Genomic DNA, 106,715 nt, shown 5'->3' on the forward strand with positions numbered 1-106,715 from the left:
CGTTCAACGACCACAAGCAGTGGCGAGGGATCGCAACCCGCTACGACAAGCTCGCCGCCGTCTACCGAGGAGCCGTTGTCCTACGCGCCATCACCATCTGGCTCGCGACTTAGGAGACACGCCCTAGACCCATGCGTGCCGCCCTCGGCTTCGCGCGACTCGTGCTGGCCTGGGTCGTCATCCTCGGCGCCGGCGGCATCCTCGTCGTGGCCGTGGTGGTGCCCTGGCTCGCCGGGGCGACGCCGTACCACGTCCAGACCGGCTCGATGCGGCCCTCGCTGCCGCCGGGGACGCTGGTCGTCGTCGAGCCGGTCGAGCCCGAGGAGATCGGGATCGGGACCGTGATCACCTACCAGATCGAGTCGGGCCGGCCGGAGGTCACGACCCACCGGGTGACCGAGATCGGGATCAACAACGTGTCGGGCGACCGCACCTTCCGGACGAAGGGCGACGCCAACGAGGCGGTCGATCCCGACCTGGTCCGTCCGGTCCAGGTGCGGGGAAGGGTCTGGTACGCCGTGCCGTACGTCGGGCGCGTGAACGACCTCGTCACGGGCCCGCGACAGGTTCCGCTGCTCGTGGCCGTCGGCGGACTGGCCTGCTACGCGGGATGGATGTTCGTGGGAGCGGCTCGTGACAAGCGCAGGGGCCGGAAGCAGAACGACCTGGAGCGGAAGGAAGGGGAGCTCGTCGCACCATGACGGGATGCCGGTTGATCCTCGGGACGATGCTCGCGACGATCGCACTCGCGACCGCCGCGGCCCCGGCGCGCGCCGACGACGAGATCGCCCTCAGCGCCGACGGCGTGACCTGGGGTGACGAGCTGAGCTCGCCGCTCTTCGGCCGGGGGCGGGACTGGGTCCCGGGCGACGCCGCGACCCGGTCCTTCTACGTCCGCAACGACGGCCGCAGCGATGCCCGGCTCCGCATCTCGGTCGTCACCCGCGACCGTGACCGGCTGGTCTCGTACGGGGACGTCGCGCTCTCGGCGCGGGTCGCGGGCGGCGGCTGGAGCGCTCTGGACAACGGTCAGGACGTGGCGCCGTTGGTCCGGACCGACCTCGGCGAGGACCGGTCGGTGCGGGTCGACGTACGGGCGTCCTTCCGGTGGGCTTCCCCCAACGAGTCCATGGTCGAAGCGCTGCCGCTCAAGATCACCGTGACCCTGGTCCAGGACGGCCCGGTCGACGGGTCCGACGGCGACGCCGGACCGGACGGGCTGCTCCCGGAGACCGGGAGCGCCGTTCCCTGGTGGCTGGTCGTGGCCGGTGCCGGCTTCATCCTCGGAGGCGTGATGCTCGTGGCGGCCGGCCGTCGGCGGGAGGACCAGCATGAGTAGGCACGTCGCCCGCCGTCGTACCGGCCGGGTCCGGGCCCTGCTCTGCCTCGCGCTGCTGGGTGGGCTCGGTGCCACGACCAGCCTCGCGTACTGGACCGATGACGTGTCGATCACGGGCTCGACGTTCACCGCAGGAACCCTCGACCTCGAGGTCGACAACGCCGATCCGTTCGCCGGGGCGACGGTTCTGTCGATGACCAACATGGTCCCGGGCAACACCTCGGCCCAGGTGCTGACGATCGGGAACGCCGGCACCGCGCCGCTCAAGTACACGCTCACCGGCGGCCTCACCGGGGCCGGCGCGACGGCCCACAACACGGCCGCCTCGTTGAGGCTGACCATCGTGCTCAACGGCACGACGTCAGGGACCGGGAACACGAGCACGTGCACCGGCGGTGCGGTCATCTACGGACCGACCGCCCTGACGAGCACCACGACGACCTCGATCCTGCCCAAGCGGCCGGCGGCCCCGCTCGCCACGACCGCCACCGAGTCGCTCTGCTTCCAGGTCACCTTCGACGCCGCCGCGCCGACCACTCTGCAGGGGACCTCCGTCAGCGCGGTCTTCACCGCCACGGGCACCTCGGACGTGTCGTGACCGGCCGCCTCCGCGCCGCGGGTCGTATCGCCGGCAGCACCGCGCTCAATCTGGGCGCGGCACTCGGGCTGCTCGTGCTCGCCGCGCTGGTCGCAGGCGTCGCGTTCGGCGTGCGGCCGATCGTCATCACCTCCGGGTCGATGGAGCCGTCGATCGGGACCGGAGCCCTCGTCCTGGCGCGCACGGTCCCCGCGTCCGACGTCGAGGTCGGCGACGTGGTGACCGTGCCGACCGCGAGTGGCACCCGCGTGACCCACCGGGTGGTGCAGGTGGACGACGGGGGAGCGGGCCTCGCGGTCCTGACGCTCCGCGGCGACGCGAACGCGACGCCCGATGCCGAGCAGTACCCCGTTTCCTCCGCGGACCGGATGCTTCTCGACGTCCCGCTGGTGGGCTACGTGCTGGGCGCGATGAGGAGCCCCGCCGGGCTCGTCGTGGTCGGCGGTCTCGCGGCCCTCCTCCTGGTGCTCATCGTCGGTCCCCGCGGGCGCGACCGCGGCGGCCGGGACGGCCCGGGTGGCCCGCGTGGGAGCGGCCGGCACCGCGCCCCCCACGCTGCGATCCCTGCGGGGAAGGCGGCCGCCGGTGCCCTCACCACCCTCTCGGCCGCTGCCGTACTGGCGGTGCCGAGCAGTGCGGCGTGGACCGACGGTGTCGACGTGAGCGGTACGACGCTGGCGGCGTACGACGTCCCGAAGCCGGCGATCCAGAGCTGTACCGTCACCGGCCCCGCTCTCGGCCAGAAGTCGGCCACGATCGTCTGGCCCGAGGTGTCCAGCCCGTACCCGATCGTCTACACCGCCCGGATCGTCGAGACCGGTCAGGCGATGACGGTGACGGACAACGGCACGACCCGGCAGACCGTGTTCTCGGCGGGGCTCCTGGGGACCGTCGTCAACCAGACCTACAACGTCCGGATCACCGCCTCGCTGCCGGCCCCGGGCACGTCGTGGACCGACACGGCGAACCAGCCGGTCACGGTCGGCTCGCTCGGGCTCAGCCTGACCTGCGGGGTCGCGAGCTGATCCGGTCGGGCCGGTGACTAGCCTCGTGCCGTGGCATCGGTCGGAGTCTTCGCACTGCAGGGCGACGTTCGCGAGCACCTGGCGACGTTGACCGCGCTGGGCGCAGAGGCGTTCCCGGTCCGCCGCCCCGATGAGCTCGCGCGCTGTGACGCGTTGGTTCTGCCCGGCGGCGAGTCGACCACCATGGTCAAGCTGGCCCGCACGTTCGAGCTGCTCGACCCGCTCCGCGACCGCGTGCGGTCCGGCATGCCGACCTTCGGCACCTGCGCGGGCATGATCCTGCTGGCCGACCGGATCCTGGACGGAGCGGTCGGCCAGGAGACGATCGGCGGGCTCGACGTGACCGTACGGCGCAACGCGTTCGGCCGCCAGGTCGACTCGTTCGAGGCCGACCTCGCCCTCAAGGGTCTCGACGCCCCCGTGCACGCGGTGTTCATCCGCGCACCGTGGGTCGAGGAGGCGGGTGCCGGCGTGGACGTGCTCGCCGAGGCAGCAGGGCACCCGGTCGCCGTACGCCAGGGACACCTGATGGCGACGTCGTTCCACCCGGAGGTCGCCGACGACGGGCGGATCCACCGGCTCTTCCTGGATCTGGTGCAGGGATAGGATCGACTGCTGTTGTCGAGTCGGAAGAGGGATAGATGTCTGGCCACTCCAAGTGGGCGACCACGAAGCACAAGAAGGCCGCGATCGACGCCAAGCGCGGCAAGCTGTTCGCCAAGCTGATCAAGAACATCGAGATCGCGGCCAAGATGGGCGGTCCCGATCCCGCCGGCAACCCGACCCTCTACGACGCCATCCAGAAGGCGAAGAAGCAGTCCGTCCCCAACAAGAACATCGACTCCGCGGTCAAGCGGGGCGGTGGCCTCGAGGGCGGCGCCGTCGACTACGAGACGATCATGTACGAGGTCTACGGCCCGCAGGGCGTCGCGCTCCTCGTCGAGTGCCTGACCGACAACCGCAACCGCGCCGCGATGGAGGTCCGGACGGCGGTCACCCGCAACGGCGGCACGATGGCCGACCCGGGCTCGGTGTCGCGGCTGTTCAACCGCAAGGGCGTCGTCGTCGTACCCAAGGCCCAGGAGGGCAGGGACGTTTCTGAGGACGACGTCCTCGAGGCCACACTCGATGCGGGCGCGGAGGAGGTCATCGACCTCGGCGACGGCTTCGAGGTGCAGTCCGAGGCCAGCGACGTCGTCGCGGTCCGTACGGCGCTCCAGGCGGCCGGCATCGACTACGACTCCGCCGAGGTCCAGTTCGTCGCATCGATGGACATCCCGGTCGCCGACCCGGAGGCCGCGGGCAAGGTGTTCCGACTGGTCGACGCGGTCGACGACCTCGACGACGTGCAGAACGTCTTCTCCAACGCCGACGTGCCGGACGAGGTCATGGAGGCGGTCGAGGCCTGACGCCGCAGACCGGGCGTGTCGTCCGCGGCCGCCCGGCCGCGTCGCGTTAGCCTGCGAACAGATGTTCGACAGGAAGGTGGGGCCGACGATGCGTGTGCTCGGGATCGATCCGGGCCTGACCCGCTGCGGGATGGGCGTGGTCGAGGGTGACGTGGGTCGACCGCTGTCGCTGGTCGACGTCAATGTCATCCGTACGTCGTCCGACGTGCCGGTGCCGCAGCGACTGGTGACCATCGAGCGCGGCATCGACGCGTGGCTCGACGAGCACCAGCCCGACGCCGTGGCAGTCGAGCGGATCTTCGCCCGCTCCGACGTCAGCACGATCATGGGCACCGCCCAGGCGGCGGGCGTCGCCATGGTGTGTGCCGCCCGGCGCGGGCTGCCGATCGCGCTCCACACCCCGAGCGAGGTCAAGGCAGCGGTCTCGGGCAACGGCCGTGCCGACAAGGCGCAGGTCGGGATGATGGTCACGCGGATCCTGCGCCTCGACGCCGTGCCGAAGCCGGCCGACGCCGCTGACGCGCTCGCGCTCGCGATCACCCACATCTGGCGGGGCGGGGCCCAGGCCAGGATCGATGCGGCGGTCGCCGCCGCAGGAGGGCGCAGGTCATGATCGCGCACGTCCGTGGCCGGGTCGCGGCCGTCACGCTCTCGAGCGCGGTGCTCGAGGTCGGAGGCGTCGGTCTCGAGCTCATGTGCACGCCCGGCACCCTGGCCACCCTCCGGACCGGTACGGAGGCCACGCTGCCCACGAGCCTGGTCGTCCGCGAGGACTCGCTGACCCTCTTCGGCTTCGTCGACGACGACGAGAAGTGCGTCTTCGAGCTCGTGCAGACGGCGTCGGGAGTCGGTCCGAAGCTGGCCCAGGCGATGCTCGCCGTACTGTCGCCGGACGGGGTGCGCACCGCGATCGCGACCGACGACGTCAAGACGCTGACCAGGGTCCCGGGCATCGGCCAGAAGGGCGCCCAGCGGATCATCCTCGAGCTCAAGGACCGGATCGGAGCGCCGACCGGACGCGTCGGCGCCCTTCCGACGCTGCCCACAGCGCCGTGGCGGGACCAGGTCACCCAGGGCCTGGTCGGTCTGGGCTACAACGCCAAGGACGCCGACAAGGCGATCGACGCGGTGGCCGACCAGGCCGGTGACGCCCCCGACGTCGGCGTGCTGCTCCGCGCCGCGCTCCGCTCCCTCTCCAAGGCCTGATCGGAGGCCCACGCATGCCCTTCCACGAGGACGAGCTCGACGTCGCGGAGCAGTCGCACCTGCAGTCGCTCACGGCGCTCGAGGCCGAGGGCGACGAGCGCGCTGTCGAGGCGGCGCTCCGGCCCCGCAGCCTCGACGAGGTCGTCGGCCAGACCCGGGTCAGGGACCAGCTGGGGCTGGTGCTCGAGGCCGCGCGGCGCCGGGGGAGGGCACCCGACCACGTCCTCCTGTCGGGTCCTCCCGGTCTCGGCAAGACCACGCTCGCGATGATCATCGCCCACGAGATGAACACGCCGCTGCGCCTCACCAGCGGCCCGGCGATCACCCACGCCGGCGACCTCGCGGCCATCCTGTCGGGCCTCAACGAGGGCGACGTCCTCTTCGTCGACGAGATCCATCGGATGTCGCGGCCGGCCGAGGAGATGCTCTACATGGCGATGGAGGACTTCCGCGTCGACGTCGTGATCGGCAAGGGCCCCGGCGCCACCGCGATCCCGCTCGAGATCCCGCCGTTCACGCTGGTCGGCGCCACGACCCGGGCCGGTCTGCTGCCTGGTCCGCTGCGGGACCGGTTCGGCTTCACGGCTCACCTCGAGTTCTACGAGGCCGCCGACCTCGACCGGATCGTGCACCGGTCCGCCGGGCTGCTCGACGTGGCTCTGACGGGCGAGGGCTCGGTCGAGATCGCGACCCGCTCCCGCGGCACGCCGCGGATCGCCAACCGGCTGCTGCGGCGGGTCCGTGACTACGCCCAGGTCCGCGCCGACGGCGTCGTGACCCACCCGGTCGCCCAGGCCGCGCTCGCCCTGTACGAGGTCGACGAGCTCGGCCTCGACCGGCTCGACCGTGCCGTGATCGACGCGCTGTGCCGGAGGTTCGGCGGCGGGCCCGTCGGGGTGTCCACGCTGGCTGTCGCCGTCGGTGAGGAGCGCGAGACGGTGGAGGAGGTGGCGGAGCCGTTCCTCGTCCGCTCCGGGTTCCTCGCCCGGACTCCGCGCGGCCGGATCGCGACGCCCGCCGCCTGGGAGCACCTCGGGCTGACACCGCCTCCGATGGCCGCCGAACCGGTCGAACCCACGCTCTTCGAAGAGTAGGGAGCGTCGCGGGCGCGACGCGGTCCGCGACCGCCGTACGGCGATGTGGGCTGCCTAACACGCACGGCTACACTTGCCCGTCGGCCCGCCCAGGGGTCCGTGCGGCTGCCCGGATCCGGTCGTGTGGCCATGTCCTTGGACCGTTTTCGGAAGGCTCTTTGGTGGAAGAACTCGCCCCCTTGCTGTGGATCGTCGCCATCGCGCTGATCTTCTGGCTGCTGATCATCCGCCCGGCACAGCGGCGCCAGAAGGAGATCGCCCGGGTGCAGGCGTCCATCGCCCCTGGCGAGACCGTCGTCCTCACGTCGGGGATCTTCGGGACCGTCGTGTCGACCGATGACGGCTCCCTGATGGTCGAGATCGCCCCCGGTGTCGCGGTCAAGGTCGCGCGCGGCGCGGTCGGGTCCGTCGTACGCCCGGAGGAGGCGGCCGCCGTCGACAGCGCCGACGAGGCCGGCGAGGCGCCGGCCGAGGACGCTGCGGACCAGGCCCCCGACGCCGACAACGAGGAGCGCTGAAGTGGCGACCCGTCGTCACCGGCCCGGCCGGACCCTGGTCGTCTTCTTCCTGGGTGTCGCCGTCCTGTTCGGCCTGGTCGCCCTCGGTCAGACCTGGAAGCCAGCGCTCGGCCTCGACCTCCAGGGCGGACTCCGGATCACGCTGACGGCTCTCGGCGACCCCAGCGACGAGAACTTCGAGGAGGCGCGCCGGATCATCGACCAGCGCGTCAACGGCTCGGGTGTCGTCGAGGCCGAGGTCACCGCGCAGTCCGGCGAGTACATCGTCGTCGAGATCCCGGGTTCCACCGAGAACCGGCGGGAGACCGAGGAGCTCGTCCGGCGCCAGGCACAGCTGCGGTTCCGGCTGGTGGCGTGCGGCGAGCAGTCCCCGGTCAACCCGTGCGCGTCCGGCGCGCCGTTGGGTCGGGCCCCGCTCACGCTGGAGCCGTCGGACAAGCCCGGTGGCAAGAAGGGCAGGAACAACGAGCCGTCGTACACGACCAGCCCGACCGATACCGCGAGCCCGACCGACACCGCGAGCCCGTCGGACACAACGAGCCCGACGGACGGGCCGGCCGAGGACCCGGAGGGTGAGGCGGGACCGGAGGTCCGCACCGCGCAGGACGAGATCACCTGGGCGGCGTCGCCGGACCAGGAGTCGATCGCGCTCTACAACTCGTTGCAGTGCAACGACGAAGGCGCCGTTGTCATGACGGACGAGCAGGGCGAGACCGTCCCGGCGCCCCAGCCTGACGACCCGGACCAGCCGCTCGTCTCGTGCGGCTTCCGCGGCGACACGGTGGTGAAGTACCTGCTGTCGCGCTCGGTCATCGAGGGCACCGAGCTCTCCGACGCCAGCGCCGGCATCCCCCAGGGCGACGTCAAGTGGGCTGTGTCGATCGACATCGGAAACGACAAGGACAAGGCCCACCCGATCTCACCCGAGCCGTGGACGTGCGACGGCGACGGCAACATCGTCGACGAGGACGACAACGTCGTCGATGCCAAGCCCGCGGGCGAGGGTGACCCCTGCGCCGGCGGCGAGGACGACTTCGAGACCATCTCCTCCCAGCTCGTCGACACCGAACGCCAGTTCGCGATCGTGCTCGACGGCACCGTGCTCTCCGACCCGACGATGGAAGCGGTGATCTACGACGGCAAGTCGCAGATCACGGGCGACTTCACCGAGGAGGAGGCGTCCAACCTCGCCAACAGCCTCAAGTTCGGCGCCCTCCCGATCGCGTTCGACAAGGACGTCACCACCGAGGACGTCGGTCCGTCGTTGGCGGGCGACCAGCTGACCGCCGGTCTCACCGCCGGTGGCATCGGCCTCGGAATGGTCATGCTCTACTGCCTTCTCTACTACCGCGGCCTCGGCATGGTCGTGGTGGGCTCGCTGTTCGTGGCGGCCGCCGTCACCTACGCGATGGTCCTGCTGCTCAGCGAGGCTGCCGGCTTCACCCTGACCCTGCCCGGCATCGCCGGTCTCATCATCGCGGTCGGCATCACCGCGGACTCGTTCGTCATCTACTTCGAACGGATCCGCGACGAGATGCGAGAAGGCAAGTCGATGCGGGTCGCGGTCGAGACCGGGTGGGCCCGTGCTCGGGTCACCCGGATCGCGGCCAACACGGTGTCGATGCTCTCGGCGGTGGTCCTCTACATCTTCGCGACCGGTGCCGTGAAGGGCTTCGGCTTCGCGCTCGGCCTGTCGACGCTGATCGACCTCGCGGTCCTGTTCTGGTTCACGAAGCCGCTGGTGTCGTGGCTCGCGCAGTTCAAGCTGTTCAACTCGGGTCACCGGCTGTCCGGTCTCAGCCGCGACACGCTGGGTCTCGACGCGCCGCCGGCCCGCGCCGCGACCCCGGCTGGAGGGAACGCCTGATGGGCAAGATGTCGAGGCTCGGCAACGAGCTGTACAACGGACACAAGTCGGTCGACTTCGTCGGCCGGAAGGCCCTCTTCTACGTGATCAGCCTCGTGATCGTCGGCCTGGCGATCACCGCGATCGCGGTGAAGCCGCTGAACTTCGGCGTGGAGTTCCGCGGGGGCACCGAGCAGAAGATCCAGGTCGCCTCCGGCGTCGACCAGGCAGAGGCCGACGAGCTCCGCGAGGCGATCGCCGATGCCGACATCGAGGGTGCCGCGAACCCCTCGGTCACCACGGCCGGCGACGACTCCCTGGTGCTGACCACCGAGTCGTTGTCGGAGGAGGGTGAGGACGAGACGGAAGCCGTCATCCTGGACCTCTACCCGGAGATCGACCCCGAGCAGGACATCTCGGTCCAGGACGTCGGTCCGAGCTGGGGCCGTGAGGTCGCCGAGCGGGCGCTGATCGGTATCGCGGTCTTCCTGGTCCTGGTCGTCCTCTTCATCTGGGGCTACTTCCGCGAGTGGAAGATGTCCGCGGCGGCACTGGCTGCGCTCTTCCACGACGTGGCGATCACGATCGGCGTCTACGCACTCTCCGGCTTCCAGGTGACGCCTGCCGCCGTCACCGGTCTCCTCGCGATCCTCGGCTTCTCGCTCTACGACACCGTCGTCGTGTTCGACAAGATCAAGGAGAACACCACCACCCTGCGCAAGAGCACGGAGTCCTACTCCGACGCGGCCAACCTCGCGGTCAACCAGACGTTGGTGCGGTCGATCAACACCAGCATCGTGGCCCTGATCCCGATCGGCGCGATCCTCTACGTGAGCGCCGTCCAGCTGGGCGCGAGCTCACTGCAGGACCTCGCCCTGGCGCAGTTCGTCGGCATGGCAGCCGGCGTCTACTCCTCGGTCTTCCTCGCACCGCGCATCCTCGTGCACCTGAAGTCGAGCGAGACCGAGGTGGTCGAGCAGGCGCGCCGGGCCCGGGCCCGGAAGCGGGCGCTGGCGGACCGCTACGCCGCGGTGCCGGTGTTCAAGGACGACATGCCGATCGTCGACGGCGAGCCTGCCGAGCAGCGACCGGCCACCGGCGGCCTGCCACCGGCCGACGAGGAGGAACCCGGCAACCGGGCGCGCCCCTCCGACGAGGCACTGGGCAAGGGGCGGGTCGCCCCGGCGCAGACGCGTCCGGTGAGCCAGAGCAGCAGCTCCGGCCGGCAGCAACCGGTCCGGCAGACGCGGTCGAAGCGCGGCAAGAAGTAGCCGCGGACGTGCCGGGGGAGCCGACGGCGGCGATGCTGGCCGCGGGGGAGGCGCTCGAGCGGTTGGTCCGCGACGTCGCCGACTTCCCCGAGCCGGGCATCGTCTTCAAGGACATCACGCCGCTGCTGGCCGACCACGTCGCGTTCCGCACGATCGTGACCGCACTGGCCGACGCCGGACGTGACGCCGACGGCCGCCCCGTCGTCGACAAGGTGGTGGGGATGGAGGCCCGGGGCTTCATCCTCGCGGCGCCGGTCGCGCTCGCGCTCGGCGTCGGGTTCGTGCCGGTCCGCAAGGCCGGCAAGCTCCCCGGCGAGACGCACGCCGTCGCCTACGCCTTGGAGTACGGCGAGGCGGTGCTCGAGGTCCATCGCGATGCCATCGGGGTCGGCGAGCGGGTGCTGGTCATCGACGACGTCCTGGCGACCGGCGGCACGGCCCGGGCGACGGCGGACCTGGTAGCCGCGTGCGGCGCCACCGTCGCGGCGATGGCGTTCCTGATGGAGCTGTCGTTCCTTCCCGGGCGCGCGGCTGTCGGCGACGTACCGATGACCACGCTGGCCGTCGTCTGACCACCTGCGAGCAGACGAATAGACTCCGTGTATGAGTGAGGAACGGGCCGGCGACCGCCCCGTTCCCGCGCGCCCGGCCGAGGTGCCGGCGTCGACGAGCGAGGCTGCCGGTGGCGGCCGCGGCATGCGCGCCCGGCTGGCCCGGATGGGCACCCGCACGCCCAGCTCCAACCCGGTGCTCGAGCCCCTGTTCCGTGCGGTCCGGGCCAACCACCCGAAGGCCGACCTGATCCTGCTCGAGCGCGCCTACGCGACGGCTGAGCGCCTGCACGGCACGCAGATGCGCAAGAGCGGCGACCCCTACATCACCCACCCGCTCGCGGTGACGACGATCCTCGCCGGGATCGGCATGACCGAGCCGACGCTCGTGGCCGCTCTGCTGCACGACACCGTCGAGGACACGCCGTACACCTTGGAGGAGTGTCGCCGCGACTTCGGCGACGAGGTCGCCCGCCTGGTCGACGGCGTCACCAAGCTCGACAAGGTCGTCTACGGCGACTCCGCCCAGGCGGAGACCATCCGCAAGATGATCGTGGCGATGTCGCGCGACATCCGGGTGCTGGTCATCAAGCTCGCCGACCGGCTCCACAACATGCGGACGCTGCGGTACGTGCCGCAGAAGAGCCAGGAGCGCACCGCCCGCGAGACGCTCGACATCTACGCGCCGCTGGCCCACCGGCTCGGCATGAACACCATCAAGTGGGAGCTCGAGGACCTCGCGTTCGCGACCCTTCACCCCAAGATCTACGACGAGATCGTGCGGATGGTCGCGGAGCGGGCGCCCTCGCGCGACCAGTTCCTGGCCGAGGTGATCACCCAGGTCGAGAAGGACCTGCGCGAGGCGAAGATCAAGGCGACCGTCACCGGCCGCCCGAAGCACTACTACTCGATCTACCAGAAGATGATCGTCGGCGGCCGCGACTTCTCCGACATCTACGACCTGGTCGGCATCCGGATCCTCGTCGAGGAGGACCGCGACTGCTACGGCGTGCTCGGTGTGCTGCACTCGCGGTGGAACCCGGTCCTCGGCCGGTTCAAGGACTACGTCGCGATGCCGAAGTTCAACATGTACCAGTCGCTCCACACCTCGGTCATCGGCCCGCAGGGCAAGCCGGTCGAGATGCAGATCCGCACCTTCGCCATGCACCGTCGTGCCGAGTACGGCGTCGCGGCGCACTGGAAGTACAAGGAGGACGGCCGCGCGGGCGCCGACACCGACAAGCGCGGCGACGTCGACGACATGAGCTGGGTGCGGCAGCTCCTCGACTGGCAGAGCGAGGTCGACGACCCGGGGGAGTTCCTCGAGTCCCTGCGGTTCGAGATCAACCAGACCGAGACCTACGTCTTCACGCCCCGGGGCGACGTCATCGCGCTGCCGTCGGGCTCGACGCCGGTCGACTTCGCGTACGCCGTCCACACCGAGGTCGGGCACCACACGATCGGCTCCCGGGTCAACGGCCGCCTGGTGCCGCTCGAGTCGACGCTCGAGAACGGCGACGTGGTCGAGGTCTTCACCTCGAAGTCCCCGACCGCTGCCCCGTCCCGCGACTGGCTCAACTTCGTGAAGTCCCAGCGGGCCCGCTCCAAGATCAAGCAGTGGTTCACCAAGGAGCGCCGGGAAGAGGCGATCGACCACGGCAAGGACGAGATCGCCAAGCTGATGCGCAAGGAGGGGCTGCCGCTCAAGCGGCTGCTCACCCATGAATCGCTCAACACGGTCGCCGAGCACTTCCGGCTCGCGGACGTCACCGCGCTCTACGCAGCGGTCGGCGAGGGCAACCTCGGCGCCCAGGCCGTCGTCCGCCGGGTCATCGAGATGCACGGCGGCGACGAGGGCGCCCAGGAGGACCTCGCCGAGGCCGTCACCATCACCGGCCGTCGCAGCCGCCCGCGCCGCTTGGCCCCCGGCACCGACGCCGGCGTCGTGGTCAAGGGCGCGCCGGACGTGTGGGTGAAGCTCGCGAAGTGCTGCACCCCCGTCCCGCCCGACGGGATCCTCGGGTTCGTCACCAAGGGGGGCGGGGTGTCGGTGCACCGGACGGACTGCACCAACGCCAGCAACCTCCTGGGGCAGCCGGAGAAGGTGCTCGAGGTCGAGTGGGCGCCCACCGGCCAGACGACGTTCCTCGTCAACATCCAGGTCGAGGCCCTCGACCGCTCACGCCTGCTGTCCGACATCACGATGGTGCTGTCCGACGCCCACCTCAACATCCTGTCGGCGAACCTCACCACCACCCGTGACCGGGTCGCCAAGACCCGCTTCACGTTCGAGATGGCCGACGCCAAGCACCTCGACACCGTGCTCAAGAGCGTGCGCAGCATCCCCGGCGTCTTCGACGCCTACCGCGTCACGCAGTAGCCCGCGGGCGGGGCGCTGGGCTGCGGGAGGACCGTCGTGCAGGAATCACCGGTGCACCGGTGAATCCTGCACTTCTCGGCCGATGCGATGGCCGAGAAGCGCAGGATGCGGCGGGGAGGATCGCGGTTTCACGCTGCCATCCACAGGTCAGAAGGGCACCGGTTTGGGACGAATGTTGGCGGGGGCAGCCCTCTTGCATGTACGTCAAGCCCGACGATCCCCGTCTCCTGCCGATCTCCCTGCGCTCCGAACTGCTGGCGGCCGGAGAGTCCGACCGCAGCCTTGCCCGTGCGATCCGGACCGGGTCGCTTGAACGACCGCGGCGTGGCGCCTACGTGGATGGGGAGCTTTGGCGGTCGATGACAGATGAAGAGCGGTACGCCGTACGTTGTCGGGCCGCCTACCGCCAGGCGGAGGCCGAGGTGTTCCTGAGTCACGCGTCCTCGTTGCCGTTACTCGACGGCCCTCTCTGGGGCCTCGAGCTCGGCGATGCGCACCTGACCCGCTTTGACGGGAAGGCGGGCCGCCGGCAAGCGCGGATCCGCCAGCACTGCGGTGCCGTGTCCGACGGAGACGTGGTGTCAGCCCATGGAACGCGATTCAGTTCACCGATGCGGTCGGCGCTCGAGGTGACGATGGTCGGCTCGGTCGAGTCCGGGCTCGTCGTGGCCAATCACTTCCTCCACCGAGGCGACTTCACGCTCGCTCAACTGCAAGAGCGCTACGACGGCGCGATGACCCGATGGCCGTTCTCACTCAAGACGGACCTTGTTGTCAGGCTGGCCGATCCGCGGATCGAGTCGGTCGGGGAGAGCCGTACCTTCCACTTTCTGTGGGCGTGGCACTTTCCGCGACCGGATCCCCAGTTCAAGGTCTACGACAATGGTCTTCTCGTCGCGCGGCTCGACTTCGCACTCCCGGAGCACCACGTGTGGATCGAGTTCGACGGCAAGGTCAAGTATCAGGGCTCACTTCGCGACGGCGATGACGTGACTGCCGTCGTACTCCGGGAGAAGCGGCGCGAGGAGCGGATCGCTGAGATCACCGGTTGGCGGTGCCTGCGCATCACCTGGGCGGATCTGGCGAACCCCGCGCGGCTCGCGGCGCGGCTTCGGAACCTCATCGACTCCGTCGCGCGGTCTCGCCGGCCCCGCTGAACGCTACTCCTGTCCCACTATTCACATCACCCAGGCAGTTCTGGCACTTCTCGGCCGTTGCATTGCCTGATAAGTGCAGGAATCACCGGTGCACCGGTGATTCCTGCGCCCCCGGTACCTGCTCCCTCGCCCCCGCGGCTCGGCTGACTCGACCCGCAGGCTCAGCGGTAGTCGGCGCTGGCCCGCTTGGCCATGTCGAGGAAGGAGCGGCGGCCCTCGAGGTTCTCCTCGAGCTCGCGGATCTTCTTGGCGTCGCCGGCGGCGCGGGCCTTCTCGAGCTTGGCCTCGGCCTCGGCGATCGCGGCCTCGAGCTTGGCGACCATGTCGTCGGCACGGGCGGACTTCTCCGGATCCGTGCGCTTCCACTGCTCATCCTCGACCTTGCGGATCGCCTGCTCGACGGTGCGCATCCGGCCCTCGAGCTCCTTGATCCGGTCCCGGGGCACCTTGCCGGCCTCGTCCCACCGGTCGGCCAGGTCGCGGAACGCGGTCTTCGCCGCCTGCAGATCGGTGACCGGGAGCAGCGCCTCGGCCTCGAGGATGAGCTGTTCCTTGACCACCGCGTTGGCGGCGAACTCGGCATCGAGCGCGGCGTTGGCCGCGTCGCGGGCGCCGAAGAAGGTGTCCTGGGCGGCGCGGAACCGCTTCCACAGCTCGTCGTCGACGCCCTTCGGCGCCGGTCCGGCCGCCTTCCACTGGCGCATCAGCTCGCGGTACTGACCGGCGGTCGGTCCCCAGTCGGTCGAGTCGGCGAGGCTCTCGGCCTCCTTGGCCAACCGCTCCTTCACCACGCGCGCGGCGTCCCGCTTCTCGTCCTGCTCCGCGAAGTGCAGCTTGCGCGCCTTGGTGTACGCCGACCGCGCCGACGAGAACCGCTTCCACAGCGCGTCGTCGGCCGCCTTCTCGATGCGGGGGAGCTGCTTCCACTGCTCGAGCAGCTCACGGAGCCGGTTGGCGCCGTTCTTCCAGTCCCGGCCGCTGGCGATCGCCTCGGCCTCGACCGCAAGCTGTTCCTTCTGCTCCTTGGCCTCCGTCGTGCGCCGGGCCTTGTCGGCGCGGCGGGCCTCGCGCTGGACGGCGATGACCGGGCCCAGCTCGTCGAGCCGCGCGCTCAGCCCGGCCAGGTCCCCGACCGCATGGGCGTCGGACAGCTGCGCGCGCACGGTCTTGACCGCGTTCGCCGCCTCCTCCGGCGACAGAACGCCGGAGTTCACCCGCTTGTGCAGCAGGTCCACCTCGAGCGCGAGCGCGTCGTACCGCCGCACGTAGAAGGCCATCGCCTCCTCCGCCGGGGCATCGGGCATCTGCCCCACCGGCCGTTCGCCGTCGGCGGTCTTGACATAGACGGTGCCGTCGTCATCGACGCGGCCCCACTCGCTCGCAGTCACAATGGGCAATGCTAAGGGAGACGTGCCTGGCCGATAGGCTGGGTCGGTGCTGATCGCCGGCTTCCCCGCAGGACCGTGGGGCACCAACTGCTACGTCGCGGCCACGAGCGCGGGCGCGGAGTGCGTCGTGGTCGACCCCGGCAAGGACGCTGCGCCCGGCATCGCCGAGGTCATCCGCGAGCACCGGCTCAAGCCGGTTGCGGTGCTGCTGACCCACGGCCACGTCGACCACATGTGGAGCGTCGCCCCGGTCGCCGGGACGTACGACGCCACCGCGTGGATCCATCCCAACGACCGACACCTGTTGACCGACCCCCTGGCCGGCGTCTCCCGCGAGTCCGCGGCGATGCTGCTCGGGATGCCCGAGGGCAAGTTCGAGTTCGCCGAGCCCGACGACGTCCGTGAGCTGGCCGACGGCGTCGACCTCGAGTTGGCGGGCCTGCGGTTCGTCGTCGACCACACGCCCGGCCACACCGAGGGATCGGTCACGTTCCGCACGCCCTACGACCACCCCGACGTCAGCGAGGTCATGTTCTCCGGCGACCTGCTGTTCGAGGGCTCGATCGGCCGGACCGACCTGCCGGGCGGCGACCACCCGACGATGCTGCGCAGCCTCGCGACCAAGGTGCTGACGCTCGCCGACGACATCGTGGTGCTCCCGGGCCATGGCGGACAGACGTCCATCGGTCGCGAGCGCGCGACCAATCCCTTCCTGCTGGAGCTCCAGGACTCGAGCACCGCAGGTCAAGTCACGCGAGGACTCTGAATTGAGCAAGCCGACGCCGCTGAGCGGCTTCCCCGAGTTCCTGCCTGCCCAGCGTGTCGTCGAGCAGCACGTGGTCACGACGCTGGCGGCGACGTTCGAGCTGCACGGCTTCGCGAACGTCGAGACCCGGGCCGTCGAGCCGATGGACCAGCTGCTCCGCAAGGGCGAGACGTCCAAGGAGGTCTACGTCCTGCGTCGCCTCCAGGAGGAGGACACCTCCCGGGACAAGGGGATCGGGCTCCACTTCGACCTGACCGTGCCGTTCGCCCGCTACGTGCTGGAGAACGCCGGCAAGCTCGAGTTCCCGTTCCGCCGCTACCAGATCCAGAAGGTCTGGCGCGGCGAGCGCCCGCAGGAGGGCCGGTTCCGCGAGTTCCTCCAGGCCGACATCGACATCGTCGGCCGGGACGAGCTGCCGTTCCACCACGACATCGAGGTCACCCGGGTGATGCTCGACGCCCTCGGCAAGCTCGCCGACCCCGATTCGATCGGCCTGCCCGGGTTCCGGCTCCAGGTCAACAACCGCAAGCTGATCCAGGGCTTCTACCTCGGGATCGGAGCGACCGACGTCGACGAGGTGATGCGCCTCGTCGACAAGCTCGACAAGCTCTCGCCCGAGCAGGTGGCCTCGCAGCTGGTCGCCGAGGCCGGCCTGACGCCGGAGCAGGCCGAGCAGTGCCTCGCCCTTGCCGCCATCCGCTCCATCGACGACTCGTTCGTCAAGGAGGTGCGCGCGCTGGGCGTCGACCACCCGCTGCTCGACGAGGGTCTCGACGAGCTCGCGCAGCTGCTCCGCGGCACCGTCGGACTCGCCACCGACAAGGTGCGGATCGAGGCGGACCTCTCGATCGCCCGCGGTCTCGACTACTACACCGGCACGGTCTTCGAGACCCGGCTCGACGGCTACGAGTCACTCGGCTCGATCTGCTCGGGCGGGCGCTACGACGCCCTCGCCAGCGACGGTCGTACGACGTACCCGGGCGTCGGCATCTCCCTCGGCGTCAGCCGGGTGCTGGTGCCGCTGATCCAGCGCGGCGTCGTGACGGGGGACCGGTCGGTGCCGAGCGCCGTCCTCGTCGCGCTCGCGGACGAGGACTCCCGACCGCGGGCCGACGAGGTCGCGACCGCCCTGCGGGCCCGGGGCATCCCGTGCGAGGTCGCGCCGTCCGCCGCGAAGTTCGGCAAGCAGATCCGTCACGCCGACCGGCGCGGCATCCCCTACGTGTGGTTCACGTCCGTCGACACCGACGGCCCGGCCGCCGACAGCATCACCCACGAGGTCAAGGACATCCGCAGCGGAAACCAGGTGCCGGCCGACCCGGCCACCTGGGAGCCTCCTGCTGGGGACCTGCGACCGACCATCAAGGTCTCGACAAGCTCGACCAACGAAACGGAGACAGTTCAGTGATCCGCACCCACGACGCCGGCGCCCTCTCGCTGCCTGCGCACGTCGGCCAGACCGTAACCCTCGCCGGCTGGGTAGCCAACCGGCGCGACCACGGCGGGGTTGCGTTCATCGATCTGCGCGACGCCAGCGGCGTCGTCCAGGTGGTGATCCGCGACGAGGCGGTCGCCCACGCGCTGCGCGCCGAGTACTGCCTCAAGGTCACCGGTGAGGTCACCGCCCGCAAGGAGGGCAACGAGAACCCCAACCTCCCGACCGGCGCCATCGAGGTCGTCTCCACGGACGTCGAGGTCCTCTCGGCGGCGGCACCGCTGCCGTTCCCGATCAGCGACCACGTCGACGTGGGGGAGGAGGTGCGGCTCAAGCACCGCTACCTCGACCTGCGTCGTACGGCGCCCGGCGCCGCTCTGCGGCTGCGCAGCAAGGTCAACCAGGCCGCACGTGCCGTCCTCGACGCGCACGACTTCGTGGAGATCGAGACGCCGACCCTGACCCGCAGCACCCCGGAGGGGGCCCGCGACTTCCTGGTGCCCGCCCGGCTGCAGCCCGGCAGCTGGTACGCCCTGCCGCAGAGCCCGCAGCTGTTCAAGCAGCTGCTCATGGTCGCCGGCATGGAGCGCTACTACCAGATCGCGCGCTGCTACCGCGACGAGGACTTCCGTGCCGACCGGCAGCCCGAGTTCACCCAGCTCGACGTCGAGATGAGCTTCGTCGAGCAGGACGACGTCCTCGCCCTGTCGGAGGAGATCCTTGCCGCGCTGTGGCAGCTGATCGGCTACGACCTGCCCCGTCCGATCCCGCGGATCACCTTCGCCGAGTCGATGGCCCGCTACGGCTCCGACAAGCCCGACCTGCGGATGGGCCAGGAGCTCGTCGACTGCACCGACTACTTCAAGGACACGCCCTTCCGGGTGTTCCAGGCGCCGTACGTCGGCGCCGTGGTGATGCCGGGCGGTGCCAGCCAGCCGCGCAAGCAGCTGGACGCCTGGCAGGAGTGGGCCAAGCAGCGCGGTGCCCGCGGGCTCGCCTACGTGCTCTTCCAGGAGGACGGCGAGCTGGGCGGCCCCGTCGCCAAGAACCTCAGTGACGAGGAGAAGGCCGGCCTCGCCGCGCACGTGGGCGCCCAGCCGGGCGACTGCGTGTTCTTCGGCGCCGGCGCCGTGAAGTCCAGCCGCGCGCTGCTCGGTGCCGCCCGGCTCGAGATCGGCCGTCGCTGCGGGCTCATCGACGAGAGTGCCTGGAGCTTCGTCTGGGTCGTCGACGCGCCGCTGCTGGAGCCGGCGTCCGAAGCGACGGCAGCAGGTGACGTCGCTGTGGGTCAGGGCGAGTGGACCGCGGTCCACCACGCGTTCACCAGCCCCCAGGACGCCGAGGGCTTCGACAAGGACCCCGGCACTGCCCTGGCCTGGGCCTACGACATCGTGTGCAACGGCAACGAGATCGGCGGCGGCTCGATCCGTATCCATCGCGAGGACGTCCAGAAGCGAGTGTTCGCGTTGATGGGCATCGGCGAGGAGGAGGCCGAGGAGAAGTTCGGGTTCCTGCTCCAGGCCTTCAAGTACGGCGCGCCCCCGCACGGCGGCATCGCGTTCGGATGGGACCGGATCTGCGCGCTCCTCGCGGGCACCGACTCCATCCGCGAGGTGATCGCCTTCCCGAAGTCCGGCGGCGGCTTCGACCCGCTCACGGCGGCCCCTGCTCCCATCACTCCCGAGCAGCGCAAGGAGGCCGGAGTCGACGCCGTTCCGGAGGAGGATGTTCGGGCTGACGCCTGATCCGCGGGCAAAGCCCTGCGAACACCCGGCTCCGACCGGATGCGGGCACCGAGACCAGATCGTTACGCGTCAGTGATCTGGAACACGGTGGGGCTCGCCTAGAGTCTCGGACGGCGCCGCATCGGACGGTGCTGCCGGGGTGACCCGGGCGGGTGTTCCTGCGGAGGGATCGGATGACATTGCCGGCGGGGGACCTCGAGGTCCACGGCGAGACCGTCGCACGGCCCCCTGAGGCCGAACGCAAAGCCATTGCCGGCAGGTCCCCGACGCGGATCGCGTTGGACCGGCTCCGCAAGGACCCGATCGCCGTCGTCTGCTTCCTGATCGTCGTCTTGTTCGCAGCGATCGCCGTGTTCGGCGGCCTGATCCAGGACTTGCTCGGGGTCTCCACGGAGACGGTGCGGGCGACCGACGTCATCCATCCCGTCACGCGGCTGCCGCTCGAGGGCCCGCCGACCGGCACTTTCGACCCGGACCACCCGTTCGGGGTCGCGCCCGGCAACGGCACCGACAACCTCGCCGTGTGGATCGAGGGCTGCCGGACATCGCTCTACCTGGCAACCGTGGCCGCCGTGCTGTCGACCATCATCGGGGTGACCCTCGGTCTGATCGCCGGCTTCATGGGCGGCATCGTCGACTCGATCATCTCCTTCGCCACCGACCTGTTCCTGACCTTCCCGTTCCTGGTGATGGCGCTGGCGATCTCGCCCATCCTCAACGACCGGTTCGGCGACGACACCGACAAGCTGAGATTCGCGAGCTTCTACTCGCTGGTCGCGATCCTGGTGGTCTTCGGCTGGATGGGCGTCGCCCGTCTGGTGCGCGGTGAGGTGCTCTCGTTGCGCGAGCGCGAGTTCGTCAAGGCGGCGCGGGTGATCGGCGTGCCGACCCATCGGATCCTGATCCGCGAGATGCTCCCCAACCTGATCGCGCCGATCGTCATCTCGTTCTCGCTGGGCCTGCCCGCTTTTGTCGCGGCCGAGGCCGGACTGTCCTTTCTCGGCATCGGCGTGTTCGGGCGCGAGTCGTGGGGTCAGACCATCAACGCGGCCACCACCTGGTGGGAGGACTACCCGCTGTACCTGCTCGAGCCCGTCCTGGGCATCGCCATCCTCGTCGTCGCGCTCAACCTGCTCGGCGACGCCCTCCGCGACGCGTTCGATCCCAAGACAAGACGCTGAAGCGGCAACCTGATCGTCGGTCGAGCGGACGCTTCGACCAACGCAACAAAGAGAGGCTGGACACATGAAACGCACTAATGCGTTGGTCGCCGGGCTCAGTGCGGCGACGCTCGCACTGACCCTGGCCGCCTGTGGTGGTGGAGGGGACGACGATTCCGGTGGCGACACCGAATTCAACCAGGGCGGCACCAGCGCGGGAGGCAAGAACCCGACGGCCGTCGGCCCTGCCCCCGAGCTCGAGGGTGCCCAGGAGGGTGGCGAGCTCACGGTTCTCGCACCGGACCCCGACGACGGGCCCACCAGCCTGGACCCGGCCGCCCTGTGGTCGGTCACGGACAACGGCATCGCTCAGGACCTGTTGTTCCGGTCGCTGACCACGTTCCGTCAGGCCGAGGACGGCTCCTACGAGCTGGTTCCCGACCTGGCCACCGACCTCGGCACGCCCAACGAGGACTTCACCGAGTGGCGGTTCACGCTCAAGGACGGCATCAAGTGGGAGACCGGCGACCCGGTCACCGCTGAGGAAGTCGCCTTCGGCATCAAGCGGTCCCTCGACGGTGACACGTTCGCGACCGGCCCCGGCACGGCGTACTCGAAGCCCTATCTCGAGGGTGGCGACGAGTACAGCGGCCCGTACGCCGACGGCGAGAACTTCCCGGCCGTCACGACCGAGGGCAACGACATCATCCTGAAGTTCGGCACGCCGTTCGCGGAGATGGACTACTACTCCATCTTCCCGGCGATCGGCCCGGTGCCGCTCGACGCGAGCCAGACCGACTACGGCCTCGACCCGCTGTCGACCGGTCCCTACAAGATCGAGAAGTTCGTCCCGAACCAGGAGCTGGTCCTGGTCCCGAACGACCAGTGGGACCCTGCCACCGACCCGGCGCGTCGTCAGCTGATCGACAAGTACACCTTCAAGTTCGACGTCAACCCGCAGGTCGCGGGCGAGACCGTGCTCAGCGACGCCGGCAACACGACGGTCGTCACCGCTCTCCAGGCGACTGACTACAACAAGGCGCGGGACGAGGGCCTCGAGGACCAGATCCTGGTCGGCCCGCAGCCGTGCACCGGCTTCGTGATGCCGAACTACGAGAAGGTCAAGGAGCTCGAGGTGCGGCAGGCGCTCGCCTATGCGTACGACTACGAGAGCATCTGGCTGGCCGCCGACGAGGTGGTCGGTGTGACGCTCGCCAACGGTGTGACCGACGACTCGCTGGGCTTCGGCCTGCTGCCGCCGGGCATGGCCGGACGTCAGGTGTGGAACGGTCCCGACGGTGAGGGCATCTCGTTCGACCCCGAGAAGTCGAAGGAGCTCCTCGCGGAGGCCGGCTACGACCCGGGCGAGTACGAGGTCTCGTTCGTCTACGACTCGACGACCGAGACGGCCGAGGCCGCTGCGGAGCAGCGCAAGCTCAGCTACGAGGATGCCGGCTTCAAGGTGCAGTCGTACCCCTACGGTGGCGGCAGCCTGTACGACGTGTGGACCAACCCGGACCACAAGCTGTACAAGAAGATCAACCTGCTCGGTACCGCGTGGTGCCAGGACTGGCCGTCGGCGGCGACGTTCCTGCCGCCGATCGTCGAGACCGGGTCTGCCTACAACACGGGCAACTTCTCGGAGCCCGCGATCGACGACGAGATGGACCGGATCCGGTCGCTCCCCGTTGACGAGCAGGCTGAGGCCTGGGGTGAGCTGGAGCAGACGGTGATGACGGACTACCAGCCCGTGATCAACACCGGCTACTACCAGAACATCTTCGGGTTCGGTACCGACATCGGCGGCTTCGCCAACGACATCTCGGTCGGTGGCGCGCCGGACTACCGGTCGATCTACATCAAGTAGTCCGGGCCAGCCCGGTCAACCAAGCGGTGAGCCGGGTGGGGTCCTCGCGGCCCCATCCGGCTCACCGCAAGCCACCACTGAAGAGGGACAGTCACACCGATGTTCGCGTTCCTGGTCAAGCGCATCCTGTCCGGATTCTTGACGATCATGCTCGTGTCGATGATCGTCTACGCGCTGTTCTGGTACGGGCCGAAGAGCCCGGCGCTGCAGCTGTGCGTGCAGGAGACCAACGGCCGGTGTGGGCCGACCTCTCCCCGACTTGCCGACTACGAGGAGCGGCTGGGCTACAACAACCCGGTCTACGAGGAGTACGGCAAGTGGGTCAAGGGCCTGGTCATCGACCGCACGATCATGCTCGGGAAGACGCCCTACGAGTGCCCGGCTCCGTGCCTCGGCCTGTCGTTCCGCGACAAGACGCTGGTGAGCGAACAGCTCAAGGACAAGTTCCCGGTGACGGTGAGCCTCGCCGTCGGCGCTGCGAGCCTGTACCTGTTGATCGGCGTCACGGTCGGCGCTCTGGCCGCGCGAAGACGCGGGACCCTGGCCGACAAGCTGCTGGTCTCGTCGACCCTGGTCTTCAGCTCGATCCCCTACTACCTGGTCGCCTTGCTCAGCTTCCTGTTACTCACCCTCAACACATCGATCTTCCCTGACGTCGCCTACACCCCGCTCCTCGACAACCCTGCGAAATGGGCGTCCGGGCTGTTGCTCGTGTGGCTGGTGATGGGCATCTTCGGCGCGACCTCCTATACCCGCTACTCCCGAGGGGCCATGGTCGAGTCGCTGAGCGAGGACTACGTCCGCACGGCCAAGGCCAAGGGCCTCTCGGCGCGGACGGTCGTCGTCAAGCACGCCCTGAGATCGGCCCTCGTCCCCGTGGTGACGATCTTCGGCCTCGACTTCGCGTTCCTGCTGTCCGGGACCGTGTTCACCGAGCAGATCTTCGACCTCGAGGGCATCGGCAAGTGGGGCCTGGACGCCACCTACATCCAGGACCTGCCGGTGGTCCAGGCGACGTCGCTGGTCCTCGCCGTCGCCGTGGTGGTCGCCAACATCGTCGTCGACATCATCTACAGCTTCCTGGACCCGAGAGTGAGACTTTCATGAGCGGCGCTGCCCGCCCTGTGGAGGGCGAGCCCTACCTCGCCGTCGAGGACCTGACCGTCCGGTTCCCCACTGCAGACGGATTGGTTCAGGCCGTGACCGACCTGAGCTACTCCGTCGAGCTGGGCAAGACACTCGGCATCGTGGGGGAGTCGGGATCCGGCAAGTCCGTGTCCAGCATGGCGGTCCTCGGCCTCCATGACCGGCGCTCGGCGCAGATCACGGGTTCGATCAAGGTGGCCGGCACCGAGGTGGTCGGCCTGTCCGAGTCGAAGCTGCGCGACCTGCGAGGCAACGCCGTCGCGATGATCTTCCAGGACGCCCTCGCCGCGCTGCACCCCTTCTACAAGATCGGCAAGCAGCTGGTCGAGGCCTACCTCGTCCACCACCCGCAGGCCACCAAGCGCGAGGCGCGGGCCCGCGCGGTCGAGATGCTCGACCGTGTCGGCATCCCGCAGCCGGACCGCCGGGTCGACCAGTACCCGCACCAGTTCTCGGGCGGCATGCGACAGCGCGCCATGATCGCCATGGGGCTCATCAACGACCCCTCGTTGCTGATCGCCGACGAGCCGACCACAGCGCTCGACGTGACGGTGCAGGCCCAGATCCTCGACCTGCTCCAGGACCTCCAGCGCGAGTTCAACTCTGCCGTGGTCCTCATCACCCACGACCTGGGCGTCGTGGCCGAGGTCGCCGACGACGTGCTCGTGATGTACGGCGGTCGTGCAGTCGAGTACGGCACCTGCAAGCAGGTGCTCACCCGGCCGGAGATGCCCTACACCTGGGGCCTGTTGTCGAGCGTGCCGGACATCGGTGCCGACACCGGCGCGCGGATGATCCCGATCCCGGGCAACCCTCCCAGCCTGCTCGCTCCTCCGACGGGGTGCGCCTTCCACCCGCGGTGCGCACACAAGGACAAGGTGCCCGGCGACCTGTGCTCGACCACGCTTCCCGAGCTGCTGCCCGGCTCGGAGGGCGAGCGGCACGTGAAGCGCTGTCACCTCGCTGACCCCGACGCGATCTTCGCAGCCGAGGTGCTGCCCGAGATCGCCCCCGACCTGGTGGAGGAGCCACGATGACGGACGAGACCACGGACGTCGTCCAGGACGGAGAGGTCACGTCGTTCACCGAGCTCGTCGGCCAGACGCACGCGGCGGCGGAGCTGAAGGCCGACGCGGAACCGATCCTGACGGTCGAGAACCTGCGGATGTACTTCCCGATCAGGTCGTCCCTCCTCAAGCGCACGATCGGGCAGGTCCAGGCGGTCGACGGGGTGTCGTTCGTCGTACCCAAGGGCGGATCGCTCGGCCTGGTGGGCGAGTCGGGTTGCGGCAAGTCGACGACGGGCCAGCTGATCACGCGGCTCTACAAGCCGACCGGCGGGTCGATGCAGTTCGAGGGCCAGGACCTGGCGCAGCTCAGCAACCGCCAGATGCGGCCGCTGCGTCGCGACATCCAGATGATCTTCCAGGACCCCTACAGCTCGCTGAACCCCCGGCACACGGTCGGTTCGATCGTCGGCACGCCGCTGCGGGTCCACGACGTGGTGCCGCGCTCGAAGACGCTCGCCCGGGTGCAGGAGCTGCTCGAGGTCGTCGGCCTCAACCCGGAGCACTACAACCGCTACCCGAACGAGTTCTCCGGTGGCCAACGGCAGCGCATCGGCATCGCCCGGGCGCTGGCACTCCAGCCGAAGCTGATGGTGGCCGACGAGCCGGTCTCGGCGCTGGACGTGTCGATCCAGGCCCAGGTGATCAACCTGCTCCAGGACATCCAGAAGGAGTTCGACGTCGCCTTCCTGTTCATCGCGCACGACCTCGCTGTGGTGCACCACTTCTGCCCTGAGGTCGCGGTGATGTACCTCGGCAAGATCGTCGAGATCGGTGACCGCGAGAGCATCTACTCCAACGCCCACCACCCTTACACCCAGGCGCTCCTGTCGGCGGTCCCGGACATCAAGCAGGCCGTCACCGGCGAGCGACGGGAGCGGATCCGCCTCACCGGCGAGGTGCCGAGCCCGATCGACCCGCCGTCGGGCTGCCGGTTCCGGACGCGGTGCCCGATCGCGCAGGAGATCTGTGCTCGCCACGAGCCGCCCCTCCTCCAGATCGGCAAGAGGCACAAGGTCGCGTGCCACTTCGCGGGTCGGCTCGGCGAGCACCCGCGCGAACCCCTCACCGCCCGGCTCCTCGGGGTCGACGCGTCCGGACAGCCAGACCCTGGCGCCAGCCCGGTCACGGACCTGGTCGAGCAGCCCGGGTACGCCGACACCTGGTTCGACCTGGACCAGAAGACGATCGGACGCGCGTAACCAGTCCAGCCGACGACCCGTCAGAATGGCGGCGTGTCCGACGACGCGCTCTTCGACGCCCCTGATCCCGGCCGCACCGCGGCACCCGGGACCGGGGGCTCGCTGAGCGACTCCGTCCACGCGGCGGCCCCGCTCGCCGTACGGATGCGTCCGCGCGACCTCGACGAGCTGGTCGGGCAGCCGCAGCTGCGGGCCCCCGGGTCCCCGCTGCGGCAGCTGGTGGAGGGCGACCGGGCGATGTCGCTGCTGCTGTGGGGCCCGCCGGGCACCGGCAAGACGACGATCGCGTCGATCCTGAGCCGGCAGACCGGCCGCCGTTTCGTCGAGGTCTCGGCGGTCTCCGCGGGGGTGAAGGAGGTGCGCGCGGCCATCGACGCCGCGCGGGCCACCCTGGTCGGCTCGGGACGCGAGACGGTGCTGTTCGTCGACGAGGTGCACCGCTTCAGCAAGGCGCAGCAGGACGCTCTGCTGCCCGGCGTGGAGAACCGATGGGTGACCCTGGTCGCGGCGACCACCGAGAACCCCTCGTTCAGCGTGATCTCGCCGCTGCTGTCCCGCAGCCTGCTGCTCCGCCTGGAGTCGCTCAACGACGACGACATACGCGAGGTGGTGGTCCGGGCTGTGACCGACGATCGCGGGCTGGCGGGGGAGTTCAAGCTCGACGACGACGCCCTCGACCACATCGTCCGGCTCGCGGGTGGTGACGCCCGGCGGGCGCTGACCTACCTGGAAGCTGCGGCCGGGGCCGCGGGGCTCGCCGGCTCCACCCGGATCACGCTGGAGACGGCGGAGACCGCCGCCGACATGGCCGCGGTCCGCTACGACCGGGACGGCGACCAGCACTACGACGTGATCAGCGCGTTCATCAAGTCGGTCCGCGGCTCCGACGCCGATGCCGCGCTCCACTACCTGGCGCGGATGCTCGAGGCGGGGGAGGACCCCCGGTTCATCACCCGGCGGCTGATGATCCTCGCGAGCGAGGACATCGGCCTCGCCGATCCGACAGCCCTGACGACCGCGGTCGCCGCGGCCCAGACCGTGCAGCTGATCGGGATGCCGGAGGCGCAGCTCACCCTCGCCCACGCGACCATCGCGCTGGCCGTGGCCCCCAAGTCGAACGCGGTGACGACTGCGATCGGCGCCGCGATCGCCGACGTACGCGCCGGGAAGATCGGGTCGGTGCCGCCGCACCTGAGGGACGCGCACTACCCGGGGGCCTCCAAGCTCGGTCACGGTACGTCGTACCGCTATTCCCACGACGAGCCGTTCGGCATCGCCGAGCAGCAGTACGCCCCGGACGTGCTCGCCGACGCCGAGTACTACCGTCCGACCGAGCTCGGCGCCGAGGCGGCGGTCAAGCAGCGCTGGGAGCGGGTCCGGCGGATCATCCGCGGTCAACGCGACTGAACGGGGCCGATAGTCTTGCGTCCCATGACGAGCGCGCTGGTGGTCCCTGGCTTCTTGGCCTTCCTGACGGTGCTCCTCGTCATCGGCCTGCTCGCCGCTGTCGGCTGGCTCGTGAGCGAGCTGAGGCGGACCCGGGACCAGGGCGAAGAGGTGCTGGCGAACGCCGCGGCCGACCTCGACGCGCTGCGCGAGGAGCTCGACGCGCTCCAGGCCCGGCTGCACGAGGAGGCGGAGCAGCTCGAGGAGGCGCGCAGGACCCTGCGTCTGGCCGACCTGACGATCGTCGACGACAAGGAGTACCGCATCACCGCGCTCGGTGAGCGCCGTGGCGGCGGACCGCTCGCGCTGGTGCCGACCGTTCCCGGCCCGCAGTTCGTCGACGCGATGCTGCGCGAGAGCCTGATCCGCACCGCGTCGATCGCGGCCGGCCTGCGGCGCGCGCTCGCGCCCGAGGTGCGCAACCGGATCCGGTTCGAGATGAAGCGTGAGGTGAAGCGCTCGCGCAAGCAGCGCAAGACCGACATGAAGCAGGCGCGACGCGAGTGGGAAGCGCGGCAGCGCGCGGCGATCCCGGCGTCGGAAGTGTCTCGATGAGCCCCTGGGCGGAGGACCGATGAGGCGCGGCTTCTGGTTCGTCGCCGGTGCCGCGACCGGCGTCTACGGGGTGGTGAAGGCGCGGCGGGTCGCGGAGGCGTTCACCGCCGACGGCGTGCGCGACCGAGCGAGTGCCGCGTCCGTCGGAGCCCGGATGTTCCGCGAGGAGTTCCGCGAGGCACGGACCGACGCCGAGGCCGCGCTCCGCGAGAGTTATGAGGTCGCGGCAGCGCGGCACCGGGAACTAACCTCCGGAGCCCGACCCGCGATCGAAGGATCCGAGACCGAAAGAGGCCAGGACTAAATGGGACTGATGGGCAGCGGCCTGAGCACGGCGGACATCCGTTCGCGATTCCTGGCGCACTTCGAGGCGGCCGGGCACACCGCGGTCCCGTCGGCGTCGCTGCTGGCCGACGACCCGAACCTGCTGTTCGTCAACGCCGGAATGGTGCCGTTCAAGCCGTACTTCCTGGGCCAGGAGACCCCGCCGTACTCCCGCGCGACCAGCGTCCAGAAGTGCATCCGGACTCCCGACATCGAGGACGTCGGCAAGACCACCCGTCACGGCACGTTCTTCGAGATGTGCGGCAACTTCTCGTTCGGTGACTACTTCAAGGAAGGCGCCATCGAGATGGCGTGGAACCTGGTCACCAAGCCCGTCGAGCACGGCGGCTTCGGCCTGGACGCGGACCGGCTGTGGCCGTCGATCCTGCACGGCGACGACGAGGCTCTCGAGCTTTGGATGCAGGCCACCGGCCTTCCGGCCGAGCGGATCGTCAAGCTCGGCAAGCGCGAGAACTACTGGTCGATGGGTGTCCCCGGGCCGGGGGGCCCGTGCTCGGAGATCCTCTACGACCGCGGCCCGTCGTACGGCCCGGACGGCGAGTTCGCGACCACCGAACGGCTCGCGATGCCCACCGAGCTCGAGGACCGCTACCTCGAGATCTGGAACCTGGTCTTCATGCAGGACGAGCTCTCCGCTGTCCGCAGCAAGGAGGACTTCGACATCGCCGGCGCGCTGCCCAAGCGCAACATCGACACCGGCATGGGTCTCGAACGCGTCGCCTTCCTGCTCCAGGGCAAGGAGAACATGTACGAGATCGACGTCATGTTCCCGGTCATCGAGAAGGCCGAGCAGCTCACCGGTAAGAAGTACGGCGCCCACCACGAGGATGACGTTCGGTTCCGGGTGATCGCCGACCACATCCGCTCGTCGATGATGCTGATCAACGACGGCGTGACGCCGGGCAACGAGGGGCGGGGCTACGTCCTGCGCCGGCTGGCCCGGCGCGTCGTACGTTCGATGCGGCTGCTCGGCTACGAGGACCCGTGCCTGCCCGAGCTGCTGCCCGTCAGCCGCGACAAGATGGGCGAGACCTACACCGACCTGTTCACGAACTGGGAGCGGATCTCGACGGTCGCGTACGCCGAGGAGGACGCGTTCCGCGCCACGCTCCGGGCGGGCACGACCATCTTCGACGTCGCCGCGGGCGAGGTGAAGGGCTCGGGCGGCAAGGTCTTCTCCGGCGACAAGGCGTTCCAGCTCCACGACACCTACGGGTTCCCGATCGACCTCACCCTCGAGATGGCCTCCGAGCAGGGCCTGCAGGTCGACGAAGAGGGCTTCCGCCGGCTGATGACCGAGCAGCGGGAGCGGGCGAAGGCCGACGCCAAGGCCAAGAAGGGCTCCCACCGCAACACCGACTCCTACCGCGCGATCGCCGACACGATGGGCGGGACGGTCGAGTTCACCGGCTACGACACCGTGGTCGACGAGGGCACGGTCCGGGGCATCGTCGCCGGCGGCGCGGTCGTCGGCGCCGCCCACGAGGGCGACGAGGTCGAGGTCGTGCTCGACCGCACGCCGTTCTACGCGGAGGGCGGCGGCCAGCTCGCCGACCAGGGAGTGATCGAGCTCGCCAACGGCGCGGTGCTCCGGGTCCGCGACGTGCAGTCGCCGATCACGGGGCTCGTGGTCCACAAGGCCACGGTGCTGTCGGGCGAGCTGGCCACGGGTGTCGCCGCGCAGGCGCTGGTCGACACCGACCGGCGACTGGCGATCTCGCGGTCGCACACGGCGACCCACATGGTCCACAAGGCGTTCCGTGAGGCGCTCGGCGAGACGGCGACCCAGGCGGGCTCGGAGAACTCGCCGGGCCGGTTCCGGTTCGACTTCTCCGCCTCCGGCGCGGTGCCCGCGTCGGTGATGGCCGACGTCGAGGCTCGGGTCAACGCCGTCGTGCTCGACGACCTCGCCGTCCAGGCCGAGGTGATGACCCAGAAGGAGGCCGTCGCCTCCGGCGCGATGGCCCTCTTCGGCGAGAAGTACGGCGACAAGGTGCGCGTGGTGTCCGTCGGCGACTGGGCCCGGGAGCTCTGCGGTGGCACGCACGCCCGGAGCTCGGGACGGCTCGGCGTGATCAAGCTGCTCGGGGAGTCGTCGATCGGCTCGGGCGTGCGCCGGGTCGAGGCGCTCGTCGGCACCGACGCCTACCAGTTCCTGGCGCGTGAGCACGTCCTCGTCGCGCAGCTCGCGGAGACGCTCAAGGCGCGCCCGGAGGACCTGCCGGCGCGGGTCAACGACCTGGTCGAGAAGCTGCGTGCCGCCGAGAAGGAGATCGAGAAGATCCGGCTCGGCCAGCTGCTCGCCGGCGGGGCCACGCTCGCTGCGGGCGCTGCCGACATCAACGGCGTGAAGGTGGTTGCTCACCACGTCGACGGTGCGGGTGGCGGCGACGTCCGCACTCTCGCGCTCGACGTGCGCGGCCGCCTGCCGGGCGACGCGCCCGGTGTCGCGGTGATCATCGGTGTCGCCGAGGGCAAGGTCTCGGTGGTGGCGGCAGTGAACCCGGCGGCGAATGCGCGCGGCATCTCGGCCAACGAGCTGGTCCGGGCCGTGGCGCCGTACGTCGACGGCCGCGGCGGTGGCAAGGACGACGTCGCCCAGGGTGGCGGCACCGACGCCTCCCGGATCGACGAGGCGCTCGCAGCCGTCACCGCGACGGTGGCGACTGGGTGAGGCGCGGCGTACGGCTCGGCGTGGACCCTGGTGACGCCCGGATCGGCGTCGCCCGCTGCGACCCGTCCGGGATGCTCGCCACCCCGGTCGAGACGGTCCGCCGCGGCAAGGGCGATCTCCGGCGACTCCGTCAGCTCGTCGTCTCCGAGGAGGCGGTCGAGGTCGTCGTCGGGCTGCCGCGGTCTCTGTCGGGCCGCGAAGGACCTGCTGCGGTGAAGACCCGGGAGTTCGCCGGCCGGCTCGCGGAGCGGATCGCGCCGGTGCCGGTGCGCCTGGTCGACGAGCGTCTCACCACGGTCACCGCGGAGGCTATGCTCCGCGATCAACGCAAGGGACAGCAGCGGCGCGCCGTGGTCGATCAGGTCGCGGCCGTCGTGATCCTGCAGCACGCTCTCGACACGGAGCGCGCGACGGGTCGTGCACCGGGAGAGGTGGTGGCGGTGCCCGGGGCAACCGTCGACGACGCTGCAACCGACGTCGAGGAGACGCATGAGTGACCCGCAGAGCCTCGGGGAGAGCCTGGCTCGGCTCGACGACCACAGTGCACCGAAACGCGCAGGCAGGCGACGCAAGAGGCGCCTCTCGGGCTGCGTGCCGATGCTGGTGTTCATCGCCGTCGCCGTGGTGCTGATCGCCGCTGCCGGCAACTACGTCGTCCGGCCGTGGTTCGAGGACCTGTTCGCCGACCCGGAGGACTACCCGGGGCCCGGCGAGGGCGAGGTGATGTTCGTCGTCGAGAGCGGCCAGACCATCCAGTCGATGGGCGACGAGCTCGAGGACCTCAACGTGGTCGCCTCGTCGGAGGCGTTCGTCGACGCCGCCGAGGAGCGCGACGAGGAGACGCGCGGCATCCAGGCCGGGACCTACCTGCTGATGGAGGAGATGAAGGCCTCCGACGTGGTCGAGGTCCTGATCGACCCGGGCAACCTCGCCCAGGCGACGGTGACGATCCCGGAAGGACTGCGGGCCGTCGACATCATCGACAGGCTCGCCGCGGGCACCGACTTCCCGAAGAAGCAGCTGCAGCGGGCACTGGCCGACACCGAGGCGCTCGGCCTGCCCGCCTATGCCCGGGGCAACCCGGAGGGCTACCTCTTCCCGGCGACCTACACGATCAGGCCGGACGACACCGCCGCGTCGCTCCTCCGCTCGATGGTCGAGCGTTGGGAGCAGGCGGCCGGCGACCTCGACTTCGAGAGCGCGGCTGCCGAGCTGGGCTATCGACCGCACGAGGTCATGACGGTGGCGGCGCTGGTGCAGGCCGAGGGCCGCGGCCGGGACATGTCGAAGATCGCGCGGGTGATCTACAACCGGCTGGAGAACCCGGGAACCGCCGGGCAGATCGGCCGGCTGCAGATCGACGCCACGGTCGACTACGCGCTCAACCGACCGCTCACGGTGGGACTCACCCAGGAGGAGCGCGAGAACACGCAGTCGCCGTACAACACGTTCCTCCACGCGGGGCTGCCGCCGGGTCCGATCGGCAACCCCGGCGAGGAGGCGATCCGCGCTGCACTGAAACCGACGGCCGGGGACTGGTACTACTACGTCACGGTCAACCTGCGCACCGGCAAGACCAAGTTCGCCGAGTCGTACGCCGAGTTCCAGCAGTACCAGGCGGAGCTGCGCGACTACTGCGCCACCCAGTCCCGCGCGTGCTGAGCCGGGCCGGGTGACGTCGTGAAGTGCGCCGTGCTGGGCGATCCGATCGCCCACTCGTTGTCGCCGGTGCTGCACCGGGCGGGCTACGCCGCGGTCGGCCTCCAGTGGGAGTACGACGCCGTGCGGGTGCCGGCCGGCGGACTGGCCTGGTTCGTGGCCGGTCTGGGGGAGGAGTGGCGAGGCTTGTCGGTGACGGCGCCGCTCAAGCGCGAGGCGATGATCCTCGCCGACGTGGTGAGCGATCGGGTCACGCTCGCGGGTGCCGCCAACACGCTGCTCATGGCGGGCGGTGAGGTGCACGCCGACAACACCGACCTGCCGGGCGCGGTCGCGGCCATCCGGGAACGCTACGACGGTCCGATCGGCGACGCGCTGATCCTCGGCGCGGGAGCAACGGCCGCTTCGACCGGCCTCGCCCTCGCGGAGCTCGGGGCGACCCGGATCGCGATCGCTGCGCGGTCGGCGTCGCGCGCGTCGGACACCGTCGCTGCCATCGCGCGGCATCCGAGCCGCCCCCAGATCCGGGTCCTCGATCTCGCCACCGTCGAGCTTCACGACGAGGGCATCGTGGTGTCGACGATCCCCGTGGTGGCACAGACGCCGGGACTGGTCGCGCGCGTCGGCGACGTCGCGGTCCTGTTCGACGTCGTCTACGACCCCTGGCCGACGCCGCTGGCGCTGGCCGCCTCTCGCACGCTCGTGAGCGGGCTCGACCTGCTGGTCCACCAGGCGGCGCTCCAGTTCACCGCGTTCACCGGCATCGCCGCGCCGCTCGCGGCGATGCGCGCCGCCGGCGAGGCGGCGCTGCGGGAGCGGTCGAGGTGAACGAGCACCTGGCAGCGGCACTGGTCGGGCTGGTCGGGTGCAGCCTCGGGGGCGCGCTCACGCCGTACCTCATCCGGCGCCTGCCGGAACCACCGCCGGACCCGGAGCCCGAGGAGGGCGCCGAGCTCACCGCCGCCCAGAAGGCGCGGCTCGCGGAGGGTCCCAAGGAGCTGTACGCCGACCTCGGCCGCCGCCCGCGGCTGGGGCTGGTCGCCGCGGCGATCTCCGCAGTCGCCGGCGCCGGCGTCGGGGCAGCGCTCGGCTGGGACTGGCTGCTGTGCCTGCTGCTGCCGCTGGTGCCGGTCGGCACCCTGCTGGGCATCGTCGACCACCGGACCCGGCTGCTGCCGTCGATCGTGGTGCTGCCGGCGACCCTTGCCGCGCTGGGCTACGGCGGCCTCCGCTGGGCGCTGACCGGCGCAGCGGACGACCTGGTCCGTGGCGTCGTGTGCCTGCTGCTGGTCCGGACGGTGTTCTGGCTGCTGTGGTTCATCCGGCAGGCCGGCATGGGGTTCGGCGACGTACGACTCTCTGCCCTGCTCGGCTGCACGCTCGGGTACGCCGGGGCCGGCCCCCTGCTGGTCGGCCTGTACTCGGCGTTCCTGATGTTCGCGATCCCGGGGTTGGTCATCGCGATCGCCAAGCGGGACCGGTCTGTCTTGAAGCGGGCCTACCCGTTCGGACCGTTCCTGCTGGTCGGGGCGTGGCTCGGCGTCGTGGCCGGTGAGCCGATGGTCGCCGCGATCTGGGGCTGACGCGGTCTCGCGCCACCACGCCCATGACGCGGCGCCCGAGCCCGGATGGGAGAATGTGACGCATGTTGCGCTGGCTGACTGCGGGGGAGTCCCACGGACCCTCCCTGGTCGCGATCCTCGAGGGCCTGCCGGCCCACGTCGAGGTCACGACCGATGACATCTCCGACTCCCTGGCGCGGCGGCGGCTGGGCTACGGCCGCGGCGCCCGGATGAAGTTCGAGGCCGACGCGGTGCGGGTCGTCGGGGGAGTCCGGCACGGCCGCACCCAGGGCGGCCCGGTGGCCATCGAGGTCGGCAACACCGAGTGGCCCAAGTGGGAGCAGGTGATGTCCGCCGACCCCGTCGACCAGGACGTGCTCGACGGGCTGGCCCGCAACGCGCCCCTCACCCGCCCACGCCCGGGTCACGCGGACCTGGCGGGCATGCAGAAGTACGACTTCGAGGACGCGCGTCCCGTGCTGGAGCGCGCCTCTGCCCGCGAGACCGCCGCCCGGGTCGCGCTCGGCCGGGTCGCCAGCAACTTCCTCGAGCAGGCCGTCGGCGCGCAGATCGTCTCCCACGTGATCGAGATCGGTGGCGTGCGCGTGCCCGCCGGCCTGTGGCCCGAGCCCACGGACGTGGAGCGCCTCGACGAGGACCCGGTCCGCTGCCTCGACCCCGACACCTCGAAGCTCATCGTCGAGCGGATCGACCAGGCCCACAAGGACGGCGACACCCTCGGCGGTGTGGTCGAGGTCGTGGTCCACGGACTGCCCCCCGGCCTCGGGTCGCACGTGCACTGGGACCGCCGGCTCGACTCCCGGCTGGCCGGCGCGCTGATGGGCATCCAGGCGATCAAGGGCGTCGAGGTCGGCGACGGCTTCGAGCTCGCCGCGACGCCCGGCTCGCTCGCCCACGACGAGATCGTCCCGACCGACGAGGGCCTGCGCCGCGTCTCCGGCCGCTCCGGCGGCACCGAGGGCGGCATGACCACCGGCGAGATCCTCCGGGTCCGCGCCGCCATGAAGCCGATCGCGACCGTGCCGCGTGCGCTGCGCACGGTCGACGTCGCCACGGGCGAGGAGGCCGTCGCCCACCACCAGCGCTCCGACGTGTGCGCAGTGCCGGCCGCCGGCATCGTCGCCGAGGCGATGGTCGCGCTGGTCCTGGCGGACGCCGTGATCGAGAAGTTCGGCGGCGACTCGGTCCAGGAGACCCGGCGCAACGCCGAGAGCTACCGGGCCTCGCTGAGGTACAAGTGAGCCAGCCCGTCGCTGTCCTGGTCGGCACCATGGGCGCCGGCAAGACGACGGTCGGCCGGTTGCTGGCGGCCACGCTCGGTGTCACCTTCCTCGACAGCGACCACGCGGTCGAGGCCCGCGCCGGGAAGCCGGTGCAGGAGATCTTCGTCGACGACGGCGAGGCGGCTTTCCGCACGTTGGAGCGGGAGGCGGTCGCGGCAGCCCTCGACGAGCACGACGGTGTCCTCGCCCTGGGTGGGGGAGCCGTGCTCGATCCGGCGACCCGCGCGCTGCTCGAGGGCCACGCGGTGGTGTTCCTCAGGGTCGGCCTCTCCGACGCCGTGAAGCGGGTCGGGCTCGGTGCCGGCCGTCCACTGCTCCTGGGCAACGTCCGGGCGCGGGTGAAGCAGCTGCTCGACGAGCGGACGCCGATCTACGAGGGCCTGGCGCGGATCTCGGTCGACACCGATGGCCGGAGCCCGCAGGATGTGGCTGCCGAGATCGCTGCGGGTCTCGACCGGCTTCCGCACCGAACGGAGGAGCGATGACCGACACCGTCCTGCACGTGGGAAGCGCTTCGCCGTACGACGTCGTGGTCGGCCGCGGCCTCGCCGACCGGCTGCCGGGGATCCTCGGCAGTGAGGTGCAGCGGGTCGCCTTCCTCTACGCCGCGGAGCTCGACGAGCTTGCGGAGCCGGTGCTCGACGCGCTGCGTGCGGACTACGACGTGCTCGCGCTCGGGCTGCCCTCCGGCGAGGCGACGAAGTCGGCCGAGGTGGCGTTCCAGTGCTGGGACGCGCTCGGCGAGGCCGGGTTCACCCGGTCCGACGCGGTCGTGACGTTCGGTGGTGGCGCGACCACCGACCTCGGCGGCTTCGTGGCTGCGACCTGGCTGCGGGGGGTGCGGGTCGTCCACGTCCCGACCACGCTGCTGGGGATGGTCGACGCCGCCGTGGGCGGCAAGACCGGCATCAACACCGGGGCCGGCAAGAACCTCGTGGGCTCGTTCCACGAGCCGGCCGGCGTGCTCGTCGACCTCGACACCCTGCTCACGCTGCCCCGTGAGGAGCTGGTCGCCGGCATGGGTGAGGTCGTCAAGTGCGGCTTCATCGCCGACCCGGTGATCCTCGACCTGGTCGAGGCGGACCCGGCGGCGGCGACCGACCCGGCCGGCAAGATCCTTCCGGAGCTGGTCGAGCGGGCGATCCGGGTCAAGATCGACGTCGTCGTCGCCGACCTCAAGGAGACCGGTGGTGGCGACGGTCATCCCGGGCGCGAGGTGCTCAACTACGGCCACACGATGGCGCACGCGATCGAGCGGGCCGAGGGCTACACGATGCGGCACGGCGAGGCGGTGGCCATCGGCTGCTGCTACGTCGCCGAGCTGGCCCGGCTCGAGGGGCACCTCGACGACGCCACCGCGGCCCGGCACGCGACGGCGTTCGCTGCCGTGGGCCTGCCGACGACGTACGCCGGCGCCGGGTTCGACGAGCTCCTGGCCGCCATGCGGGTCGACAAGAAGGCGCGCGGCAACACGCTCCGGTTCGTCGTCCTCAACGGGGTGGCCGAGCCGGTCGTGCTGTCCGGTCCGTCCCAGGAGCACCTGCGGGCGTCGTACGACGTGATGACAGGCGGTGCGCGATGAAGGTCCTGGTCCTCAACGGCCCGAACCTGGGGCGGCTCGGCCGCCGCCAGCCGGAGATCTACGGCCACACCACGCACGGCGACCTCGCGGATCTGTGCCGCAACTGGGGCGAGCAGCTCGGCCTGGAGGTCGAGGTCCGGCAGACCAACCACGAGGGCGAGCTCCTGGACTGGCTCAACGCCGCGGCCGACACCGAGACCCCGGTCGTGCTCAACGCCGCCGCCTGGACCCACTACTCGTACGCGATCTTCGACGCCTGCGCCCAGCTGACCACGACCCTGGTCGAGGTCCACATCTCCGATCCCTCGCAGCGCCCGGAGGTGTTCCGGCACTCGTCGGTGGTCACTCCGCACGCGACGAAGGTGATCGCCGGCCAGGGGATCGACGGCTACCGGCAGGCTCTCGAATTCATTGCCGCCGAGGACGACGACTAGACTTCCCCGCTGGCCCGACTGGCCACCACGACCCCTGTTGAAATTGACATCTGCATCGAAGAAGGCTGACGCATGGCAACGACGAACGACCTGAAGAACGGCATGGTTCTCAAGCTGGAAAACCAGCTCTGGCAGGTGGTCGAGTTCCAGCACGTCAAGCCCGGCAAGGGCCCTGCGTTCGTGCGCACCAAGCTCAAGCACGTCGAGTCGGGCAAGAACGTCGACAAGACCTTCAACGCCGGCACCAAGGTCGAGACCGCCACGGTCGACCGCCGCACGATGCAGTACCTCTACAACGACGGCACCAGCTACGTGTTCATGGACACGGGCACCTACGACCAGATCGAGGTCGACCCCGACATCGTCGGCGGCGCCAAGAACTTCCTGCTCGAGAACATGGAGGCGATCGTCGCCACCAACGAGGGCCGCGTGCTCTTCATCGAGCTTCCCGCGTCGGTCGAGCTGACGATCACCTACACCGAGCCGGGCGTCGTGGGCGACTCCGCGACCGGCCGCACCAAGCCCGCCACCCTCGAGACGGGTGCCGAGATCCAGGTGCCGCTGTTCATCGAGCAGGGCGAGAAGATCAAGGTCGACACCCGCGACGGTGGCTCCTACCTCAGCCGCGTGAAGTCCTGATGGCTGCTGGTGGCGCGCGCTCCAAGGCCCGCAAGCGGGCCCTGGACCTGCTCTTCGCCGCTGACCTGCGGCGGGAGTCGGCCGGCGAGACCCTCGACCGGTCCATCGCCGAGGGCGCGGCCCCGACCAACCCCTACACCGAGACGCTGGTGCGCGGCGTGGTCGACCACCTCACGCGCATCGACGAGGTGCTCGCCAGCTACGCCCAGGGCTGGACGCTCGACCGGATGCCGGCGGTCGACCGCAACGTGCTGCGGATCGGCGTGTTCGAGCTGCTGTACGTCGACGACGTCCCGGACGCGGTCGCCGTCACCGAGGCGCTGGCGCTGGTGCGGGAGCTCTCCACCGACGAGTCGCCGTCGTTCGTCAACGGCGTCCTCGGCGCGATCGTGAAGAGCAAGCCCAGCCTGATCGCCTGAATCGTCCGTCTTAGATCCGCAAGTCGGTTCCGTCCGGCGCCCGCTCATGGAATGTTTGACCAATGAGCGAGAGCATCGACGTCGCCGTCATCGGTCTCGGCCCGGGAGGGGAGCACGTCGCCGCGCAGCTGGCGCAGGCCGGGCTCACCGTTCTCGGCGTGGAGAAGAACCTGGTCGGCGGTGAGTGCCCCTACTACGGGTGCATCCCCTCGAAGATGATGATCCGGGCGGCCAACGCCCTCGCCGAGGCACGCCGGGTGCCCGACCTCGGTGGATCGGTCGAGGTGACACCCGACTGGACTCCGGTCGCGAAGCGGATCTCCGACGAGGCGACCGACGCCTGGAACGACCAGGTGGCGGTCGACCGGCTCATCGACAACGGTGGCCGGTTCACCCGCGGACACGGCCGGTTGGCCGGACCGGGCAAGGTCGTCGTGGAGACCGACGACGGCACCGAGGAGTACGACGTGAGCCGCGGCGTCGTGCTCAACGTCGGCACGTCGCCCGCGGTCCCGCCGGTGCCCGGGCTGGCGAACACGCCGTACTGGACCAACCGCGACGTTGTCCAGGTCAAGAACCTCCCGGACACCATGATCGTGCTCGGCGGCGGCGCGATCGGCTGTGAGATCGCGCAGGCCTTCGCCCGCTTCGGCGTCCAGGTCACCATCCTGGAGGTCGCGGACCGGATCCTCGGTCCCGAGGAGCCGGAAGCGAGCGCGGTCGTTGCCGAGGCAATGGCTGCGGAGGGCATCGACGTGCGCGTCGGTGTGCAGATCACTCGGGTCGACCACACGCCCCGGCCCGGATTCACCGTCTCTCTTGACGGCGGCAGTGCCATCGCGGCGGGGGCGCTGCTCGTGGCCGCCGGTCGCCGTACCAACCTGTCCGACCTGGGCCTCGACTCCGTCGGCCTCGACCCCTCCGCGCGGTTCCTGGACACCGACGAGCAGATGCGGGCCGGCGACAACCTCTGGGCGGTCGGTGACATCACCGGCAAGGGCCTGTTCACCCACGTCTCGATGTACCAGGCCGAGATCGCTGTGCGGTCGATCCTCGGAAAGGACGGGCCGTGGGCCGACTACACGGCGGTCAGCCGAGCGACGTTCACCGACCCGGAGGTGGGCTCGGTCGGGCTCACCGAGGCGCAGGCGCGCGACGCCGGCATCCGGGTGGCGACCGGCAGCTACCAGCTGCCGTACTCGAGCCGGGGGTGGATCCACAAGAGCGGCAACCACGGCGTGATCAAGGTGGTCGCCGACGCCGACCGCGGCGTCCTCGTCGGCGGTACGACGGTGGGCCCGTCGGGCGGGGAGATGATCGGGCTGATCGCGACGGCAGTGCACGCCGCGGTGCCGGTCTCGAAGCTGCTGACGATGCACTACGCCTACCCGACCTTCCACCGGGCGATCGAGAACGCCATCAAGGAGCTCGACATGTGATTTTCGGCCGAGCTTGTCACGTGCCGATTTTCAGTGCTTCGCCCCCGGGTTAGGGTCTGGCCAGTCGTTCCGCCGCTTCTCGGGAGGTAGCAGTGAGCCAGCCGTCCGCCGACTCCGACACCGGTCACAACACGTCCGACCGGCTCTTCACGCCCGAAGAGCTGGAGATCTTCGCCCGTCGCCAGGTCGAGGCTGCGCGCACCGGCGCGGACGTCGATCCGCTCAGCGACCCGATCGACGCCGATCCGCTGGCGACCGCCACGGTCCCGCGCGGTCCGATGCCCTCCGGCCCGCCTCCGTCGGCGCCGCCCACGGCACCACCTCCGTCGGCGCCGCCCACGGCACCACCGCCGTCGGTGGTGCCCCAGATCCAGAACCTGGTCCCCGCCGAGCCACGCCGGTTCATGACCGCGACCGACTTCCTCGACCGCCGGGCGAACGACCTGCACCAAGGGCCGGCCACCTGGGGCTGGAGGGGCAGGGTCCGCAGGGCCAGCGGCGGCCTGGTCAAGCCGAAGATGGGCGCCAAGGAGCAGGCCTACCACGCGGATCGGCAGGCCATCCAGAAGGACTTCGCCGGACCGCGCACGATCGCGTTCATCAACCCCAAGGGCGGGGCCGCCAAGACGACCGGCGTTCTCGCGGCCGGCTTCACGTTCGGCACCGTGCGCGGTGGCGGGGTGGTGGCGTGGGACAACAACGAGACCCGCGGCACGCTCGGCATCCGGGGCCAGCGCAGCAACCACCGCAACACGACCCGGGAGCTGCTCGAGGACCTGGGCCGGTTCAAGGACGTCTACCAGTCCCGCATCGGCGACCTGGGTGCCTTCGTCCGGTCCCAGGGGGACGCCCACTTCGACGTGCTCGCCTCGGACGAGCGGCCCGACGTCACCGGCATCATCCACGCCGCGGACTTCGCCGACGTGCACGGCCTGCTCCAGCGGTTCTACCGCTTGATCCTGGTCGACACCGGCAACAACATGCGGGCCGAGAACTGGCTCGCCGCCGCGGAGGCGGCCGACCTGCTCGTCGTCACCAGCACCGTCCGCGAGGACACCGGCTACAGCGGTCTCTGGATGCTGGACGCCCTGCAGGACGCCGGCTACGCCAACCTCAAGCACAAGACGATCACCGTGCTGTCCGACCCGAGCGACAAGGTCGACACCCGGCTCGCGAACGACCTGGTCCAGGTCTACGAGCAGCGGACCCGCGGGGTCTACCGGGTGCCCTACGACCCGGCCCTCGTGTCCGGCTCGGTCGTGCCCTACAGCCAGCTCAGCGAGGCGACCCAGCGGTCGTGGCTGGCGGCGTGCGCGGCGATGGCACAGGCGCTCTGAGCCTGAGCGCGCTCATCCGCCGGGCGTCGAGCGGGGCAGCAGGATCGCTCCCGGGTTGAGGATGCCGTCGGGATCGAGCGCGTCCTTGATGCGCCGGGTCAGCGCGATCACGTCGTCGCCGAGCTGGTCGGGGAGCGCGGCCCGCTTGGCGCGCCCCACGCCGTGCTCGCCGGTGATGGTGCCGCCGAGCCCGATCGCCAGCGCCATCACCTCCGCGAACGCGCGACGGGCGCGGTCGACCGAGTCGGGATCTGCGGCGTCGTACACGATGATCGGATGGGTGTTGCCGTCGCCGGCATGGGCCACGACAGCGATCTCGACACCGGATCGGGCTGCGATGGCGGCAACGCCGTCGACCAGGTCAGGGAGCAGCGGCACCGGGACCCCGACATCCTCGAAGAGCACGCTGCCCCCGCTGCTCGAGAGCGAGGAAGGCGTTGCGGCGGCCGGCGACGAACATCGAGGCCTCCTCCGCGTCCGTCGTGGTGAACACCTCGACGGCACCGGCCGCCTCACAGCTCTCCCGCATCAGCTCGACCTCGGCCGCGCAGGCGGCACCGGGCGCGTCGGACTGGGCGATCAGCAACGCACCCGATGCCCGGTCCAGGCCGTGGGAGCGCCAGTCCTCGACGGCGTTGATCGTCGCGTGGTCCATGAGCTCGAGCATGGAGGCGCGGACCCTGCTGCGGATCGCCACGACCGCCCGGGACGCGGCGGTCATCGTCGAGAAGCTGCTGACGAGAGTGGCGCCGGCGGTCTGGGCCGGGATCAGCCGAAGGACGGCCCGGGTGATGATGCCGAGGGTCCCTTCGCTGCCGACGAAGAGCTTCAACAGCGAGAGCCCGGCGACGTCCTTGATCTGCTTGCCACCCAGGCGGACCAGGCTGCCATCGGCGAGCACCACGTCCATGCCGAGGACGTAGTCGGTCGTCACGCCGTACTTCACACAACAGAGGCCGCCGGCATTGGTCGCGAGGTTGCCACCGATCGAGCAGATCTCGTACGACGACGGGTCCGGCGGGTACCACAGGCCGTGCTCGGCCGCTGCTCCCTTGACCTCGACGTTCAGCGCACCCGGCTCGACGATCGCGACCTGGCTGGCGGGGTCGATCTCGATCGCGCGCATCCGGTCCAGCGAGATCGTGATGCCGCCGTCGACCGCGGAGGACCCGCCGGACAGGCCGGTGCCCGCGCCGCGGGGCACCACCGGCACCCGGTGAGCAGCGGCCCAGCGCAGGGCGGTCTGGACGTGGGCGGCGGTCTCGGCGCGGACCACCGCGATCGGGGTCCCGGCCGAGCCGTCGCGCGCGAAGTCCTCGCGGTACTTCTCGATCGCGGCCGCGTCGCTGACCACCACCCCATCGGGGAGGTCGGCGACCAGTTGCGCCAGTGCGGCGCCGAGCGGCGCGGTGCCATGCGATGCAACTCGCGGAGTGCTCACAGCCGCAGCCTAGTGAGGCGGCTCCCGCTGATAAGCAACATTGATCGAGCGATCCAATGTTGATCTTTGACGCCCCGGACACCGTCGGAGGACGATGAGGAGGCGGCGCTCGGCCGCAGGACAGAGGTGCAGTGAAGGCGATGCGTGCCACCGACGACCCGAAGGACGACCTGTCCGTCAAGCCGCCGAAGGAATGGGCTGCCGGGGTGCCGGGAGTCGCTCACGCGCTCGAGTACTCGCTGGCACAGAGCGGCCCCCGTCGTACGGCGTTGACGCTGCTGAACATCAACCAGGTCAAGGGTTTCGACTGTCCGGGGTGCGCCTGGCCGGAGCCCGGCCACCGGGTCAAGAACGAGTACTGCGAGAACGGCGCCAAGCACATCAGCGACGAGGCGACGAAAAGTCGGATCACCCGCGCCTTCTTCGCCGAGCACCCGGTCGCCGAGCTCGACGAGAAGTCCGACTACTGGCTCAACCAGCAGGGACGGCTCACCGAGCCGATGGTGAAGCGGCCCGGTGCCACGCACTACGAGCCGATCGGGTGGGACGCGGCGTTCGACCTGATCGCCGGCGAGCTCCGTGGCCTCGGGTCACCTGACGAGGCGATGTTCTACACGTCGGGACGGGTCAGCAACGAGGCGGCCTTCCTGCTGCAGCTGTTCGTCCGGGCCTACGGCACCAACAACCTCCCCGACTGCTCCAACATGTGCCACGAGTCGAGCGGCTCGGCGCTGGGGGAGACGCTCGGTATCGGGAAGGGATCGGTGTCGCTGGAGGACATCTACGAGGCCGACCTGATCTTCGTGGTGGGCCAGAACCCCGGCACCAACCACCCCCGGATGCTCTCGGCGCTCGAGCAGACCAAGAGGAACGGGGGGAAGGTCGTCGCCGTCAACCCGCTGCCCGAGGCCGGGTTGAAGCGGTTCAAGAACCCGCAGAAGCCACGCGGCGTCGTCGGGCGGGGTACGACGATCGCGGACGACTTCCTGCTGATCCGGCCCGGCGGCGACCTGGCCCTCTTCCAGATGCTGAACAAGCTGCTCCTGGAGGCCGAGGACGCGGCGCCCGGCACGGTCCTCGACCACGGCTTCATCGAGCGCGACACGGCCGGCTTCGACGCGTTCGCCGAGCACGTCCGCAGGACCGACTGGGACGACGTGCTCACCGCCACCGGGCTGTCGCGCGAGGAGATCGAGCGGGTCCACGAGCGCGTGCTCGCCAGCAAGAAGATCATCGTGTGCTGGGCCATGGGGCTCACCCAGCAGCGGCACGGCGTGCCGACGATCCGGGAGATCGTCAACTTCCTGCTGCTGCGCGGCAACCTCGGCCGGCCGGGCGCCGGTGTGTGTCCGGTCCGGGGCCACAGCAACGTCCAGGGCGACCGCACCATGGGCATCTGGGAGCGGATGCCCGACGCCTTCCTGGACGCGCTCGGTGCGGAGTTCTCGTTCACGCCCCCGAGGAGGCACGGCTACGACTCGGTCAACGGCGTGCGCGCGATGCGGGACGGCAAGGCGACCGTCTTCGTCGGCGTGGCGGGCAACTTCGTCCGCGCCATGTCGGACAGCTCGGTCACCGAGGACGCCCTGCGCCGTTGTCGGCTCACGGTCCAGATCTCCACGAAGCTGAACCGTTCGCACACGGTCTGCGGCGAGACGGCGCTGATCCTGCCGACCCTCGGTCGCAGCGACCGCGACATCCAGGAGAGCGGCGAGCAGTTCGTCACCGTCGAGGACTCGATGAGCATGGTCCACGCCTCGCGAGGCCGTCTGGAGCCGGCCTCCCCGGACCTGCTCAGCGAGGTCGCGATCATCGGCCGTCTGGCTCGCCGGACCCTCGGTGAAGGCGGCGCGATCCCGTGGGAGGAGTTCGAGCGCGACTACGGACTCATCCGGGACCGGATCGCCCGGGTCATCCCGGGGTTCGAGGACTTCAGCGAGCGGGCCCAACGGCCCGGTGGCTTCCGCCTCCCGAACCCCGTCAACGAGGGCGTCTACCGGACGCTGAGCGGCAGGGCCGAGTTCTCCTGCAACGAGCTGACGATGCTGACCGCGCCCGAGGGCTACCTCGTGCTCCAGTCCCTGCGCTCGCACGACCAGTGGAACACCATCCCGTACGCGATGAACGACCGCTACCGCGGCATCCACGATGCGCGACGGGTGGTGCTGGTCAACCCGGAGGACCTCGCCGCGCTCGGGCTCGCCGACCAGTCCTTGGTCGACATCGTCAGCGTCTGGGAGGACGGCACCGAGCGCCGGGCCGAGGGGTTCCGCGTGGTCGGCTACCCGGCGGCCCGCGGGTCCGCGGCGTCGTACTATCCCGAGACCAACGTGCTGGTGCCGCTCGACAGCGTCGCCGACATCAGCAACACGCCGACCTCCAAGGGCGTCATCGTGCGCCTCGAGCCCGTACCGGAGGCGGGCTGACGATGGGCAGGGTGACGGTACGGCGTCCGGTGCTGCGGGTCCGCGACGGCGCGACCAGCCGCCGCCCGGACTCCTTGGCCGCCGAGGAGCCGATGGAGATCAGGGTCGACGGCCGGGCGTTGACCGTGACGATGCGGACGCCGGGTGACGACTTCGACCTGGCGGTCGGGTTCCTCGTCAGCGAAGGTGTCGTCGGCGCTGTCGAGGACCTGGCATCCGTGCGCTACTGCGCCGGCGCCACCGCAGACGGCGGCAACACCTACAACGTCGTCGACGTCGCGCTGGCACCGGACGTGCCGCGGCCGGACCCGTCGCTGGAGCGCAACTTCTACACGACGTCGTCCTGCGGGCTGTGCGGCAAGGCCAGCCTCGACGCGGTCCGGACGACTGCGCGGTGGACCGTCGCGGACGACCCGCTGCGGATGAGCGCGGACCTGCTTGCCGCACTTCCCGATCGGCTCCGCGCGGCGCAACGGGTCTTCGACCGGACCGGCGGCCTCCACGCCGCCGGCCTCTTCTCGGCCGACGGCGAGCTGCTGTGCCTTCGGGAGGACGTCGGGCGCCACAACGCCGTCGACAAGGTGATCGGGCATGCGCTGCGCACCGGTCTGCTGCCCCTCCGGGGCACCGTGCTGATGGTGAGCGGACGAGCGTCCTTCGAGCTGGTGCAGAAGGCCGTCATGGCGGGGATCCCGATGATGTCGGCGGTCTCGGCGCCGTCCTCGCTTGCCGCGGACCTTGCCGACGAGGAGGGTCTGACGCTGGTCGGGTTCCTCCGGGGCGCGTCGATGAACGTCTACACGGGGTCGGAGCGCGTGCTCACCGAGTGAGTGCGGCGCGGAGGCCGGCGCCTCCGGCGACCTCGACGAGCGCACGGGTGAGCATCGACTCGGGACCGTGTCCGGCGAGGACCAGGCCGACCTGGAACGAGCGACGGGGCTGGGGGAGCGGGGTGACCCGGGTGCCCTCGGGTACGCCGAACGCCGGCAGCCAGGTGTGCGGCACGATGCTGGACAGACCCATCGAGGTCACGTGCTCGTAGATGGCCGAGATGGTGTCGGTCTCCACGACCGGCTGCACGTCGACCCCGGCGTCGGCGAAGTAGCCGTCGAGGATCCGCCGGTTCTGCATGACCGGGGACAGCAGGCACAGCGGGGCCGACGCCGCCTCGGCCCACGTGACGGAGTCCCGGGCGCCCAGCTCCCCGGTCACCGGGGTGAGGAACAGGTAGCGCTCCCGGTAGAGCGGGATCACCTTGACCTGCCCGAGCGGCTCGCCGTCGACGTACGTCATGCCGACGTCGATGTCGAAGTCGTTGAGGCTGCTGACGATCTCGCGCGACGACATCGAGGCCAGGTGGAAACGGACGAGCGGGTGCTGCTCCCGCAGCGGCGCGGTGAGGAGTGAGGCGACGCTCAGTGCGGTGGGGATGGCCCCGATCCGCAGCGTGCCCGTGAGCTCGCCGCGCATACCAGCCAGCGTCTGGCCGAGCGCCTCGCGCTCCGCGAGGATCCGCTGCGCCCACTTGAGGACCTGGGCGCCCTCCGGCGTGAAGCCCTCGAACCGTTGGCCGCGCTGGACGACCTGGACGCCGAGCTCGGTCTCGAGCTTCCGGATGCCGGCCGACAGGGCCGGCTGGGTCACGTGGCACGCCTCCGCGGCGCGACCGAAGTGACCCTCACGGGACAGTGCCGTGAGGTACTCCAGTTGGCGCAGCAGCATGGCGCCATGAATACCAGAGTGGCGCGGAGCCGGGGCGTTCCCGGGCTGACCCGGATCGGCACGCTCTCGTCGGGTACCTCCCGGGATGAACGCACATCCGAGCGAGAGGAGATGTCGTGGGCAACCAGGACAAGCTCGAGAACATGGCAGAAGAGAAGGTCGGCGAGGCCAAGGAAGCCGTCGGCCGCGCGTCGGACGACAAGGACCTGGAGAGCGAAGGCAAGGTCGACCAGACCAAGGCCAACCTCAAGCAGGCCGGCGAGAAGGTCAAGGACGCCTTCCGCTGATCTGCAGCTGTCGATGACGAAGGGACCCGGCACCCGCCGGGTCCCTTCGTTCGTCAGTCGCTGGGACTGATCGTGATCCGGTGGATGTAGACCGAGCCGATCGTGGCTCCGTCGGGTCTGGTGAGGAAGAGGTTGGCGGTCTCGCTGCCTTCGGTGGCGGCGTCGTCGACGATCTCGAGATCGAAGGTCGCGGCGCGCTGGCCGGGTGGGATGGTCAGCCGGGTCTCGGTGACGTAGTCGGCACCTGAGGTTGCGGTGCCACCGCGGCCGAGGGCGACCGTCACGGACCTTCCGGAGACCGCGCTCAGCCGCACGGTGAGCTCGATGAGGCCGGTGGCTTCGGTGGCCGCGGTGGTCGCGGTGGTGAAGTTGATCCGGGGTGGGTCGTCGTTGTCGCCGATGGAGCCGGACACGAGCCCGTTGCCGCCGAGGAGTACGCCGACGGGGTTGCTGAGGCTGAGCGTGAACCGTTCGCTGTTCTCGTCGAGGGCGTCGTCGAAGACCGGGACGGTGAAGGTCTTGATGGTGTCGGCGTCGGCCCAGGTCAGGGCGCCGGCGACGTCGGTGAAGTCGGCGCCGAGGGTAGCGGTGCCGGGTGCGGAGTCGTACTGGACGCTCGAGGTACCGCAGTTCGTGCCGTGCCGGGTGACCGTGGCGGTGATCGACGAGGACTCGCCCTTGGCGTAGCCCGGGTGGGCGAACTCGATGGCGCACATCACGCTGGTCCGCTCGACCTCGACGTTGTTGGCCGGGACGGGGTCGACCTGCGCCTCATAGACGCGGGCCTGGTGTTGTGCCGGGCCGGCGACGCTCGGGGCGGCATAGGTCAGCAGCAGGCCGGGAGCGACATCGCCAGCCGCGATCGTCGTGGCGAGCTTGCACGTGATCTTCGTGGTGGGAGCGCCACAGGTCCACCCGGCTCCGGAGGCGGAGAGGAACGTGGCGCCGTCGGGCACCGCGCTGACGACGTAGACGCCACTGGCTGCGCCGATCGCGCCGTCGATCGCCTCGACGCCGGTGACGTCGGCGTCGTCGTTCAGGTTGGTGACGCGGACCCGATAGCTGATCCGACCGTCGACGGCGACCGGGTCGGTGTTGTCGGACTGGGACAGCGCGAGGTCGACGGTCTCCGGGCCCCGGAACCGACGGGCGAACACATCTTGGTACGAGTCCTGCTCAACACTGCTCCAGGTGACGACGTAGTCGCCGTCGGCGTCCATGGCCGCGCTCGGCAGGTACTGGCTACCGGCGGTGGTGGCGGTCACCCGGGTCTCTTGACCTTGGGGAGCGCCCGTGGCGACGAAGCGCTGGGAGTACACACCGAAATCGCTGCCGTCCTGGTGCAGGCTGGTCCAGGCGATGACGAAGTTGCCGGCGGCGTCCATCGCCACCTGCGGGTCGCTCTGACCGTTGGCTGTCGTGGTGTTGACGGGAGTCTCGGCGCCTTGCGGTGTGCCTCCGGCGCTGTAGCGCTGGGCGTAGACGCCGAAGCTGCTGCCGTCCTGTTCGGTGCTCGTCCAGGCGATGACGTAGCGACCTTCGGTGCCCATCGCGATCGACGGTTCGAACTGGCCGTAATTCGTGGTGGTGTTGACGAGGGTCTCGGTGCCTTGGGGGGTGCCGGTGGAGCTGTACCGCTGGGCGTAGATGCCGTAGATGCCGTACCCGCCGGCGTCCTGATCGGAGCTGGTCCAGGCAATGACGTAGTCGCCATCGGCGTCCAGGGCGACCTCGGGGTCACGCTGACCGGAGAAGGTAGTCGTGTTGATGCGGGTTTCGGTCCCTTGGGGGGTGCCGGCGGAGTCGTACCGCTGGGCGTAGACGCCGTACCCACTGCCGTCCTGACCGAGGCTGGTCCAGGCGATGACGTAGTCGCCATCGGCGTCCATGGCGACGCTCGGCTCGTGCTGGGAATCGACGGTGGTGGTGGGGACGAGCGTCTCGGGTCCTTGGGGGATGCCGGCTGCGCTGTAGCGCTGTGCGTAGACGCCGGTGCCGCTGCCGTCCTGCACGTGGCTGGTCCAGGCGATGACGTAGTCGCCATCGGCGTCCATGGCGACGCTCGGCTCGTACTGGGGACTGACGGTGGTGGTGGGGACGAGGGTCTCGGGTCCTTGGGGGATGCCGGCTGCGCTGTAGCGCTGGGCGTAGACGCCGGTGCCGCTGCCGTCCTGCACGTGGCTGGTCCAGGCGATGACGTGGTCGCCATCGGCGTCCATGGCGATGTCCGACTCCGACTGGTCGAAGCTGGTGTGCGTGTTGACGCGGGTTTCAGCCGCGGCCGCCGGCCCCGCAAGAGCCGGCGGGGTCGCGCCCGCCACGAGTAGCGGAGCCGCTGTCGCGGCGAGGAGCAACAGCAGGTAGCGACGGGTGCGGCGGGAATCTGGGTTCATGGCGACGTCCTTAGCGAGGTGCGACGACGGTAGAACCGCCGAGCGGTGGTCGGACCCGGAGCGCGGGAATCCAATCCCTGCGGATGAGAGAGCCCATCCATAGGGATGAGGCGTGCCGGTTCGTCCGGCTCGGACCGGAGCCGCTAAGGTGGACCTAGTTCGACATCCTTTAACGAGCCGTCCCGTGAGGCGGAGAAGGAGGTCCGGCGCGCTGATGCCTGCCGCTCCGTCGGCCCAGATGGGCCGCACCGTTCTTGACGCCCGTGACATCGCCCGGGCTCTCACCCGGATCTCCCACGAGATCCTCGAACGCAACAAGGGCGCGGGCGACCTCGTGCTCCTCGGCATCCCACGGCGCGGCGTCCCGCTCGCGCACCGGATCGCCGCCCGGATCTCCTCCGTCGAGGAGTACGACGTCCCGGTCGGATCGCTCGACATCACGATGTACCGCGACGACCTCCGGATGAAGCCGGCGCGGACCCTCATGCACACCGAGATCCCGGGGGACGGGATCGACGGGAAGGTCGTCGTACTCGTGGACGACGTGCTCTACTCCGGCCGCACCATCCGGGCCGCTCTCGACGCGCTCAACGACGTGGGCCGGCCGCGGGCCGTCCAGCTGGCGGTGCTCGTCGACCGCGGCCACCGCGAGCTCCCGATCCGCGCGGACTTCGTCGGCAAGAACCTACCGACATCGGTCGCGGAGCGGGTGAGCGTGCGGCTCTCCGAGCTGGACGACGACGGCGACGCCGACTCGGTCTCGATCGTCGTGCCGGCACCCGAGGACAACGGAGGGACGGCATGAAGCGACACCTGCTGAGCGCGGCGGACCTGACTCGCGACGACGCCGAGCTGGTCCTGACCACCGCCGCCGAGCTCCGCTCGCTGGCGGACCGGCCGATCAAGAAGCTGCCGGCCCTGCGCGGCCGCACCGTCGTCAACCTGTTCTTCGAGGACTCGACCCGCACCCGGATCTCGTTCGAGGCGGCGGCCAAGCGGCTGTCGGCCGACGTCATCAACTTCGCGGCCAAGGGCTCGAGCCTGAGCAAGGGCGAGAGCCTCAAGGACACCGCGCTCACGCTCGAGGCGATGGGCGCCGACGCGGTCGTAATCCGGCACAGCGCGAGCGGCGCGCCGCACCGGCTCGCCCACTCGGGCTGGGTGCGGTCCAGTGTCGTGAACGCCGGCGACGGCACCCACGAGCACCCCACCCAGGCGCTCCTGGACGCGTTCACCCTCTGGCGGCACCTCGGCGAGTCGAAGCCGAGCGGGCTCGAGGGCCGCCGGGTCGCGATCGTCGGCGACGTGCTGCACAGCCGGGTCGCCCGCTCCAACGCGCTCCTGCTCCAGACGCTGGGCGTCGACGTGACGCTGGTCGGCCCGCCGACCCTGCTGCCGGTCGGCGTCGAGTCCTGGGGCGTCGACACCAGCTACGACCTCGACGCCGTGCTCCCGAAGGTCGACGCGGTGATGATGCTGCGGGTCCAGCGGGAGCGGATGCAGGGCGGGTTCTTCCCGACCCCGCGGGAGTACTCCCGCCGCTACGGCCTGGACGGTCGCCGGATGGCGACCCTGCAGGACCACACGATCGTCATGCACCCCGGTCCGATGGTGCGCGGCATGGAGATCACCGCCGACGTCGCCGACTCCGACCGCTCGGTGATCGTCGAGCAGGTGACCAACGGTGTCGCCGTCCGAATGGCCGTCCTTTACCTCCTCCTGGGTGGAAGCGAGAACCCCGAATGACCAGCGTGACCAGCCCGAGTTTTCTCCTCAAGAACGCAGCGATCCTCGGGGGTGAGCCGACCGACATCCGGATCGCGGACGGTGTGATCGCCCAGATCGGCGCCGGACTCACCGCCGACGGCGCGGAGGTGATCGAGGCCGACGGCCTGATCGCCCTCCCCGGACTGGTGGACCTCCACACCCACCTGCGCGAGCCCGGCCGCGAGGACGCCGAGACGGTCGAGACCGGCACCCGCGCCGCCGCACTCGGTGGCTTCACCGCGGTGCACGCGATGGCCAACACCGACCCGGTCGCCGACACCGCCGGTGTCGTCGAGCAGGTGTGGCGGCTCGGCCGGGAGGCGGGCTACTGCGACGTCTTCCCGATCGGCGCGGTCACCGTCGGCCTCAAGGGCGAGCGGCTCGCCGAGCTCGGCGCGATGGCCGACTCCGCGGCCCGCGTGCGGATCTTCTCCGACGACGGGCACTGCGTCAGCGACCCGCTGCTGATGCGGCGCGCGCTGGAGTACGTCAAGGCGTTCGACGGCGTCATCGCCCAGCACGCGCAGGACCCGCGGCTCACCGAGGGCGCGCAGATGAACGAGAGCGAGCTCTCCGGACGGCTAGGCCTGGCCGGGTGGCCGGCGGTCGCCGAGGAGGCCATCATCGCCCGCGACTGCCTGCTGACGGCTCACGTCGGCTCACGGCTGCACGTGTGTCACGTCTCCACGGCGGGCTCGGTCGAGATCGTCCGCGACGCCAAGCGCAAGGGCTGGAACGTGACGGCGGAGGCGTGCCCGCACCACCTGCTGCTGACCGACGAGCTGGCGGCGACGTACAACCCGATCTACAAGGTCAACCCGCCGCTGCGCTCGGCCGCCGACGTCGAGGCGCTGCGCGCCGGCCTGGCCGACGGGACGATCGACATCGTCGCCACCGACCACGCGCCGCACCCGCACGAGGACAAGGACTGCGAGTGGGCGGCCGCGGCGTTCGGCATGCTCGGCCTCGAGACGGCGCTGTCGATCGTGCAGCACGCGATGGTCGACACCGGCCTGCTCGACTGGGAGGGCGTGGCCGAGCGGCTGTCCTACGCGCCGGCCCGGATCGGCCGGGTCGCCGACCACGGGCGTCCGATCGAGGTCGGGGCGCCGGCCAACCTCGCGCTCTACGACCCAGCGGCTACCAGGACGATCGACGCCGCCGAGTCCGCGTCCCTCTCGCGGAACACGCCGTACGCCGGCATGGAGCTGCCGGGAAGGATCGAGGCGACGTTCCTCCGGGGCCGGCCGACCGTGCTCGACGGCAAGCTGTACAGCCTGGACGGGAAGGTGGCCTGATGGCGATCTTGGTGCTCGAGGACGGACGGACCTTCCACGGGGAGACGTACGGCGCCGAGGGCGAGACGTACGGCGAAGCGGTGTTCAACACCGGCATGACGGGCTACCAGGAGACCCTGACCGACCCGTCGTACCACCGCCAGGTCGTCGTGATGACGGCTCCGCACATCGGCAACACCGGCGTCAACGACGAGGACCAGGAGTCCCGCCGGATCTGGGTGGCCGGGTACGTCGTCCGCGATCCCGCGCGGCGCGCCTCGAACTGGCGCTCGCGCCGGTCCCTGGACGACGAGCTGCGGTCGCAGGGCGTGGTCGGCATCAGCGGGATCGACACCCGCGCGCTGACCCGGCACCTGCGCGAGCGCGGCGCCATGCGCTGCGGCATCTCCACGACCGAGACCGACCCGGGCGCGCTGCTGGCGCGGGTGCTGCAGCAGCCGGAGATGAAGGGCGCGGACCTCGCCGGCGAGGTCAGCACGATGGACTCCTACGTCGTCCCGGCGGTGGGGGAGAAGCGCTTCACCGTCGCGGCCGTCGACCTGGGCATCAAGGGGATGACCCCGGCGCTGATGGCCGAGCGCGGGATCGAGGTGCACGTGCTGCCCTCGACGGCGACGATCTCTGATGTGATGGCCGTCGGGACGAATGGTCCCGACGGGGTCTTCTTCTCCAACGGTCCGGGCGACCCGGCCACGGCCGACGTCAGCACCCTGCAGGCGGTGCTTGAGCGGGGGATCCCCTACTTCGGCATCTGCTTCGGCAACCAGCTCTTCGGGCGCGCACTCGGGTTCGGCACCTACAAGCTGACCTACGGCCATCGCGGCATCAACCAGCCGGTGATGGACCGCACGACCGGCAAGGTCGAGGTCACCGCGCACAACCACGGCTTCGCGGTCGACGCCCCGCTCGACACCGCCACGGAGACGCCGTACGGATCGGCGACGGTGAGCCACATCTGCCTCAACGACGACGTCGTCGAAGGGCTCGAGCTGCGGCGGGACGACCGCCTCGTGGCCTTCTCGGTGCAGTACCACCCCGAGGCCGCGGCCGGGCCGCACGACGCCGCCTACCTGTTCGACCGGTTCATTGATCTGATGGGGGCACACGCCTGATGCCGAAGCGCGACGACATCAAGTCGGTCCTGGTGATCGGCTCCGGACCGATCATCATCGGCCAGGCCTGCGAGTTCGACTACTCCGGCACCCAGGCGTGCCGGGTGCTCAAGGCCCAGGGGCTCCGGGTGGTGCTGGTCAACAGCAACCCGGCCACGATCATGACCGACCCGGAGTTCGCCGACGCGACCTACGTCGAGCCGATCACCCCGGAGTACGTCGAGAAGGTGATCGCAGTCGAGGCCGAGCGCGGCTACCCGATCGATGCGGTGCTCCCGACGCTCGGTGGCCAGACCGCCCTCAACACGGCGATCGCGCTGCACGAGAAGGGCGTCCTGGAGAAGTACGGCGTCGAGATGATCGGCGCCAGCTTCGACGCCATCCACCGCGGCGAGAACCGCGAGACGTTCAACGCGATCGTCCAGAAGATCGGCGGCGAGGTGGCGCGCAGCTTCGTGTGCCACTCGCTCGAGGACTGTGAGAAGGCCGTCGGCGAGCTCGGCTTCCCGGTCGTCGTACGCCCGTCCTTCACCATGGGCGGGACCGGCTCCGGCATCGCCTACGACGACGAGGACCTGGCCCGGATCGCCGGCTCCGGCCTCGACGCCAGCCCGACGACCGAGGTCCTCATCGAGGAGTCGATCATCGGCTGGAAGGAGTACGAGCTGGAGGTGATGCGCGACAAGGCCGACAACGTCGTCATCATCTGCTCGATCGAGAACCTCGACCCGATGGGCGTCCACACCGGCGACTCGATCACGGTCGCGCCGGCGATGACGCTCACCGACCGCGAGTACCAGCACCTCCGCGACCTCGCCATCGGCATCATCCGCGAGGTCGGCGTCGACACCGGCGGCTGCAACATCCAGTACGCCGTCAACCCGCGTGACGGCCGGGTGATCGTGATCGAGATGAACCCCCGCGTGTCCCGGTCGAGCGCGCTGGCGTCGAAGGCCACCGGCTTCCCGATCGCGAAGATCGCCGCGATGGTGGCGATCGGCTACACCCTGGACGAGATCCCCAACGACATCACCGAGGAGACGCCGGCCAGCTTCGAGCCGACCCTCGACTACGTGGTCGTCAAGGTGCCGCGGTTCGCGTTCGAGAAGTTCCCGGGCGCCGACCCGACCCTCACCACGCACATGAAGTCGGTCGGCGAGGCGATGGCGATCGGCCGCAACTTCACCGAGGCGCTGCAGAAGGCGCTGCGCTCGCTGGAGGACAAGAAGGCGCCGTTCGACTGGCACAAGGAGCTGGTCGAACTCGACAAGGAGAGCCTGCTCGAGGAGATCAAGAAGCCTCACGACGGCCGGCTCAAGAAGGTCATGGACGCGATCCGCGCCGAGGCGACGCCGGAGGAGGTCTTCGAGGCCACCGGCATCGACCCGTGGTTCGTCGACCAGCTGATGCTGATCAACGAGACCGCGCAGGACCTGATCGAGGCCGACGAGCTGACGCCCGCGCTGCTCCGCAACGCCAAGCGGCACGGCTTCTCCGACGTCCAGATCGGCAAGATCCGCGGCATGACGCCCGACGTGGTCCGCGGTGTGCGGCACGCGCTCGGCATCCGGCCGGTCTACAAGACCGTCGACACCTGTGCGGCGGAGTTCGCCGCGCGGACGCCGTACCACTACTCCTCGTACGACGAGGAGACCGAGGTCCAGCCTCGCGAGAAGCCGGCCGTGATCATCCTCGGCAGCGGACCGAACCGGATCGGCCAGGGCATCGAGTTCGACTACTCCTGCGTCCACGCCAGCATGGCGCTGAGCGCGGCCGGCTACGAGACCGTCATGGTCAACTGCAACCCCGAGACGGTGTCGACCGACTACGACACCTCCGACCGGCTCTACTTCGAGCCGCTCACGCTCGAGGACGTGCTCGAGATCGTGCACGCGGAGGAGAAGGCCGGGCCGGTGGCGGGCGTCATCTGCCAGCTCGGCGGCCAGACCCCGCTCGGACTCGCGCAAGGGCTCAAGGACAACGGCGTGACCATCGTCGGCACCAGCCCGGAGGCGATCCACCTCGCCGAGGAGCGCGGCGCGTTCGGCCGGGTCCTCGCGGAGGCGAGGCTGATCGCGCCGCAGCACGGGATGGCGACCAGCTTCGAGGAGGCCCGGGAGGTCGCGGACCGGATCGGCTACCCGGTGCTGGTGCGGCCGTCGTACGTCCTGGGCGGCCGGGGCATGGAGATCGTGTACGACGAGCGCTCGCTCAGCGACTACATCTCCCGTGCCACGGAGGTGACGCCCGAGCACCCGGTGCTCGTCGACCGGTTCGTCGACGACGCCGTCGAGATCGACGTGGACGCCCTGTACGACGGCGAGGAGCTGTTCCTCGGCGGAGTGATGGAGCACATCGAGGAGGCCGGCATCCACTCCGGCGACTCGTCGTGCGCCCTGCCGCCGATCACGCTCGGCGACTCCGAGATCCAGCGGATCCGTGAGGCGACGCTCGCCATCGCGAAGGGCGTCGGGGTCCGTGGCCTCATCAACATCCAGTTCGCGCTCGGCTCCGACGTGCTCTACGTCCTGGAGGCCAACCCGCGGGCCAGCCGCACGGTCCCGTTCGTGTCCAAGGCGACCGGCACCCAGCTGGCGAAGGCCTGCGCTCGGGTGATGATGGGCTCCAGCATCGCGGAGCTCCGCACGGACGGCCTGCTGCCGGCCGAGGGCGACGGTGGCTCGCTGCCGCCGGACCAGCCGATCGCGGTCAAGGAGGCGGTGATGCCGTTCAACCGGTTCCGCACGCCGGACGGCCGCCAGGTCGACACCGTGCTCGGGCCGGAGATGAAGTCGACCGGCGAGGTCATGGGGCTCGACGCCGACTTCGGCACCGCCTTCGCGAAGGCGCAGGCCGGGGCGTTCGGTTCGCTTCCGACCAGCGGCAAGGTGTTCGTCAGCATGGCCAACCGCGACAAGCGGCACATGATCTTCCCGATCAAGGTGCTCGCCGACCACGGCTTCCAGATCCTTGCGACCAAGGGCACCGCGGAGGTCCTGCGCCGCAACGGCGTGGAGACGACGATCGTCCGCAAGCACTTCGAGGGTGAGGGCCCGGCGGGGGAGAAGACCACCGTCCAGCTGATCCTCGCCGGCGAGATCGACCTGGTCATCAACACCCCGCACGGCGCCACCAGCGGCGGCTCGGCGCGGCTCGACGGCTACGAGATCCGCACCGCCGCGGTCCGGGCGAACATCCCGTGCATCACCACCGTGCAGGGGCTCGGCGCAGCGGTGCACGGCATCGAGGCCCTCCATCGCGGCGAGATCGGCGTGAAGTCCCTCCAGGAATGGGCTCCGCGGTGACCCTCCCGATCTACAGCACGGTCTTCAAGCACGGGCTGGCCCGACTCGACGCCGAGATCGCCCACCACCGCACCTTCGACGCGCTCCGGGCAGCCGGCCCGGTGCTGCGCCGGGTGAAGGTGCCGGCCGGGACCCCGGTCCAGGCGATGGGCCTGACCTTCCCCAACCCGCTCGGCCTGGCGGCCGGCTTCGACAAGACGGCCCAGGCGTTCGAGGAGCTCGGCGCCTTCGGGTTCGGTCACGTCGAGATCGGCACGGTGACCGCGCTCGCCCAGCCCGGCAACCCGAGGCCCCGCCTGATGCGGCTGGTCGAGGACCAGGCGGTCGTCAACCGGATGGGCTTCAACAACGACGGCGCCGCCGCGGTCGCGCAGCGGCTGGCGAAGCGGGGTCGCCGTGCCGGCGGACCCGTGCTCGGCATCAACATCGGAAAGTCCAAGGTCGTCCCCGACGACGACCAGGCAGCGGTCGAGGCCGACTACGAGGCGTCGACGAGGCTGCTGGCGCCGTACGCCGACTACCTGGTCGTCAACGTCAGCTCGCCCAACACGCCGGGACTGCGCAACCTGCAGGCGGTCGAGAAGCTCGCTCCGCTCCTCGCCCACGTCCGTCAGGTCGCGGACCGGGCCGCCGAGGACGGGGGACGCGACCGGATCCCGCTGCTGGTCAAGATCGCGCCGGACCTGGCCGACGAGGACGTGCTCGAGGTTGCCGACCTCGCGCTCGCCCAGGAGCTCTCCGGGATCATCGCGACCAACACGACGATCAGCCGCGACGGACTGCGGTCGAAGCCGGACCTGGTCGGGGCGGCGGGTGCCGGCGGGCTGTCCGGAGCGCCGCTGCGCGAGCGGGCGACCGCCGTCGTGTCGCTGCTCCGCGGTCGGGTCGGACAGGAGCTGACCCTGATCGGCGTCGGCGGCATCTCGACGCCCGACGACGCACGGGAGCGCCTCGCTGCCGGTGCGGACCTGATCCAGGCCTACACCGGCCTCATCTACGGTGGCCCGATGTGGCCGCGCCGGATCCTGAAGGGGCTTTGATGACCGCACCGTTCGGCGAGAGGTTCGCGGCAGCGCTGGCGGAGCGCGGCCAGTTCTGCGTCGGGATCGACCCCCATGCGGGCCTGCTGCACGAGTGGGGTCTCGACGACACCGTCGAGGGCCTGGAGAAGTTCGCGCTCACGGCGGTCGAGGCGGTGGCGCCGTACTGCTCGGTCGTGAAGCCGCAGTCGGCGTTCTACGAGCGGTTCGGCAGCCGGGGGATCGCGGTCCTCGAGCGCGTGATCGCCGAGTCCCGCGCCGCGGGCGCACTGGTGCTGCTCGACGTCAAGCGCGGTGACATCGGCTCGACGTCGCAGGCGTACGCCGAGGCCTACCTCGACCCGGCCTCGCCGCTCGCGTCCGACGCGATCACGACCAGCCCGTACCTGGGCTTCGGCTCGCTGGTGCCGTTCATCGAGGTCGCCCGGATCAACGGCGCCGGCCTGTTCGTGCTCGCGGCGACCTCCAACAAGGAGGGCCCGGAGGTGCAGGAGGCGGTGACCAGCGACGACTTCGGCGGGCGCACGGTCGCGTCGGCGATGCTCGACCACCTCCGCGAGCTCAACCGCGGCGCGCAGCCGGTCGGTTCGTTCGGCGCCGTCGTGGGCGCCACCATCGACGGTGGCTTCTACGACTTCGCGAGCTCCCCCATCAATGGCCCGATCCTGGCGCCCGGGTACGGCGAGCAGGGCGGCACCGCCGCCGACATCGTCAGGATCTTCGGGGCGTCTGCGCACAACGTCGTGGCCAGCTCCTCCCGCGGCGTGCTCAGGCTCGGTCCCGACGCGGTCGCGATGCGCGGCGCCGTCGACCGCGCCAACGACGAGCTGCGGAGCCTGCTCGGGTGAGGCGCAGCGCTTGCGTGCGGCTGGGTGTCGCGGCTGTCGCCGCGATCGCCCTGCTCGGCGTTGCTGGCTGCGGTGGGGATGACGCCGACGACCCCTACGCGATCCCGGACGAGTTCCAGGACTACTGCGAGGAGGTCGACGAGCAGCAGGCACCACTGAGCGCCGCGCTCGCGGCGGGAGGCAGGTCGAGCGGGCTGATCGAGGCGCTGCCCATCTTCGAGACCCTTGCCGCCAAGGCGCCGGAGGACATCGCCGATGACTGGGAGATCGTCATCGAGCGGATCCACGACCTCGTCGACGCGCTCGACGCCGCGGGGGTCGACCCGGCCAGCTACGACCGTCGCCACCCGCCCGCGGGGCTCGACCAGGAGCAGCGGGACACGATCGACGCTGCCGCTGTCGCCTTGGTCTCGAGGACGACCGGAGAGGCGATGATCGGCGTCGAGCAGCACGCCCGCGACGTCTGCAAGACGCAGCTGGCCCCCTGACCCCGAGCTGACAGCCGGAACTGCACGCGAAAGCTGCCCGGCCCGCGTTGCCCGCCCATCGACCACGTGACTAGGGTGGCGGCTTGGTGGCTGGTCCGGCCTCCTCCCGTCGTTGTCACCGTGCTGTCGCTGCCCGCGCTCGACATCTGAACAGAAGGATCCGTGTACGTGGCCCTGCCTCCCCTCACCCCCGAACAGCGTCAAGCTGCGCTTGTGAAGGCTGCCGCCGCCCGGCGCGAGCGGGCCGAGGTGAAGAACCGGCTGAAGAACTCCGGAGCCTCCATCGCAGACGTCCTGGCCGAGGGACAGAAGAACGACGTCGTCGGCAAGATGAAGGTCCTCGACCTGCTCCAGGCGGTGCCCGGTCTTGGGAAGGTCCGCGCCGGCCAGCTCATGGAGCGGCTCGGCATCGCCGAGTCCCGCCGGGTCCGTGGACTCGGCGCGAAGCAGATCGCCGCCCTGGAACGCGAGTTCGCCCCGGGTGACTGAGTCTCGACCGGCTCGACCACCCAGCGTGACCGGACCGAGCCGTCTCGTCGTACTCGCCGGGCCGACGGCGGTCGGCAAGGGAACGGTCGCGGAGGCGGTCCGGCAGGACCATCCCGAGGTCTGGATCTCGGTGTCGGCGACGACCCGGGCACCGCGGCCCGGTGAGGTCGACGGCGTCCACTACCTCTTCATGGACGACGCCGAGTTCGACCGGCTGGTCGCCGAGGACCAGCTGCTCGAGTGGGCCGTCGTGCACGGGACCCACCGCTACGGCACACCGCGGGGGCCGGTCGAGGCCGCTCTTGCCTCCGGGCGCCCGGCAATGCTCGAGATCGATCTCCAGGGCGCGCGGCAGGTACGACGGACGATGCCGGAGGCGCTGTTCGTGTTCCTCAAGCCGCCGTCGTGGGACGAGCTGGTACGCCGGCTCGTCGGCCGGGGCACCGAGACCGACGCGGAACGCGAGCGGCGGCTCGCGACCGCGGTCGAGGAACTGGCCGCCGAGGCGGAGTTCGACGTCACCATCGTCAACCACGAAGTTCACGATGCAGCTGCCGAGTTGGTAGCCTTGATGACGCTCGGTGACGGCTCCGTCCGTTGACCCTGTTCAGGGGGTCGAGATCGCCGTCCGGGCCGCCGCTCTGATTCCCCTACCGACCCTGTGAGGCCAACCGCGTGTCTGCCCCGAACATCGACGCCGTGGGTGTGACCAACCCGCCGATCGACGACCTGCTGACCAAGACCGACAGCAAGTACAAGCTGGTCCTCTACAGCGCCAAGCGCGCCCGGCAGATCAACGCCTACTACTCGCAGCTCGGTGAGGGTCTCCTCGAGTACGTCGGCCCGCTCGTGGACACCCACGTGCAGGAGAAGCCCCTGTCGATCGCGCTCCGCGAGATCAACGAGGACCTGCTGACGTGTGAGGACATCGACCCGGCCGAGCTCGCCGCCGAGGAGGCAGCCGCCGCGGCCGTCACCAACGTGGCCCGCGCCGACGCCGCCGAGTGATCTGAGCTCTCCGATGCCGCGGCAGCGCGTGGTGCTCGGGGTCTCCGGCGGCATCGCCGCCTACAAGGCCTGCGAGCTGCTGCGCCGGTTCACCGAGTCCGGGGGCGGCGCCGACTTCGAGGTGACGGTCGTGCCCACGGCTGCCGCGCTCGAGTTCGTCGGCGCTCCGACCTGGGCGGCGCTGTCCGGCAAGCCGGTCGCCACCGACGTCTGGACCGCCGTGCACGAGGTGCCCCACGTCCGGATCGGCCAGGAGGCCGACCTGGTCGTGGTCGCCCCGGCGACCGCCGACCTGCTGGCCAAGGCCGCGCACGGTCTCGCCGACGACCTGCTGACCAACACGCTGCTGACGGCGCGGTGCCCGGTGGTGATGGCGCCGGCCATGCACACCGAGATGTGGGAGCACGCGGCCACGGCCGCGAACGTCGCGACCCTCCGGTCCCGCGGTGTCCTCGTGATCGAGCCCGCCGAGGGCCGCCTCACGGGCGCCGACACCGGCAAGGGGCGGCTGCCCGAGCCGGAGGAGATCTTCGAGCTCTGCCGCGACCTGCTCGAGCGGGCCTCGACCGGCGCGACGACCCAGAGCGCGGTGGGCGACCTCGACCTCGCCGGCCGTCACGTCGTGGTGTCGGCCGGGGGCACCCGGGAGAAGCTCGACCCCGTCCGATTCCTCGGCAACCGCTCGTCCGGCCGCCAGGGCTACGCACTGGCCAGGGCCGCCGCCGCCCGGGGGGCCGAGGTCACGCTGGTCGCTGCCAACGTCACCCTGCCCGATCCCGCCGGCGTGAAGGTCGTCCGCGTCGAGTCCACGGCCGAGCTGCGGGACGCCGTACTCACGGCCGCCGCAGGGGCCGACGCCGTCGTGATGGCGGCGGCTCCGGCCGACTTCCGTCCCGTGCACCGCTCGGACACCAAGATCAAGAAGTCCGACGATGGCTCAGCCCCCGTGATCTCGCTGGAGCAGAACCCCGACATCCTCAAGGAGCTCTCGGCCCACCGTCCCGGCGCCCACACCGTCGTCGTCGGGTTCGCTGCCGAGACCGGCGACGCGAGCGGCTCGGTCCTGGACCTGGCGCGCGCCAAGCTGGCACGCAAGGGATGCGACCTGCTCGTGGTCAACGACGTCGGCGGTGGTGCGGTCTTCGGGTCAGACGACAACGAGGCGGTTATTCTGGCCGCCGACGGCACCGCGGTCGACGTGCCGCGGGGGAGCAAGGGAGCTCTCGCCCACGTCATCTGGGACCAGGTCTCGGCACGCCTGGCTCCTGCGTGAGACTGCCCCGCGTCACCTGTCGATCCCCGTATCGTTGGATCGGCAATCGGCCCCTGACAACCCCCTAAGACGCCCGATGCGAAAGCGAGAAACCAACGTGGCTGGACGCCTCTTCACCTCCGAGTCCGTGACCGAGGGGCACCCCGACAAGATCGCTGACCAGATCAGCGACACCGTGCTCGACTACCTGCTCGAGCACGACCCGAAGAGCCGGGTCGCTGTCGAGACGCTCCTGACCACGGGTCTCGTCGTCGTCGCCGGTGAGGTGACCACGTCGGCGTACGCCCCGGTTGCCCAGCTGGTGCGCCAGAAGATCCTCGAGATCGGCTACGACTCGTCCGAGAAGGGCTTCGACGGCAACTCCTGCGGCGTGCAGGTCGCGATCGGCTCCCAGTCGGCCGACATCGCACAGGGCGTCGACGACGCGTTCGAGGAGCGGGTCGGCGGCTCGGACGACGAGCTCGACCGTCAGGGCGCCGGCGACCAGGGCCTGATGTTCGGCTACGCCTGCGACGACACCCCCCAGCTCTTCCCGCTGCCGATCAAGATCGCGCAGACGCTGGCCGAGCGGCTGACCGAGGTCCGGAAGGACGGGACGCTTCCGTACCTCCGCCCGGACGGCAAGACCCAGGTCACCATCGAGTACGACGAGGACGACCGCCCGCTGCGCATCGACGCTGTCGTGCTGTCCACCCAGCACGCCGAGGACGTCAGCCAGGACCAGCTGGCCAAGGACATCGAGGTCAACGTCATCGAGCCGGTCCTCGAGCAGTTCAAGGCACTGGTGCCGTCGGAGGGCTACAAGCTCTACATCAACCCGACCGGCCGCTTCGTCATCGGTGGCCCGATGGGTGACGCCGGCCTGACCGGTCGCAAGATCATCGTCGACACCTACGGCGGCATGGCCCGCCACGGCGGCGGCGCGTTCTCCGGCAAGGACCCGTCGAAGGTCGACCGCTCGGCCGCCTACGCGATGCGCTGGGTCGCCAAGAACATCGTCGCGGCGGGCCTGGCCCGTCGCGCCGAGGTCCAGGTCGCCTACGCGATCGGCAAGGCCGCCCCGATGGGCGTCTTCGTCGAGACGTTCGGCACCGGCGTCGTCCCGGACGAGAAGATCCAGGAGGCCGTGCTCGAGGTCTTCGACCTCCGCCCGGGCGCCATCCTGCGCGACCTCGACCTGCTCCGGCCGATCTACGCCAAGACCGCCGCCTACGGCCACTTCGGCCGCGAGCTGCCGGAGTTCACCTGGGAGCGGACCGACCGGGCCGAGGCCCTGAAGGCCGCCGCAGGCATCTGATCCACCTGCCGGGTCGGCGCGTCTTCGGTACCGGAGATGCGCCGACCCGTTGCAATTCCCGTGCCGGGATGAGCCGGCTCGACGAGTCGTCGGGCGTCGCTGGTAGACAACGCGCATGACCGCCGACGAGCAGGACGCCGCCCTCCCCGGGCTGGCGCGTGCCGCTGCGCGGCGCTCGGGGGCGGCGGCCCGTGCCCGCCGGGCGAAGCAGGCGACGCCCGTGGAGCTGGCCGAGGTCGATCCCGTCGCCCGGGTCCTCGTCGACCTGCCCCTGACCCACCTCGACCGGCCCTTCGACTACGCCGTGCCGGCGGCGATGGCCGACCAGGCCCGCCCCGGGGTGCGGATCAAGGTCCGCTTCGCCGGTCAGGACGTCGACGGCTACGTGATCGCGCGCGCGGCCGCCACCGACCACGACGGTCGGCTCGCGCCGCTCCGGCGGGTGGTCAGCGACGAGCAGGTGCTGACGCCGGCCGTCGCCGAGCTGTGTCGCCGGATCGCCGAGCGCTACGCGGGCGCGAGCTCCGACGTACGACGTCTCGCGGTGCCGCCTCGTCATGCGACGACCGAGAAGGAGCCCGCGTCGCCGGAGCCGCCGTTCGAGGACCGGCCCGTCGGCGACGGGCAGAACGCCTGGGCGGCCTACACGGCTGCGCCCGCGTTCCGTCGTCACCTCATGACCGGTGCCTCGCCGCGCGCGGTCTGGAGCGCGGCACCGGGGGAGGACTGGCCCCGTCGCCTCGCCGAGCTGGCCTCGGCGACGCGGGTCAACGGCCGCGGCGTGCTGATCTGCGTCCCCGACCACCGCGACGTGGCCCGGGTCGGCGCGGCGCTCACGGAGGTGATGGGACCCGATCACCACGTGACGCTGCAGGCCGACGCGGGGCCGGGCCCTCGCTACCGCGACTTCCTGATGGTCAGCCGCGGCACGCGCAAGATCGTGGTCGGCACCCGCTCCGCGGCCTTCGCGCCCGTCCACGACCTGGGCCTGGTCGTGCTCTGGGACGACGGCGACGACCTGCACGCCGAGCCGCGGGCGCCCTACCCGCACAGCCGTGAGGTGCTGCTCGAGCGGGCGGAGATCGAGGGCTGTGCCGTGCTGGTGGGCGGCTTCTCGCGCAGCGTCGAGGCCGATCAGCTGCTGCAGACCGGCTGGGCCAAGGAGATCGCAGCACCTCGCCCGACCGTGCGGGAGCGGGCACTGATCGCGGTCACGGGCGGCGACTCCAAGCGCGACCCCCACGGCGGCGGGGCGCGGGTGCCGAAGGAGGCGCACGACGCCGTCCGCTGGGGGCTGGAGCGTGGCCCGGTGCTCGTCCAGACGCCGCGGGCGGGCTACGTGCTGCGGCTGTCCTGCGACCGCTGCCGGACGCCGGCCCGGTGCACCGCCTGCAGCGGTCCGCTGCAGCTGACGGGTCCGACGACGCCCCCACGGTGTCGCTGGTGCGCGACCGAGGCACCCGGCTGGGCCTGCGCCGAGTGCGGCGGGCGCGGGCTGCGGGCGCCGGTGATCGGCGACGCCCGCACCGCTGACGAGCTCGGTCGGGCGTTCGCGCCGGTGCCGGTGGTCACCTCGAGCGGGGACAGGATCCGGGCCACCGTCGACGCCGAGCGCCGGATCGTCGTGGCCACGCCGGGCGCGGAGCCCGTGGCGGAGGAGGGCTACGCCGTCGTCGTACTCCTCGACACCTGGCTGCTCCTCGCCCGCGACAGCATGCGGGCGGCCGAGGAGTCACTGCGCCGGTGGAGCAACGCCGTCGCGCTGCTCCGGCCCGGAGGGCGGGCACTGGCGGTGGGCGACCCGGGGGAGCCCGCCCTGCAGGCGTTGGTGCGGTGGGACCAGCCCGGGTTCGCGGGACGCGAGGCCGAGGAACGGCGGGAGGCCCGGCTGCCGCCCGCGACCCGGGTCGCGGTCCTCCGGGCCGCGCCCGGAGCGCTCGACGACGCGCTGACCCTGCTCGCCCTGCCGGAGCACGGCGACGTCCTGGGCCCGCTCGCGCCGCTTCCGGGCGCCGCCGACGACGAGGAACGCGCGGTGGTGCGGGTGCCGCGGGCGGAAGGCGCGGCCCTGTCGGCCGCGCTCGGGGAGCTGCAGCGCGTGCGCTCGGCGCGCAAGCTCGATCCCGTGCGGATCCAGGTCGACCCCACGGAGATATGAGGGACACGGAGTCCCACTAGACTCGCCGCGTGGCTATCCGACCGATCCGCCTCTTCGGCGATCCCGTGCTCCGGCGGCGGGCGATCGAGGTGGTCGACTTCGACACCGAGATCCGGCAGCTGGTCACCGACCTCACCGACACGATGCTCGAGGCGCCCGGCGCGGGCCTCGCCGCGCCCCAGATCGGCGTGGGTCTGCGAGTGTTCACGTGGTACGTCGACGACGAGGTCGGGCACCTGATCAACCCGTCGCTGGACCTGTCCGAGGAGGTGCAGGACGGCCCCGAGGGCTGCCTGTCGCTCCCCGAGCTGACCTACGACTGCATCCGCGCGCTGTCGGTCGTCGCGACCGGCTTCAACATGTACGGCGATCCCGTGCGGATCGAGGGCTCCGAGCTGCTCGCACGCGCGATCCAGCACGAGACCGATCATCTCGACGGAGTGCTCTTCATCGACCGGCTCGACGCCGAGGCGCGGAAGGCGGCGATGAAGGAGATCCGCGAGTCGGAGTGGTTCGGGATGGAGCACCCGACGGTGAGGGTGTCACCCCACGCGACACGGGGCTTCGGGCTATGAGAGTGGTCTTCGCCGGCACGCCCGAGGTCGCCGTACCGGCCCTCGACGCGATCGCCGGGTCCGATCACGAGCTGGTCGGCGTCGTGACCCGTCCGGACGCGCCGGCGGGACGCGGGCGGAAGCTGACGGAGAGCCCGGTGGCGGCGCGAGCGGCCGAGCTCGGCGTACCCGTCCTCAAGCCCGACCATCCGCGCGACCCGGAGTTCCAGGCGGCGCTGCGCGACCTGGCGCCGGACTGCTGCCCGGTCGTCGCGTACGGCGCTCTGATCCCGCGCAGCGCGCTCGACATCCCGCGGCACGGGTGGGTCAACCTGCACTTCTCGCTACTGCCGGCCTGGCGGGGTGCGGCTCCGGTCCAGCACTCGATCTGGGCGGGGGACGAGATCACCGGAGCGACGACGTTCCGCATCGTCGAGGCGCTCGACGCCGGTCCGACGTACGGCCTGATGACCGAGGGAGTGCGCCCGACCGACACCGCCGGTGACCTCTTGGGGCGGCTCGCCCAGGGCGGCGCCAGCCTGCTCGTCGCGACCCTCGACGGGATCGCCGACGGGTCGCTCGAGGCCAGGGACCAGCCGTCCGAGGGCGTCAGCCTGGCGCCGAAGATCACCGTCGACGACGCCCGGGTCGACTGGAGCGAGCCCGCCGCCGCCACGGATCGCCGGATCCGTGCCTGCACCCCCGGGCCTGGTGCCTGGACCACCTTCGAGGACGAGCGGGTGAAGCTCGGGCCGGTGACCCCCGTCGCCAACGCTCCGGAGCTGGCGCCCGGCGCGCTTGCGGTCGGCAAGTCCGAGGTGCTGGTCGGCACCTCGACCGTCCCGGTGCGCCTCGGCGACGTCAAGGCGTTCGGGAAGAAGCAGATGCCGGCTGCCGACTGGGCACGCGGTGCCCGGCTCGCCGACGGCGCGAAGTTCGCGTGAGCCGGCCGGGAGCGCCGATGCCCGACCCCCGGAGCGGCCGACGACCGGCACCGCACTCGCGGCCGGTGGATCCCGCGCGCAGCGCGGCGCTCGAGGTGTTGCGCCTGGTCCGGACCGAGGACGCGTACACCAACCTGGTGCTGCCCGCGGTCGTCGCCCGTCACGGACTCGACACCCGCGACGCCGGGTTCGCCACCGAGCTCGCGGCCGGCACCATCCGCCGCCAGGGGACGTACGACGCGATCCTCGCCTCCTGCATCGACCGGCCCCTGCGCCGGGTCGAGTTCGGGATCCTCGACCTGCTACGGCTCGGCTGCCACCAACTGCTGGCGATGCGGGTACCGCCGCACGCCGCGATCAGCAGCACCGTGGACCTCGCGCACTCCAAGGCCGGGCCGGGCGGCGCCGGCTTCGTCAACGCCGTGCTCCGCTCCGTGGCGCGCCGCGACCTGGACTCCTGGGTCGACGAGGTCGCGCCGGATCCCTCCGGATCGCGGAACGCCCGGATGGATCACCTCGCGATCCAGCACAGCCACCCGCGGTGGGTGGTCGACCTGCTCGACTTCGCCGCGCCCGACGGCGAGCTCGACGCGCTGCTTGCCGCGGACAACGTCCCGCCGAAGGTGACGCTCGTGGCGCGACCCGGCCGCTCCGAGGTGGCCGAGCTCCCCGGCACACCGACGCCGTACTCGCCGTACGGCGTGGTCCTCGACGGCGGTGACCCGGCGAAGGTCCCCGCGATCGCCGAGGGACGCGCCGGTGTCCAGGACGAGGGTTCCCAGCTGGTGGCCCTCGCCATGGCGACCGCACCCCTCGAAGGGTCCGACCGGGTGTGGGTCGACCTCTGCGCCGGCCCCGGCGGCAAGACCGCGCTGCTGGCCGCGCTGGCCGCCGAGCGCGGTGCCGGCGTGCTGGCGATCGAGCAGCACTTCCACCGCGCCGGCCTCGTCCGGCGCGCGGTCGGAGGCACCAGCGGCGTGCCGGGCATCATCGGCGTCGTCGCCGCCGACGGCACCAGGCCCCCGTTGGCGCCCGGCACCGCAGACCGGGTGCTCGTCGACGCGCCGTGCACCGGGCTCGGGGCGCTGCGCCGCCGCCCCGAGGCGCGGTGGCGCCGGAGTCCCGACGACCTGTTGACGCTCGTGCTCCTGCAACGACGCCTGCTGGCCAGCGCACTGACGCTGGTCCGGCCGGGAGGCGTGGTCCTCTACGCGACCTGCTCGCCGGTCCGGGCGGAGACCGGCGACGTGGTGTCGTCGATGCTCGGGTCCGGCGGCGAGGTCAGGCTCGAGGACGTCCGGGCGGTGCTGCCCGGGGTCACCGATGCAGACGGCCCGGTGGCCGGCACCGCCCAGCTCTGGCCGCACCGGCACGGCACCGACGCGATGTTCCTCGCGCTGCTCCGCCGCGGGAGTCCCCGGGACGCCGGAGCCTGAGCTCCGCTCACTCGACCCAGACCAGGCCCTCACCGAGCGCCTGGATCTCGGCATCGGTAGTGCCTCGACCCGGCTGGACGCTGATGAAGGTCCCGTCGTGGGCCTCGGTCAGGTAGACGGCGGGGTCGGCGCCCTTGTCGGGATCCCCGACCCACGCCTCGCGATCGGCGGCGTCGCGGATCACGAGCCCGGCAGTGCCGCCATCGGCGGCCTGGCACGCGGCCTTGTCGTCGTCCAGGAACCACTCGCACGTCCAGCCGTCGGGGACGGTGACCGGAACCTTGTCGACCTTGCCGAGCATCCCGAGCGCCTCTGCATCGGCCATGGTGACGGCGACGGTGATGCCGGGGTAGTCGCTGGTCAGGGTGCCGAAGCCGCGCGACCACCAGTCCTCGACCGCTGACGTGGGGCCGTCGGCGATCACCACGAACCCGCTGCCCGAGCCCCGCAGCGTGCTGCCACCGAGCACGTAGACGCCGGCCTCGTCGTCGGTGACCGTCCCGGTCACGCCCTCGCCGAGGTCGAGCTCCTGCCCGACCTGCGGGCCGGGCGGCGCCTCCGGGGACTCGCTGCCGGCGGCCCAGCTGTCGTCCTCGGCGACGGTGGGCGCGTCGTCGCCGCTCGTGACGACGACGCCGAACACGCCGACACCGGCGGCAGCGCCGACCCCGACGAGCGCGATGCCCGCCCGGCGCAGGTTGCGGCGGCGGCGACCCGACGCGATGGCGCCGTCGGTCAGCCGGTCGAGGTCGGGCATGGCGTCGTCGCGAGAGGCGCGGAGCTGGGCGGAGAGCCGGTCGTTCACGGTGGTCACACCTGTACGACGCTCCGAGCGCCTGCGGGGTGACACTAATCTTCAGATGTGTCCGATGCCGTGGAGATCGAGGTCGACAACCGGGTCGTGCGAGTGAGCAACCCGGACCGGGTGTACTTCCCGGACGCGGGGGCGACCAAGCTCGACGTCGTCGAGTACTACCTGGCCGTCGGCCCGGGCATCGTCAACGCGCTGTGGGAGCGGCCGTGCATGCTGCACCGCTTCCCTAAAGGACTGGCGGGGGACAAGGTGCACCAGAAGCGCCTCCCGGCCGGCGCCCCGGACTGGGTGGAGACGGTCCAGCTCTACTTCCCCCGCTGGGGCCGCACCGCCGACGAGCTGTGCGTGACCGAGCTCGGAGCGGTGATCTGGGCGGTCCAGATGTCCACCGTGGAGTTCCATCCCTGGAACAGCCGGCGCGGCCAGACCGAGCAACCCGACGAGTGGCGGATCGATCTCGACCCGGGCCCGGAGTCGTCGTACGACTCGGTCCGCAAGGTCGCCCACGTCGCGCACGAGGTGCTCGCCGAGCTCGGCGCCGTCGGCTACCCGAAGACCAGCGGCAGCAAGGGGCTGCACGTCTACGTGCGGATCCGCCCGGACGGCGACCACAAGGTCGTACGGCGTGCCGCGCTCGCGTTCGCTCGTGAGGTCGAGCGCCGCGCCCCGGACCTAGTCACGACGACCTGGTGGAAGAAGGACCGCGACCCCGAGCACGTCTTCGTCGACTACAACCAGAACGCCCGTGATCACACGATCGCGGCGGCGTACTCCCTCCGCGGCCTGCCCGACGCGCGGGTGTCCACGCCGATCCGCTGGGACGAGATCGACGACGCCGACCCACGGGACTTCACCATCCACACCGTGCCGAAGCGGTTCGCGGAGATCGGCGACCTGCACGAGGACATCGACGACCACGTGTTCGACATCGCGCCGCTGCTGGAGTGGGCGGACCGGGACGACGCCGAGGGCGCGTCCGAACCTCCGCCGGTGGACGAGGACCCGGCCGACGCTCACTAGACTCCGCGCCGTGGGCCACCTCCAGATCACTCCGTCGATCCTCAACGCCGATTTCGGCAAGCTCGCCGACGAGGTGGCCAGGATCCCCGGTGCCGACTGGATCCACGTCGACGTCATGGACAACCACTTCGTCCCAAACCTCACGTTCGGCCCGACGATGGTCGAGGCGCTGGCCCGGTCGACGGAGACCCCCCTCGACGCGCACCTGATGATCGACGACGCCGACCGCAACGCCCCGGCGTACGTCGAAGCCGGCTGCGGCTCCGTCACCTTCCACGTCGAGGCCGCCAAGGCGCCCGTCCGGCTGGCCCGGGAGATCCGCGCCGCGGGCGCCCGGGCCTCGATGGCGCTCAAGCCCGCGACGCCGATCGAGCCCTACGAGGACCTGCTGCCCGAGCTGGACATGCTGCTGATCATGACCGTCGAGCCCGGGTTCGGCGGGCAGAGGTTCCTCGACCTGTGCCTCCCCAAGATCCGCCGCGCCCGCGCGCTGATGGACAAGCACGGCATCGAGACCTGGCTCCAGGTCGACGGCGGTGTCTCCCTCGACACGATCGAACGCTGCGCCGAGGCCGGTGCCGATGTCTTCGTCGCGGGCAGCGCCGTCTTCTCCGCCGACGATCCCGACGCGATGGTCGCTGCCCTGCGGGCGAAGGCCGAGGAAGCCGTCCGCGCCTGACCCCACCATCGGGAACGCCGACCGTCCGAGATCAGGGCCACGTTGCGGGAATACCCCTGCCCTGTGCCACCATTGACCTCACAAGAGCTCGCGTGCTCTGGGGTCGGTGAAACTCCGAGCCGGCGGTAACAGTCCGCGACCCGATCGCAGCCAGCGATCGGTTGACCAGGTGAAACTCCTGGACCGACGGTCAAAGTCCGGATGGGAAGTGCACGCACGAGCGGCCGACGCCGGTGGTTCTGCCACGACGTCCACCGCCCCTCATCCCCGGAGTCCGAGCAGAGGACAGTACGGACAGGGGAAGAGGACAGAGGAGTGGCGGAGACCTTCGCCCAGGAGTTCGACGCGATGGAGCGGGCGCTGCAGCTCGCTGCGTCGCCCGGTGTCCCGCTGCGCCCCAACCCACGGGTCGGGTGCGTGGTGATCGCTCCCGACGGGACGATCGCCGGTGAGGGCTACCACCATGGCGCCGGAACGCCGCACGCGGAGATCGAGGCGCTCAAGGACGCAGGCGACCGCGCTCGCAGCGGGGTCGCGGTCGTGACGCTCGAGCCGTGCAACCACACCGGCCGGACCGGGCCGTGCACGGAGGCCCTGATCGATGCGGGCGTTGCGAAGGTCGTGGTCGCCCAGCGCGACCCGAACCCGATCGCCGGAGGCGGCCTGGAGGCGCTCGCCGCCGCAGGCGTCGAGGTCGAGCACGGCCTGCTGGTCGACGACGCCCGCGCGCTCAACCCGGCATGGACCTTCGCCCACGAGAACGGCCGGCCGTTCGTCACCTGGAAGTTCGCGTCCACCCTCGACGGCCGCAGTGCCGCCCGGGACGGTACGTCGCGCTGGGTCTCCTCGCTCCCCGCGCGTCGGGACACGCACGCTCTGAGGGCGCTCTGCGACACGATGCTGATCGGCACCAACACGGTGGAGGTCGACGACCCCCACCTCACGGTCCGCGACGCCGACGACCAGCTCCTGGCCGACCAGCCGCTCCGCGTGGTGATGGGGGAGCGCGACCTCGACCCCGAGCGCCGGGTGTTCGACGACGCGGCCGAGACCGTCCAGCTGCGCACCCACAGTCCGCTCGAGGCACTCACCACTCTCTACCGCGACTACGACCGCCACCACGTGTTCTTCGAGGGAGGCCCGACCCTCGCCGCGAGGTTCCTCAAGGCCGGCCTCGTCGACGAGGTCGTGACGTACGTCGCACCGCTGCTGCTCGGCGCCGGCAAGTCAGCGGTCGGGGGCCTCGGCATCCACACCCTCAGCATGGCGATGCGGCTCGAGATCACCGACGTGGCGGTGATCGGCGAGGGCAGCGAGGCGAACGTCCGGCTTCGTCTCACCAGGTTCCAAGGCGCCCACCTTGACACCTCGGCCGAGCCAGGAGGCGCCTGATGTTCACCGGCATCGTCGAGGAGCTCGGCAGTGTCACCGCGATCGAGGAGCAGTCCGACGCGGTCCGGCTGACCGTCGAAGGGCGCGTCGTGTCGACCGACGCAGCGCTCGGCGACTCGATCGCGGTCAACGGCTGCTGCCTCACCGTCTCCACCCGCGGTGACGGGACCTTCACCGCCGACGTCATGAAGATGACGCTCGACAAGACCTCCCTCGGTGCGCTCGCCGTCGGTCACCGGGTCAACCTCGAGCGCGCGTGCACGCCGCAGACCCGGCTCGGCGGTCACATCGTCCAGGGCCACGTGGACACCACCGGGACGATCCTCGACCGGTCGCCGGGGGAGCACTGGGACCTGGTGGAGATCGCGCTCCCCGAGCAGATCCGGCGGTACGTCGTCCTCCACGGCTCGATCACCGTCGACGGCATCTCGCTCACCGTCGCCGAGCTCCGGGACGAGAGCTTCGTCGTCTCCCTGATCCCGGAGACCCTTGCCCGCACCACGCTCGGCTTCAAGCAGCCGGGGGACCCGGTGAACCTCGAGGCGGACATCATCGCCAAGCACGTCGAAAGGCTGATTCAGAAATGACTGACACCAACGGCAAGGTGCGGCTCGACCCGGTCGAGCGTGCGGTCGCCGACATCGCCGCCGGCAGGGCGGTCGTCGTCGTGGACGACGAGGACCGGGAGAACGAGGGCGACATCATCTTCGCCGCGGCGAAGGCGACGCCGGAGCTGATGGCCTGGACGATCCGCCACAGCAGCGGCGTGATCTGCGTGCCGATGCCGGGCGCGATGCTCGACCGGCTCGAGATCCCGCTGATGACACCGCACAACAAGGACAGGATGCGGACGGCGTACACGATCTCCGTCGACGCCCGCGACGGCGTCTCCACCGGCATCTCCGCCGCCGACCGTGCTCACACCGCACGGGTGCTCGCCGACTCGGCCACCGAGCCCTGGGAGATCACCCGGCCCGGTCACGTCTTCCCGTTGCGCTACCGCGAGGGCGGCGTCCTCGTCCGGCGCGGTCACACCGAGGCAGCGGTCGACCTGGCGAAGATGGCCGGGCTCACGCCGGCCGGTGTGCTGGTCGAGGTCGTCAACGACGACGGCACGATGAAGCGGGCCGCCGAGCTGCGAGAGTTCGCCGACGAGCACGGCCTGGCGATGATCTCCATCGAGGAGCTCGTGAAGTACCGCCGTCGTACCGAGCTCCACGTCATCCGCGAGGCCGAGACCCGGCTGCCCACCAGCCACGGCGACTTCGTCGCCTACGGCTACACGATCACCGTCGACGGCAGCGAGCACGTCGCCCTCGTGTACGGCGACCCGGCGTCGCTGGCGGACGGGAAGCCGGTCCTCACCCGGGTGCACTCGGAGTGCCTCACCGGTGACGTCTTCGGCAGCAGCCGCTGCGACTGCGGCCCCCAGCTCAACGAGGCGATGGACCGGATCGTGGCGGAGGGCCGCGGTGTCGTCGTCTACCTGCGTGGGCACGAGGGCCGCGGCATCGGCCTGGTCGCGAAGCTGCAGGCCTACCAGCTCCAGGACGGCGGCCGCGACACCGTGGACGCCAACCTCGACCTCGGGCTACCGGCCGACGCGCGGCACTACGGCGCGGCGACGCAGATCCTGCGCGACCTCGGCATCGGCCAGGTCCGGCTGCTGACGAACAACCCGGACAAGGTCAAGAACCTCGAGGACTACGGCATCAAGGTCGCCGAGCGGGTGCCTCTCACGCCCCACCCCAACGACCACAACCTGGCCTACCTGCTGACCAAGCGGGACCGGATGGGCCACCACCTTCCCGACCTGGACCTGCCCGTCGCCGGGCAGGCCCCGTCGGACGACCTCAACGCAGGAGCAATCTGAGATGGCCGGACACGGAGCCCCGACCGCACAGCCGACGGACTGCCACGACCTCCGGGTGGCGGTGGTGGCGGCGAGCTGGCACCCCCAGCTCATGGACGGCCTGCTCGCCGGAGCTGACCGGGCGTTCAAGGACCACCAGGTCGAGGCGCCCGTCGTGGTGCGGGTGCCGGGCGCCTTCGAGCTGCCGGTCGTCGCGGCAGCGCTCGCGTCGCAGCAGTACGACGCCGTGATCGCGCTCGGCGTCGTCATACGCGGAGGCACGCCGCACTTCGAGTTCGTCTGCAACGCCGCGACCGACGGGTTGGGCCGGGTCGCGCTCGACCACCAGGTCGCCATCGGGTTCGGCGTCCTGACCTGTGACAACGAGCAGCAGGCGCTGGATCGGGCCGGGCTCGAGGGCTCGCAGGAGGACAAGGGCTACGAGGCGACGTCGGCTGCGCTTCTCACCGCCCAGACCCTGCGCAAGGTCAAGCGGCACACGCCGTAGCCTTGACCCCCGTGAAGACGTTCGAGGAGCTCTGGGCCGAGCTGAGCGAGAAGGCGCAGACCCGGCCCGCCGGTTCCGGCACGGTCGCCGCGCTGGACGCCGGCGTGCACCAGATCGGCAAGAAGCTGGTCGAAGAGGCCGCCGAGTCGTGGATGGCCGCGGAGCATGAGGGCAAGGACCGGGCCGCCGAGGAGATCAGCCAGCTGATCTACCACGCCCAGGTCCTGATGCTCGCCCTCGGCCTCGAGCCCGCCGACGTCTACGCACACCTCTAGGAAGATCCCATGCCCAGCCTCAAGATCGCGATCCCCAACAAGGGGGCGCTCTCCGCAGCCGCGACCGACATCCTCAAGGAGTCGGGCTACCGGCAGCGCACCGACTCCAAGGAGCTCCGGCTCGTCGACGCCGAGAACGACGTGGAGTTCTTCTACCTCCGCCCGCGCGACATCGCACTGTACGTAGGCGAGGGCACCCTCGACGTCGGCATCACCGGCCGCGACCTGCTGCTCGACTCCGGCGCCAAGGCCGAGGAGGTCATGCCGCTGGAGTTCGGCCGGAGCACCTTCCGGTTCGCCGGCCCCCAGGGTGCGTACGACGACCTCGCGCAGCTGGCTGGCAAGCGGATCGCCACGTCCTACACCGGCATCGTCCAGACGTTTCTCGACAGCCGCGGCATCGAGGCCCAGGTCGTGCGCCTCGACGGTGCCGTCGAGACCAGCATCCAGCTCGGCGTCGCCGACGTGATCGCCGACGTGGTCGAGACCGGGACCACGCTGCGCCAGGCCGGGCTCGAGGTGTTCGGCGACGCGATCCTCCAGTCCGAGGCGGTGCTGATCACCCGTGCCGGCAACGGCTCGCCGGCGTTCGACGTGTTCAAGCGCCGCGTCGAGGGCGTCATGGTGGCCCGCGGCTACGTGATGATGGACTACGACATCGAGGAGTCGCGGGTCTCCGCCGCGGTCGCGCTGACCCCGGGCCTGGAGGGCCCGACGGTCTCGCCGCTCCGCCGCGAGGGCTGGGTCGCCGTCCGGGCGATGGTTCCCCGCGCCGGCTCCCAGCGACTGATGGACGAGCTCTACGACCTCGGCGCCCGCGCGATCCTGCTCACCGACATCCACGCGTGCCGCCTGTGACGGACCTCCCGAGGACCTGGCGCCCGCTGGGCCCGCGGATCGCGGCGCTCGTCTTCGGCATCGTCCTGGTCGCGGCCTTCGGCGGGCTGTGGATCACCTTCCCGCAGGAGACGAAGGACGCGGTCAGCCCGCTCCAACGCGCGACGGTCATCTTCTTCATCGGGCTGGGACTGGTGGCCCTCAACGGTCTGGCGCGGTCCCGGATCACCGCGGACGAGGCCGGCCTGACCGTCGTCAACGGCTACCGGAAGCGTCAGCTGGAGTGGGCGCAGGTGGTCTCCGTCCAGCTGCCGCCGGGTGCGCCGTGGCCGACCCTCGACCTCGACGACGGCACCACCATCTCCGCGATGGGCATCCACGGCTCCGACGGGGCCCGGGCCCGGACCGCGCTCACCGAGCTGAAGGCGCTCCTCAACCAGAGGTGACCCGGCGCGCCGGACGGTCGCCCGTCCCGTCGACGACGATGTCGGCCCGCTCCGCGGTCCGCTGGGTCGCGAAGTGGGCGTCCTCCTGACGCATCCACCCGTCCCACTGGGGCGCGACCGCCTCGCCGTCGCGGGCCAGGCCCCGCTCGCGGCGCAGCGGCCGCGGCGCGGTGACCCAGACCAGCACGGTGATCATCGTCGCGAGCTCGGCCCGGCCCGATCCGACGCCCTCCAGCACGAGCAACGGGACCGGCTCGACGTCGACCGTCTCGGCGAACTCGCCACGATGCCAGTCGTAGCGCCGGTAGAACCCGGCCCGGCCCAGCGCGAGCGGACGGACCAAGGTGCTGACCTGCCGGGCGACGGAGCCGAGTCCCTTCCAGCCGTCGTACAGGTCGTCCATGTGGACCACCCGCGCTCCGGGGTCGAGCTCGGCGATGCCGGCCGCCAGCGTCGACTTGCCGGAGCCGGCCGGACCGTCGATCGACACCAGCCGGGTCTCCCCGAGGGTGGGACGCCGGGAGAGTGCGAGGTCGAGGACGAGCTGCGCCGTCTCCTGCGGCGAGCCCGGCGCGGCCGCCGGCTCAGAACGCGAGGCCATGTCCACGGTAGGTCCGCACGCTCTCCAGGAGGCGCTCCCCGGACAGCAGGTGCACGGTGGTGGTGTGCTCGAACGGCTCGCCCGACTTGGCGTGCCGGAACCACACCAGGTCGCCCACCCGCAGCAGTGCCGCAGGATGACCGGTCAGCGGGGTCTGGACCTCGCCGGCGCCCTCGAGCCCGGTCACGTGCAGCCCGGCCGGCGCCCAGGGCACCGGCAGCCGGTCGGCGGAGCCAGGGCCGCTGGCGATCATCCCGCCGCCGTGCACGGTCGCGATCTCCGGCGAAGGACGCCGGGTCACCGGGAGCCCGAAGTACGACGCCGGGCGCGGGTCGAACGCCTGGTAGTGGTCGAAGAGAGTCGGGACGAGCAGCCCCGACCCCGCGCTCAGCTCGGTGACGACCGGGTCGGAGGTCGAGGACTCGAGCGATCCCGACCCTCCGGCGTTCCAGAAGCCGATCTCGGTGACGGGGCGCAACGCCTCGGCGATCGCGGCGCGTCGCGCCCGCAGCTGGGCGACGGACGCGTCCTTGACGCGTCGGACCACCATCGACCGGGCGCGCTGGTGGGGCACCGCGTCGGGGACACCGGCGACCTGGCCCTCGTAGGTCATCACGCCGGCAAGGTGGAATCCCGGCCGGTCGAGCACCGTGCGGGCGAGCGCGACCACCTCGGACGGGTCGTACAGGGAGGACCGCTTGGGGCCGACGTGGCGGCCGCCGACGACCAGCCCGGCGTCGATGTCGATCGCGACCCGCACGGGCACCGCCGTCGAGGCCCGGAGGGCGTCGACCGCGTCGAGGTGGACGACGTCGTCGATCATCAACGTGATCCGCGACGCCGCCCGCGGCGACGCGACCAGCCGGGCCAGGGCGGCGCGGTCGACCGTCGGGTACGCGACGACCAGGTCGTCGCAGATGTCCTGCTCCTCCAGCCACAGGGCCTCGGCGAGGGTGTACGAGAGCACGCCGCGGAAGCCCTCGTGCGACAGGGCCCGCCGGATCAGGGCCGGCACCCGCAGCGACTTCGACGCCACCCGGATCGGCTTGCCGGCCGCCCGCTTGACCAGGTCCGCGGCGTTCGCGTCGAAGGCGTCGACGTCGACGACGAAGACAGGGGCCGGCAGCGGCTCACCGTGCTCCCGGACTGCGGCGTCGAGCCGGGCCGCGAGACGGTTGCGCGAGATCGAGTCGGTCCCCATCGGAGCATCGTTTCACGCAGGTGACGCGGAGTAGGGCGACCGACACGGGCGATGGGACGATGGGTCGGTGACCGAGGAGCATCCGAAGCAGCGCCTGATCCAGGGGTCGTCGTACGTCGATGACGACGGCAGCGCTGACGACGAGCTGTTCGCCGAGCTGCTGGCGTGGGCGGACGGCTCGACGTCGTACCCCCAGGTCCTGGCGGCCGTCGCCGGGGCCCGGCTGCTGGTGCCGGTGGTGGCACTCCTCGGCGAGGTCGAGTACGACGACGCCGGCCTCGCGCATGACAAGTCCAGCGACATGGCGGCCGTGCTGCTCACCCGTCCGGACGGACGGCGGGCGCTGCTGGCCTTCTCGAGCACGGCAGCGTTGGCGCAGTGGGACCCGGAGGCCCGCCCGGTGCCCGTGGCTTCGTCGCTCGCGGCGGCCACGGCGGTGCAGGAGGGCGCCGACGCCCTCGTCGTCGACGTCGGCGGCCGGGCGCCGTTCACGGTCTCCGGCGACGATCTCCACCGGCTCGCCGCCGGCTGGCGGCCGGTCCGCCTCGCCGACGGGGAGTGGGCCTGGGCCGGCGCCGTTGGAGATTCGCGCGGTGAGGAACAACTCGGGTAGCATCTGACGTTGACCGATCTGTCATCCCCGGATGACTGATCTACAAGCGGGGACCAGCAGCATCCACGTCTCCCACCCGCATCGGCCGCCCCAGCACCAAAGGTCGTCGGGTCCGGTCCGTGAACCTGGTCGTGCGCGCGAGCGCCCGATGACGAGGTTGCGACTGGCTTCCGCTTGAACAAGCGGGAGCCGTTCTTGTTTTTCGAGGCGGGCGCGGGGCCCGACACCAACAACACTGGAGGACACATCAGCACTGAGCTGCGTATCAACGAGCGGATCCGGGTACCCGAGGTCCGGCTCGTGGGACCCAACGGCGAGACCGTCGGGATCGTCCCGACCGACCAGGCACTCAAGCTGGCCCAGGAGGCCGACCTGGATCTCGTCGAGATCGCTCCGATGGGCAAGCCGCCCGTCTGCAAGCTCATGGACTACGGGAAGTTCAAGTACGAGAACGCCCAGAAGGCCCGTGAGGCGCGACGGAACCAGACCAACGTCATCATCAAGGAGATGAAGCTCCGGCCGAAGATCGACCAGCACGACTACGAGACCAAGAAGGGTCACGTCGTGCGGTTCCTCAAGGCAGGCGACAAGGTCAAGATCACCATCATGTTCCGCGGCCGCGAGCAGCATCGCCCCGAGCTCGGGTTCCGGCTGCTGCAGAAGCTGGCCGAGGACGTCCAGGAGCTGGGCTTCGTGGAGTCGTCGCCCAAGCAGGACGGCCGCAACATGATCATGGTCCTGGGACCGAACAAGAAGAAGGCGGAGGCAAAGCTCGAGGTGAAGGCCGCCAAGCAGGAGGCCGCCGCCGAGCGGGATGCCGAGAAGGCCGCCGAGCACGCCGAGCGCGTCGCACACCAGCCCTCGACGCAGCGCAAGCAGAAGCGCGCGAACGAGGCGCTCGACCCCGACATCGACCTGTGAGAGAAGGAACATAGAGATGCCGAAGAACAAGACGCACTCCGGTGCCAGCAAGCGGTTCAAGGTGACTGGCAGCGGCAAGATCCTGCGGGAGAAGGCCGGCAAGCGCCACAACCTGGAGAAGAAGCCCTCGAAGGTCACCCGGCGGATGACCGGCACCGTCGAGGTTGCGAAGAACGACGTCCCGCGCGCGAAGAAGATGCTCGGTCTCTGACCGGCGCCGCACCTGAGCACTGATACAAGGAGTTAAGAGATGGCACGCGTCAAGCGCGCAGTAAACGCGCAGAAGAAGCGCCGGACGACCCTCGAGCGCGCCAGCGGCTACCGCGGCCAGCGCTCGCGCCTCTACCGCAAGGCCAAGGAGCAGGTCACCCACTCGCTGGTCTACAGCTACAACGACCGGAAGAAGAACAAGGGCAACTTCCGCCGCCTGTGGATCCAGCGGATCAACGCGGCTGCCCGCGCCGAGGGGATGACCTACAACCGGTTCATCCAGGGCCTCAACATGGCCGGCATCGAGGTCGACCGCAAGATCCTCGCTGACCTCGCGGTCAACGACCCGGCTGCGTTCTCGGCGATCGTCGCCCAGGCGAAGGCCGCCCTGCCGGAGGACGTCAACGCTCCGGCCCAGGCCTCGGCCTGACCCGAACGCATGCCCCCCTCCCGGCGAGCGCTGTGCTGAGTTTCAACAGCGGTCGCGTGAAGGAGGCAAGGAAGTTGAGCCGCCGCTCGGTGCGATCCGAGCGGCGGCTCTTTCTTGCCGACGGCCCGAAGGCCGTCGAGGGCGCCCTCGAGGTGCCCGAACGCGTCGTCGAGGTCTTCGCCACGCCCGCAGCGGCGGAGCAGTACGACGCGCTCCTGGCCGGTGTCGACGTCTCGCTGGTCGACGACCGGGCGCTCGCGTCGCTCTCCGACGCCGTCAACCCCGCCGGGGTGGTCGCCGTCTGCCGGCACTTCGACACGCCCCTGGACGCCGTCCTCGCCGAGGGTGCGGCGACCCTCCTCGCCATCTGCGCCGACGTGCGCGATCCCGGCAACGCCGGCACCGTGATCCGCTGCGCCGACGCGGCCGGCGCCGACGGCGTCGTGCTGGCGGGTGACTCGGTGGACGCCTACAACCCGAAGACCGTCCGAGCCAGCGTGGGCAGCCTGTTCCACGTGCCGTTCGCGATCGAGCGCGACCCGGTGGCCGCCGTACGGGCCGCCCAAGCCGCCGGACTGACCGTCCTGGCCGCCGACGGCGGGGGAGAGGTCGACCTGTTCGAGGCCGACGACCTGCTGGCCCGACCCACCGCCTGGCTGTTCGGCAACGAGGCCTGGGGGCTGCCCGCCGAGCTGGCCGCGCTGGCGGACCACGGGGTCCGGATCCCGATCCTCGGCCGCGCCGAGAGCCTCAACCTCGCGACCGCCGCCGCGCTGTGCCTCTACGCCTCCGCCCGCGCCGGCATGCGGGGCCACTAGATTCGGCTCATGCCGCAGCGAGCGATCGATGCCATGCCGGACGGGGTGGTGCTCGCCGGCCCGGACGGGATGGTCGAGCTGACCAACGTCGAGGCACGCCGGATGCTGCGGATCGACGGCTCCGGCGCGGGCCGGCCGCTTGCCGAAGTGCTCGCCCTCAGCGACATCGACGGCAACGACTGGGTCACCAGCAACGACCCCTACGCGGGTCTCCGGACGCGGAAGGCCGTGCCCGAGCAGTCGTGGCTGCTCCCGGACGGCACCGAGGTCCTGGTGGCCGCCAAGCTGCACCGGCCGGGACGCGGCGAGCCGATCGACCGGGTCGCGGTGACGATCAGGTCCGGGCGCTGGCGGGCCCGCCTCGATCGTGAGCGGTCGGACCTGGTCGCCACCGTCGCGCACGAGCTGCGGTCGCCGCTGACCGGCGTCCGCGGCTTCGTCCACGCGCTCCTCAACCGGTGGGACCAGCTCAACGACGACCAGAAGAAGCTGATGCTCACCACCGTCGCGGCCGACGCGGACCGGCTGACCCGGCTCATCGCGGAGCTGCTCGACGTCGCGCGGATCGACACCGGGCGCCTGCATGTTCATCCGCGGCCGTGCGACCTGGTGGTGCTGAGCCAACGCGTGGTCGAGTCGGTCCAGCACGCGACGGCGCGGCGGATCACGCTCGACGCCCAGGAGGTGCCGCAGATCGTGGCCGACCCCGACAAGGTCACCCAGGTCGTCACCAACCTGGTCGAGAACGGCGTGCGCCACGGTGAGGGCGACGTCGCAGTGGCCATCGGGCTCGACCCGGCCGACCCGTCGTACGTCGCGCTCTCCGTGACCGACGAGGGCGACGGCATCCCGGAGGAGCTGCGTCAACGGGTGTTCACGAAGTTCTGGACCGCCAGCTCAGGCGGGGGTTCGGGACTCGGGCTCTACATCGTCAACGGCCTGGTCCGCGCCCACGGCGGCACCGTCCTGATCGGCGACCGGCCGGGCGGCGGGGCGGTCGTCACGGTCACCTGGCCCGTCCACGCCCCGTAACCGGTTCGCTGCTGGTGAGGGTCGGTTCCTAGACTGACCACTTGTGTCCGGACCCAACACCGATTACGACCCCGTGGAGGTTGCTGCCGTGCAGCCGGAAGAGGTCGATGCGGCCCGAGAGGCGGCTCTCGCCGCGATCGCCGCAGCCGCCGACCTGGAGGATCTGAAGCGGGTCCGGACCGAGCACACCGGCGACCGTTCGCCGCTCGCGCTCGCCAACCGGGAGATCGGTGCGCTGCCCCCGCAGGCCCGCAAGGAGGCGGGCCAGCGGGTCGGCCGCGCCCGGGGTGAGGTCAACCAGGCCCTCGCCGCCCGGCAGGAGGTGCTCGAGGCCGAGCACGCGGCGCGGATCCTGGTGGAGGAGACGGTCGACGTCACCCTCCCGACCGACCGGCTCCCCATCGGCGCGCGGCACCCGATCACGACCGGGGCCGAGCTGATCGCCGACATCTTCGTGGCGATGGGCTGGGAGGTGGCCGAGGGCCCGGTCATCGAGGCCGAGTGGCTCAACTTCGACGCGCTCAACCTCGACGCCGACCACCCGGCCCGCACGATGCAGGACACGTTCTGGACCGCCTCGTCCGACCGCACCGGCCCGGCCGACGACGTCCACGGAGCCGGCACCGGTGTGGTGCTGCGGACCCAGACCTCCCCGGTGCAGGCCCGGACCATGCTCACCCAGGAGCCGCCGATCTACGTGGTCGCGCCCGGCCGGGTGTTCCGCACCGACGAGTACGACGCCACGCACAGCCCGATGTTCCACCAGGTCGAGGGTCTCGCCGTCGACGAGGGCATCACGATGGCGCACCTCAAGGGCACGCTCGACCACTTCGCCACCCAGATGTTCGGCGAGGGCGTCACGACCCGGTTCCGTCCGTCGTACTTCCCGTTCACCGAGCCCTCTGCCGAGGTCGACCTCAAGTGCTTCGTCTGCAGGGGCGTGGACTCCGCGTCGTGCCGCACCTGCAGGGGCGAGGGCTGGATCGAGTGGGGCGGCTGCGGTGTCGTGAATCCGCGGGTGCTCATCGCCTGCGGCGTCGACGCCGAGCGCTACACCGGCTTCGCCTTCGGCATGGGCATCGACCGGACCCTGATGTTCCGGCACGGTCTCGAGGACCTGCGCGCGCTCTTCGAGGGCGACGTCCGTTTCACCACTGCCTTCGGAAGCGAGCTCTAGGACCCATGAAGGCCCCACTCTCCTGGATCAAGGAGTACGTCGACCTGCCGGCCGAGGTCACGACCGAGCAGCTCACCGACCGGCTGACCGACCTCGGGCTCAAGCTCGAGGCGATCCACAGCGCAGCCGACGCCATCACCGGCCCGCTCGTCGTCGGCAAGGTCCTGACGATGGACCCCGAGCCGCAGAAGAACGGCAAGACGATCAACTGGTGCACCGTCGACGTCGGCGCCGCCAACGGCTCCGGCGAACCGCAGGGCATCGTCTGCGGCGCCCACAACTTCGAGCCGGGCGACCTGGTGGTCGTGATCCTGCCGGGTGGCGTCCTCCCGGGGAACTTCCAGATCTCCGCTCGGAAGACCTACGGCCACCTCTCCGCGGGCATGATCTGCTCCGCCGCGGAGCTGGGCCTGGGCGACGACCACGACGGCATCATCGTGCTTCCTCCCGACGCCGGTAAGCCAGGCGACGACGCCTTCGACGCGCTCGGCCTCCGCGAGGAGGTCATCGAGTTCGAGATCAACCCGGACCGCGCCTACGGGCTGTCCCTGCGTGGCATCGCCCGGGAGGCGGCACTGGCCTTCGGTGCGCCGTACCACGACCCGGCGCTGCGCGAGACGCCCTCGTCGAACGGTGAGGGCTACTCGGTGCTCGTCGACGACCCGGCGGGCTGCCCGGTCTTCGTCGCGCGCACGGTGACCGGGTTCGACCCCGCGGCGCCGACCCCCGCCTGGATGGTCGAGCGGCTCACCCACGCCGGCATGCGCCCGATCTCGCTCGCCGTCGACATCACCAACTACGTCATGCTCGAGACCGGTCGGCCGATCCACGGCTACGACCTCGACAAGCTGCAGGGCGCGATCCGGGTCCGGCGCGCGAACGAGGGCGAGCGGATGACCACCCTCGACGGCGCCGAGCGCACGCTGTCGCCCGAGGACCTCGTCGTCACCGACGACTCGGGCATCATCGGCCTCGGCGGCGTGATGGGTGGTGAGACCACCGAGATGTCGGAGACGACCACCAACGTGCTGATCGAAGCTGCGCACTGGGACGCGGTCTCGATGTTCCGCACGGGCAAGCGCCACAAGATCAGCTCGGAGGCCGGCAAGCGCAACGAGCGCGGCGTCGACCCGACGATCTGTGCGGCCGCGGCCGACCGGGTCGTGGAGCTCCTGGTCCAGCTCGGGCGCGGTACGGCGGAGCTCGGCGTCACCGTGTTCGGCACGCCGCCGGAGCAGCCGCCGATCCGGATCGGCTACGACCTGCCCGCCCGCATCAGCGGCATCGACATCGACGCGGGCACCGTGGTCGACAACCTGAAGGCGATCGGAGCTGCCGTCGACGCCGACGCGGACGGCGTCACCGTGACCCCGCCGCCCTGGCGGCCTGACATCACCGACCCGTTCGACCTGGTCGAGGAGGTCGTCCGGATCGTCGGCTACGACCAGGTGCCGTCGGTGCTCCCTCGAGAGGCGGCCGGCCGCGGGCTGACCCGCACCCAGAAGCTGCGCCGCCGGATCGGCCGCACCCTGGCCGGTGCGGGCTGCGTCGAGGTCGTCAGCTTCCCGTTCGTCGGCGCCGCGACCTTCGACGCGCTCGGCCTGCCCGCGGACGACGTACGACGGCAGACCGTTCCGTTGGCCAACCCGATGTCCGCGGAGGAGCCGGCCTACACGACGACGCTGCTTCCGGGCGTCCTCAAGGCGGCGGCACGCAACATCGGCCGCGGTGCGCCGGGGGTGGCGCTCTTCGAGACCGGCACCGTCGCGTTCCCTGTCGACCGGGGCCCGGCACCGATCTACGGCGTCGACCGCCGACCGGACGAGGCCGACCTGCAGAAGCTCTTCGACGCGCTGCCCCGGCAGCCGCTGCACCTGGCGGTCGTGCTGGCCGGCGAGCGTGAGCGGGCCGGGTGGTGGGGAGCGGGCCGCGCGGCCGGCTGGTCCGACGCGGTCGGGCTGGTACGTCGCCTCGCCACCGAGCTCGGCGTCACCGTCGAGGTCCGGCGGGCCACGACGATGCCGTGGCACCCGGGGCGTTGCGCGGTGTTCCTCGTCGACGGCGTCGAGCTCGGCCACGCCGGCGAGCTGCACCCGAACGTCTGTGCGGAGCTCGGGCTGCCGGCCCGGAGCGCCGCCGCCGAGATCGACCTCGACCTGCTCATGGCCCACGCGACGGTCGTGGCGACGGGGCCGGCGTTCTCGTCGTTCCCGCTGGCCAAGGAGGACGTCGCGCTCGTCGTCGCCGACGACGTCGCCGCCACCACCGTCGAGACCGCCCTCCGCGAGGGCGCCGGCGGGCTTCTCGAGTCGGTACGGCTGTTCGACGTCTACACCGGCGAGCAGATCGGGGAGGGCAAGAAGTCGCTGGCGTTCGCCCTGCGCTTCCGGGCTCCGGACCGGACCCTGACCGAGGCGGAGACCAGCGCTGCGCGTGATGCGGCCGTGGCCCGGGCCGCCGAGGTCGTCGGCGCCGTCCAGCGCTCCTGACCCGGCGGTACCTCCGGAAGGTCGATGACGCAGCCGCCGCGCGCCTGACAGGATGTGCGGCATGGCCCTCCACGACTCCCTGCGCGAGCTGGTGACCGTTCGTGGTCCCGGTGTCGTCGACGAGGCAGAGGAGCTCCGCGGCGCCCTCGACGACTTCCTGGCCGAGGACGAGGCGACGCTGGGGGAGCTGAACCTGCTCGTCGACGCGGTACGGCTGGGGGCGCTCCGGCGGGTGCTCGACGTCATGGACCACGGCGCCGAGCCCGAGGCCGCCATCCGCGAGGCCGGCGGCGCACTGGCGCGCGACCGCGGCACCGACGATCCGACGCGGTCCTGCTGGGCACTGGCGACGCTCGGCTTCGCGCTCGGCAAGGTCGACGAGTCGATGGTGCGGATGTTCCGCGGCGATGCGGGCACGATGCCGGCCCCGCACCCGCCGACGGGTCCGCACGGACGGGCGCCAGAGGCGGCCCCGTCCGGCCCGGCCGACTTCTCGACGGCCGATCGTCCGCCGACCCGGGTGATCTCCGAGGAGGCGCCGGCCTCCTCCCAGCCGACTCCACCGCCGATCGGCTCCCAGCCGACGCCGCCCCCGATCGGCTCCCAGCCGACGCCGCCCCCGCTGCCGATCTCGGTCCAGCCGCCGGCGCCCACCGTCGAGATCCACGCGCCGCCGCCCCCGCCCAAGTACGTCGGGCCCGTGCCGCCGGTGATCCCCGAGGAGAAGAAGCCCAGCCGGGCCGGCAGCTACGTGCTGGTCGTGCTGGTCGCGCTGTTGCTGGGCGGCTTGGTCGCGGCCGGTTACATCCTGCTGCGCTCCGATGGCGACGACGACCCGACGGCGTCCGACGGCCCGACCACGGCAGTCGGCTCCGACAACTCCGGCACCAGCGGACAGGTCGAGGAGAAGAAGCCGGTGCCGAAGGACGCGATGCTGGTGCCTTACGTCGAGAACGACGTGTCCCGGATCTTCCAGGTCGACGCCACCACCGGACGATCCAAGCCCCTGACGCCGGAGGGCGTCGATGCGAAGCTGCCGACCATCTCGCCCGACCGCACCACGATGACCTACCAGGTCGGACAGTCGCCGACGGCCGTGATGGCCGTCGACCTGGCGACCGGCGAGCAGCGTGCGTTGTTCGACCCTGACGGGCCCTGCGGACGAGCCGGCCGACCCGCCTGGAGCCCGGACGGCAGCCGTCTCGTCACGCTGTGCGATCCCGACGGCGATGGGGAGACCGACGGGATCTGGCAGGCCAACGCCGACGGCAGCGGAGTCACCGGACCGGTGGTCGACAACCCCGAGGTCGGCGGCTCGCCGACCTGGATCTCGGCCACCGAGTTCGTGTACGGCGTCGATGATCCCGACACCGACACGACGTACTGGCGGACAGACGTCGAGGGCGGCAGCGGCGTGCAGCTGCCGATGGACATCGAAGGGCACCTCAGCCACATCGACTGGTCGTCGGAGGCTGGGCGGTTCCTGGTCCTGGCGTCGCCGGGCAATGAGGAGGAGGGCGCGATCTGGACCGTGGACGCCGACGGCCTGGACCCCGTGCTGGTCGGCGAGGGGCCGTTCGCCCATCCCGTCTGGTCGCCGGACGGGGACGCCATCGCCGCGACTCTCAGGAACGAGTCCGTGCTGGAGGTGCTGGTCGCGGTCCCGCTCGACGACCCCGCGAACCCCGTGGTCGTCCCGAGCCCGCCGCCGGGCGAGGTCGGGATCCCCGTGTGGGGCACCCGCTGACTCAGCGGTCGCGATCGGTCACTGCTGGAGGTACCGCTCGATCGTCTGCCGTCCGAAGGCCACGATCCGCTCAGCCGGGAAGGTCTCGGGCTCCGCGAGCACGAGCCGGCCGGCGTCCCAGAACAACGCGAAGAGGGCCCGGGCCAGCATCTCCACGTCGGTCGCCGGGTCGAGACCGTCCGTCATCGCCCACCGGATGATCTGCTCGAACGCCCCGATCACCAGCTTCTGACCAGCCGCGACGCGCGCGCGGAACTCCGGCGTGCTGGAGTCGACCAGCGAGAAGATCGCCTGCCAACGCTCCGGCGCCTCCCGCACCGCGCTGAGGAACTTCGCCAGTGACTCGATCGCGACTTCGGCGGGTGAGCCGCCGTCCATCGCGGGGAGGACCGTGGCCAGCTGCGCGAGGGCCGCCTGCTCCTCGCGCACGAGAGAGGCGCGGAGCAGCTCGGCGCTGTCGGCGAAGTGGCCGTAGACCACCGGCCGGGTCACTCCGGCCTCCTTGGCGACGGAGTCCATCGACACCTTGTGGACGCCCTGCTTGACGATCACCCTCAGCACGGCGTCGAGCAGTTGCTCGCGCCGTTCCTCCGGCGCCATCCGTGGCGCGTACGGGCGGGTTCTGCGCTCCACCGTGTCGGTCATCACTCGTCTCCTCGCTCGATCGGCTCTTGACAGCACGATCGCTTCTGCCGCAATCTTACACATACTGTAACTACAGTCAGTGTAGGAAATGGAGAAGCCCATGACGATCGTGGACCGCAGTGACCGCGTCTGCGTGATCGGCGCGGGGTACACCGGCAACGGGCTGGCGTACGCGCTGAAGCAGGCCGGGATCGCCTACGACCAGCTCGAGGCGACCAACCGGATCGGTGGGAACTGGTCGCACGGCGTCTACGACTCCACGCACCTGATCAGCTCCAAGAGCTCCACCCAGTACGTCGAGCTCCCGATGTCGGAGGACTACCCGACCTTCCCGAGCGCGGCGCAGATGCTGGCCTACCTGGAGTCCTACGTCGACCACTTCGGTCTCACCGAGAACCTGGAGCTGGACACCGAGGTAGCGCGGGTGCGGCCGGTCGACGCCAACGGCATGGAGGGTTGGCTGGTCGAGCTCGCGACGGGCGAGGTGCGCCGCTATCGCGCGGTCGCCGTGGCCAACGGCCACTACTGGGAGCGCAACATCCCCACCTATCCCGGTGAGTTCACCGGCCGCCAGCTCCACTCCAAGGACTACAAGCGACCGGAGGACTTCGGTGAGGGTGGCAAGGTCCTCGTCGTCGGCGCCGGCAACTCGGCCAGCGACCTGGCCGTTGAAGCTGCGGCGACGTTCGGGACCGCCGACATCTCCATGCGCCGCGGCTACTGGTTCATCCCGAAGACGATCTTCGGCATTCCGTCGTCGGAGTGGGACCGCGCTTGGTTGCCGATGGGCGTGCAGCGCTTCGGGTTCAAGCAGCTGCTCCGCCTCTCCTACGGCGACTACCGCCGCTACGGGTTGCGGAAGCCGGACCACAAGCTCTTCACCAAGGACGTCACCGTCAACTCGTCCCTGATGTACGCCCTTCTCCACGGCCGGGTCCAGCCGCGACCAGAGATCGCGCGGTTCGACAGCGAGGTCGTGCACTTCAAGGACGGGAGCCAGGGCAAGTACGACACCATCGTCTGGGCGACCGGCTTCAACACCAGGTTCCCGATGCTCGACGAGTCGATGTTCGTCTGGGAGAGCGGCCAACCGCTGCTGGTCGAGCACGTCCTCGTGCCGCGCGTCGCCAACCTCTACGTCTGGGGACTGGTCGCTCCGCGGTCGGGTGCCGGCCGGATCATCTCCCACGGCGCCGCGTTCCTCGCCGAGGCGATCACGGCCCAGGAGCAGTTCGACGAGCCGCTCTCCGACGTCATCGCCCGCTGGATCCCGGCGCAGTCGTCCATGCTGGCCGGGTCCGCCGAGATCCTCGGCAGGATCCGGCTCGCCCGCCGAGCGCTCCGTCTGCTGACCGCCCGCGCATCTCGCACCACGATCCCCGAGGAGATCTCCGCATGAGCCTGCCCACCCCGTCCTCCTCCGCTCGCGCCGTTGTGACGGGCGCGTCGAGCGGCATCGGCGAAGCGCTCGCCGAGAGCCTCGCGCGGCGTGGTCACTCGCTGACCCTCGTCGCACGCCGGCAGGACCGGCTTCGTGCCCTGGCAGACCGTCTCGCGGCTCAGTACCTCGTGACCGTCGACGTCGAGGCGTGCGACCTCAGCGATCGCGCCCACCGGGAGGCGTTGCTCGCGAAGCTGGCCCACGTCGACGTCAGCATCCTCTGCCTCAACGCCGGGTTCGCGACGTACGGCGGACTGGCCGCACTCGATCCTGCGCGTGAGCGTGAGCAGGTCGAGCTCAACGTGACGGCTGTCCACGACCTCACCGTGGCCCTGCTCCCGCGTCTGCTGGAGCGCGGCTCCGGCGCGATCCTGATCACCGGGTCCACCGCGGGGAACCAGCCCAGCCCGTACAACGCGACGTACGCCGCGACCAAGGCGTTCGCCAACACGCTGGCCGAGTCGCTGCACGGCGAGCTCGCGGGCACCGGGGTGACCTGCACCCTGCTCGCCCCCGGCCCGGTGCGCACCGAGTTCGCCGAGGTCTCGCACCTCGGCAAGGTCGAGGAGATGCTGCCTGCCTTTGCCTGGGTCACCGCCGGAGAGGCCGCCGAGGCGGCCGTCCGGAGCATGGCGTCCGGCCGGCGCCGGGTCGTGCCCGGCGCGACCGCCAAGCTCCAGAACATCGGCGGCCAGCACGCGCCCCGGAGCATCTTGAACCCGATCCTGAGGAAGGTCTACGGAGGCATGCGATGAAGGACTCGAAGGAGTACGGCGTCCGCGGCGGGGTGCGGCAGCTGATGAAGCTCGCCCCGCCCCGCGGGATGCTCTACAAGGACGCGCACTACCTGGCCGCGACGGTCGAGGTCGACCCGAAGGCGATGCGGCGCTGGCTGCCGCCGACGATCAGGCTCGCCGAGCCGGCGCGCGCGGACCTGTTCTGCGCATGGTTCCCCGACTGCACCTATGGGTCCGTCTACCACGAGGCGGGCCTGTTCGTGCACATCAAGACCGCCCGCGGCACGGGCATCCACTGTCCGTGGATGATCCTGGACGACGACGTCGCCCTCATTCTCGGGCGCGAGCTCCTTGGCTACCCCAAGAAGCTCGGCTCCATCACGTGGGACATCGACGGGGACCGGATCGAGGCAAGTGCCTCGCGACGCGGGACCAAGCTGATCAGCATGACCGGGACCCTCGGCGAACGCATCGACGACGCTCCTCCGATCCTGGGCCGCCCGCACCGCAACGTCACCGGCACGCTCGGCTTCGCGCTTCCCCGCATCATCGGCTTCACCCCTGGGGAGCACCCCATCGAGACCCGCCGGGTCGACCTCGACCTGACCGTCGACGGCTCCGAGCGCGATCCGCTTCACCTCATGGGACTCGGCGCGGTGGTCGACGCCCGGCTGCACCGGGTCGACCTGTCGGCAGGCCGACCGCCAGTGCCGCTCCGGCCGCTCACTCCGCTGTTCTCCGTCACCCGTCTTCGACCGAGAGTGCTTTGACATGACGACCTCACCCGCCCTCGCCACTCCGCTCGCCCTCCCGTGCGGGGTCGAGCTCCCCAACCGGATCGCCAAGGCCGCGATGAGCGAGCAGCTCGCCCGCCGCGACGGCACGCCGAGCGAAGGACTGCGCCGGCTCTACGCCGTGTGGTCGGGCAGCGGCGCCGGCCTCCTGATCACCGGCAACGTCATGATCGATCGGGATGCCCTCACCGAGCCCGGCAACGTCATCCTCGACGACGCCCGCGACATCGACGGTGTCCGCGCCTGGGCATCCGCGGCGCAGCAGGGGGGCGCGCACGTCTGGATGCAGATCAACCACCCCGGCAAGGTGGCGGTCGCTCCGTTCGACAAGCGTCCGGTCGCACCGTCGGCCGTCCGCAGTGGCGTCCCGGGCTACAACCTCCGCAGGCCGCGCGAGCTCACCACCGCCGACATCGACCGGATCATCACGCAGTTCGCCCGGACTGCCGAGCTCGCCGTCGCCGGTGGTTTCAGCGGCGTCCAGGTCCATGCCGCCCATGGCTACCTGGTGTCCCAGTTCCTCTCGCCGCTCTCCAACAGGCGCGATGACGACTGGGGTGGCGACCCCAAGCGGCGGATGCGGTTGCTGCTCGAGATCGTCGCCGCGGTGCGCGAGTCCGTCGGCCCGTCCGTGCCGGTCTCGGTGAAGCTCAACTCCAAGGACTTCACCCACGGCGGCTTCAGCGACACCGACTCCCTCGACGTCGCAGCCGCATTGGCCGACGCCGGCATCGACCTGCTCGAGATCAGCGGCGGCGGCTACGAGGAGCCCGCCATGCAGGGAGTCGCCCGGGGCCAGAGCACGCGAACGGGGGAGGCGTACTTCGCCGACTTCGCCCAGCAGGTCCGCCAGGTCTCGCCGGTGCCTCTGCTGCTCACCGGCGGCCTGCGCACCGCGGACTACATGGAGTCCCTCGTCGCGGCGGGGACGGTCGACGCCGTCGGCATCGGCCGCCCGATGACCTTCGTGCCGAACTACCCTGCACGGGTCCTCGCCGGCGAGTCGCCCACCCTGCCGAAGAACCCGCCCCACGTGGGATACCGGCCGCTGGACGGCTACCTGGAGCTCGCCTGGCACAACGACCAGCTCCACAAGATGGCCGGTGGCCGCACCCCGCAGCGCAGGCCCGGGACCCGCACCATCGCCCGTGCCGCAGGACGCATCACCAAAGCCGCGATCAAGCAGACGACGATCCCCGACTGACCGGAGCCCATCATGACGAACACCCAGCCTCGGCTCGGGGCGAGGACGGACCTCGCCTCCATCGGCGCCCGGGCCATTCCTGAGTTCGACGGGGTCCACGAGGTCTGGCCCCGCGGCCGGAGGCTCGAGGCGGTGCGCGAGGCCGCGGCGGCGTACAAGCCACGGTTCAAGGCCCAGGGCCAGGTGACGGCCGTGAAGTCGGTCGACATCGCCGCGGCGCCGTACCCGGTCTCCTTCGCGTTCCACGGCGCCGTCACCGCTCCGCACCTGCCCCTGATCTCGATGATCAACCGGATGATCGTCGTCCAGTACGACGACTTCGACGGCCGGGCGCGCACCCTGGTGTTCGAGCCGACCGTTCCGGACGGATCCGCCGAGGCACCCTTCTACGCCAACCTGGTGGCGCTGACCGAGAAGGTCCCGTTCGGCAGGCGGGTCACCGAGGCGCTGGTGCTGAAGTACTACAACCAGCCCGAGGACGTGCTCGACCAGCTCGGGCTGGGTCCTGACGACATCGACTTCTGCACGTTCGACCACCTCCACGTGCAGGACCCGCGGATGATCCTCGGCTCGACGTCGGTCATCCCCGGTGAGAGGGAGCCGCGACGCCCGCTCTTCGGCAACGCGCGCATGTTGGTGCACTCGCGGGAGCTGGCCACCCTCGAGTCGCTCCACCCCATGCAGTGGGCCTGGTACGTCGAGGACGGTCTGGACGGCGTCGACCCCGACCTGTTCGTCCGCTTCGACGGGGACATCGAGCTCGGCCCCGGCGTCGCGTTGCTGTGGACCCCCGGCCACACCGACGGCAACCACTCACTGGTGCTCAACACTCCCGATGGCGTCTGGGTCTCCAGCGAGAACGGCATCTCCCTGGACAACTGGCAGCCCGAGCTGTCCAAGATCCCCGGCGTGCGGCGCTACCACGAGGTCTATGGCCGTGAGGTGTGCCCCAACGCGAACACCCTCGAGGACTCCTTGGACCAGTACGACTCCATGGTCAAGGAGAAGACGCTCGCCGACCCGAGCCGCCACGACCCGCGCTGGCTGCAGATCCTGCCGTCCACCGAGCTGGCGCCGTGGCGACGGTTCTGGCCGGTGACACCCACGTTCGTGCACGGCGGCATCAGCTATGGCGAGATCCGCTCGCCGTCGAGGGGGTGACGTGGTGGGAGGCCCGTTGTCCGGCGGGCGGCTGCGCAGCACGCTGCGGGAGAGCTTGTTCTCCGCGATGGACGAGCTCGTACGGCGCGACGGGTGGGCCGCGACGTCGATCGCGAAGCTCGCCATCCACACCGGGGTGAGCCGGCAGACGATCTACAACGAGTTCGGCACTCGGGACGGGATCGCCCAGACCTACCTCCTGCATCGGATCGACGTCATGCTGGACGCAGCCGAAGCCGCGGTCCTCGCGAATTGCGACAACGTCGAGGTCGGGCTGCGCGCGGGGCTCGAGATCGTGTTCGACCAGTTCGACCAGCCGCTCGTCCAGACGGCGCTCGCCAACGGCGGGATCGGGTCCGAGGAGCTGGTCCCGCTCGCCCGGGCGACCAATGCGCACGCCACCGCCAGAGTCGCGAACCTGCTCCTCGAGCTGCAGCCCGATCTGGTGGAGCCAGCAACGACGACCTTCGCCGACGCGCTGGCCCGGGTCGCTCTCACCCACGCGCTGGTTCCCACGCACGACCGGGACGAGGCCATCGACCGGCTGGTCAGGGTGGCGATCGTCTTCCTCGGAGGACCACGATGACCGTCGAAGCCACGACCGTCGCCGGCGACGTCGCCCTCTTCTACCGGGGATCCGTCCGCGCCGATCCGTACCCGGCGCTGGCACGGCTCCGGGCCGCATCGCCCTGACGAGGTTCGCGCAGCGGTTCCGCAGCCCGGTCCTCGTCCAGGACCCGCCGGTCTACCGGCCGAACATCAGTCTCCGCGGACCCGACAGTCTGGAGATCCGGTTCGACGACATCGTGGCGGCCGGCCGCTGACAGGCGCTCAGCGCAGCTGGGCGTCGAGCCCGGCGAGTGCCGTGTCGAGATCGGACGCGACGACCAGGGCGTCGACCGTGCTCCGGCTCATGAACTCGTTGTCCGCGAGCCGCTGCAGGGTGTCGACCAGCGGGTCCCAGAAGCCGTCGCTGTTGAGCAGGCCGATCGGCTTCGTGTGCAGCGAGAGCGTCTGCCAGGTCCAGACCTCGAAGAGCTCCTCCAGCGTGCCGAGCCCGCCCGGCAGGATGAGGAACGCGTCCGCGCGCTCGGTCATCATCGCCTTGCGCTCGTGCATGGTCTCGACGACGTGCATCTGTACGCCGGGCTCGTGGAGCCGGCCCCACTCCCGCTCGACCATGAACCGGGGGATCACGCCGTAGACCCGGCCGCCGCCGTCGAGGACTCCCTGCGACACCCGGCCCATCAGCCCGCACCCACCACCCCCGTAGACGAGCTCGATGCTGCGGGTGGCGAGCTGCGCGCCGACGTCGTACGCCTCTTCGGCGAAGCGGGCGTCGGAGCCGTCGCGAGAACCGAGAAAGATCGCGAGTCGCTGGATCACGCAGCAGACCGTACGAGGTCAGTCGATCCCTTGGTCGAGCACCCCGCGGGCGTGGTCGTAGGTCGCGCGGTCGCCGGTGACTGTGATACCGGCGTCGTCCCGGCGCTTCCACAGCCAGGCATCCAGGGCGGCGGCGTCGCCGGTGACCACGACGTCCGCCGGCACTCCCGGGTCCGGGACGACGTGCATGTCCTTCTCGTCGGTGAACACCTCGCCGTCGTCGGGTGCGGTGCCGGAGAAGACCCCGATCTGGGTCCACACCGAGGTAGCGGCGTCGGAGATCCGGAACTCGAGGTAGCGCGGCTGCGGGTCGAAGGTGCCCCAGGCCGGAAGGTGGCCGTACATCACGTCGAGCGCCTCGTCGACCCCGTCCGCGGCGAGGTCGGCGTCCAGCGGGGTGACGCAGTCCGCGGTCAGCTCGGCATCGAGCCGGTGGATGAGCGCCTCGTGCGCCTGGCGCCGGTAGGTGAAGCCGACGGTGTGGTCGCTCGGCTTGGCAGACCACGAGTAGGCCGGCTCAGCGGGGTCGGCCGCCTCGAGGGCCGCGAGGAACGCCGCGTGAGTGTCGTCGTAGGCGGCGAGGAGTGCGTCGTACGTCGTGGGGCGCTCGGGCTCGACGTAGCCCATCTCCTCGCCGGACTGGGGGCGGTTGGTCACCATCGCGCACCACCAGTGCTGGACCGTGGTGAGGTGCCAGAGCAGGTCCGCAGCGGACCAGTCAGGGCAGGAGGGGACGCGCGCCTCGGGGTCGCATCCCGCCAGCACCTCGCGGAACCGGGCGGAGTCGCGGCGGATGTGGGCGAGGTAGTCGGCATACTCGAGTCGGGCCACGGCGGGGACAGTACGGCGCGGCACCGACAGCCGCTACTCCTTTCAGACTCGATTACGCAGGAACATGCAGAGGTCTGTATAGTCATGCACATGAACAAGGTCAGGGTCGCCGTCGCGGGAGCCAGCGGGTACGCCGGGGGCGAGGTGCTGCGCCTGCTGCTCGGACACCCGTTCGTGGAGATCGGTGCCCTCACCGCGGGCAGCAACGCGGGCGAGCAGCTCGGCACCCTGCAGCCCCACCTGACCCCGCTGGCCGACCGGGTGCTGGAGGAGACCAGCCTCGCGACGCTGGCCGGCCACGACGTCGTCGTACTCGCGCTGCCGCACGGCCAGTCCGGACCGCTCGCCGCGCAGCTCGGTGACGACGTCCTCGTCATCGACTGCGGCGCCGACTTCCGGCTCACCGACCCGGGGGACTGGGAGCGGTTCTACGGCAGCGCGCACGCCGGCACCTGGCCCTACGGCCTGCCCGAGCTGCCCGGTCAGCGGGAGCTGCTCGCGGGCGCCAAGCGGGTCGCGGTCCCTGGCTGCTACCCGACCGTGTCGACGCTGACCCTCGCCCCGGCGGTGGCCGCCGGCCTGGTCGAGCCCGACGTCGTGGTCGTCGCGGCGTCCGGCACCAGCGGGGCCGGCAAGGCCCCGAAGACCAACCTGCTCGGCAGCGAGGTGATGGGCAGCGTCTCCGCGTACGGCGTCGGCGGCGTGCACCGGCACACCCCCGAGATCACCCAGAACCTCGGCGGCCTCACCGACGCTCCGGTGCGGGTGAGCTTCACGCCGCTGCTCGTGCCGATGCCGCGGGGCATCCTGGCGACCGGCTCCGCGCCGCTCGCCGGACCGGTCACCGCGGCCGAGGCCTACGACGTCTACGCCAAGGCCTACGCCGACGAGCCGTTCGTCCACCTGCTTCCGCAGGGTCAGTGGCCCCAGACCAAGTCGGTCCTCGGGTCCAACGCCGTGCACCTGCAGGTGACGGTCGACGAGGCGGCCGGACGGCTCGTGGCCGTCGGCGCCGTCGACAACCTGGCCAAGGGCACGGCCGGCGCGGCCGTGCAGTGCCTCAACCTGGCACTGGGGTACGACGAGGCCACGGGCCTCTCTGCGGTAGGACTGGCTCCGTGACCACCTACTCGCTGTCCCGCTTTCCCGAGTCCCTCGCGATCGTCCAGCTCGGCCCCGGCGCCGAGATCCCGGAGTGGGCCGAGTCGTCGTCGATCTTCTCGGTGACCGCCACCGCGACCGAGACGTCCATCGTGTGCGCGGCCCGGAGCGTCCCCGTCAAGGCACGCAGCCACAAGCCCTACACGGCCTTCGCCGTGGAGCCCGAGGAAGGCTCGGCCGACTTCGATCTCTCCTCCGGAGTGACCGGCGTCCTGGTGGCACTTCTGGCGCCGCTCGCCGAGGCGGACGTGAGCGTGTTCGCCCTCTCCACGTTCGGCACCGACTGGATCCTGGTGCCCAAGAACGACGCGGACAAGGCCGAGGAGGCGTGGCGACGATCGGGGCACGCCGTCGCCCCCGCCGTCCCCGTCTGATCTCTCCGAAGGAAATACCCTGCCATGAGCGTCACCACCCCTGCCGGCTTCGTCGCCGGCGGCGTCCACTGCGGCCTGAAGTCCAATGGCAATCCCGACCTCGCTCTGGTGGTCAACCAGGGCCCGCACTTCGACTCCGCGAGTGTCTTCACCGCCAACCGGTGCAAGGCCAACCCGGTGCTGTGGAGCGAGCAGGTCGTCAAGGACGGCACCGTCAAGGCCGTCGTCCTCAACTCCGGCGGTGCCAACTGCTACACCGGCGCCGAGGGGTTCCAGACCACCCACGAGGTCGCCGAGCGGGTCGCCTCCAACCTCGGGATCGGCGCGATCGACGTCGTCGTCTGCTCGACCGGACTGATCGGGCTCCGCAACGACCGGCCGACCCTGCTGGCCGGCGTCGACGCGGTCCACGCCGCGCTCAAGGCAGACGGCGGTGACGACGCGGCGCACGCGATCATGACCACCGACTCGGTCAGCAAGCAGGTCGTGGTCGATCGGGGTGGCTGGTCGATCGGTGGGATGGCCAAGGGCGCCGGCATGCTGGCGCCCCAGCTCGCCACCATGTTGGTCGTCATCACCACCGACGCCATCGTGCCGGCGGCCGAGCTCGACGCCGCGCTGCGGGCCTCGACGCGGGTGAGCTTCGACCGGCTCGACTCCGACGGCTGCATGTCGACCAACGACACGGTGACCGTCATGGCCAGCGGCGCCAGCGGGATCACGCCGAGCGTCGAGGACTTCACCGCGGCACTGACCGAGGTCTGCTCGTCCCTGGCGATGCAGCTGCTCGCCGATGCCGAGGGTGCCGACCACGAGATCGCGATCACCGCCGTCAACGCGGCGACCGAGGACGACGCCGTGGCCGTGGGCCGGAGCGTCGCGCGGAGCAACCTGTTCAAGGCCGCCGTCTTCGGCAACGACCCCAACTGGGGCCGGGTGCTCGCTTCCATCGGTACGACGGACGCCGCGTTCGACCCCGCCGACCTCGACGTCGCGATGAACGGCGTCTGGGTCTGCCGGAACTCCGGCCCGGGGGAGGACCCCGCGACCATCGACCTCAAGCCGCGCAAGGTCACCGTCACCATCGACCTCAAGTCGGGATCGTGCGAGGCGACCGTCTGGACCAACGACCTGACCCACGCCTACGTCCACGAGAACAGCGCCTACTCCTCATGAGCGACGACATCAGCACCAGCATCGACATCGAGACCGTCACCTACAAGCCGGGCAAGCCCGACCCCGCGAAGGCCCGCACCCTGGCCGCGGCGCTGCCGTGGCTGAAGGCCTACCACGGCAAGGTCGTCGTGGTGAAGTACGGCGGCAACGCCATGACCGACCCCGACCTGAAGAAGGCGTTCGCCGAGGACATCGCGTTCCTCCGCTTCGCCGGGTTCAAGCCGGTCGTCGTCCACGGCGGCGGTCCGCAGATCTCCCAGATGCTCAGCCGGCTGGGCATCGAGTCGGAGTTCCGCGGCGGGCTCCGGGTCACCACGCCGGAGGCGATGGACGTCGTCCGGATGGTCCTGGTCGGCCAGGTGCAGCGGGAGCTGGTCGGGCTGATCAACGAGCACGGCCCGCTCGCCGTCGGCCTGTCCGGCGAGGACGCCGGCCTGTTCACCGCCGAGGCGACCAACACCGTCATCGACGGCGAGGAGGTCGACCTCGGCCTGGTGGGAGAGGTGGCGCAGGTCCGGCCCGAGTCGGTGCTCGACCTGATCGAGGCCGGCCGGATCCCGGTCGTCTCGAGTGTCGCGCCCGACGCCGACGGGGTCGTCCACAACGTCAACGCCGACTCGGCCGCCGCCTCGCTCGCGATCGCCCTTGGCGCGGAGAAGCTGCTCGTCCTCACCGACGTGGAGGGCCTCTACCTCGACTGGCCGGACCCCGAGGAGGTCATCGGCGAGATCGGACCGGAGGCGCTGGAGGAGATCCTCCCGACCCTCGCCAGCGGGATGATCCCGAAGATGGGCGCCTGCCTGCAGGCGGTGAAGGGTGGCGTGAAGCGGGCCACTGTCGTCGACGGGAGGCAGGCGCACGCCGTACTCCTCGAGCTGTTCACTGACGAGGGCGTCGGCACGCAGGTGCTGCCCGGCGTGACCACCAAGACCCGGAAGGCGAGGGAGATCGAGTCATGACCAACGCCGACTGGACCGAGCGCTACGCCGGAGCGCTCATGAACACCTTCGGCCCGCCCAAGCTGGTGCTGACCAAGGGCGAGGGCGCGCACGTGTGGGACGCCGACGGCCGGAAGTACGTCGACCTGCTCGGCGGCATCGCGGTCAACGCGCTCGGCCACGCACATCCGCGGCTGACCGCGGCGGTCACCGATCAGCTCAGCACCCTCGGCCACATCTCCAACTTCTTCGCGAGCGCCCCGCAGATCGAGCTCGCCGAGCGACTGATCGCGTTGCTGGTCGAGGGTTCGCACGCCGAGCCCGTCGAGGCGCGCGTCTTCTTCACGAACTCCGGCGCCGAGGCCAACGAGGCGGCGTTCAAGCTCACCCGGCGCACCGGCCGCACCAAGGTCGTCGTCACCGAGGGCGGCTTCCACGGCCGGACCATGGGCGCCCTCGCGCTGACGTCGAAGCTCGCCTACCGCGAGCCGTTCGAGCCGCTGCCGGGTGGCGTCGTCTTCGTCCCGTACGGCGACGTCGCCGCGCTGGAGGCGGCCGTCGACGACACCACCGCCGCGGTGCTGGTCGAGCCGATCCAGGGGGAGGCGGGCGTCGTCGTACCCCCGACCGACTACCTGCCGTCGGCCCAGCGGATCGCCCACGAGCACGGCGCGCTGCTGTGGCTCGACGAGATCCAGACCGGCGTCGGCCGGACCGGCGCCTGGTTCGCCCACCAGCACCCCGACCTGGTGAGCGGTCGGGTCGTGCCCGACATCGTCACCCTGGCCAAGGGTCTCGCCGGTGGCATCCCGATCGGCGCCTGCATCGCGACCGACGGGTCCGGCAAGCTCTTCGACCCCGGCAACCACGGCACCACGTTCGGCGGCAACCCGGTCGCGGCAGCGGCGGCGCTCGCCGTACTGAACACGATCGAGGACGAGCGGCTCCTGGAGCACGTCACCCAGCTCGGTCTCCGGCTCCGCGAGGGCCTCGCCGCCGACCCGCGGGTGACCTCGGTGCGGGGTGCCGGCCTGCTGATCGGCCTCGACCTGGTCGAGCCGAAGGCGGCCGACGTGGTCGTCGCCGCCCAGGACGCCGGCTACATCGTGAACGCCCCGACGCCGGAGCGGATCCGGCTTGCGCCGCCGCTGGTGCTGACCGATCCCGACGCCGACGGGTTCCTCGCCGCCTGGCCCGCCATCCTCGATGCCGCGGGAGTCGCGGTCTCGACCAGCTCGACCACCGTGGAGACCCCATGAGGCACTTCCTGCGGGACGACGACCTGAGCCCGGCCGAGCAGGCCGAGGTGCTGGCGCTCGCGGCGGCGATGAAGGAGAAGCCGTTCGAGCAGCAGCCCTTCGCCGGGCCGCGCACGGTCGCGATGATCTTCGACAAGCCGACCCTGCGCACGCAGGCGTCCTTCGCGGCCGGCATCGCCGAGCTGGGCGGTCACCCGCTGCTCGTGGAGGGGAAGCTCGCCGGCATCGGCCACCGCGAGTCGGTTGCCGACGTGGCACGGGTGCTCGGCCGCCAGGCCTCGGCCATCGTCTGGCGCACCTACGAGCAGAGCCGCATCGACGAGATGGCGGCGTACGCCGGCGTGCCGGTCGTCAACGCTCTCACTGACGAGTTCCACCCCTGCCAGCTCCTGGCCGACCTGCTGACCGTCCAGGAGCACAAGGGCGCCCTGGCCGGGCTCAAGGTCGCGTTCCTCGGTGATGCGGCCTGCAACATGGGCAACTCCTGGGCACTCGCCGGCGCGATCGCGGGGATGGAGGTGACGTTCGGGTGCCCGGACGGCTTCGCGCCGGCGTACGGCTCCTCGACGGTCACCGACGACCCGGTCGCGGCTGTGGCGGGTGCCGACGCCGTCGTGACCGACACCTGGATCTCGATGGGCAAGGAGGAGGAGGCCGACGCCCGGCGGGCCACGTTCGCGCCGTACTCCGTCACCTCGGACCTGATGGGCCACGCGAAGCCCGACGCGATCGTGCTGCACTGCCTGCCCGCCTACCGCGGCTCCGAGATCTCCGCCGACGTGCTCGACGGGCCGCAGAGCGTGGTGTGGGACGAGGCCGAGAACCGCCGCCACGCGCAGAAGGCGATCCTCGCCTGGCTCGAGGCGCAACGCCATGACTGAGCGAGCCCTGACGCCGCTCACCAAGAGCGCGCGGCAGCAACTGATCACCGACCTGCTCGGCAGCCGTGAGGTGCACTCCCAGTCCGAGCTCGCCGAGCTGCTGGGCACCCGGGGAGTGCACGTCACCCAGGCCACCCTGAGCCGCGACCTGGTGGAGCTGGACGCGCTGAAGGTCCGGCTCCCCACCGGGGCTCTCGTCTACGCCGTCCCGGCCGGGGGAGGCGACCGCACCCCGGTCCGCACCGACAGCGCAGCCGCGGCGCACAAGCTGGCCCGCCACTGCGCGGAGCTGCTCGTCAGCGCCGAGGCGAGCGCCAACCTGGTCGTGCTCCGGACGCCGCCCGGCGCCGCGCAGTTCCTCGCGAGCTCGATCGACAGGGTCGACCTGCCCGACGTGCTCGGCACCATCGCCGGCGACGACACCGTCCTGGTGATCGGTCGCGACCCCGGCGGGGGCCAAGCCCTCGCCCAGCAGTTCACCGCATTCGCTGAAAGGAACCAGTAAGTGTCCAAGGTCCTCACCGCCCTGCCCAAGGGTGAGCGCGTCGGCATCGCCTTCTCCGGCGGCCTCGACACCTCCGTCGCCGTGGCCTGGATGCGCGACAAGGGCGCGGTCCCGTGCACCTACACCGCCGACATCGGCCAGTACGACGAGCCCGACATCACCGGCGTCCCGGTCCGGGCCCTCGAGTATGGCGCCGAGATCGCCCGCGCCGTCGACTGCCGCCGCGAGCTGGTGGAGGAGGGTCTCGCCGCGATGGCCTGCGGCGCGTTCCACATCCGGTCGGGCGGCCGCGCCTACTTCAACACCACCCCGCTGGGTCGCGCGGTCACCGGCACCATGCTGGTCCGCGCCATGCACGAGGACGGCGTCGACATCTGGGGCGACGGATCGACGTTCAAGGGCAATGACATCGAGCGCTTCTACCGCTACGGCCTGCTGGCCAACCCGGAGCTGCGGATCTACAAGCCATGGCTCGACCCGGAGTTCGTCTCCGAGCTCGGCGGCCGCGCCGAGATGAGCCAGTGGCTCACCGAGCACGAGCTGCCCTACCGGGACAGCAAGGAGAAGGCGTACTCCACCGACGCCAACATCTGGGGCGCCACCCACGAGGCCAAGACCCTGGAGCACCTCGACGTGTCCCTGGAGACGGTCCAGCCGATCATGGGCGTGAAGTTCTGGGACCAGTCCGTCGAGATCGCACCGGAGGACGTCACGGTTGCCTTCGAGGCCGGCCGGCCGGTTGCCATCAACGGCCAGCGGTTCTCCGGTGCCAACGGCGCGGTGGACCTGGTCCTGGCGGCGAACGCGATCGGCGGTCGGCACGGGCTCGGAATGTCCGACCAGATCGAGAACCGGATCATCGAGGCGAAGTCCCGCGGCATCTACGAGGCGCCCGGGATGGCGCTGCTGTGGATCGCCTACGAGCGGCTGCTCAACGCTATCCACAACGAGGACACGATCGAGAACTACCACAACAGCGGCCGGCGACTCGGCCGGCTGCTCTACGAGGGCCGCTGGCTCGACCCGCAGGCGTTCATGCTGCGGGAGTCGATCCAGCGCTGGATCGCGTCCCTGGTGACCGGTGAGGTCACGCTCCGGCTGCGGCGCGGCGAGGACTACACGCTCCTGCGCACCGACGGCCCGGCGTTCTCCTACCACCCCGACAAGCTCTCGATGGAGCGCACCGAGAACGCCGTCTTCGGTCCGACCGACCGGATCGGCCAGCTCACCATGCGCAACCTCGACATCGCCGACTCGCGGGCCAAGCTGGAGCAGTACGCCGAGCAGCCGATCCACCAGGGCCTGGTCGCCGTCGAGAACGGCGTCCTCTACGGCGAGATCGAGGCCGGGGGTGCCGAGCAGATCACCGCCAACCCGGACCTCACCGGCGAGGAGGAGGCACTCCTCGAGGAGGCCGCGATGGAGGCGGGAACCGACTGATGCGCCACGAACCGACCCGCCGTACCGTCGCACGGGTGCTGCCCGTCACCCGCGACGGCCGGGTCCTGCTGCTGCTCGGGTGCGATCCCGCGCTGCCGGAGACCCAGTACTGGTTCACCATCGGCGGCGCGACCGACGAAGGCGAGTCCCTGGCCGAGGCCGGTGCCCGCGAGCTGCGCGAGGAGACCGGCATCGCGGTCGAGCCCGCCGATCTCGGGGAGCCGTTCGGCACCTACGAGGTGGAGTTCTCCTGGGACGGCCGCGACTACGTCAACGACTCGACGCTGTTCGCCGTGGCGCTCGACGAGACGCCGGTGTCCTTCGAGGGCCTCGACCTGCTGGAGTCGCAGTCGATCTTCGACGCCCAGTGGTGGACGCCCGAGGAGCTCGACAGCCAGGGTGGCGCGGTGGACCCCCGCCTGGTCGACCACATGCGGGCCGCGATCGCGCACGTCCGGGAGGGAGCGGCATGACCGCCGACGAGGCCACCAACAAGGGCAAGCTCTGGGGTGGCCGGTTCGCCGGAGGGCCGTCGCCCGAGCTCGAGGCACTCTCGCGGTCGACCCACTTCGACTGGCGGCTCGCTCTCTACGACATCGCGGGCTCCCACGCCCACGCGAAGGCGCTGGGAGCGGCCGGCCTGCTGACGGCCGACGAGGAGGCCGAGCTGCACCGTGGCCTCGACGTCCTGGCCGAGCAGTACGTCGCCGGGACTCTGCTTCCGGAGCCCTCCGACGAGGACGTCCACGGCGCCCTCGAGCGGCTGCTCATCGCGGCGGTCGGCCCCGACGTCGGAGGCAAGCTCCGGGCCGGACGGTCACGGAACGACCAGATCGCGACCCTGTTCCGCTGCTACCTGCTCGACCACTCGCTGACCGTGAGCGACCTCCTGCTGGACCTGGTCGACGCGCTCGCCGGCCAGGCGGAGCAGCACCTCGGCGCGATCATGCCGGGGCGGACGCACCTGCAGCACGCCCAACCGGTGCTGCTGTCGCACCACCTGCTCGCCCACGCGTGGGCACTGCTGCGCGACGTGGACCGGCTCGCCGACTGGCGGCGTCGTGTCGAGTCGGACTCGCCGTACGGCTCCGGCGCGCTCGCCGGCCAGAGCCTCGGCCTCGATCCCGAGCTGGTCGCGCGTGAGCTCAACTTCACCGGGTCGACCGCCAACTCGATCGACGGCACCGCGTCGCGGGACTTCGTCGCCGAGTTCGCCTTCGTGGCTGCCCAGGCGGGTGTCGACATCAGCCGGATCGCCGAGGAGATCATCCTCTGGGCCACGAGGGAGTTCGGGTTCATCACCCTGCACGACTCGTGGTCGACCGGGTCGAGCATCATGCCGCAGAAGAAGAACCCGGACATCTCCGAGCTCGCCCGTGGCAAGGCGGGCCGTCTCGTCGGCAACCTGACCGGCCTGCTCACCACGCTGAAGGCACTGCCGCTGGCCTACAACCGTGACCTGCAGGAGGACAAGGAGCCGGTCTTCGACTCCGTCGACACCCTCGAGGTGCTGCTGCCCGCCTTCAGCGGGCAGATCGCCACCCTCACGTTCGACACCGCTCGGATGGCCGAGCTCGCGCCCCAGGGCTTCTCGCTGGCCACCGACATCGCCGAGTGGCTGGTCCGGCAGGGTGTGCCGTTCCGGATCGCCCACGAGGTGGCAGGGACGTGCGTCCGGGACTGTGAACAGCTGGGCATCGAGCTCCACGAGCTGTCCGACGAGCAGTTCGCGGCGATCTCGCCGGCCCTCACTCCCGAGGTGCGCTCGGTGCTGACGGTAGAGGGCTCGGTGTCGTCGCGCAACGGCCGGGGAGGCACGGCACCCGAGCGGGTGGCCGAGCAGCTCGCCGAGCTGCGGGCCAGGGTCGCCGGTGCGCGTGGCGTCCTGGAGGAAGTGCGTGGGCGCGCTCGCTGACCTGCTTGACGGACCCGTCGACCAGGTCGCCCCGCGGCTCCTCGGCGCGGTTCTGCGGCACGGCCAGGTCGCCGTACGTCTCACCGAGGTCGAGGCGTACGACGGCCCCGACGACCCCGCGTCGCACGCCTACCGCGGACGCACCGCGCGCAACGGCGTCATGTTCGGCCCACCCGGTCACCTCTACTGCTACCTGAGCCACGGCATCCACACCTGCGCCAACGTCAGCGTGGGGCCGGACGGGCGCCCCAGCGCGGTGCTGATACGGGCGGGGGAGGTCGTCGAGGGGATCGAGGTCGCGCGCGCATTCCGTCCCGGAGCTCCCGACCGCGACCTCGCACGCGGGCCCGGCCGGCTCTGCCGCGCGCTCGGGATCCGACTGGAGCACGACGGCACCGACCTGGCGCGCGGAGAGGTCACGCTCACCCCGGGTGGGCTCCTGGACGCGATCGCGAGCGGCCCACGGACGGGCGTGCGGTACGCCGCGGACCGGCCTTGGCGGCACTGGATCGTGGGCGACCCCACCGTCTCGCCGTACCGCCGTCACCCGCGTGCAGACAGCGTCTGAACGGCGTACGAACGCCGATGTGCGCCCCGATTTGCCAGGGTGCCCCCGTGCCCTGCTAACTTCCTCCTCGTCGCAGCACGCGGCTCCCAAACCCCGCCGAGAGGCACAAGGTCCCTGGGTCGTCGTGTGCCTGGACACCGGTCGAGATCCATGGCCGACAACCCCGCAGAACTAGGTGATGCGGAGTTGACGAGCCAAACCGACACCGGTAAAGTTTCACAGGTTGCCCCGGGGGCAAAGCGAGAGCCGGACCCCGAGCGCGTGTGATGTTTGAGAACTCAACAGTGTGTCATGCAATTTATGTCGTTGTGATTTGTTTGTGCGGCATTCGCATCTTTGGTGTGGGTGTCGTGGGTTTTTGGCAAGTCAAATGATTCTGGCGATAA

The 106,715-nt window shown here is 70.8% G+C and carries 103 protein-coding genes, 1 pseudogene and 1 riboswitch; of the genes and pseudogenes, 94 read left to right on the forward strand and 10 right to left on the reverse strand.

The genetic code is table 11. The features are described from left to right. Window positions 1–131: 131 nt before the first annotated feature. The 15 genes from D0Z08_RS24650 (at window position 132) to D0Z08_RS24720 (ending at window position 14,394) form a co-directional block, all read left to right on the forward strand. Window positions 132–701 carry a signal peptidase I gene (locus D0Z08_RS24650; protein WP_118927938.1) on the forward strand — a complete coding sequence of 190 codons (570 nt, stop codon included), beginning with the start codon at window positions 132–134 and terminating at the stop codon, window positions 699–701. A gap of 26 nt (window positions 702–727) precedes the next feature. Beyond that, complete coding sequence (locus D0Z08_RS24655) at window positions 728–1,339, forward strand: LPXTG cell wall anchor domain-containing protein (protein ID WP_182481473.1); 612 nt, start codon at window positions 728–730, stop codon at window positions 1,337–1,339. After that, window positions 1,332–1,937: a TasA family protein gene (locus D0Z08_RS24660; protein ID WP_118927940.1), complete on the forward strand. Its 606-nt coding sequence runs from the start codon at window positions 1,332–1,334 to the stop codon at window positions 1,935–1,937. The genes D0Z08_RS24655 and D0Z08_RS24660 overlap by 8 nt, the downstream gene beginning before the upstream one ends. Next, a complete protein-coding gene (locus D0Z08_RS24665; protein WP_182481474.1) occupies window positions 1,934–2,962 on the forward strand; it encodes a signal peptidase I in 1,029 nt (342 codons plus the stop codon). Before D0Z08_RS24660 ends, D0Z08_RS24665 begins: the two co-directional genes overlap by 4 nt. A 30-nt stretch (window positions 2,963–2,992) precedes the next feature. Further along, the gene (pdxT, locus tag D0Z08_RS24670) at window positions 2,993–3,568 is read left to right on the forward strand and encodes a pyridoxal 5'-phosphate synthase glutaminase subunit PdxT (protein ID WP_118927942.1); all 576 of its coding nucleotides are present in this window, start codon (window positions 2,993–2,995) and stop codon (window positions 3,566–3,568) included. A gap of 35 nt (window positions 3,569–3,603) precedes the next feature. Beyond that, window positions 3,604–4,371: a YebC/PmpR family DNA-binding transcriptional regulator gene (locus D0Z08_RS24675; protein WP_118927943.1), complete on the forward strand. Its 768-nt coding sequence runs from the start codon at window positions 3,604–3,606 to the stop codon at window positions 4,369–4,371. 88 nt (window positions 4,372–4,459) lie between these two features. Next, window positions 4,460–4,984, forward strand: coding sequence for a crossover junction endodeoxyribonuclease RuvC (ruvC, locus tag D0Z08_RS24680; protein WP_118928027.1), 525 nt, complete (start codon window positions 4,460–4,462; stop codon window positions 4,982–4,984). After that, a complete protein-coding gene (gene ruvA, locus D0Z08_RS24685; protein WP_118927944.1) occupies window positions 4,981–5,577 on the forward strand; it encodes a Holliday junction branch migration protein RuvA in 597 nt (198 codons plus the stop codon). Before ruvC ends, ruvA begins: the two co-directional genes overlap by 4 nt. Before the next feature lie 14 nt (window positions 5,578–5,591). Next, window positions 5,592–6,671 carry a Holliday junction branch migration DNA helicase RuvB gene (ruvB, locus tag D0Z08_RS24690; protein WP_118927945.1) on the forward strand — a complete coding sequence of 360 codons (1,080 nt, stop codon included), beginning with the start codon at window positions 5,592–5,594 and terminating at the stop codon, window positions 6,669–6,671. Between the two features lie 161 nt (window positions 6,672–6,832). Beyond that, the gene (gene yajC, locus D0Z08_RS32350; protein ID WP_182481475.1) at window positions 6,833–7,189 is read left to right on the forward strand and encodes a preprotein translocase subunit YajC; all 357 of its coding nucleotides are present in this window, start codon (window positions 6,833–6,835) and stop codon (window positions 7,187–7,189) included. Window position 7,190: 1 nt separating this feature from the next. Continuing rightward, window positions 7,191–9,056, forward strand: coding sequence for a preprotein translocase subunit SecD (locus D0Z08_RS33170; RefSeq protein ID WP_245994428.1), 1,866 nt, complete (start codon window positions 7,191–7,193; stop codon window positions 9,054–9,056). Then, the gene (gene secF, locus D0Z08_RS24705) at window positions 9,056–10,306 is read left to right on the forward strand and encodes a protein translocase subunit SecF (protein ID WP_118927947.1); all 1,251 of its coding nucleotides are present in this window, start codon (window positions 9,056–9,058) and stop codon (window positions 10,304–10,306) included. The genes D0Z08_RS33170 and secF overlap by 1 nt, the downstream gene beginning before the upstream one ends. Before the next feature lie 32 nt (window positions 10,307–10,338). Continuing rightward, window positions 10,339–10,878 carry an adenine phosphoribosyltransferase gene (locus D0Z08_RS24710; protein ID WP_118927948.1) on the forward strand — a complete coding sequence of 180 codons (540 nt, stop codon included), beginning with the start codon at window positions 10,339–10,341 and terminating at the stop codon, window positions 10,876–10,878. Window positions 10,879–11,002: 124 nt separating this feature from the next. Beyond that, window positions 11,003–13,237: a RelA/SpoT family protein gene (locus tag D0Z08_RS24715; protein ID WP_118928029.1), complete on the forward strand. Its 2,235-nt coding sequence runs from the start codon at window positions 11,003–11,005 to the stop codon at window positions 13,235–13,237. Window positions 13,238–13,296: 59 nt separating this feature from the next. Further along, window positions 13,297–14,394 carry a type IV toxin-antitoxin system AbiEi family antitoxin domain-containing protein gene (locus D0Z08_RS24720; protein ID WP_147381534.1) on the forward strand — a complete coding sequence of 366 codons (1,098 nt, stop codon included), beginning with the start codon at window positions 13,297–13,299 and terminating at the stop codon, window positions 14,392–14,394. A gap of 161 nt (window positions 14,395–14,555) precedes the next feature. Here D0Z08_RS24720 and D0Z08_RS24725 read toward each other — a convergent pair whose 3' ends face one another. Further along, on the reverse strand, window positions 14,556–15,782 hold the full coding sequence (locus D0Z08_RS24725) for a DUF349 domain-containing protein (protein WP_245994430.1): 1,227 nt from the start codon (window positions 15,780–15,782) through the stop codon (window positions 14,556–14,558). Window positions 15,783–15,828: 46 nt separating this feature from the next. Between D0Z08_RS24725 and D0Z08_RS24730 the strand changes: the two genes are divergently transcribed. From D0Z08_RS24730 to D0Z08_RS24845, 24 genes are all read left to right on the forward strand, one after another. Continuing rightward, complete coding sequence (locus D0Z08_RS24730) at window positions 15,829–16,548, forward strand: MBL fold metallo-hydrolase (protein ID WP_118927950.1); 720 nt, start codon at window positions 15,829–15,831, stop codon at window positions 16,546–16,548. A gap of 1 nt (window position 16,549) precedes the next feature. Next, window positions 16,550–17,956, forward strand: coding sequence for a histidine--tRNA ligase (gene hisS, locus D0Z08_RS24735; protein WP_118927951.1), 1,407 nt, complete (start codon window positions 16,550–16,552; stop codon window positions 17,954–17,956). Beyond that, the gene (gene aspS, locus D0Z08_RS24740; protein ID WP_118927952.1) at window positions 17,953–19,728 is read left to right on the forward strand and encodes an aspartate--tRNA ligase; all 1,776 of its coding nucleotides are present in this window, start codon (window positions 17,953–17,955) and stop codon (window positions 19,726–19,728) included. Before hisS ends, aspS begins: the two co-directional genes overlap by 4 nt. Window positions 19,729–19,901: 173 nt before the next feature. Next, on the forward strand, window positions 19,902–20,909 hold the full coding sequence (locus D0Z08_RS24745; protein WP_118927953.1) for an ABC transporter permease: 1,008 nt from the start codon (window positions 19,902–19,904) through the stop codon (window positions 20,907–20,909). Window positions 20,910–20,973: 64 nt separating this feature from the next. Beyond that, entirely contained in the window at window positions 20,974–22,755 is a 1,782-nt protein-coding gene (locus D0Z08_RS24750; RefSeq protein ID WP_118927954.1) for an ABC transporter substrate-binding protein, read from the forward strand. A gap of 99 nt (window positions 22,756–22,854) precedes the next feature. Continuing rightward, window positions 22,855–23,862 carry an ABC transporter permease gene (locus D0Z08_RS24755; protein ID WP_118927955.1) on the forward strand — a complete coding sequence of 336 codons (1,008 nt, stop codon included), beginning with the start codon at window positions 22,855–22,857 and terminating at the stop codon, window positions 23,860–23,862. After that, window positions 23,859–24,938 (forward strand): ABC transporter ATP-binding protein, encoded by a 1,080-nt coding sequence (locus D0Z08_RS24760; RefSeq protein WP_118927956.1) that lies wholly within the window; start codon window positions 23,859–23,861, stop codon window positions 24,936–24,938. The genes D0Z08_RS24755 and D0Z08_RS24760 overlap by 4 nt, the downstream gene beginning before the upstream one ends. Beyond that, entirely contained in the window at window positions 24,935–26,170 is a 1,236-nt protein-coding gene (locus tag D0Z08_RS24765; protein ID WP_118927957.1) for an ABC transporter ATP-binding protein, read from the forward strand. The genes D0Z08_RS24760 and D0Z08_RS24765 overlap by 4 nt, the downstream gene beginning before the upstream one ends. Window positions 26,171–26,203: 33 nt before the next feature. Further along, on the forward strand, window positions 26,204–27,577 hold the full coding sequence (locus tag D0Z08_RS24770; protein ID WP_245994433.1) for a replication-associated recombination protein A: 1,374 nt from the start codon (window positions 26,204–26,206) through the stop codon (window positions 27,575–27,577). Window positions 27,578–27,601: 24 nt separating this feature from the next. Continuing rightward, entirely contained in the window at window positions 27,602–28,171 is a 570-nt protein-coding gene (locus D0Z08_RS24775) for a hypothetical protein (protein ID WP_118927958.1), read from the forward strand. Between the two features lie 19 nt (window positions 28,172–28,190). Further along, window positions 28,191–28,475, forward strand: coding sequence for a DUF6167 family protein (locus D0Z08_RS24780; protein ID WP_118927959.1), 285 nt, complete (start codon window positions 28,191–28,193; stop codon window positions 28,473–28,475). Window positions 28,476–28,484: 9 nt separating this feature from the next. Then, on the forward strand, window positions 28,485–31,190 hold the full coding sequence (gene alaS / locus D0Z08_RS24785; RefSeq protein ID WP_245994436.1) for an alanine--tRNA ligase: 2,706 nt from the start codon (window positions 28,485–28,487) through the stop codon (window positions 31,188–31,190). Then, complete coding sequence (gene ruvX, locus D0Z08_RS24790; RefSeq protein ID WP_118927960.1) at window positions 31,187–31,687, forward strand: Holliday junction resolvase RuvX; 501 nt, start codon at window positions 31,187–31,189, stop codon at window positions 31,685–31,687. The genes alaS and ruvX overlap by 4 nt, the downstream gene beginning before the upstream one ends. Continuing rightward, the gene (gene mltG / locus D0Z08_RS24795) at window positions 31,680–32,852 is read left to right on the forward strand and encodes an endolytic transglycosylase MltG (RefSeq protein ID WP_118927961.1); all 1,173 of its coding nucleotides are present in this window, start codon (window positions 31,680–31,682) and stop codon (window positions 32,850–32,852) included. Before ruvX ends, mltG begins: the two co-directional genes overlap by 8 nt. 30 nt (window positions 32,853–32,882) lie before the next feature. Then, a complete protein-coding gene (locus tag D0Z08_RS24800) occupies window positions 32,883–33,677 on the forward strand; it encodes a shikimate dehydrogenase (RefSeq protein WP_245994439.1) in 795 nt (264 codons plus the stop codon). After that, on the forward strand, window positions 33,674–34,432 hold the full coding sequence (locus tag D0Z08_RS24805; protein WP_118927963.1) for a prepilin peptidase: 759 nt from the start codon (window positions 33,674–33,676) through the stop codon (window positions 34,430–34,432). The genes D0Z08_RS24800 and D0Z08_RS24805 overlap by 4 nt, the downstream gene beginning before the upstream one ends. Before the next feature lie 62 nt (window positions 34,433–34,494). Further along, entirely contained in the window at window positions 34,495–35,673 is a 1,179-nt protein-coding gene (gene aroC, locus D0Z08_RS24810) for a chorismate synthase (protein WP_118927964.1), read from the forward strand. Beyond that, window positions 35,670–36,200, forward strand: coding sequence for a shikimate kinase (locus D0Z08_RS24815; protein WP_425454072.1), 531 nt, complete (start codon window positions 35,670–35,672; stop codon window positions 36,198–36,200). Before aroC ends, D0Z08_RS24815 begins: the two co-directional genes overlap by 4 nt. Next, on the forward strand, window positions 36,197–37,297 hold the full coding sequence (gene aroB, locus D0Z08_RS24820) for a 3-dehydroquinate synthase (protein WP_118927965.1): 1,101 nt from the start codon (window positions 36,197–36,199) through the stop codon (window positions 37,295–37,297). Before D0Z08_RS24815 ends, aroB begins: the two co-directional genes overlap by 4 nt. Then, a complete protein-coding gene (locus tag D0Z08_RS24825) occupies window positions 37,294–37,731 on the forward strand; it encodes a type II 3-dehydroquinate dehydratase (RefSeq protein WP_118927966.1) in 438 nt (145 codons plus the stop codon). The genes aroB and D0Z08_RS24825 overlap by 4 nt, the downstream gene beginning before the upstream one ends. Before the next feature lie 72 nt (window positions 37,732–37,803). Beyond that, window positions 37,804–38,370 (forward strand): elongation factor P, encoded by a 567-nt coding sequence (gene efp / locus D0Z08_RS24830; protein ID WP_118927967.1) that lies wholly within the window; start codon window positions 37,804–37,806, stop codon window positions 38,368–38,370. Beyond that, window positions 38,370–38,789: a transcription antitermination factor NusB gene (gene nusB / locus D0Z08_RS24835; protein ID WP_118927968.1), complete on the forward strand. Its 420-nt coding sequence runs from the start codon at window positions 38,370–38,372 to the stop codon at window positions 38,787–38,789. Before efp ends, nusB begins: the two co-directional genes overlap by 1 nt. 62 nt (window positions 38,790–38,851) lie before the next feature. Continuing rightward, window positions 38,852–40,228 (forward strand): dihydrolipoyl dehydrogenase family protein, encoded by a 1,377-nt coding sequence (locus D0Z08_RS24840; protein WP_118927969.1) that lies wholly within the window; start codon window positions 38,852–38,854, stop codon window positions 40,226–40,228. A 92-nt stretch (window positions 40,229–40,320) separates the two neighbouring features. Beyond that, window positions 40,321–41,565 carry a MinD/ParA family ATP-binding protein gene (locus D0Z08_RS24845; RefSeq protein ID WP_118927970.1) on the forward strand — a complete coding sequence of 415 codons (1,245 nt, stop codon included), beginning with the start codon at window positions 40,321–40,323 and terminating at the stop codon, window positions 41,563–41,565. A 12-nt stretch (window positions 41,566–41,577) separates the two neighbouring features. Here D0Z08_RS24845 and D0Z08_RS33600 read toward each other — a convergent pair. Further along, window positions 41,578–43,006: pseudogene (locus D0Z08_RS33600) on the reverse strand (FAD-binding oxidoreductase). A 140-nt stretch (window positions 43,007–43,146) separates the two neighbouring features. Between D0Z08_RS33600 and D0Z08_RS24855 the strand changes: the two are divergent. Then, window positions 43,147–45,432, forward strand: coding sequence for an FdhF/YdeP family oxidoreductase (locus tag D0Z08_RS24855; protein WP_118928034.1), 2,286 nt, complete (start codon window positions 43,147–43,149; stop codon window positions 45,430–45,432). A 2-nt stretch (window positions 45,433–45,434) separates the two neighbouring features. After that, entirely contained in the window at window positions 45,435–46,262 is an 828-nt protein-coding gene (gene fdhD / locus D0Z08_RS24860) for a formate dehydrogenase accessory sulfurtransferase FdhD (RefSeq protein ID WP_118927971.1), read from the forward strand. Here fdhD and D0Z08_RS24865 read toward each other — a convergent pair. Next, window positions 46,252–47,154, reverse strand: a complete 903-nt coding sequence (locus D0Z08_RS24865; protein ID WP_118927972.1) for a LysR family transcriptional regulator — start codon at window positions 47,152–47,154, stop codon at window positions 46,252–46,254. The genes fdhD and D0Z08_RS24865 overlap by 11 nt on opposite strands. Window positions 47,155–47,270: 116 nt before the next feature. Between D0Z08_RS24865 and D0Z08_RS24870 the strand changes: the two genes are divergently transcribed. Next, window positions 47,271–47,441, forward strand: a complete 171-nt coding sequence (locus tag D0Z08_RS24870; RefSeq protein ID WP_118927973.1) for a CsbD family protein — start codon at window positions 47,271–47,273, stop codon at window positions 47,439–47,441. 53 nt (window positions 47,442–47,494) lie between these two features. Here the strand turns inward: D0Z08_RS24870 and D0Z08_RS24875 are convergent, their stop codons facing one another. Then, complete coding sequence (locus D0Z08_RS24875; RefSeq protein ID WP_118927974.1) at window positions 47,495–49,834, reverse strand: Calx-beta domain-containing protein; 2,340 nt, start codon at window positions 49,832–49,834, stop codon at window positions 47,495–47,497. 214 nt (window positions 49,835–50,048) lie between these two features. On the opposite strand from D0Z08_RS24875, the gene pyrR reads away from it, so the two are divergent. From pyrR to D0Z08_RS24960, 17 genes are all read left to right on the forward strand, one after another. After that, the gene (pyrR, locus tag D0Z08_RS24880; RefSeq protein WP_118927975.1) at window positions 50,049–50,639 is read left to right on the forward strand and encodes a bifunctional pyr operon transcriptional regulator/uracil phosphoribosyltransferase PyrR; all 591 of its coding nucleotides are present in this window, start codon (window positions 50,049–50,051) and stop codon (window positions 50,637–50,639) included. Then, window positions 50,636–51,580 carry an aspartate carbamoyltransferase catalytic subunit gene (locus D0Z08_RS24885; RefSeq protein ID WP_118927976.1) on the forward strand — a complete coding sequence of 315 codons (945 nt, stop codon included), beginning with the start codon at window positions 50,636–50,638 and terminating at the stop codon, window positions 51,578–51,580. Before pyrR ends, D0Z08_RS24885 begins: the two co-directional genes overlap by 4 nt. Continuing rightward, complete coding sequence (locus D0Z08_RS24890) at window positions 51,577–52,899, forward strand: dihydroorotase (RefSeq protein WP_118927977.1); 1,323 nt, start codon at window positions 51,577–51,579, stop codon at window positions 52,897–52,899. Before D0Z08_RS24885 ends, D0Z08_RS24890 begins: the two co-directional genes overlap by 4 nt. After that, complete coding sequence (gene carA / locus D0Z08_RS24895; protein ID WP_118927978.1) at window positions 52,899–54,011, forward strand: glutamine-hydrolyzing carbamoyl-phosphate synthase small subunit; 1,113 nt, start codon at window positions 52,899–52,901, stop codon at window positions 54,009–54,011. Before D0Z08_RS24890 ends, carA begins: the two co-directional genes overlap by 1 nt. Then, window positions 54,011–57,316 carry a carbamoyl-phosphate synthase large subunit gene (gene carB, locus D0Z08_RS24900; protein ID WP_118927979.1) on the forward strand — a complete coding sequence of 1,102 codons (3,306 nt, stop codon included), beginning with the start codon at window positions 54,011–54,013 and terminating at the stop codon, window positions 57,314–57,316. Before carA ends, carB begins: the two co-directional genes overlap by 1 nt. Beyond that, window positions 57,313–58,356 (forward strand): quinone-dependent dihydroorotate dehydrogenase, encoded by a 1,044-nt coding sequence (locus tag D0Z08_RS24905; RefSeq protein ID WP_245994442.1) that lies wholly within the window; start codon window positions 57,313–57,315, stop codon window positions 58,354–58,356. The genes carB and D0Z08_RS24905 overlap by 4 nt, the downstream gene beginning before the upstream one ends. Further along, window positions 58,356–59,204 carry an orotidine-5'-phosphate decarboxylase gene (pyrF, locus tag D0Z08_RS24910; protein ID WP_118927981.1) on the forward strand — a complete coding sequence of 283 codons (849 nt, stop codon included), beginning with the start codon at window positions 58,356–58,358 and terminating at the stop codon, window positions 59,202–59,204. Before D0Z08_RS24905 ends, pyrF begins: the two co-directional genes overlap by 1 nt. Further along, window positions 59,201–59,692 (forward strand): hypothetical protein, encoded by a 492-nt coding sequence (locus D0Z08_RS24915; RefSeq protein ID WP_147381535.1) that lies wholly within the window; start codon window positions 59,201–59,203, stop codon window positions 59,690–59,692. Before pyrF ends, D0Z08_RS24915 begins: the two co-directional genes overlap by 4 nt. Before the next feature lie 168 nt (window positions 59,693–59,860). Then, window positions 59,861–60,181 (forward strand): integration host factor, actinobacterial type, encoded by a 321-nt coding sequence (gene mihF, locus D0Z08_RS24920; protein ID WP_118928035.1) that lies wholly within the window; start codon window positions 59,861–59,863, stop codon window positions 60,179–60,181. Between the two features lie 25 nt (window positions 60,182–60,206). Beyond that, on the forward strand, window positions 60,207–60,782 hold the full coding sequence (gmk, locus tag D0Z08_RS24925) for a guanylate kinase (RefSeq protein WP_118927983.1): 576 nt from the start codon (window positions 60,207–60,209) through the stop codon (window positions 60,780–60,782). A 74-nt stretch (window positions 60,783–60,856) separates the two neighbouring features. Then, window positions 60,857–61,189 (forward strand): DNA-directed RNA polymerase subunit omega, encoded by a 333-nt coding sequence (rpoZ, locus tag D0Z08_RS24930; RefSeq protein ID WP_118927984.1) that lies wholly within the window; start codon window positions 60,857–60,859, stop codon window positions 61,187–61,189. Window positions 61,190–61,202: 13 nt separating this feature from the next. Then, the gene (coaBC, locus tag D0Z08_RS24935; RefSeq protein WP_118927985.1) at window positions 61,203–62,462 is read left to right on the forward strand and encodes a bifunctional phosphopantothenoylcysteine decarboxylase/phosphopantothenate--cysteine ligase CoaBC; all 1,260 of its coding nucleotides are present in this window, start codon (window positions 61,203–61,205) and stop codon (window positions 62,460–62,462) included. Window positions 62,463–62,559: 97 nt separating this feature from the next. Continuing rightward, window positions 62,560–63,759, forward strand: coding sequence for a methionine adenosyltransferase (gene metK / locus D0Z08_RS24940; protein ID WP_118927986.1), 1,200 nt, complete (start codon window positions 62,560–62,562; stop codon window positions 63,757–63,759). Window positions 63,760–63,874: 115 nt separating this feature from the next. Further along, complete coding sequence (locus D0Z08_RS24945; RefSeq protein WP_118927987.1) at window positions 63,875–65,917, forward strand: primosomal protein N'; 2,043 nt, start codon at window positions 63,875–63,877, stop codon at window positions 65,915–65,917. A gap of 29 nt (window positions 65,918–65,946) precedes the next feature. After that, window positions 65,947–66,492 (forward strand): peptide deformylase, encoded by a 546-nt coding sequence (def, locus tag D0Z08_RS24950; RefSeq protein ID WP_118927988.1) that lies wholly within the window; start codon window positions 65,947–65,949, stop codon window positions 66,490–66,492. Further along, a complete protein-coding gene (gene fmt / locus D0Z08_RS24955; RefSeq protein WP_118927989.1) occupies window positions 66,489–67,415 on the forward strand; it encodes a methionyl-tRNA formyltransferase in 927 nt (308 codons plus the stop codon). Before def ends, fmt begins: the two co-directional genes overlap by 4 nt. 17 nt (window positions 67,416–67,432) lie before the next feature. Further along, window positions 67,433–68,851: an RsmB/NOP family class I SAM-dependent RNA methyltransferase gene (locus D0Z08_RS24960; RefSeq protein ID WP_118927990.1), complete on the forward strand. Its 1,419-nt coding sequence runs from the start codon at window positions 67,433–67,435 to the stop codon at window positions 68,849–68,851. A 7-nt stretch (window positions 68,852–68,858) separates the two neighbouring features. On the opposite strand, the gene D0Z08_RS24965 is transcribed toward D0Z08_RS24960, so the two are convergent. Further along, on the reverse strand, window positions 68,859–69,665 hold the full coding sequence (locus tag D0Z08_RS24965) for a hypothetical protein (protein WP_118927991.1): 807 nt from the start codon (window positions 69,663–69,665) through the stop codon (window positions 68,859–68,861). Between the two features lie 48 nt (window positions 69,666–69,713). Between D0Z08_RS24965 and ligD the strand changes: the two genes are divergently transcribed. The 9 genes from ligD (at window position 69,714) to D0Z08_RS25010 (ending at window position 76,674) form a co-directional block, all read left to right on the forward strand. Then, window positions 69,714–70,685: a non-homologous end-joining DNA ligase gene (gene ligD / locus D0Z08_RS24970; RefSeq protein ID WP_118927992.1), complete on the forward strand. Its 972-nt coding sequence runs from the start codon at window positions 69,714–69,716 to the stop codon at window positions 70,683–70,685. A 10-nt stretch (window positions 70,686–70,695) separates the two neighbouring features. After that, on the forward strand, window positions 70,696–71,364 hold the full coding sequence (rpe, locus tag D0Z08_RS24975; RefSeq protein WP_118927993.1) for a ribulose-phosphate 3-epimerase: 669 nt from the start codon (window positions 70,696–70,698) through the stop codon (window positions 71,362–71,364). A gap of 88 nt (window positions 71,365–71,452) precedes the next feature. Next, a riboswitch (FMN riboswitch) is annotated at window positions 71,453–71,582 on the forward strand. Window positions 71,583–71,712: 130 nt separating this feature from the next. Next, window positions 71,713–72,756 carry a bifunctional diaminohydroxyphosphoribosylaminopyrimidine deaminase/5-amino-6-(5-phosphoribosylamino)uracil reductase RibD gene (gene ribD, locus D0Z08_RS24980; protein WP_118928036.1) on the forward strand — a complete coding sequence of 348 codons (1,044 nt, stop codon included), beginning with the start codon at window positions 71,713–71,715 and terminating at the stop codon, window positions 72,754–72,756. Continuing rightward, window positions 72,756–73,343 carry a riboflavin synthase gene (locus D0Z08_RS24985; protein ID WP_118927994.1) on the forward strand — a complete coding sequence of 196 codons (588 nt, stop codon included), beginning with the start codon at window positions 72,756–72,758 and terminating at the stop codon, window positions 73,341–73,343. Before ribD ends, D0Z08_RS24985 begins: the two co-directional genes overlap by 1 nt. Further along, a complete protein-coding gene (locus D0Z08_RS24990) occupies window positions 73,340–74,629 on the forward strand; it encodes a bifunctional 3,4-dihydroxy-2-butanone-4-phosphate synthase/GTP cyclohydrolase II (protein ID WP_118927995.1) in 1,290 nt (429 codons plus the stop codon). The genes D0Z08_RS24985 and D0Z08_RS24990 overlap by 4 nt, the downstream gene beginning before the upstream one ends. A gap of 1 nt (window position 74,630) precedes the next feature. Next, window positions 74,631–75,116 (forward strand): 6,7-dimethyl-8-ribityllumazine synthase, encoded by a 486-nt coding sequence (gene ribH / locus D0Z08_RS24995; RefSeq protein WP_118927996.1) that lies wholly within the window; start codon window positions 74,631–74,633, stop codon window positions 75,114–75,116. A gap of 11 nt (window positions 75,117–75,127) precedes the next feature. Further along, a complete protein-coding gene (locus tag D0Z08_RS25000) occupies window positions 75,128–75,391 on the forward strand; it encodes a phosphoribosyl-ATP diphosphatase (protein ID WP_118927997.1) in 264 nt (87 codons plus the stop codon). A gap of 9 nt (window positions 75,392–75,400) precedes the next feature. After that, window positions 75,401–76,249, forward strand: a complete 849-nt coding sequence (gene hisG, locus D0Z08_RS25005; protein WP_118927998.1) for an ATP phosphoribosyltransferase — start codon at window positions 75,401–75,403, stop codon at window positions 76,247–76,249. Further along, window positions 76,237–76,674 carry a PH domain-containing protein gene (locus tag D0Z08_RS25010; RefSeq protein WP_118927999.1) on the forward strand — a complete coding sequence of 146 codons (438 nt, stop codon included), beginning with the start codon at window positions 76,237–76,239 and terminating at the stop codon, window positions 76,672–76,674. Before hisG ends, D0Z08_RS25010 begins: the two co-directional genes overlap by 13 nt. Here the strand turns inward: D0Z08_RS25010 and D0Z08_RS25015 are convergent. Both D0Z08_RS25015 and D0Z08_RS25020 read right to left on the reverse strand, forming a co-directional pair. Then, window positions 76,661–77,275 carry a nucleoside/nucleotide kinase family protein gene (locus tag D0Z08_RS25015; RefSeq protein WP_118928037.1) on the reverse strand — a complete coding sequence of 205 codons (615 nt, stop codon included), beginning with the start codon at window positions 77,273–77,275 and terminating at the stop codon, window positions 76,661–76,663. The genes D0Z08_RS25010 and D0Z08_RS25015 overlap by 14 nt on opposite strands. Continuing rightward, window positions 77,259–78,476 carry an alanine racemase gene (locus tag D0Z08_RS25020; protein WP_118928000.1) on the reverse strand — a complete coding sequence of 406 codons (1,218 nt, stop codon included), beginning with the start codon at window positions 78,474–78,476 and terminating at the stop codon, window positions 77,259–77,261. Before D0Z08_RS25020 ends, D0Z08_RS25015 begins: the two co-directional genes overlap by 17 nt. Window positions 78,477–78,543: 67 nt before the next feature. On the opposite strand from D0Z08_RS25020, the gene D0Z08_RS25025 reads away from it, so the two are divergent. From D0Z08_RS25025 to D0Z08_RS25065, 9 genes are all read left to right on the forward strand, one after another. Beyond that, the gene (locus D0Z08_RS25025) at window positions 78,544–79,089 is read left to right on the forward strand and encodes an SseB family protein (RefSeq protein WP_118928001.1); all 546 of its coding nucleotides are present in this window, start codon (window positions 78,544–78,546) and stop codon (window positions 79,087–79,089) included. Window positions 79,090–79,263: 174 nt separating this feature from the next. Beyond that, a complete protein-coding gene (gene infC, locus D0Z08_RS25030) occupies window positions 79,264–80,010 on the forward strand; it encodes a translation initiation factor IF-3 (RefSeq protein WP_245994445.1) in 747 nt (248 codons plus the stop codon). A 16-nt stretch (window positions 80,011–80,026) separates the two neighbouring features. Continuing rightward, window positions 80,027–80,221: a 50S ribosomal protein L35 gene (rpmI, locus tag D0Z08_RS25035; RefSeq protein ID WP_118928002.1), complete on the forward strand. Its 195-nt coding sequence runs from the start codon at window positions 80,027–80,029 to the stop codon at window positions 80,219–80,221. A 39-nt stretch (window positions 80,222–80,260) separates the two neighbouring features. After that, window positions 80,261–80,650 carry a 50S ribosomal protein L20 gene (rplT, locus tag D0Z08_RS25040; RefSeq protein WP_118928003.1) on the forward strand — a complete coding sequence of 130 codons (390 nt, stop codon included), beginning with the start codon at window positions 80,261–80,263 and terminating at the stop codon, window positions 80,648–80,650. 32 nt (window positions 80,651–80,682) lie between these two features. Further along, entirely contained in the window at window positions 80,683–81,468 is a 786-nt protein-coding gene (locus D0Z08_RS25045) for a TrmH family RNA methyltransferase (RefSeq protein WP_425454073.1), read from the forward strand. 9 nt (window positions 81,469–81,477) lie between these two features. Then, a complete protein-coding gene (locus D0Z08_RS25050; RefSeq protein WP_118928005.1) occupies window positions 81,478–82,500 on the forward strand; it encodes a sensor histidine kinase in 1,023 nt (340 codons plus the stop codon). Window positions 82,501–82,543: 43 nt separating this feature from the next. Next, on the forward strand, window positions 82,544–83,677 hold the full coding sequence (pheS, locus tag D0Z08_RS25055; protein WP_118928006.1) for a phenylalanine--tRNA ligase subunit alpha: 1,134 nt from the start codon (window positions 82,544–82,546) through the stop codon (window positions 83,675–83,677). A gap of 5 nt (window positions 83,678–83,682) precedes the next feature. Continuing rightward, a complete protein-coding gene (pheT, locus tag D0Z08_RS25060; protein ID WP_118928007.1) occupies window positions 83,683–86,166 on the forward strand; it encodes a phenylalanine--tRNA ligase subunit beta in 2,484 nt (827 codons plus the stop codon). Between the two features lie 61 nt (window positions 86,167–86,227). After that, window positions 86,228–87,913, forward strand: coding sequence for a PD40 domain-containing protein (locus D0Z08_RS25065; RefSeq protein WP_118928008.1), 1,686 nt, complete (start codon window positions 86,228–86,230; stop codon window positions 87,911–87,913). A gap of 18 nt (window positions 87,914–87,931) precedes the next feature. Here the strand turns inward: D0Z08_RS25065 and D0Z08_RS25070 are convergent, their stop codons facing one another. Continuing rightward, window positions 87,932–88,558, reverse strand: coding sequence for a TetR/AcrR family transcriptional regulator (locus D0Z08_RS25070; protein ID WP_245994448.1), 627 nt, complete (start codon window positions 88,556–88,558; stop codon window positions 87,932–87,934). A 100-nt stretch (window positions 88,559–88,658) separates the two neighbouring features. On the opposite strand from D0Z08_RS25070, the gene D0Z08_RS25075 reads away from it, so the two are divergent. The 6 genes from D0Z08_RS25075 to D0Z08_RS25100 are packed head-to-tail and all read left to right on the forward strand — an operon-like array spanning window position 88,659 to window position 94,481. Next, window positions 88,659–89,957 (forward strand): flavin-containing monooxygenase, encoded by a 1,299-nt coding sequence (locus D0Z08_RS25075; protein WP_118928009.1) that lies wholly within the window; start codon window positions 88,659–88,661, stop codon window positions 89,955–89,957. Continuing rightward, entirely contained in the window at window positions 89,954–90,754 is an 801-nt protein-coding gene (locus D0Z08_RS25080; protein ID WP_118928010.1) for an SDR family NAD(P)-dependent oxidoreductase, read from the forward strand. The genes D0Z08_RS25075 and D0Z08_RS25080 overlap by 4 nt, the downstream gene beginning before the upstream one ends. Next, on the forward strand, window positions 90,751–91,506 hold the full coding sequence (locus D0Z08_RS25085) for an acetoacetate decarboxylase family protein (RefSeq protein WP_118928011.1): 756 nt from the start codon (window positions 90,751–90,753) through the stop codon (window positions 91,504–91,506). Before D0Z08_RS25080 ends, D0Z08_RS25085 begins: the two co-directional genes overlap by 4 nt. A gap of 1 nt (window position 91,507) precedes the next feature. Then, window positions 91,508–92,734, forward strand: coding sequence for an NADH:flavin oxidoreductase/NADH oxidase family protein (locus D0Z08_RS25090; protein ID WP_118928012.1), 1,227 nt, complete (start codon window positions 91,508–91,510; stop codon window positions 92,732–92,734). A 12-nt stretch (window positions 92,735–92,746) separates the two neighbouring features. Further along, window positions 92,747–93,895 carry an MBL fold metallo-hydrolase gene (locus D0Z08_RS25095; protein WP_118928013.1) on the forward strand — a complete coding sequence of 383 codons (1,149 nt, stop codon included), beginning with the start codon at window positions 92,747–92,749 and terminating at the stop codon, window positions 93,893–93,895. 1 nt (window position 93,896) lies between these two features. After that, window positions 93,897–94,481 carry a TetR/AcrR family transcriptional regulator gene (locus D0Z08_RS25100; RefSeq protein WP_182481478.1) on the forward strand — a complete coding sequence of 195 codons (585 nt, stop codon included), beginning with the start codon at window positions 93,897–93,899 and terminating at the stop codon, window positions 94,479–94,481. Between the two features lie 245 nt (window positions 94,482–94,726). Here the strand turns inward: D0Z08_RS25100 and D0Z08_RS25105 are convergent, their stop codons facing one another. Then, window positions 94,727–95,281 (reverse strand): LOG family protein, encoded by a 555-nt coding sequence (locus D0Z08_RS25105; RefSeq protein WP_118928015.1) that lies wholly within the window; start codon window positions 95,279–95,281, stop codon window positions 94,727–94,729. Window positions 95,282–95,299: 18 nt separating this feature from the next. Beyond that, window positions 95,300–96,112 carry a maleylpyruvate isomerase family mycothiol-dependent enzyme gene (locus D0Z08_RS25110; RefSeq protein WP_118928016.1) on the reverse strand — a complete coding sequence of 271 codons (813 nt, stop codon included), beginning with the start codon at window positions 96,110–96,112 and terminating at the stop codon, window positions 95,300–95,302. A gap of 84 nt (window positions 96,113–96,196) precedes the next feature. Here D0Z08_RS25110 and argC point away from each other — a divergent pair, with 84 nt between their 5' ends. From argC to D0Z08_RS25165, 11 genes are read left to right on the forward strand one after another with little or no spacing between them, the layout of a single operon-like run. Continuing rightward, window positions 96,197–97,234 (forward strand): N-acetyl-gamma-glutamyl-phosphate reductase, encoded by a 1,038-nt coding sequence (gene argC, locus D0Z08_RS25115; protein WP_220454340.1) that lies wholly within the window; start codon window positions 96,197–96,199, stop codon window positions 97,232–97,234. Continuing rightward, window positions 97,231–97,647: an ACT domain-containing protein gene (locus D0Z08_RS25120; RefSeq protein WP_182481479.1), complete on the forward strand. Its 417-nt coding sequence runs from the start codon at window positions 97,231–97,233 to the stop codon at window positions 97,645–97,647. The genes argC and D0Z08_RS25120 overlap by 4 nt, the downstream gene beginning before the upstream one ends. Window positions 97,648–97,671: 24 nt before the next feature. Further along, window positions 97,672–98,823 (forward strand): bifunctional glutamate N-acetyltransferase/amino-acid acetyltransferase ArgJ, encoded by a 1,152-nt coding sequence (gene argJ, locus D0Z08_RS25125; protein WP_118928018.1) that lies wholly within the window; start codon window positions 97,672–97,674, stop codon window positions 98,821–98,823. Then, window positions 98,820–99,782, forward strand: a complete 963-nt coding sequence (gene argB / locus D0Z08_RS25130; protein WP_118928019.1) for an acetylglutamate kinase — start codon at window positions 98,820–98,822, stop codon at window positions 99,780–99,782. Before argJ ends, argB begins: the two co-directional genes overlap by 4 nt. Further along, a complete protein-coding gene (locus tag D0Z08_RS25135; protein ID WP_118928020.1) occupies window positions 99,779–101,020 on the forward strand; it encodes an acetylornithine transaminase in 1,242 nt (413 codons plus the stop codon). The genes argB and D0Z08_RS25135 overlap by 4 nt, the downstream gene beginning before the upstream one ends. Beyond that, the gene (argF, locus tag D0Z08_RS25140; protein WP_118928021.1) at window positions 101,017–101,901 is read left to right on the forward strand and encodes an ornithine carbamoyltransferase; all 885 of its coding nucleotides are present in this window, start codon (window positions 101,017–101,019) and stop codon (window positions 101,899–101,901) included. Before D0Z08_RS25135 ends, argF begins: the two co-directional genes overlap by 4 nt. After that, window positions 101,894–102,406, forward strand: coding sequence for an arginine repressor (locus tag D0Z08_RS25145; RefSeq protein ID WP_118928022.1), 513 nt, complete (start codon window positions 101,894–101,896; stop codon window positions 102,404–102,406). Before argF ends, D0Z08_RS25145 begins: the two co-directional genes overlap by 8 nt. Beyond that, window positions 102,407–103,846, forward strand: coding sequence for an argininosuccinate synthase (gene argG / locus D0Z08_RS25150; RefSeq protein WP_118928023.1), 1,440 nt, complete (start codon window positions 102,407–102,409; stop codon window positions 103,844–103,846). It begins immediately after the preceding gene. After that, window positions 103,846–104,319, forward strand: a complete 474-nt coding sequence (locus tag D0Z08_RS25155; protein ID WP_118928024.1) for an NUDIX hydrolase — start codon at window positions 103,846–103,848, stop codon at window positions 104,317–104,319. The genes argG and D0Z08_RS25155 overlap by 1 nt, the downstream gene beginning before the upstream one ends. After that, window positions 104,316–105,761: an argininosuccinate lyase gene (argH, locus tag D0Z08_RS25160; protein ID WP_118928025.1), complete on the forward strand. Its 1,446-nt coding sequence runs from the start codon at window positions 104,316–104,318 to the stop codon at window positions 105,759–105,761. Before D0Z08_RS25155 ends, argH begins: the two co-directional genes overlap by 4 nt. Beyond that, a complete protein-coding gene (locus tag D0Z08_RS25165) occupies window positions 105,745–106,329 on the forward strand; it encodes a DNA-3-methyladenine glycosylase (protein ID WP_118928026.1) in 585 nt (194 codons plus the stop codon). Before argH ends, D0Z08_RS25165 begins: the two co-directional genes overlap by 17 nt. Window positions 106,330–106,715: the final 386 nt, after the last annotated feature.

The sequence above is a fragment of the Nocardioides immobilis genome, assembly GCF_003515065.1.
Classification (GTDB): domain Bacteria; phylum Actinomycetota; class Actinomycetes; order Propionibacteriales; family Nocardioidaceae; genus Nocardioides; species Nocardioides immobilis.

Coding starts and splice junctions, on each gene's coding strand:
- D0Z08_RS24650 (WP_118927938.1), top strand. CDS start 132: ATGCGTGCCGCCCTCGGCTTCGCGCGACTCGTGCTGGCCTGGGTCGTC.
- D0Z08_RS24655 (WP_182481473.1), top strand. CDS start 728: ATGCTCGCGACGATCGCACTCGCGACCGCCGCGGCCCCGGCGCGCGCC.
- D0Z08_RS24660 (WP_118927940.1), top strand. CDS start 1,332: ATGAGTAGGCACGTCGCCCGCCGTCGTACCGGCCGGGTCCGGGCCCTG.
- D0Z08_RS24675 (WP_118927943.1), top strand. CDS start 3,604: ATGTCTGGCCACTCCAAGTGGGCGACCACGAAGCACAAGAAGGCCGCG.
- ruvC (WP_118928027.1), top strand. CDS start 4,460: ATGCGTGTGCTCGGGATCGATCCGGGCCTGACCCGCTGCGGGATGGGC.
- ruvA (WP_118927944.1), top strand. CDS start 4,981: ATGATCGCGCACGTCCGTGGCCGGGTCGCGGCCGTCACGCTCTCGAGC.
- ruvB (WP_118927945.1), top strand. CDS start 5,592: ATGCCCTTCCACGAGGACGAGCTCGACGTCGCGGAGCAGTCGCACCTG.
- secF (WP_118927947.1), top strand. CDS start 9,056: ATGGGCAAGATGTCGAGGCTCGGCAACGAGCTGTACAACGGACACAAG.
- D0Z08_RS24710 (WP_118927948.1), top strand. CDS start 10,339: ATGCTGGCCGCGGGGGAGGCGCTCGAGCGGTTGGTCCGCGACGTCGCC.
- D0Z08_RS24715 (WP_118928029.1), top strand. CDS start 11,003: ATGCGCGCCCGGCTGGCCCGGATGGGCACCCGCACGCCCAGCTCCAAC.
- D0Z08_RS24745 (WP_118927953.1), top strand. CDS start 19,902: ATGACATTGCCGGCGGGGGACCTCGAGGTCCACGGCGAGACCGTCGCA.
- D0Z08_RS24750 (WP_118927954.1), top strand. CDS start 20,974: ATGAAACGCACTAATGCGTTGGTCGCCGGGCTCAGTGCGGCGACGCTC.
- D0Z08_RS24755 (WP_118927955.1), top strand. CDS start 22,855: ATGTTCGCGTTCCTGGTCAAGCGCATCCTGTCCGGATTCTTGACGATC.
- D0Z08_RS24760 (WP_118927956.1), top strand. CDS start 23,859: ATGAGCGGCGCTGCCCGCCCTGTGGAGGGCGAGCCCTACCTCGCCGTC.
- D0Z08_RS24765 (WP_118927957.1), top strand. CDS start 24,935: ATGACGGACGAGACCACGGACGTCGTCCAGGACGGAGAGGTCACGTCG.
- D0Z08_RS24775 (WP_118927958.1), top strand. CDS start 27,602: ATGACGAGCGCGCTGGTGGTCCCTGGCTTCTTGGCCTTCCTGACGGTG.
- D0Z08_RS24780 (WP_118927959.1), top strand. CDS start 28,191: ATGAGGCGCGGCTTCTGGTTCGTCGCCGGTGCCGCGACCGGCGTCTAC.
- alaS (WP_245994436.1), top strand. CDS start 28,485: ATGGGCAGCGGCCTGAGCACGGCGGACATCCGTTCGCGATTCCTGGCG.
- mltG (WP_118927961.1), top strand. CDS start 31,680: ATGAGTGACCCGCAGAGCCTCGGGGAGAGCCTGGCTCGGCTCGACGAC.
- aroC (WP_118927964.1), top strand. CDS start 34,495: ATGTTGCGCTGGCTGACTGCGGGGGAGTCCCACGGACCCTCCCTGGTC.
- aroB (WP_118927965.1), top strand. CDS start 36,197: ATGACCGACACCGTCCTGCACGTGGGAAGCGCTTCGCCGTACGACGTC.
- D0Z08_RS24825 (WP_118927966.1), top strand. CDS start 37,294: ATGAAGGTCCTGGTCCTCAACGGCCCGAACCTGGGGCGGCTCGGCCGC.
- efp (WP_118927967.1), top strand. CDS start 37,804: ATGGCAACGACGAACGACCTGAAGAACGGCATGGTTCTCAAGCTGGAA.
- nusB (WP_118927968.1), top strand. CDS start 38,370: ATGGCTGCTGGTGGCGCGCGCTCCAAGGCCCGCAAGCGGGCCCTGGAC.
- D0Z08_RS24840 (WP_118927969.1), top strand. CDS start 38,852: ATGAGCGAGAGCATCGACGTCGCCGTCATCGGTCTCGGCCCGGGAGGG.
- D0Z08_RS24855 (WP_118928034.1), top strand. CDS start 43,147: ATGCGTGCCACCGACGACCCGAAGGACGACCTGTCCGTCAAGCCGCCG.
- fdhD (WP_118927971.1), top strand. CDS start 45,435: ATGGGCAGGGTGACGGTACGGCGTCCGGTGCTGCGGGTCCGCGACGGC.
- D0Z08_RS24865 (WP_118927972.1), bottom strand. CDS start 47,154: ATGCTGCTGCGCCAACTGGAGTACCTCACGGCACTGTCCCGTGAGGGT.
- D0Z08_RS24875 (WP_118927974.1), bottom strand. CDS start 49,834: ATGAACCCAGATTCCCGCCGCACCCGTCGCTACCTGCTGTTGCTCCTC.
- pyrR (WP_118927975.1), top strand. CDS start 50,049: ATGCCTGCCGCTCCGTCGGCCCAGATGGGCCGCACCGTTCTTGACGCC.
- D0Z08_RS24885 (WP_118927976.1), top strand. CDS start 50,636: ATGAAGCGACACCTGCTGAGCGCGGCGGACCTGACTCGCGACGACGCC.
- D0Z08_RS24890 (WP_118927977.1), top strand. CDS start 51,577: ATGACCAGCGTGACCAGCCCGAGTTTTCTCCTCAAGAACGCAGCGATC.
- carA (WP_118927978.1), top strand. CDS start 52,899: ATGGCGATCTTGGTGCTCGAGGACGGACGGACCTTCCACGGGGAGACG.
- carB (WP_118927979.1), top strand. CDS start 54,011: ATGCCGAAGCGCGACGACATCAAGTCGGTCCTGGTGATCGGCTCCGGA.
- pyrF (WP_118927981.1), top strand. CDS start 58,356: ATGACCGCACCGTTCGGCGAGAGGTTCGCGGCAGCGCTGGCGGAGCGC.
- coaBC (WP_118927985.1), top strand. CDS start 61,203: ATGCCGCGGCAGCGCGTGGTGCTCGGGGTCTCCGGCGGCATCGCCGCC.
- D0Z08_RS24945 (WP_118927987.1), top strand. CDS start 63,875: ATGACCGCCGACGAGCAGGACGCCGCCCTCCCCGGGCTGGCGCGTGCC.
- fmt (WP_118927989.1), top strand. CDS start 66,489: ATGAGAGTGGTCTTCGCCGGCACGCCCGAGGTCGCCGTACCGGCCCTC.
- D0Z08_RS24960 (WP_118927990.1), top strand. CDS start 67,433: ATGCCCGACCCCCGGAGCGGCCGACGACCGGCACCGCACTCGCGGCCG.
- ribD (WP_118928036.1), top strand. CDS start 71,713: ATGGAGCGGGCGCTGCAGCTCGCTGCGTCGCCCGGTGTCCCGCTGCGC.
- D0Z08_RS24985 (WP_118927994.1), top strand. CDS start 72,756: ATGTTCACCGGCATCGTCGAGGAGCTCGGCAGTGTCACCGCGATCGAG.
- D0Z08_RS24990 (WP_118927995.1), top strand. CDS start 73,340: ATGACTGACACCAACGGCAAGGTGCGGCTCGACCCGGTCGAGCGTGCG.
- ribH (WP_118927996.1), top strand. CDS start 74,631: ATGGCCGGACACGGAGCCCCGACCGCACAGCCGACGGACTGCCACGAC.
- hisG (WP_118927998.1), top strand. CDS start 75,401: ATGCCCAGCCTCAAGATCGCGATCCCCAACAAGGGGGCGCTCTCCGCA.
- D0Z08_RS25015 (WP_118928037.1), bottom strand. CDS start 77,275: ATGGCCTCGCGTTCTGAGCCGGCGGCCGCGCCGGGCTCGCCGCAGGAG.
- D0Z08_RS25020 (WP_118928000.1), bottom strand. CDS start 78,476: ATGGGGACCGACTCGATCTCGCGCAACCGTCTCGCGGCCCGGCTCGAC.
- rpmI (WP_118928002.1), top strand. CDS start 80,027: ATGCCGAAGAACAAGACGCACTCCGGTGCCAGCAAGCGGTTCAAGGTG.
- rplT (WP_118928003.1), top strand. CDS start 80,261: ATGGCACGCGTCAAGCGCGCAGTAAACGCGCAGAAGAAGCGCCGGACG.
- D0Z08_RS25050 (WP_118928005.1), top strand. CDS start 81,478: ATGCCGCAGCGAGCGATCGATGCCATGCCGGACGGGGTGGTGCTCGCC.
- pheT (WP_118928007.1), top strand. CDS start 83,683: ATGAAGGCCCCACTCTCCTGGATCAAGGAGTACGTCGACCTGCCGGCC.
- D0Z08_RS25065 (WP_118928008.1), top strand. CDS start 86,228: ATGGCCCTCCACGACTCCCTGCGCGAGCTGGTGACCGTTCGTGGTCCC.
- D0Z08_RS25070 (WP_245994448.1), bottom strand. CDS start 88,558: ATGACCGACACGGTGGAGCGCAGAACCCGCCCGTACGCGCCACGGATG.
- D0Z08_RS25075 (WP_118928009.1), top strand. CDS start 88,659: ATGACGATCGTGGACCGCAGTGACCGCGTCTGCGTGATCGGCGCGGGG.
- D0Z08_RS25080 (WP_118928010.1), top strand. CDS start 89,954: ATGAGCCTGCCCACCCCGTCCTCCTCCGCTCGCGCCGTTGTGACGGGC.
- D0Z08_RS25085 (WP_118928011.1), top strand. CDS start 90,751: ATGAAGGACTCGAAGGAGTACGGCGTCCGCGGCGGGGTGCGGCAGCTG.
- D0Z08_RS25090 (WP_118928012.1), top strand. CDS start 91,508: ATGACGACCTCACCCGCCCTCGCCACTCCGCTCGCCCTCCCGTGCGGG.
- D0Z08_RS25095 (WP_118928013.1), top strand. CDS start 92,747: ATGACGAACACCCAGCCTCGGCTCGGGGCGAGGACGGACCTCGCCTCC.
- argC (WP_220454340.1), top strand. CDS start 96,197: ATGCACATGAACAAGGTCAGGGTCGCCGTCGCGGGAGCCAGCGGGTAC.
- argJ (WP_118928018.1), top strand. CDS start 97,672: ATGAGCGTCACCACCCCTGCCGGCTTCGTCGCCGGCGGCGTCCACTGC.
- argB (WP_118928019.1), top strand. CDS start 98,820: ATGAGCGACGACATCAGCACCAGCATCGACATCGAGACCGTCACCTAC.
- D0Z08_RS25135 (WP_118928020.1), top strand. CDS start 99,779: ATGACCAACGCCGACTGGACCGAGCGCTACGCCGGAGCGCTCATGAAC.
- argF (WP_118928021.1), top strand. CDS start 101,017: ATGAGGCACTTCCTGCGGGACGACGACCTGAGCCCGGCCGAGCAGGCC.
- D0Z08_RS25145 (WP_118928022.1), top strand. CDS start 101,894: ATGACTGAGCGAGCCCTGACGCCGCTCACCAAGAGCGCGCGGCAGCAA.
- D0Z08_RS25155 (WP_118928024.1), top strand. CDS start 103,846: ATGCGCCACGAACCGACCCGCCGTACCGTCGCACGGGTGCTGCCCGTC.
- argH (WP_118928025.1), top strand. CDS start 104,316: ATGACCGCCGACGAGGCCACCAACAAGGGCAAGCTCTGGGGTGGCCGG.